The organism is Chromatium okenii, assembly GCF_002958735.1.
Lineage (GTDB): Bacteria > Pseudomonadota > Gammaproteobacteria > Chromatiales > Chromatiaceae > Chromatium > Chromatium okenii_A.
In genome coordinates this window covers 115,344-230,686 of record NZ_PPGH01000037.1, presented here as the reverse complement: position 1 = coordinate 230,686, position 115,343 = coordinate 115,344, and the positions used below count along the sequence as shown (strand labels likewise).

Below are 115,343 nucleotides of genomic sequence, written 5' to 3'. Positions count from 1 at the left end.
CCATCGGTTAACAATGGTAGATATTTGGTCGTGTAATCGCGTCCGAATAGCGTTGCCTTGCCAATATACGGCTCGCCTGCGATCAATTTGGCGTAACCGGGATGCGTTGTGCCAAGCAATGTGCCCATCACACGCTGCCCTTGATCGTTTTTCAGCGAGGTCGCAATGCGTACAAAATCATCACCTTGACGCGCAAATACGGTGGCGACTGCGTCGGTTTGCGCAGTGAATGTGTCAATAGTGTTTACATTCAAATTAAGCACCTGTGCGCCATTACGCAGCGTGGGCGTGTTTTGTTCGCCAACTTGAATGGTTTGACTGGAATCAAGCGTGAATGACGCGGGGAACTGCGCGGCAAAAATCTGCATCAACCGATTTGCTTCTTGCTGCAATGCGCCGTCATAACTTTCAATCATTCGCACCATGAGCTGCGTTTGCTGCTGGAGCTGCTCGATGCCTTTGCGCTCCAAAATATCGCGGGCGTAAATGGTTAATCCCCAAGTGAGCGCCAGCAATAGCACGGCAGTAACGCCAAAAACAGTTGCACCGAGCTTGAACGCGAGCGATCTGGTGACGGATTGTGTCGTCATGATTGACCTTCTGAGTATTTATTACAAAGCGTTGTTTTTATATGAAAAGCCTGCGGTTGAAAGCGAAAATTTGCAAGCAATACGAAATTATTAAGCAGGACGCAGTTGAAAAAAGTTGTCAGTTGTCTATAAAAACAACGTTGTCACTGACAACTGAAAACTGCCAACTTATTTAGGCGTTTGCTGCGCCCACCAGCGCAACCCAATTAAAACGCTGACAAACAACGCTACTCCACCACCAATCCACCAGCTCGCCACCAGCGGATTGCGTTCAAAAATCGCAGTCTGATAAAAAATTGTCGCAGTTAAAAAGGCAATTCCCGTCGTCCAACAGCCGACAAAAATTGCCCAAGTCATTCCCGCCTCGCGCACAATCGCGCCAATCGTCGCCACGCACGGAAAATATAACAATACAAACAACAGGTAAGCGAATGCGCCAGCTTGCCCGTCAAATCGCGCCGCCATCGCGCCAAAAGTGCCAGTTTGCACGCCCTGCGTCGCCGCAGCAGTTTCTGCATCGCTCAAATCACCGACATTCAGCCCCAGCGGATCGAGCAGCCGCGCTCCCAGTTCCGCTAAATTGTTCGCCACTGACGCGCCAGCTTGTCCCAGATCACGCCATAAATCAAAGGGTTCTGGCTCGGTGGCTGGCGCAGAATCAGCGGCGAGATGACCGTACAGCGAATCGAGCGTTCCAACAATCACCTCTTTTGCCAACACGCCAGAAAACACGCCGAGCACCGCTGGCCAGTTGTCGTCACGAATTCCCAGCGGCGCAAATAACGGCGTGGCAGCGCGACTGACCGCAGCAAGAATAGAACGATCGCTGTCCTGATTATTCAAACTGCCGTCGCTGCCGACCGTTGCCAGCACATTCAGCGCCAGCACCATCAGCACGATCACCTTGCCCGCTTCGCGCAGAAATAATTTGACCCGATCCCAAGTCCGCAGCAGCACACCTTTCACGGTCGGCAAATGGTACGGCGGCAATTCCATCAGCAGCCCAGAACTGTCGCCTTTTAACAGCGTGTGTTTCATCGCCAGCCCGGACAGAATCGCCACGGCAATTCCAGTGAGATACAGCGCGAACACCAAATTTTGCCCAGAGTGCGGAAAGAACGCCGCAGCAAATAGCGCGTAAACCGGCAGCCGCGCTCCGCATGACATGAACGGATTCATCAAAATTGTGAGTTTGCGCTCGCGCTCACTTTCGAGGGTGCGCGTCGCCATTACCGCTGGGACGTTGCAGCCAAACCCGACAATCAGCGGCACAAACGCCTTGCCCGGCAGTCCGATGGAGCGCATGAATCGATCCATCACGAACGCCGCTCGCGCCATGTAGCCGCTGTCTTCCAAAATGGATAACACGATGTAAAGACTGGCAATAATCGGAATGAACGTGCCGACAACTTGCAGTCCGCGTCCGATGCCCTCGGCGAGCAGCAGAATTAACCACGCTGGCGCATTCCATGCTGCGAGCAGGGCGCTGAGTCCATCCACAAACAACGCTTGTCCGGTGAGATCGAAAAAGTCGATAAACGCGCCGCCGATGTTCATCGTGAACATAAACATCAAATAAATCATCAGTAAAAACAGCGGAATGCCGAAAATTCGGCTCAACACCACGCGGTCAATCCGATCCGACATTGTGCGTCCGACGCGATGCGATTGCCGCACCACGCGCTGAAACAGCGTGTGCGCGTGACCAAAGCGCGTGTCGGCGATGTGCAAATCTGCATCTTCGCCAGTGCGTTCGGCGATTTGATGGCGACCGAGAACGGCGCGAGCCAGCGCGGCGGCACTCACTACTTCCTCGGCGACGGGATCGGCTTCCAACAATTTCAGCGCCAGCCACCGCGCCGTTGCTCGTTCTGGCACATCCACCAGCAGCGGCAGCAACTCGGCAATGACTGCTTCCACACAATCGCCGTGCTCCAGCGCAGTACCTGCTGGCTCGCGCCCTTCGGCAACGGCGAGCAGTCGCGCCTGCAACTCGGTCAAACCTTCTTTGGTGACGGCAACCACTGGCACAACCGGACAACCCAGCGCCGCTGCGAGTTGTTCCGTGTCAATTTGAATGCCGCGTTTGCGGGCGATGTCCATCATGTTGAGCGCGATGACAATCGGAACGCCCATTTCCAGCAATTGCACGGTCAAATACAGATTGCGCTCCAAACTGTTGGCGTCGAGCACATTGACGATCACATCCGCGTCACGACTGAGCAAATAATCTCGCGTCACCATTTCGTCGAGCGAGCTGGCATCGAGCGAATAAATCCCCGGCAAATCAATCACCCGCACCGTGCGCCCGTCGAGTTCCAACGCGCCCTCTTTACGCTCCACCGTGACGCCGGGCCAATTACCGGTGGTTTGGCGAATTCCAGTTAACGCATTGAATAACGCAGATTTTCCGCAATTGGGATTGCCGCCAAGCGCGATGGTGAGCGGGCGCGAGGTGTGAACAGGCGGCAGTGAAGAAGACGTGGTCATGATGTCAAGCGTCCTACAACGAATTGGTTTCGAGTAACGGTGTGGGCGGATCAGATGATTCCATCACGGCTGGCGCATTGGGCGTGACCCAGAGTTTGTCTGCAATGCCCGCGCCTACCGCAATGCGCACTTCGCCAATCGCCAGCACCAACCCTTGACCCGCCGCTGCACGATCTGCAACACACTGCCTTGACGCAGTCCCAGCGCCAATAAACGTCGGGTCAATTGGCGACCGCCGCGAATATCAGCAAGATGCGCTGAAGCACCGTGTGGCAATTCAGAAAGTTTTATCAATTCAGTTGTTTGCAACATAATGTACTCAATTGTTTTATTAACAGTTAATGATAACCTGAACGGCATCGTTAAACGGCGCTGCGCCGTTGCCTTTTGCTGACAACCCGCGACAATGCCCCGCTGCCAGAACCTCATCGAGATTTCGCTATGTCCTTTATTAATACCCCTGATTATCGTCACGACCAACCGGAATGCCTCGGCATCTTACTGGCCAATTTGGGCACACCAGACACACCGAAAGTTGCTGATGTGCGCCGCTATCTGGCGGAATTTCTGTGGGATCAGCGCGTAGTGGAAATGGCGCGGCTGCCGTGGTGGTTCATTTTGCACGGCGTGATTTTGCGCACTCGCCCCAAACATTCCGCCAAGGCGTATCAATCGTATGGACAGCGGACGGTTCGCCATTGCTGGCAATTGCGCGGCGGCAAGCGAACGCACTGCAACAATTGTTCAAACAACGCAGCGCCGCACCAATTAAAGTGGCGTTGGGAATGCGTTATGGCAATCCCTCTATTGCCAGCGCGTTAAATGAATTGCGCGAAGCCAATGCGCGACGCATTTTGGTATTGCCGCTTTATCCGCAGTATTCCAGTTCCACGACCGCTGCCGTATTCGATGCTGTGACGACCGAATTGCAACGCTGGCGCTGGCTGCCGGAATTGCGGTTTATTAACCAATATCACGACGATCCGCATTACATTGCCGCACTTGCTGCCAGCATTCGCGCACATTGGGCAGAACATGGCGCAGCAGAACGGCTGTTATTTTCATTTCACGGTATTCCGCGCAAGTATTTTGATCTCGGCGATCCGTACCATTGCCAATGCCAAAAGACAGCGCGATTGGTTACGGAACAATTGGAATTGCCGCCGGAACGCTGGTTTTTATCATTTCAATCGCGGTTGGGAAAACAAGAATGGCTGCGTCCGTATACCGATCACACGTTAAACGAATGGGGCGCAGCAGGAATTAAATCGGTGCAGGTCTTATCACCGGGCTTTTCCGCAGATTGTTTGGAAACGATTGAAGAAATTAGTGAGGAAAACCGCCACCGCTTTTTAGCCGCTGGTGGTGAAACTTACAGCTATATTCCGTGTTTAAATGACAGCCCGGCGCATATTGAAATGCTGGCGAATTTAATCACGCGGCATTGCAGCGGTTGGCCAGAAATCACGGATGCAGCAATGGATGCGAATGAATTGGCGCAACGCTGCGAACGCGCCCGCGCAATGGGTGCTGCGCATTAAATTGAAAAATCCCCCCTGCCCCCCTTTTCCAAAGGGGGGAAAAGAAAAACACTCACTCCAAAGGGAAATAAAAGCCCCCTTTAGCAAAGGGGGTTGGAGGATTTGTTAAAAACAAAACTGATTATTCAAACATGGCGCATTTCTACTTTTTGCTGGGATTGGGTTTAATCGTGTTACTGGCGCTGCTGCGGCAAATATGGCGCATGGCGCTCAATTGGTTATATCCGCCTTATCGCGCCGATAACCTGTTATTTAATCCAGCGCAGCGCCGGTTGAAAACTGCGTTGGAACAAGCAGTTGGGTGCGATTATCGGCTTTACGGACGAATTCGCGTGGCGGATGTGATTGGATTGCGCGGGCGATTGACACGCCGCGAACAGGAGCAAGCACTGGCGCGATTAGATGGACTGAGTTTTGATTTTTTGCTGTGTACGCCGGAAAGCACTGCGTTGGTTGGAGCAATTGCGCTGCTGCCGAATTCGCATTGGCCAAACGACCTATTGCGGCAGCGGCGTTTGCGCCAGATTTGCACCGCAGCAGCATTGCCGTTGCTGTGTATTGAAGAGCGCGATGATTATGTTATTGCTGATCTTGCGGCGCAGATTTTTACATTGCTGCAAACGCGCTGGCTGGGTGTGATGCCGAATGAAAAAACGATGAATGCAATCAAACCAACACCGGCGGTAGTGACGAATCACGATGATTGGGATGATCGACCACTGATTGAACGCTGCGAACCGGTACTGTCTATTCAGCACGATGCAGCGGAACCGGAATTTAAGATGAATATAACGCTGGATATAGGCGATGAAATACCGCGTATTACAGCGGAAAAACGTCATCGCTGGCGCAGTTAATGCGGCTTTTTGAGTATGGCTCGAGCGAATTCAGTTGCGGAAAGCGGACGTGAAAATAAATAGCCTTGGCAAGCATAGCAATCTTGACGAATCAGAAAATCTAATTGCGCCTGCGTTTCCACGCCTTCAGCAATGACTTTCAAATGAAGATTACGCGCCATTGCAATAATGGTTGCCGCAATTTCCATGTCATTTTGATCGCCGGGAATATCACGGACAAAACCCTGATCAATTTTTAATTCATCAATGGGAAAGCGTTTGAGATATGCCAGCGAGGAATAACCCGTACCAAAGTCGTCAATTGAAAGACGCGGCCCAAGTGCTTTAAGCGCGTGAAGTAACTCAACCGCTTGCTCACCGCCACCCATAATCATGCTTTCGGTCAATTCGAGTTTCAGATAATGTGCTGGAAACTGGGTTTCTTTGAGAATCAAGGCGATGCGCTGCACTAAATCGCGCTGCTGCAATTGCCGACCGGATAAATTAACCGCAATTGTCAATGGTGATAATCCGGCATCTAACCAGCGTTTTCCTTGAATACATGCAGTGCGCAATACCCATTCACCCAGCACGACAATTTGCCCAGTTTCTTCGGCAATGGGAATAAAACGCAGCGGTGAAATCATTCCTTCTTCTGGTGATTGCCAGCGCACCAGCGCCTCACAACCAATTAACGCATTATTTTTTGTATCGAATTGCGGTTGATAATGCAGCACAAATTCTTCATTCGCTAGCGCCCGATGCAGTCGCGCTTCTAATGCCAGTCGTTCATTCGCTGCCGCAGTTAAGGTTGGCGTATAAAACCGATAAGTGTTGCGTCCCTGTTCTTTTGATTGATATAGCGCGACATCTGCATGTTTAACTAATTCAGTGACTGTGCGCCCATCATCAGGAAATAAACTAATGCCAATACTGACGCCAATATAAACCTCGTGACGGCACTTAATTCCTGCCTCAAGTAATTCGTCGGTCACATGCGCCCGCGAAGTGGTGAGAGAGAATGGCTTTTCTAATAGTTTTAGCAGGGTTTGCGCGACGCCCGCTGCATCTTCTGGTTCTGTGATATTTTCGAGCACAATCAGGAACTCATCGCCGCCGAGTCGTCCAACGGTGTCCTCTTCGCGCAACCGTTCACTCAAACGTTGTGCCAGCGTGGTGAGTAATTCATCGCCAGCCGGATGTCCCAAACTGTCGTTGACGTTTTTGAAGCGATCCAAATCCAAAAACAGCACGGCGACGCGTTGCCCTTGTCGCTCGGCGCGTTCAATCGCGTGTTGCAGCCGCGATTGCACCAAGCGGCGATTGGGCAAATGGGTTAACGGATCGTAGTGCACGAGATGTTCCAGTTGCGCTTCCGACTGTTTGAGCTGGCTGATGTCAGTCATCACGCCGACGTAATGGCTCGGCTCGCCTTGACTGTCGTAAACGACGCTGATGCTCAACAGTTGCGGATAAATTTCTCCATTTTTGCGGCGGTTACAGATTTCGCCTTGCCAGTGTCCGTTCTCGCGGAGACTGGCCCACAGCTCTTGATAAAACAATGGTTCCTGCCGCCCGGATTGGAGCAAACGGGGATTTTGCCCGCGCACTTCGGTTTCGGTGTAGCCGCTGATGTCGGTATAAGCGCGGTTGACGGTAAGAATCCGCGCTTCAAGGTCGGTGATGATGACGCCCTCGCGGGTGCTCTCAAACACGGTTGCGGCTTGGCGCAGCGTGGTATCGGCATGAATGCGCGTCACTGCGAGTCCGGCGATGCAGGCGAATTCGTTAATGAGTTTCAATTCGCTTGCGGAAGGTTGGCGCGGTCGAAGATAAGTGAGATGAAAATAGCCCAGAATTTCTCCGGCGCTGCCGCAAAACGGAATCGACCAACTGACGGGAGAATTGCTTCCATTCGACGCGCTTTTTTCAGAGAAAACGTTTAAATCCGCTGCCGCCAAAGATAATCTGAAAAGATTTCCATTAAATGCTTCATCACAAATTTCAATCTTCACGCACATTTCAGGGTGAATTTCTTCCAGCCGAGTGATGATTTTCTTCATGATTTCCGGCAATGCTTGATTATCCACCAGCCCATCAAGTACGGCTAAACGGGTTTCCTGCATCTGCTCGGCCAGTTTCGCTTCGGTGATGTCATGCCACACGCCGGTTGCCACTGGACTTGCCGCATCAATCACGCAGAGTTCATCACGAAGCCAGCGCACCTGATGCTGGCGATCAAAAAACGGTAATCGTGGCTGATTGGTGCGGTGTCACGCAGTTCTGCCAGACGCGCCAGCGTTTCCGCTCGATCATCGGGATGCAACTGCGCTTCCCACCAATTAGGCTGCAACGCTTCCGCAGCGGAATAACCCAGCAGCCGAGCGATATTTTCACTGACCCAAGTCAGCGGCATCTGCGTTGATGCGCTGGCGCGTGTACAAAATCACTGGACTGGTCGCCAGCACCTGCTCCAAGCGCGGTGTTTCATGCAGATTGGCGCGTTCGCGGAGCAGATTGCGCTGCCCGACACCTTTTCAACGTCGCCGGCAGTTTGTGTAAGTAGCCGTTATATTTAGAAACGTAGTCGTTCACGCCGAGATGAATGGCGCGAGCAGCGACTTCTTCATTGCCCTGCCCAGACACCATGACGATCGGAATATCCAGTCCGCGTTCGGCGCGGAGAATTTTGACTGCTTCCAGCGCATCCAAGCCCGGCAAACGGTAATCCAGCAGCACCACGTCGTAATCGGCAGGAGTGTGGTTGTTGTGCGGCAAACAGGATAAAACCTGCATCACATCCAGCACTGTCATCACGCGAATGTGCGGCGCATAACGGGCGAAATGGCGCAGCGTTAAATCAATGTCGGCAGCATTGTGTTCGGCATAAATTACGCGCAGCGGCTGGGCGCGGCGCACGCTGGCTTCGTGAAAACGTTGATAAGCGTCGTGCAAGGTGGCGGGCAAACGATCCAATGATCTGTCGCCCTTGGTGAGATAGTCATCCGCGCCAGCTTGCAAGGCAGCAATCGCCGCATCTTGATCGCCGGAACCCGTCAGCATCACTACCGCCAGCGGCAATTGGCGCTCGCGGATGTGCGCCAGCAATTCCAATCCCGAGCCGTCCGGCAGTTTAAGATCAATCAATGCCAAATCGTAATTTGTCGCTGCGTCGCCTTGCAGACAGATGACCGCTGCGGTTAATGATGGCGTGGTTTCAAGCTGAATCTCAGGGGCGCGACGCTCCAAAACGCGCCGCGTCAAATCAGCATCGACGGGATTATCTTCAACATGCAGAACACGCATCACGGCGTTAACCTCGATGGCGGATGATTGACTAAACACCAATATAATTCGATGTGTGCGGCAACTTCCATAAAGGTTTCAAAATTCACAGGTTTAACGATATAAGAATTGACATGGAGCCGATACGCAGCAGCAACATCTTGATCTTCGCGGGATGAAGTAAGCACCACGATTGGCAAATCTTGACTGACAGAATGCGCTCGCAATTGCTGCAACACTTCCAATCCGCTCACTCGCGGCAGTTTAAGATCAAGCAAAATCACCAGCGGTAACGGCTCGCCTGCTTCCCAACGCGGAATCCACGCCAACGCCTCTTCACCGTCGCGGGCAACTTCTACTGGATTAAGCAAACGCCGCCGCCGAAACGCCCGCAGCGTGAGATCAACATCCATTGGATTGTCTTCTACCAATAGAATAGGGCGCGTATTCGGGTCTTGGGACATCGACTTCTCCATCAATAGAAAATCAATTCACCTAAACGTTATGCGGTTGTTAATAAGAAACGTGGTCACTGACAACTTTTTATGCTGCGTCTAATTTCATACCACGCCAGACAATGACAAAACCAATTGCTGTTGCTGCTGCGCCAACACCAAAACTCATCAATGCGCCAGTATCTGCCCATAAAAAACCGCCGAGTAAACTTCCTGCTGCGCCGCCTGCACCAAAACTCAGGCTGTTATACAACGCTTGACCGCGTCCTTGAGTACGTCCTGAAAACGCATGATGAACAAAGTGAATTGCGGCGGCATGAAAAGTGCCAAAAGTCACGGCGTGAAGTAATTGCGCAATGATTTGCACTGGTAATAATGCAACGAAATTGCCGATCAAGAGCCAGCGTACTACAGCGAATGCCAAACTCCATAGCAACACTCGTCGCGCTCCGAAATGATCAAGCAAACGCGGTGTGACCAAAAAAATCAGTACTTCCGCAAATACGCCAATCGCCCATAAATTACCAACAGCAACGCTTGAATAACCTGCTGCTTTCAAATGTAGTGAATAAAAAGCGTAATAAATGCCGTGACTCAACTGCATTAAAAAACAGGCAGCAAAGAATGCAATCATCGTTCGCTGCTGCAAGATATGACGCAAAGACAATGTCGCGTGTTCGCTGTGCACTGGCGCACTGTCGGGAATCAATAGTGAACTCAACCACACACTAATAAAGAGAACCAGTAACCAAATTGGCAGCGTGGTGACTGCATCGTGTGTTAAGCGCCAGCCCAGCAGTGTGACAATCACAATAAAACCGACTGATCCCCATAAACGCACCAGCGCGTAACGTGAGGATTTAGCTTGTAAATGATTAAATGTGACGGCTTCAACTTGCGGTAGTGAACTATTCCAGAAAAAGCTAAATAACAGCATTGCTGCTGCCATTGACCAAAAGCTGTGCGCAATAAAGACGGTGAGAAATGTCAGCGCCGCCAATAACGCGCCAAGTCGCACCAATGGCATTCGCTGTCCGCTGCGATCCACGAGATGACCCCAAACGATTGGCGCGATGATTTTGGTGATTGAGAGCAGCGCCAGCAATTGCCCAATGGCGAGCGCATCAAAACCTTCAGCTTGAAGGTACAGCGCCCAATACGGCACGAGCGCACCGAGTGAGGCGAAATAACACAGGTAATAAGCGGACAGACGCCAATACGGCATTGATTTGGTTTCAGTTAGCAGTTTTCAATCGTCAGCACCATACACACCATTGTTTCCAATGGTAATTGCTGGCGCTGTACGGTGAAACGGTGATTTAGATTGACGGCGGAATCGCAGCGATAGGCGGCGTCACGTCGGCATTTTGAGCGCGTTGGCGCAGCAGATGATCCATTAACACCAGCGCCAGCATTGCTTCGGCAATGGGCGTGGCGCGAATGCCGACGCACGGATCATGGCGACCCAGCGTCACAACTTCGGTCGCTGCGCCCTGATTATTGATCGTGCGTCCGGGCAGCCGAATGCTGGAGGTCGGTTTCAGCGCGAGGCGAGCAATCACATCTTGACCCGACGAAATGCCGCCGAGAATGCCGCCAGCGTGATTGCTCAAAAATCCGTCCGGCGTCATTTCATCGCGGTGTTCCGTGCCGCGCTGTTCGATGCAGCGAAAACCTGCGCCGATTTCAACGCCTTTGACTGCGTTAATACTCATCAGCGCGTGGGCGATGTCGGCATCCAGCCGGTCAAAAATCGGTTCGCCGAGTCCGGTCGGCATTCCGCTGGCAACCACCGTCACTGCTGCGCCGATGGAGTTGCCGGCTTTGCGCAGTCCATCCATGAATGTTTCTAAATCGGCGACCGTCGCTGCGCACGGCCAAAAAAACGGATTCCGCGCTACTTCATCCCAATCAAAGGCTTGCGGATGAATTGCGCCCAGTTGCGACAAATAACCGCGCACCGTAATTCCGCACTGCTCGGCGAGATATTTCTTGGCAATTGCGCCCGCCGCAACGCGCACTGCCGTTTCTCGCGCTGATGAACGCCCGCCACCGCGATAATCGCGCACACCATATTTTTGCTCGTAGGTGTAATCGGCGTGACCGGGACGATAACGATCAGCGATTTCGGAATAATCCTTTGACCGTTGATCTTCGTTGCGAATCAACAGCCCAATCGGTGCGCCGGTGGTGCGTCCTGCAAATACGCCAGACAGAATTTCCACCGTGTCGGATTCGCGGCGCTGCGTGGTGTGGCGCGATTGCCCCGGTTTGCGGCGATCCAAATCACCTTGCAAATCAGCGGCGTTTAGTTCTAAACCGGGCGGACAACCATCGACGATGCCGCCAATTGCTGCGCCATGACTTTCACCAAAGCTGGTGATGACGAAAAGTTTGCCGAAGCTATTTCCAGACATGATTTAGCTCGCTGGCGGAGGAACGACATCGGCAGGATTGAGCCACGCATTGCCCTTTTCCAACACGTCGCGGGTCAAGGTGCTGGTCGCCTGATGGAGCTTCACGCCATTGATGATGTAGTTGTAACGCGCATCGAGATAATCGAATTCGGCTTGAAACAGATTGCGCTGGGCATTGAGCACGTCAACCTGCGTCCGTGTGCCAACTTCCAAACCGGCTTGCGTGGATTCCAGCGCCGAGCGTGCTGACACAATCGCTGCCTGCCGCGCCCGCACATCTTCGATGCTGGTCAAAATGCCGCGAAAAGCGTTTTTCACCTGTTGATCCACCAGACGGCGTTCTTGATCAAGGCGATCCTGCGCTGCGCGGTATTGAAAACCGGCTTGGCGGGTGCGTGAAGTCACGGTGCCGCCTTGAAAAATAGGCACATTCACCGATAACCCAACAAAACTGGTATTTGAATCGGTATTGTATGTCGTATCAGAACGCGACAAGTCGTAACCGGCTTCAACACTGACCGTTGGATAATGACCAGAACGTTCAATTTCAATTTTCCGATTCGCTGCATTTGCTGCTTCACTCGCCGCAATAATGCCGAAATTGCTGCGCACTGCGGTATTCGCCCACACCTCAATGTCATTCGGTTCGGGCGGAGATAATGGCAATTGTTCACCGAGTCGTGCCAGCGGCATTTTAATCGGCCCGACAATGGCGCGGAGTGCTTCCCACGCATTATTCAATAGATTTTTACTGGTAATCACATCTGCGCTGGAACGGTCATACGCAGCCTGACTTTCATTCACATCCGTAATTGCGACTAAACCAACATCAAAGCGTTGTTTCGATTGCTCAAGCTGGCGCTCATTGGCACGCAATAATGCTTCCTGTACGGTCACTGCATCTGCTGCGCGGAGCACATTAAAATACGCGACAGTGGTTTTCACCATTAAATCAATTTGGCTATTACGGTATTCCGCTTCTGCTTGTGCAATCACATGATCAGATTGTTGCAGCGTCATCCAACTGCTGCGATTAAATACCGCTTGTTTCGCCACGATTTGCGCATTCTGAGTGCTATAACGATCATTGCTGTGAAAATGACCATAAACGTTATTGCCCGTGCTTTCTGCATCCCGATACATCAGATCACCGCTCATACTCACGTTCGGCAATAACAACGCCTGCGCCTGCGGTTTCATTTCTCGTGTTGCAAATAATGTCTGTTCGGCCTCGCGCAGCGTTGGGTCATTTTCAATCGCAATATCATAGATTTGCACGAGGTCTTCCCCGTGGCTGACAGTGATGACGCTGCTAAAAAGCAACAGGCTTAAGGTGAAAAAACGGTTCCACATCGGTCTAGGTTTCCTTGTGTACGGTGCGCCAAATGAAGCACATAGAATAGGCGTAAGTATAGGTGACTTGATCAACGACCCTCAAACACCAACCCAGTGCCGCTAAACTAATAACATTTTCTGAGCGCCTCTGTATGTATCCGTCAAATAACGGCATTGACTTCAAAACGCTATTTCTTTCCTGCCTGAAACAGGGAGCAATTCCCATCATCGTGCCGCTGGTCGCAGCGTTGATCGCGCTGGCGCTGCCGCTCAATGTGGTGTGGCAGAGCTTGACCCTTCACGCAGTACTGGAATCCGCAGGTGCGACCATTGCGCTCATGGTGGCAACGCTGATTATTTTTTTCGGCAAGCAAGATGAATTATCGCGGTTGCCGGTAGCGATCCCGTTGGGATTACTCGGCAGTGGCTTGATCAATGCGTGTCATGCCGTGCTTGAGCTTGGTCAAGAATTTGTGTTTACCAACGTGTTATCAATTTTTATCGGCGGATTGCTCTTTGCCACCATTTATCTGCCATTTGGTCAGGCAACCGTGGGAACACATCGTGGGCGGATTTTGTGGATTACGCTATTGATCATCATCGGCGTGAGTGTCGTGCTGGCGTTTCCGCAGTGGATTCCAGTGATGTTTGAAAACGACAAATTTTCAGCACTGGCCATCGCGATCAACACGGTTGGCGGAGTATTACTTTTAGTCTCATCGCTGCGCTTTTGTGTGCTGTATCGCCGTATCGAGGACAGTCATTATCGTCAATTCGCAGTGCTATGTGCTCTGCTGGGCATTTCCGGCATCCTGTTCTCCAGTTCCACCATCTGGAATGCACATTGGTGGTGGTGGCATCTGCTGCGCTGGGGCGCTTTCGTTGGTTCGAGTTACTACCTACTGGCAAAATTGGCAGAATCAATGCGCGAACATCATCGTGCGGAAGAGCATTTCCGACAGATTTTTGAGCGCATGAGCAGCGGTGTCATCGTGTATTCCGCAGTGGATAATGGCAAAGATTTTATTTTTGAAAATATCAATCCCGCTTCCGAACGCATTGAAAAATTGCCACACGGTGCAGTGATTGGTCAGCGTCTGACCACAGTTTTTCCTGAAGTGAAATCATTTGGCTTTCTCGATGTATTGCGGCGAGTATGGACAACCGGAATTGCTGAAGAATTACCGCTGCGACTCTATCAAGATCACCGTATTGTGGGCTGGCGCGAGAATTACGTATACCGATTATCTTCGGGAAAAGTGGTGGCTGTTTATGACGATGTCACCGAACAAAAGCAAGTAGAAGACGATATTAGAATGACACGAGATCGTTTATTGCTGGCAACGCGAGCCTCGCAAATTGGCATTTGGAGCTGGGAACATCTCAATAATCGCCTGATTTGGGATCGACGCATGTGCGAAATTCACGGCGTTCCCGTTGGCGTGGATTGCACGCAATTGGATCACCAATTTTGGCGCTCGCGCTGTCATCCTGATGATGTTGATGGAGTGGAAAAAGCATTAAAAATTGCAATGGATAACAATGAAACTTTTGACCAAGAATTTCGGATTATTTGGCCAAACGGTAGCGTTCGTTATCTTCACGCAGTGGCGCTATACGAACGCGATTACAATGGCCAAATGATACGACTGGTTGGAATTAACCGTGACATCACTGCGCAGCATGAAACCGAAACAGTGTTGCGCCAAGCAAAAGAAACTGCGGATGCAGCAAATCGCGCCAAAAGTGAATTCCTTGCCAATATGAGCCATGAAATTCGCACACCAATGAACGCAGTCATTGGCTTATCGCAGTTGTTATTAGATACCGAATTAAACCCGCACCAACGCGATTATTTAAATAAAATTGATTCCTCGTCACGGGCATTGCTGGGAATTCTTAACGACATTCTCGATTATTCTAAAATTGACGCCGGAAGACTCGATTTTGATGACATCGACTTTGCTATTGATGACATATTAAATAATATCGAAGGGTTATTTGCATTAGAAGCAGATAAAAAAGGCATAGAACTTTATTTCCAAATCGCGCCAGAAGTGCCACCTTTATTGCGCGGCGATCCCTTGCGATTGGGACAAATTATCAATAATCTTGTCGGTAACGCCGTTAAATTTACAACGACTGGTGAAGTACATCTTAAAATTGAATGCCAACCACTTAACGAAAATCTACTGCAATTACAAGTTTCAGTACGCGATACTGGAATTGGTTTAACCGCAGAACAATGTGAACGCTTATTTCAACCTTTTCAACAAGCTGATGCTTCTACTACGCGGCGCTATGGCGGCACGGGTTTGGGATTGACAATTAGTAAGCGTTTAGTTGAATTGATGGGCGGAAAAATTTTTGTTGTCAGTGAATTTGGTCGCGGAAGTATTTTTTCTTTTCATGTGCGCGTTGCACCAGCGCATGAACTCGCTAAAATGTCTCGTGATCCAGCGCAATTGCGAAAAATGAAAACACTGGTCGTTGATGACCAATTGACTTCTCGTCTGGTACTGGAAGAACAATTACATGCTTGGCAATTTCCAATCACGTTAGCCGAATCCGCAGAATCGGGAATCGCCGAATTGATGGCAGCACAGCGTATCAATAAGCCTTTTGAATGCGCGTTAATTGATTGGAAAATGCCGAAAACTGATGGCGTGGCGATGGCGGCGCAAATTGCGCAATTGGTAAGCAAAGGTGCATTGACTCATGTGCAGGTGTTTATTATGGCAACGACCTTTGGGCGGGAACAATTACAAAACATCGAACGTTTCACACATATTAACGGGATTTTAGAGAAGCCAATTAAACCAACCGCGTTATTTGATGCGCTATTGGCATTACAGGGACAACAAATTTGTGTTGTGCCAGTAAATCGAGTTACTGAAATAATAATGGCATTAACGCAACCTATTCGTGGAGCGCGAGTATTGGTGGTTGAAGATAATGTCACTAATTTATTGGTGGCGCGTGAGTTACTGATTAAAATGGGTTTTATTGTCACAACTGCCCGTAACGGTGAAGAAGCGATCAATTGCGTTATTCATCAAAATTTTGATGCTGTTTTAATGGATTTGCAGATGCCCACGCTTGATGGTCTTGATGCAACGCGGGCAATTCGTGCTATGGATCGAGGTCAACATTTACCCATTATTGCGTTGACCGCCAATACACTGGATACTGATCGCAAAGCTGCTCAATTGGCAGGAATGAGTGACCATTTATCAAAACCAATTGATGCAATTACACTAGCGGAAATGCTGCGCCAGTGGATTCCTATTCGTGGTATTGCTACTATTGAACAGCCACTTGCGCAATTTTGTCCGGTGACTCAATCGACAAATCAATTGGCATACTGTCCAGATGATGTGGCTAAAGTGATGCAGCAGTTGCGTGAACTTGAAGAAATGCTGAACCGCAAACAGGGACAAGCACGGCGAATTGCAAATGAATTATGCTGCGAATTAGAAACCACAGCACTTGCGCCAACTTTTAACACTATTAATCACCAAATTCAACAATTGCGGTTTAATGAAGCTATCATTAGCTTGCGAGCATTGATGGCGTCAATTTGTCCGCCTGATAATAAGAAAATAGCACCATGAATGAGTTAAATAATCACCGATCAACGATTCTAATTGTCGATGATGTGCCTAATAACATTGAAATCCTACTTGGGGCATTAGAACGCGATTATGATACGCAATTTGCGACCTCTGGCGCAGAGGCGTTAGAACTTATAAAAAGTGAGTTGCCAGATTTAATTTTGTTAGATGTGATGATGCCAGGCATGGACGGTTATGAAGTGTGTCGCCGCTTAAAAGATACTCCGGCAACGCAGAATATCCCAATAATTTTTGTGACTGCCCGTGATGCAATACGTGATCAAGAACACGGGTTTAATCTCGGTGCAGTCGATTACATTACAAAACCCTATGAAATTTCGTTATTGCGGGCGCGAGTACGCACACATATTACATTAAAACGTAAATCAGATTTATTAGAAACGCTGGTGGCGTTGGATGGTTTAACCGGTATTCCTAATCGGCGACGGTTTGATGAAACGCTGTGTATTGAATGGCGGCGGGCAATTCGTGAGCAAGTACCGCTAGCACTTATTATGGCGGATGTGGATCAATTTAAAAATTACAATGATTTCTATGGTCACGGTGCTGGCGATGATTGTTTGCGGGATGTAGCCACCTGTTTAGTAGAAGCAGTGCGTCGCCCCGGTGATTTGGCAGCGCGTTATGGTGGTGAGGAATTTGCGGTTATTCTTCCTGATTGTGATAGTACTGGGGCGCAATATGTTGCCGAGCAGTTTCGTGCTCTCGTGATCAATCGAGGGATTCCACATTTGCGATCATCTGTGGCGAATCATGTCACCATTAGCGCCGGCGTAGCTGCCTGTATTCCTGCCGTAGCGGATGCACCAGAAGAACTCTTAAAAACCGCTGATTTAGCACTGTATCAAGCGAAATGGAATGGTCGTAATCGCGTCTATCAAAGTGTGATTAACCATATCCATTTGAATTAAGCATAAAGTTCGCACATCACTACATCATGCAGTGTAATAATGTGCGCATTGTTTAACTGCCGATGCGATATTGATGCGTCAACTGTTTTAATTGATCGGCAAGCTGTTTTAGATTACCAGTTGCAGACACAACGCCATCAGTGCTATCAAGCGTTTTCATAGAAAGATGACGAATACTTTCTACATTACGATTCATTTCTTCCACCACTTCGCTTTGCTCTTCAGCGGCAGTCGCAATTTGCGTATTCATATCGCTAATTCTTTCCACTGCTTGCGTAATTGAATTAAGCGATTGATCGGTTTTTGCAGCGGATTGCACACTTTGTTCCGCTTGCTGGCGTCCCCGCTGCATCACGACCACGGCACTGCGCGAACCTTCCTGTAAACGTTGAATTAACGTCTGAATTTCTTGAGTCGCATCCTGAGTACGTTGCGCCAATGTACGCACTTCATCAGCAACGACGGCAAATCCGCGTCCAGCTTCACCGGCTCGTGCCGCTTCAATTGCCGCGTTGAGCGCCAGCAAATTGGTTTGCCCAGCGATGCTGCGAATCACATCAAGGATTTTGCCGATATTTTCCGATTCCTCACCGAGCCGCCCGATAGAATCGGCTGCTTCGGTGACGCCATCTGCAAGATGTTGAATTCCGGTCACACTTTGGCGAACGATGCTGCGTCCGGTTTGTACTTCGTCGTTGGCGCGTTGTGCGGCATCCGCAGCAGCGCTGGTGTTATTCGCAACCTCGGCAACAGTGGCGGACATTTCATTCATTGCCGTCGCCACCATGTCGGTTTCTTGATACTGCTGCTCCATTAAATGATGCGTGGAATTGCTCGCCGTTGCCAATTGTTGCGCGGAATTAGTGACGCTGGTGGCGGAGTCCTGAATTTTGCCGATTACCGTTGCCAAACGTGATTGCAACATCTTGATTGATTGGAGAATCTCGGCAACTTCATTATTACTTTTGACATGAATTGGAAAATAAAGATCACCCGCAGCGATTTTTTTTGCGGTAACGATACATTGCCGAATTGGCATGAGAATAGAACGTGTATTCAGTTGCGCTAAAATAATGCTGGCAATCAGCGTGATTACTCCAATCCACACATTTTCAAACCAACCGGCAGCAACTGCTCCCAATCCAATGAAAAGATAAGAGGCGTTAATACGCACTCCGCAGCCAACTGTTGGCAGCCAAGGACGCGGTAAATTGCTCAGGTTTCGGTTGCGAATACTGGTATAAAGCCGTTCTGCTTGATTGATTTGAGCGCGAGTGGGTTTGGTGCGTACTGATTGATAACCAATCAAAGTTTCACCTTCATAAACCGGAGTGACATACGCATCAACCCAATAATAATCACCATTCTTGCAGCGGTTTTTCACCAATTTGCGCCAAGATTTGCCGCGTTTTAACGTATCCCACAGGTCTTTAAATGCTGCAGTGGGCATATCAGGATGACGCACGATGTTATGGTTGGCACCGATCAATTCAGCTTCGGTAAAACCGCTAATCTGAATAAAGGGTTTATTGCAATAGGTAATAATTCCCTTCGGATTGGTAGTCGAAACGAGAACCATTGACTCCGGGTAATTATTTTCCCGATTGGTAACAGGTAGATTTTTCTTCATGTGTTAATCAGTCGCCTCTGTGAGCGAGAAATAATCTAAATGGAGCGTGAGGTTGTCGTGTCTACAGCTTTAGAAGATGCGATGTTAGCGCAAATTGCGGATGTTGAAATGCGGCTTTTTGGCAGAATGGCTTAAATGTAATAATCAATTAAATCAACAAAATATGTGCCAAACCTGATTTACTAAAGCAGCTTTGTTTGAAAGCAACCAGCAGTTCATGTATCTTAGACGCCTCGCTGGATAGACATCTAATGTCTGCCAGCACGATCTGGAGAGATGTCCGAGAGGCTTAAGGAGCACGCCTGGAAAGTGTGTATAGGTTAATCCCTATCGAGGGTTCGAATCCCTCTCTCTCCGCCACCATATTCTTTTAAAAGTCCTCATAGCAAACGCCCCGCTATTGTCATTAAGACTCTGTTTGTTATGCGTAATTCTTCTTTTTGCATCACTCGAATATCACCGCCTTTCATTCGTTGCTGCATCCTGCTCGTGGCACGATTTCTATGCTTCAACGTATTGACATCAATTGCTGTCAGACTGGCGCAAATAAGCGTATCTCGCACCACACCGCTATTCACTCCTTCTTTTAGGTATCGCTCATGCTTGCTGTGATGATCCTCCTGCTGTTGCCGCCGATCCTGATGATTTTATGGCGGTTTTTTCAAGGCCCTGATGCCGCTAATCGCATCCTCGCGCTCGATACGCTGTCCATTCTCGTCATTGCACTGCTGGCGCTGTTATCACTGTGGTTTCAACGCAGCATTTATTTGGATGTGGCGCTCATTTTCGCAGTCGTCGGCTTTGCGGGCGTGATCTTATTCAGCCGCTTTTTAGAAAAGGGGGTTTAAGTGGAAACGCTCGGCTATATCCTGATGTCCGGCGGATTATTTTTCTTTTGGGTCAGCGGCTTGGGTTTAATTCGGATGCCCGATGTATTCACGCGAATGCACGCAGGCGCGAAAGCAACCTCCCTCGGTTCGTTACTCACACTGCTCGGCGTTGCCTGCCTCGCGCCAGCTTGGGCACCGAAACTGCTCATCATCGCCATCTTCATTTTATTGACCAATCCGCTGAGTTCCTCAGTGCTGGCGCGGGCGGCATATCGCAGCGGAGCGCAGATGGTGCCACTCGCCTGCGATGCCTGCGCCGAACGCCAAGCCGCACTCGCAGCAGAAACGGATCCCAAAGAGGTCGCAGCATGACCGGATTACTCGCCATTTTATTTTTCGCGTGGATGATCGGCGCAGCCCTGCTCGCCATTCGCCAGCCCGATTTGCTGCAATCCGCACTCGGGTTATCGCTGCTGAGTTTGGGCGCAGTCGGGCAATTTTTCTTATTACACGCGCCCGACGTGGCGCTGACGGAAGCGGCAATTGGCGCGGCAGCCAGCAGTTTTGTGATGCTGATGGGCGTGCGCCAGCTCGGTCGCACTGAACGGAAGGACTTGCAATGAGCCGTCGTCTCCCGCTGCGGAAACGTTTCCGCGTTCACACGCTGCTGCTGATCGCGCTGTGCGGCTGGCTGCTGATGCTGCATTTGACGCTGCTGCTCAATCACGGCTTGGATGCGCCGAGCAACGGCGTCGGCGATCTGTATCTGGCACGCAACAGCGAAACTGCGTCCGCCAATGCCGTCACGACGGTGGTCGTGAGTTATCGCGGCTTTGACACGCTCGGCGAAGTCACGGTGCTCTTTCTCGCCGCGACTGGCGTCGGCATGTTGTTTGCGGGCGGACTCGGTGCCACGCCAGCATCCCGCGACCGCCACAACCATCCAATGAAGTAATGGTGACGGGAACGCGCCTGCTATTTCCGGCGCTCCTGCTGCTCGGCGTCTACATCGTGCTGCACGGCCATCTCTCACCCGGCGGCGGCTTTCAAGGCGGCGTCATCGTCGCCACCGCGTTCTTTTTGCGGATGATCGCCGATCCCAAATTCAACCTCGATCACGCGCCACTCGGCTGGACGGAATCCTTCGCCGGCAGCGGCTTCGTCCTGTTTGGAATGCTGGGATTGGTCTTCGTGACCACCGCCAGCTTTCTCGGCAACTTCCTGCCGCATCCGGTCGCAGCGATGGGCAACTGGTCAGCGCCGGCGTGATTCCGCTGATTTATCTGTTAGTTGGGATCAAAGTTGGCGCAGAAGTGGGCGCAATTTTTCAAGACATGCTCGAAGCCGATCACGACACGCCGGTTTCCGCCCGCGCTGCCGAGGAACTGTAATCATGTTGGAATTTCTCGATAGCCCAGCGGTGCTGCATAGCATTTATTTAATTGGCAGCCTCATTCTATTTTTCATTGGACTTTACGGACTGCTGGCGAAACGGCATTTATTGAAAATTTTCGTCAGCATTGAAATCATGGAATTGGCGGTGTATCTCATTTTAATCGCCATCGCCACCACGCCCGGTGAAACTGCGCCAATTCTTTCTGATGGTTTAATTGCATTCACTGGCATGAGCGATCCCATTCCGCAAGCATTAACGCTCACCGCGATTGTGATTGGCGTCGCCGTGACTGCGCTGGGCACTTCAATGGCAATTCAATATCACCGTTTAACCGGCAAGGTTAGCGTCGCTGAGATGACTGAATTAAAGGATTGATGATGACACTGCATTTCACTCCCGTTTGGTTCATCGCCGTCCCCTTATTGCTGGCATTTTTAGCGCCGCTGTGGGTACGGTGGCGATTGTTAATGCCGGTATTATTTAGCGCCCAAGTCGCATTATTCGCGCTCGCGCTGTCATGGCTGCCGACAGTCCGCATTGCCCGATTTTAGAAACCATTGTCATTGCCCCGCCGCTGGGTATTCATCTGCATTTAGATGCAGTCGCGTTATTATTAGTGGCGCTATTCAGTTTCGCGGGTGCAATCGTCGCAGCATTTATTTGGTTGGATAACAGCGCAGCGCATTTACGCGAACGTCCCGCATTCATTTTAATCTTGCTGCTCATTGCCGGCAGCAACGGCATGGTATTGACCGGTGACATCTTCAATCTGTACGTTTTCATTGAAATTGTCGGCGTGAGCGCGTATGCACTGGCAGCCATTCGCCGCGATAAAACTGCACTGGAAGCAGGCTTAAAATATGATTGTGGCTCGGTCGCCGCAATCTTTATTTTATTCGCCATCGTGCTGCTGTATTTGCAAACTGGGTCAACTAAATATCGCTGCCTTGCTCAGGCTTTCGGCAACATGCCAGCGCAGATGCAATTATTGATTGGGCTGTTAATGCTGATTGGTTTAGGCATTAAAGCCGAGCTGTTCCCATTTAATTTCTGGGTGCCCAGATATTTATCGCGGCAGCGATCCTGAAATCACCGCTCTGTATTCTGGCGTATTAGTCAAAGCCTTTTTATTCGTGCTCTTCCATTTAACCTTTATTCTGCTCGCCGATCCCACTGTAGCGCGGAATTGGTTAATGGCGCTGGGCGCAATCACAATGATCGTTGCCGAATTAGTTGCGCTGCGCCAGAATGATTTACGGCGCATGTTGGCGTATTCATCACTTGGTCAAGTGGGACTCATCACGTTGGCGCTGGCATTTGCTTCTGAAGCAACGACAGCAGGCGCGTTATTTCACATGATCAATCACACGTTAATTAAAGTGCTGCTATTCCTACTGGCGGCGCTGATGTTGCGGCAATACGCATCACTCAAATTGGCAGATTTACAGGTTTAAGTCGCACGATGCCGCTGGCAGCGGGATTATTTGTGCTGGGCGCATTGGCAGTTTTAGGCTTGCCGCCATTCAGTGGCTTTATCAGCAAATTGTGGATTCTGAAAGGCTTTGCTGACGTGCAAACGTTCTGGCCAGTGGCGCTTATTCTGACTGCTGCTTTAATTGAAGCGGGATATTATTTCCGCTGGATTCGGGTTTTTTACGCGCCGACTGATGCGCTGCCAATGGCTAAAATAGAAGGTGAAAAAACCTTAAATTATGCGCCATTGCTAGTCATTGCTGGGTTGCTGATTGTATTGGGTGTCGCGCCGTTCTTATTGGAAGATTGGTTGCAACAAGCAGCGCAGGCGCTATTGGGACGCGAGGCGTTATTAAATGCAGTGTTGGGGCGATAGCACCAGAACCAGCTCGACAATCGACACCAATTCACGCGCATATCCTAATGATGCAAAAGATACTTGATCTATTAAATAAGCAGAAACTCGTTGAAAGTATGCTGTATAACCAAGCAACACCACGCAATGATCTTATTGAGACGCTGGTTCATAAACAACATTTGGTTGAATTACAGCGTCTTTTAGGGCGGTTATCAGCAACTGAAATCGGTGAGATTCTTTCTGCCATGTCAATTGATGATGCCAAGGGTTTATGGCGTCAGGTGGATGAAGATCGACAAGACGATATTCTGTGGGAACTTTCCGATGCACTGCGTGAATCATTAGTGGGACTGCGTGAGCCGCGTGATAGTAAGGGTCAAATGAATGCTTTCGAGCTTATTAATGGGCGCTTGCAACGAGTTCCTATTACTTGCCGCCAAGACCTTACTGCAATTCATCCGATTTGGATTGATCTACTTGGCGCATCAAAAGGCGAACGGCGAAGCATCGGACAGTATTACGGTTTGGAATTGCCCACCGCTGACGATGCGACTGATTTAGAAGTGAGTGCGCGTTTTTATGTTGAAGAAAATGATGAAGTACACCTTCATTCCAATTTTTTATTAGACCGTGAAGATGATTCGCGCAGTGTTCCGGTCGCATTTATTTTACATAAAGATATTTTGTTTACTGTTCGTGATGAAGAATTGCCAGTTTTTCGCTTGCAGCGTTTAAGAGCACACAACCAACCCGGTTATGTCTCCGATTGTAAAGATGTTTTACTCGATCTTTATGGAGCAGATATTGAATACTCTGCCGATGCTTTAGAAGACATTTATACGGCGCTTGGTGAAGTGGGGCGTCAAGTATTAAGTGAAGCCATGACGGATGCAGAAGCTGCTGGCATTTTGGCAGAGATTGCAGAGCAAGAAGACCTCAATGGACGCATTCGGCGTAATATCTTGGATACCCAACGCATGGTGTCTTTTTTAATGCGAGGTCGTTTTATTTCATCAGATCAAATCAGTGATGCGAAGGAGTTATTACGCGACATCGAATCACTGAATAGTCATACTGCATTTTTATTTGAAAAAATCAATTTTTTGATGGCTGCTACAGTGGGTTTTATTAACATCAATCAAAATCAGCGGGTTTCGGTACTAACGACGATCACCGTTGTTTTTATGCCTATTAACGTAATTGCAGGAATGGGCGGTATGTCTGAATTTTCGATGATGACGCAAGGCATCAATTGGCCAATGGCATACGGAGCATTCAGCATCAGCATGGTGATGATTGGTTGGATCACATATCTAGTGTTGCGGTTTTTTGAAAAACGCCGAAATAAAGGCTTTCTCGCTGGTCGGGTTAAAGATCGGCAAGTGAGTTAATACGGGGCAAGCGTTTTCATTCCGCGATTATCAATTTCTAATTCAGGCTGGCAGGTTTTTTGAGGATGAATTTAGTGTTCAAACTTCTTTTTCTCGGTCTCGCACTAACGCCAGCAGCCACGCTTTTTAGCTGGGATGGCGCGGTCGCGTGGTCGTTATTTAACGGCATCACGCTGTCATTTGATCTCACGCCGTTGTCCGCTTTTTTCATGTTATTGCTGGCAATTGGTGCGCCTTTAATTGCCGTGCCAATGCTGCGTGAGAAGAGCGATGAATCGGCGTATGCGCTTTATGCACTGCTGTTATTAGGAATGCAGTTGCTGTTATTGGCGGGCGATTTCATCGGCTTTTTCATCGGCTGGGAAATGATGACATGGAGCAGTTATCTCTTATTGCTGCGTTCACCGCGCACTGATTTGGAAGGTGCGCAGTCCTATATTTTATTTAACCTTGCCTCCGCATTTCTATTGCTGGCTGGAATGCTGTTTTTATACAGCATCACCGATGATTTTCGTATTCAAGCCGTTGATGGATTGTTGACAGCAGATAAGCTGGTGCTCTTTGTTTTATTCGGTTTGGCATTCCTGATTAAAGTCGGCGCGTTACCTTTGCATTTATGGGTGCCGCGCAGCTACGACCAAGCACCCGATTTGTTTAGCGCCTTTTTATCGGCATTAATGTCAAAGATGGGCATTTACGGTTTAATGATATTGCCGCTGTTATTTCCCGATGGTTTTAGTGAAATCAGCGGGCGCTTTCTCAACGGTCCGGTGGCGGGTTATGTATTAGCGTGGATTGGCGTGATTACGGCAACCATTGCGACTTTCAAAGCGATTTCCCAAGAAGATATGAAGCGGCTATTGGCGTATTCATCCATCGCGCAAGTCGGTTATATCGTCACTGCGTTGGGCGTCGGCAGTTCACTGGCAATTGGTGGAGCGCTATTTCAGGCGCTGGTGCATACGTTAGTGAAACTGCTGTTATTTATTACGATTGCCGGAATTATTCTGCAAACCGGACATCGCCGTTTTATTGATCTTGGTCAACTCATCAGCCGAATGCCGATCTCCTTTTTTGGCGTGTTAATTGGCATTATCGGGCTGGCGGGAATGCCGCCGCTGCCGGGATTTGCAGCGAAGTATTTAATGTACGTTGGTTTAATTGAAGCGCATTGGTTGTTGCTATTAGCGGCGATGATTCTCGCCAGCACTGCGTCTTTTGTGTATTGCTATAAACTGATTTATGGTCCATTTCTGGGTCACGCCAATTCACCGGAAGCAAAAACTGCGACCGAAGCGCCTTGGCAATACCTGATTCCGCAAATTGTTTTAATGGGAATGCTGGTGGCGCTGGGCATTTTCCCCGGTTGGGCAATTGACGTGTTAATTGATCCGGTATTGATTGGTTTGAATATGACGCCAATTGGTGCGCCAACGTGGGCGCAATTGAGCACCAATTATGGTGGCTATGACGGCGTAGTGCTAATGAGCGTATTCGCAACCGTATTTGTTTTAATAACGGCGTTATTCCTGTTAATTCGCGGGAACATGCACCGCGCTGCCAGTCCGTATGATTTGAGTTTCTGCGGTGAGGTGCCGACGGCAGACACGCCGCTGCATTATGGCGCGGGAATGGGACGTGAATTGCGCCGAGTGCCGCTGATTGGCTGGATTTTGCGCCATACCACGACTGGGTTTTACGCCGGTTTGACGCGCCAAACGCAGGCCGCAGCAGGTGTGATCGGGACGCTATACGGCAGCAATCCGCAAACGTGGTTGTTATTGGCGGTGCTTATTTTCGCCGTGACCTTGACTATTCAATCCGTCACCGGAGCGTGAATTCTATGGCGCATTATATTATTGACGCCTTCGCTATGCTCGGCATGAGCTATGTCATGGGCTTTTTATTTTACGGTTTTTATCGCCAATTCAATGCACGAGTGCAACGGCGTTGGGGACCGAGCATTTTTCAAAACTTCTTTGACAATATGAAGTTTTTATTCAAAACCGAGACCATTATTCATGGGCCGATGTTTTTTTTCGGACCGATGATTATTTTTGCGGGCGCAGTGACGACGGTGTTATTCGTGCCCTATTTGAAAGATTCCAATTGGCTGCAAGGCTTTTCCCATTCCGGCAATCTCATTCTAATTATCTATTTGTTGGTGGTCGGCCCGCTCGGCAATGCGCTGGCAGTTGGTTCGAGTGGTAATCCATTCGGCGTGATGGGTGTCACTCGCGGCTTGACGCGGTTAATGGGTTTAGAAGTGCCGTTTTTATTAGGGCTGGCACTGGTGATGGTGCAGCATGAAACCGCATCAGTTCACGCAATCATGGCGGCGCAAACTGATTTTGCGCATTGGAATTTAATTACTAATCCAATTGCGTTTATTGTCATGATTTTGCCGTTTATGGCCAGCCAACATGCGTCACCATTTGATGTCGTCGGTGCGCCAGTCGAGGTATATGCCGGACCGCGAGTTGAATTCAGCGGACGGTTATTGGGCGTATTGATGACGCAAAACATGATGATGACGGTGGCAAAACTGGTGTTAATTGCCGATTTATTTCTGGGTGGAGCGACGACGATTTGGGCATTGATTGCCAAAACGTTTGCGTTATTTCTATTGACGGCGGCCGTGAGCACCAGCTTTCCACGCCTCAGAACTGAGCAGACGGTGGACTTTTTTTGGAAAATTCCGCTCGGTCTCGGCGTCATTGGCGTGATTGCAACCGTTTGGTTTCCTTGGAGTTAATATGTATCACCACGAACATTGCGAAGGATTCCAATGTGAACAACAACAATTGGAAGCGTCGCTCGCGCAATCCGGCAACGAGCTGGGCGCGTTAGATCGGCTGATCGCGTGGTTTCGCCAGCGCAGCCTGTTTGTGCTGGCGTATGGCACCGGCTGCGGCGCGATTGAAATGCGCCCGTTGATGACGAGCCGCTTTGACGCCGAACGCTTCGGCATTATCGGCGCAGCGACGCCCCGACAGGCGGATGTGCTGGTCATCAGCGGCTATCTTGCGATTAAAACGCTCAAACGTGTCATTCGCAGTTATGAGCAAATGCAGGCGCCGAAATATGTGATTGGGCTGGGCAGTTGCACGATTAACGGCGGCATGTATTGGGATTCTTACAACACAATCAAACAGTTAGATCATTACATTCCGGTTGATATGTACGTCAACGGCTGTATGCCGCGCCCCGAGGCGTTGATTGAGGGTTTTGTGGCGCTGCAACAACGTATCGCGGCGGGTACACCCAGCGGTTTTGAGCGTTACCGCGCAAATATCGACTGGTACAAAGCCAATCAGCGCCGCGTTTTGGGCGACAACATGCCGCCGGATTACACCTATGACTGGTATCACGCCGGAGGCGTCGCCTGATGTTGGATGCACTGCTGCCACAGCTTCATGGCTTTGAAATCATTGAACAAATGCAGCGCGGCGAGCGGCAAGCGTTCGTGCGTGTGCCGCCGGCGCAACTGTTTTCGCTGCTCGGGCTGCTCAAACAGAGTCACGGTTTTGTCACCCTGACCACGATTGCCTGCGCCGATTGGATGGAAGACGGCGTGTTTGGTCTGACGTATGTGCTCGAAACTGCCAAGCGCGACCGCGTGTTGGGCGTGCAAACGCACCTCGGACGCGACGGCGCGGCGCTGGAAACGGCGATCCCGCTATGGCCGCAGGCGGAGATTTTCGAGCGCGAACTGCATGAAATGTTTGGAATTCCGATCAGCGGTCATCCCAGCCTCGGCGATTTCATGTTGGAAGGTTGGGCGCACACGCCGCCGATGCGCCGCGAGTTTGACACGCTGAAATTCGTGCAGGACACCTACGAAATGCGCGGCGGGCGTGAGGATAATCAGGATGTCCGCGAGGCGATTCGTCGCCGCAAAGAGGCCAAAAAAGCGGCGGCAGCAGCAAATGGAGATGCGGCATGAACGAAACGATCAAAATTTTTCACGGTCCGCAGCATCCCGGCGTTACCGGCAATATGAGTTTGGAGCTTGATCTTGATGGCGAAACCATCGTTAAAGCGACCACGCATGTCGGTTATTTACATCGCGGTTTTGAAAAACTCATTGAACGGCGCACCGTTATTCAAGCATTCACTATTGTGTGTCGTATTTGCGTTCCTGAACCTGATCCGAATGAAGAAAATTTTGCGCGGGGAATTGAAACGCTCGCCGGTTTAGAAATTAGCGAACGCGCGAATTCGTCGGTTTGATTTTAGAACTGGCGCGACTGCAAGCGCATTATTTATGGTTGGCGGTCAAGGCGGTTCTATTGGACATGGAATTGTGCCGCAGTGGGCGGTTGGTGAGCGCGATTATATTCTCGATTTATTTGAGGAAATCACCGGCGGACGGGTGTATCACATGTACATCTATCCGGGCGGCGTCAAGCGCGATTTACCGGACGGTTTATTAACGCGATTGAGTGACTTGTGGATGAATTAGACAAGCGGTTGCCCGAATACGACCGCGTATTTTTTGATAATACGGTGTGAAAAAACGGCTGCAAATGTGGCGTCGTCAATCGCGCTGAAGCCATTAGCGAATGGTTATAGCGGACCGGTAATTCGTGGCTGCGGTATTGCCCGCGACGTGCGCCGTGATATGCCTTATTTGGCGTATGACCAATTAGAATTTGAGATTCCAGTTCAAACCGATGGCGACGCTTACGCTCGCGCATTAGTACGCCGCGCCGAGATGTATCAAAGCATTCGTATTCTGCGGCAAGTGATTGAACAAATGCCGCCAACGGGTGAGATTCAATGCAAATTGCCCAAACATCGTAAATTTATCATTCCTAAAGGTGAGACCTTTGTGCAAACCGAATCAGCGCGGGGTGCATACAGTTATTACATGGCGGGCGATGGCAGTGAATTCTTACGCCGAGTGCAAGTGCGCGGCCCGTCATTAGTTCACGCTTTCACGCTATTGGAACCGCTGTTAATTGGTGCGCAATTGTCGGATGTCGCGTTAATTATGGTGTCGTTGGGAATTTGTCCGCCCGAAATTGAGCGTTAAACTGCATTGCCATTTAATCACCACTCCACGGCAATTGTTCCAATTGGGCAATTGCCGTCATTGTCTCCACGCTCACCTGACACACCCGCGCTAATAATTCAATCACCTGCTCTTTATGGTCAGCAAACGATAGGTATTGAATTGCTCACGAATGGTTAAATCCTTCGGCGTTTTCTCTTTGTATTGATCCAACACCCATTCCAATGCCGAGCGATTGCCGAGTTGATACTGCCATGCTGCTGGCGGGATATTTTCCAAAGTCGTCACGCCATCAATCTCAATTAATCCCGCTGTTTTATCGGCTTTCAATCGGCATTTAGGCGTTCCCGTTTTTTGATCTATGCGCTTGAATGCAAACGGTTTGACTTGCTCAAAATACGCATGAGCTTGAATTAACGTTGCGCCAATCGCCGCCCATTGTGTGAATTCAGGATGAAACGGAATGCGCGGAAATTCGGCTTGGAGATTCAAAGCGAATTTGTGCCGATAGCGCGGATCATGCAGCACGGCGTAAACGTAATTAAAAAATCGCGCTTGGTGATTTCTGTATTCGCATAATGCTGTTGGAATTGCGTTAATGCCCAATTCGTGATGTTGTCATGTTTGGAGCCATCAACGGCATAAACCCAGAGTGGTAAAAACTGGGTTTTCTCCAGTAAATCAAGACAGGGCAGCATTGACACTGCCAACGTTTGAAACGGTTTTGCCTGCGGTGTACCTGAAATGCCAATCGCTAAATTTTCAGGTTTTAACCCAATTGGAAAGATATTATTTTGCTGATATGTTCGATGCACAATCACTTTGTCGTAGTACAAAAAAAGTTCGACAAAAGGGCGATACAGACTGAGAACAACTCGTTTTTTTTGATATTTTAGCGTCGTGCCTTTAACGAGATACGCGGTTAATTCAGTTGTCCATTTAATATCACGAGTAACAAAATTTTCAATGTTTTCTGAGTGCTCAAGTCGCTTCCATCGTGCTTGTTCTTGCCGGTAGATATTAACGAAGTATTTACAACGCGCATTAACACTTGCTTGCGTGTGGCTATACACCCATTCATCCCGACTTGTTACCACGCCTAACGAATACAGCCGAAAAATAACTTCATCCGTTTTTTTCGCCTTTCCTTCTTTGCTAGCAACTGCCAACCAATTGCTCCAATCCTCGTGCGGTTGATTTAACCATTCGCCGCATTCATTTGGCGTAATACGATTAAATTCTCCAGCTCTTGCTAAAACACGCAGTTGATTTCGGAGTAACCAGCGGCGTTTTTCAGTTGCAGGGAGAAAATCATCCAGTGCAATATAGCGAATAGCGCAGTCCTCAACTGCTGCTGGTTTTCGTACTAAAAACATGATGGCAACACCGGTTTGAATGCCAAAAATGTTGTGTTGAGTTCCAGATATTTTGGGTTTTTACGCACATCACTCATTAAATCAATAATCCAAATTCGTGAAATTCAGTTGCTAAAGTTTTACGCAAACCATCCGCTTGACGAGAATCAAGATAAGAGCGATTGGTGATAAAGCCAATAATTCCCTGTTCACCAATTCGATCTGATGCCCAACGCAAAAATCGCACATAAGGATCATAAAGTTTGGTTTTTTGTGCCGTGCTTTCAGCGATGTAAGTGTCTTTAATGCGTTTATCCACCAACTCAGCTAAATAATTTTGATTATTGTCGTTCGCATTTTTCTGATTAGCGTTATAGGGTGGATTACCTAAAATTACCGGAATAGTGCATTGATTTTGATTCAAAATGCGCAGTTGGTTTTCGTTGGTAATACTGCCAAATAGATCACTTACTGAACCTTTGTGTTTTAACTGAAATCCCCAGTTTTCTAAAGTATTGACAAAACAGGCTCCGCTAAATTCGCGCCATTGTTCAGTTGCTTCATAATAGGCTTGCTCAATGTTTAAGCACGAAATGTAATACGGTAGAATTGAAATCTCATTAGCGTGGATTTCACCGTCAAATTTACGGATTAACGCCTGCTTATCACCGCGCAGATAATCAATCAAATCGACGATAAAGGTGCCGGTTCCCGTGCAAGGATCAAGAATATCTAAACCAGAATCCGCCAATCGCTTGTTAAAATGCTGCTGCGCCAGCCAATCGCAACCCGCAATAATGAAGCGCACAGCCTCGCTGGGCGTATAGACAACGCCTAAACGATCTGCATCTTTGGGATTATAAGCAGTATAAAAATCTTCATAAACTTGCTTGAGAAAATCCTGCTTTTCTGCGGAAGTAATTGTATTTGCAGCCGTGCGGCGAATTGCAGCAAAATAGGGTTCCAAGCGTTTTAATAACGCCATCCGCATTTCACCGCGCAAAAACGTTTTTTCTAGTTGCCCAATTGCTTCTGCTAAATGATTTTCTTGATGAAAATTGATATTGGGGAAAACGGCACGAAAAATTTGATCGGTGAGAATATGCTGAATCAGCATTTCATCCACATGATTGTTGGTGACGCGTTCGCCAATTGCCGTTGACACAATGTAAAAAATTGAGTTGCTTGCGCTTGAAAAGCGGCATGATTGCGGTGCGCAGCAACTAACAACTCTTTCAATGCCCGCGCCACACCCGGCAATTCAACCATGAATTGACTGCGAGCAACGCGGAAATCCTGCACTGCTGGCAATTCATAATTAAAAAAGCAATCTAGCAACCGCTTCAATGCTTTGCCATCTGTCACTTCACAACGCATCACTTCTGCGCCCTGCTGTAATAAAACGGCAGTGCGGGTATCTTCAAAAATGATGTTATCGTTGGGATAACCTTTGGCTAATTTGGCGGCGATTTCTTTCTCTAAATCATCTTTTTCATCTTTTGCTTCCCACCAGCCATGCACTAAACGCAACCGATCTAATAACACACCATCGGCGCGTAAATTGGCTCCGTTGGGCGCTTTGAATGGATATTCAGCCACGACAATTAAGTGCTGTTGTTCACCAAGATCACGGAGTAAATTTTGAAACGCAGCGCGTAACATGCTTTCATTCTCTGCGCCCGCGATGCGCCGCAATTCATCAAGTTCGCGCCAATAGTTTTGAATTTCAATCATGTCATTTATCTCTAAAATTGACGCAACAAATAAATTGTAAAACTTAATAGCCGCTTGAATTATAACCGCAATTCAATCACCACTCCGCGGCAATTGTTCCAGTTGAGCAATTGCCATTATTGTATCCACGCTCACCTGACATAATTGCAACGCAAACAAAAACGGCCTAGACGATGATCGTCTAGGCCGTGATGTAATTGGCGCGCCCGGAGAGATTCGAACTCCCGACCACCTGGTTCGTAGCCAGGTACTCTATCCAACTGAGCTACGGGCGCTTGGTGAGCCGCTAATTATTCAGATGACGGGCAAGGTTGTCAAGAATTTGATAATGTTTTTTGCAATCGTTCAAATTTTACTGAGAAATACAACGTGCAAAATACAGCAACGACCGATCGCTATATCAGCTTTAACGGCATCGCTTGTGATGATCACGCGCAGCACATCGTTTCTGCGCTGCGCATTCATATTGACAACCCAGCCTGTCCAGCGCCGTGGCAAACCTATTTTGTAACTAAGCTAGAGGAAACCGCCCGGCGTGGTCAGGATGAGCTGTATTTCGTCGGCAGTCAGGTCAATGCGATCCGCGAATTGTTCATCCATTATAACGACACTGGCGCATTACAACTGCTTGAACAAGTTGAAGAAGAATGCTGCTGATGCGCAGCGAGTAGACGACTAAACACTGTCACCCAAGTTTGACCAACGTCAGCAACTTCGGGCTGCGGCGTCACCAAATCAGCCAGTTGTGTGATCCGCAGACCGGCATAACCACAAGGATTGATCTGCGCAAAAGGCGCGAGATTCATCGCCACATTGAGCGCCAAACCGTGATAAGTGCAACCGCGCCGCACCCGCAGCCCCAGCGCCGCAATTTTGGCATTAGCAACATAAACGCCGGGCGCACTTATTCGCCGCTCGGCAATGACACCCTTTAATGCCAGCAAATCAATCACACTCTGCTCTAGCAATTCCACTAGTCGTTTAATACCAATGCCGCGCCGTTGCAAATCCAATAGCACATACGCCACCAATTGACCAGGCGCGTGATAAGTCACCTGACCGCCGCGATCTGATTGAATAATTGGAATAGTGCTTGGCACAAGAATGTGTTCAGGACGTCCGGCTTGACCCAGCGTTAATACTGGAAAATGCTCTAATAACCAGATTTGATCAGTAGTGTCCGGCTGCCGCGCCGCAGTCCATTCACGCATTGCTGCAAGCGTTGTTGCATAATCCTGCAAACCATTAAAAACACGTACTTCTAATGGTAATTGACCATCGTTTACAATGCCCATAACACCAGTTCATGCGCAGTCAAATCTTGATAGATTGCATCCAATTGAACGCGGTTTTCTGCATTAAATGTCACGGTGATAGAAATCCACTTACCACCACGACTGGGGCGAATTGAAACCGCAGGGTCAATTGTCTCAGGTGCATGACGGTAAATAATTTCCAGCACTGCTGCTTCTAATCCGCAATTCGCTGGCCCCATTGCTTTAATTGGGAAACTGCATGGAAATACAAATCCAAATTCTTGCGCGTCAGAATGATTGCTGTCATTCATAATACTCAACCTAAAACTGCTTTAACACAGTATCAACGGCTTTACGCAGTAAATTGCCTTCTATCACTTCTTCTAGTGCGACTAATGGCATCCTTACCAATTCTTCATCACCAAAGTTTACGACGATGTCGCCGACTTGCGTGCCTTTCGCAATTGGTGCAAGCGGCGTCATAAACTCTGGATTCTTTTCTAAATGCGCACTCAATTTATCGTATAACCCACGCGGAATAGTCGCTACAACATCAGCATTTGAACCAACGGGTAATTCAGCGATATTTCCATACCACGTCCGAAATGACATGATGGGTTGATTCGCTGGATATAACCGATAACTTTCATAAAAGCGAAACCCGTAATTCAATAATGCTAAACTCGCATCAGCGCGGGCTTTTTGCGTTGTTGAACCCATCACCACTGAAATCAAGCGCATATCGCCACGTTTCGCTGAACCAATTAAACAATAACCAGCCGCTTTAGTATGACCGGTTTTAACGCCATCCGCAGTAGGATCACGTTTTAATAGTGGATTGCGATTCTGTTGTGTGATTTTGTTATAAGTGAAATCGAGATTGCGATACCACGCATAATAATCAGGAAACTCTCGAATCAGTGCCAGCGTCACTCGCGCCATATCGCGGGCAGTGGTATAGAGTTCTGGGTCGGGCAAGCCATTAGGATTGGTGTAATGACTTGCAGTCATACCCAAGCGTTTTGCGTGATCATTCATTAGATTTGCGAATGCTTCAACACTACCAGCAACATGTTCCGCCAGCGCAATTGCTGCGTCATTACCCGATTGAATCATCATTCCTTTTAATAAATCTTCGACTGACACCCGTGAACCGACTTGAATAAACATTTTAGAGCCGCCAGTGCGCCATGCACGTTCACTCACTAATACTTGATCAGTCAATTGAATTTTGCCGCTGGCGATTTCACGAAAGACGACATAAGCCGTGACGATTTTAGTTAAACTGGCGGGTTCTAAGCGTTCATCAGCGTTTTGTTCAACCAATGGTTTTCCACTGCTGAAATCCATGAGCAAATAGCCTTTTGCTGGCAATTCAGGTGGTGCAGGAATTGATGGTTGCGATGCAGCGAAAGTGAATGATGGAAACGCGTATAAGAGCATCCATAAGAATGAGATTGCTGAAAAAGATTTCATAGAAAATTCAATCCAAAACTTCAAAATGACGGGGAAACAGCAGCAAGCATTTTAACCGCTCACCTTAGAATTAACACCCATCCGCTCCGCGTTGATCCAATTCGGCACGAGGATTAAATGGTAGGCGCTCGGCCATCTGCCGATAAAAATCCTGCGCGGTCGCAGTCGTTGCGGGTGGCGTGACAATTTCTAACAATATCAACACATCACCGGGCGGTTGACCGGGCAAACCGCGTCCTTTTAACCGCATTTTGCGCCCAGTTTGTGAACCGGCAGGAATCTTCAACGTCACTGCGCCGCCGAGTGTGGGTACGGTGACTGCTGCGCCGAGCGCCGCTTCCCACGGCGTAATCGGCAGCCGTAACTGCATATCTTTCCCTTCCACTGTGAAATACGGATGCGGCGCAATCTCAATTTCCAGATATAAATCGCCCGCCGCTCCATTATTTACGCCTGCTGCACCCTGACCCGCCAACCGAATCTGTTGCCCCTGCACCACGCCTTCAGGAATACGTACATTTAACGTGCGTGATTTAACCGTTTGATTACTATTGGTATTCTGGACATCAAGCCGGATTTGGCGCGTGGTGCCACGATACGCATCTTCCAACGTAATTGTTACTTTTAAGGTTTGATCTTGACCGCGCCGTCGCCGCAATGGTTCTCGACTTTCGGAACGAAAAGCGCGACCAAACATATTGGCAATAAAATCACTGAAATCAGACGTATCGCCCGCATTAAAGTTGAAATCTGCATTGCCCGCTGCGCCCGGTGGTGGACGAAATTCTTGACCCGCTCGCCAATTGCTGCCGAGCGCGTCATAGGCCGCACGTTTTTTAGGATCATGCAGCACTTCATTCGCTTCATTGATTTCTTTAAAGCGATTTTCAGCATCCGGTTCTTTACTGACATCGGGATGAAACTTGCGGGCTAAACGACGATAAGCGCGTTTAATCTCATCTGCAGTGGCGGTACGCGCCACGCCGAGGGTTTTGTAATAATCCTTGTATTGCATTGCGGCATCTCAATGAAATGAAATCAACGAAATCTCAATTGAATTGATAATTGAGTTTCCGTTCAAATGGGGGCGCTGGCGGTTGATTTCTCGCTAGGGTCGCCAATCGCGCCACGAGGCGGTGACGCGCTGGCGAGCAGGAATCCGCATGGAATGCGCGTGACAGAGGGCAATCGCCAGCGCATCGGCTTCATCTTCAGACGGGAGCTTAGGCAGCGCCAGCAGGATTTTAACCATCTGTTGCACTTGCGATTTTTCCGCATTGCCGTTACCAACCACTGCTAATTTGACGGCTTTCGGTCCGTATTCCTGCACCGGCAATCCGCCTTTAATTCCGGCGCAGAGAATCGCGCCTCGCGCCTGTCCTAATTTGAGCGCCGCGCTGGGATCGCGGGCGAAAATCAATTGTTCCACCGCCAGCATCTGCGGCTGATATTCGGCGACGAGCGCCGCGACGCGATCAAACAGAGTGCCGAGTCGATCTGGCCACGGCTGTTCGCCGACGCGAATGCAGCCGCTGGCGATCCAAACGCTGTGTTGACCATCGGAATCGATGATGGCAAAACCGGTGATCCGCGAACCGGGATCAATCCCGAGAATGCGCTGGCGCAGGACGGGATTTAGTTCAGCCATCGAGCGCAGCGAGGATGTCATCGGAGATGTCGGCGTTGTGATACACGTCCTGCACGTCGTCGAGGTCTTCCAACATTTCGATCATTTTCAACAGCTTTTCCGCTGCATCCTGCTCAAGTGCGACCAACGTCGCCGCGTTGTAGGTGATTTCCGCTGCATCGGTATCAAAACCGGCTTTGCTCAAAGCATCTTTCACCGCAGCGAAGGTTTCCGGCGTGGTCGTCACATCGACCGAACCATCATCGTTGGTGGTCACATCTTCCGCGCCAGCGTCCAGTGCGACTTCAATCACGGCATCTTCATCAGTGCCCGGCTGAAAGCTAATAACACCCTGTTTTGTAAATAGATAATTGACCGATCCATCCGTGCCGAGATTGCCGCCGCGCTTGGTGAAGGCGTGGCGCACATCAGACGCAGTGCGATTACGATTATCGGTCATGCACTCGACCATCACGGCAACGCCGCCGGGACCGTAACCTTCATAACGAATCTCCTCGTAATTCTCGCCATCCATACCGCCAGCGCCGCGCTTGATCGCCCGCTCTACCGTATCACGCGGCATATTGGCACCAAATGCCTTGTCCATCGCCAGCCGTAGACGCGGATTCGCACCCGGATCACCGCCACTTTCTCGCGCTGCAACCGTCACTTCACGAATTAACTTCGTCCACATCTTGCCGCGCTGTTTATCCTGCGCAGCTTTACGATGTTTGATATTTGCCCATTTACTATGACCTGCCATGAATTACGCTCTCTTTTTATAACTGCGTTTAGAATTGATCTATTGAAGGTGAAATGATGCGTTTTATCACGCGATCAAGGGCGACGCGGAAATTGCTGAAAATCAGGAGCGCGTTTTTCGAGAAAAGCATTGCGTCCTTCTTGACCTTCTGCCGTCGTATAAAATAGCGCGGTTGCATTGCCCGCCAATTCCTGAATACCCGCCAATCCATCAGTATCCGCATTAAATGATGATTTAAGCACTCGCAATGCCGTTGGTGATAATCGATTCATTTGCCGACACCATGCCACCGTTTCAGTTTCCAATTCAGCCAGCGGCACAACCGTATTCACTAATCCCATTGCCAATGCTTCTGCTGCATCGTATTGACGACATAAAAACCAAATCTCTTTGGCCTTTTTTAATCCGACCGTTCGCGCCATTAATCCAGCGCCAAAACCGCCATCAAAACTGCCAACTTTCGGCCCAGTTTGACCAAAACGAGCGTTGTCGGCAGCAATCGTCAGATCACAAATCAGATGCAACACATGACCGCCACCAATCGCATAACCGGCGACCATTGCCACGACTGGCTTAGGCAAGGTGCGAATTTGCCGTTGCAATTCAAGCACGTTCAAATGTTCCACGCCGATATCATCTTGATAACCTGCTTCGCCACGAATGCGCTGATCACCGCCAGAGCAAAACGCCAGTTCGCCCGCACCAGTCAAAATGATGACACCAATGTCAGGATCGAGATGCGCCCGATGAAAGGCATCAATCAGCTCACGCACGGTTTGCGGACGAAACGCGTTGCGCACTTCTGGGCGATTGATGGTAATTTTAGCGATATGCTCGGCAGAGTGATAATAAATATCTTGATAATCAGATGCTTTGTCAGTTTGCCAATGAATTGGTGCGTGGTCAAAATCGGGTGGTGACATGAATGCGGATGCTCATATATTGAGGAAATCGTGCAGCATTTTATCTGTAAATGCGACTGGTTTGGTTGTAGCGCGTGACAAGGCAGCGGAAACTGCTTACAATTGTTCGCTCATGGCTGAATGGCAGAGTGGTCATGCACCGGCCTGCAAAGCCGTGTACCTCGGTTCGATTCCGGGTTCAGCCTCCAAACAAAAAGCAGCGTCGATCTTTCGGCACTGCTTTTTTTATGTCTAAAATCTGCACGTTATCACCATCAAGACGATGATATTCTCAAACATGACCTGTCGCTAAATTAAAGACGCGAAATCTGTCTATAATTTGTTGACAGCCAATCGCCATCAACGCTGCAATGATCAACAGCAGTAGCAATTAACATGACAGAGCCAACGCAAAAAAATCGCTTTTTATCCGTCAATACCATTCTCGGTTCAGAGAAATTGTTATTGCGCAGTATGACGGGAAAAGAACGCCTCAGTAGCCCATTTGAATATGAATTGGCACTATTAAGTACCGATATGACTGTTGCACCCGATACGTTATTGGGTACAGCAATGACAGTCGCGCTAACTCTATCTGATAATAGCCGCCGCTTTTATCATGGCTACGTGAGTCGTTTCTCGTTTACAGGATTTCAAGGTCGCTATGCGTGTTATCAAGCAGTATTAGTGCCGTTGCTGTGGTTTTTATCGCGGTCAGCAGACTGCCGTATTTTTCAAAGTAAAACAGTTCCAAACATCGTAAAAGAGATTTTTGAAAAGTATGGACTGACAGATATTGCTGATCGCTGCTCAGGAAGTTTTCGCCAATGGGAATACTGTGTTCAATACCGTGAAACCGATTTAAATTTTATCAATCGCTTGCTCGAACATGAAGGCATTTACTATTTTTTTGAACATGTAGATGGTAAACATACGTTGGTATTTGCAAATGACAGCAGCGCCCATTCAACAGAATTTACAATTCCTTTTTACCGTGAAAGTGCATCTTGGCTGCGTGAGCTTGACCATATTGATCATTGGATTGTGAATAAAGAGGTTTGTTCAGGCGCTTTTGTACATAAAGCCTTTGATTTTACTGTACCAAAAACAAGTTTATTGAAAACAAGTAATGTGCCAAAAGAACATGCGCTTGCCAGCATGGAAGTGTTCGATTTTCCAAATGATTATACCAAGGCAGCAGAAGGTCAAAGCTACGCAAAAATCCGTTTGGAAGAATTACAAACTGAATACGAAACAGTGCAAGCAACTGGGAATGCGCGTGATTTAACCTGCGGTGCATTGTTTACCCTAACTGATTATCCACGCGACGATCAAAACCGTAAATATCTTATTATTGGTGCGAGTTATGTTTTACAGTCTAATGATTTTGAATCGACAGCAACAGTGAACGAAAGTGAGTTATTTTGTATAACGCTCACGGCAATTGATGCACAAACATCTTATCGACCACCGCGTATAACACCAAAACCCGTGGTTCAGGGTTCACAAACGGCAATTGTTGTCGGCAAATCTGGTGAAGAAATCTGGACTGATGTACACGGACGCGTCAAGGTTCAATTTCATTGGGATCGTTATGGTGAATCGAATGAAATGAGTTCTTGTTGGATTCGTGTAGCGCAAATCTGGGCGGGAAAAGGTTGGGGCGGAATAATGACGCCGCGTATTGGTCAGGAAGTTATTGTTGATTTTTTAGAAGGCGATCCCGATCAACCGATTATTACCGGCAGAGTTTATAACGGTGATTGTACGCCACCCTATACTTTACCGGATGAAGCAACCAAGACCACGATTAAAACCAGCAGCAGTAAAGGTGGCGCTGGCTTTAATGAGATTCGTTTAGAAGATAAAAAAGATTCCGAGCAAATTTTTATTCATGCCGAAAAGGATTATGAAACGCGAGTTAAACATGATGCAGTCACTTGGATTGGGAACGAGCAGCATTTAATCGTCACCAAAGATCAGCTTGAACAGATTGATGGAAAACAGCATTTGACGATCGCCAGCGATCAATTAGAAAAAGTTGGCGGCGATAAGCATTTAACGGTGACAGCGGATTATAATCAAAAGGTTAGCAGTGCATCATTAAATGCAACGATGAATATTTTGCAAAAAGCTGGCATGAAATACGCGGCAGATGCCGGTCAGGAAATTCATTTGAAAGGCGGAATGAACGTGGTGATTGAAGCGGGAATGATGGTGACGCTGAAAGCCTCCGGCAGTTTCGTTACCGTGGGACCCACGGGAGTGACTATTTCTGGGCCGATGGTGCTGATTAATAGTGGTGGTGCTGCAGGTGCGGGTTCGGGTTGTTCGCCAGCCAGCGCGACGGCACCGACGAAACCGAGAGAAGCAGGTGAGGCCACAGCTGGCGGAGTTTCCACCGTCACGGCGCAAACGCCTCCGCCTGCGCCGACAGTAGAAAGCAAAACAATGGTTAAGGCGTTGGAAGCAGCGGCAGAAAATGGTGATGCTTTTTTATGAGCGATGACACACAACAACAGGTTTTTCAACGTCGTTTGGGCAATCCTAAACAAGCACTTTGCGCAGTACTCGACGGCGCATCGTTAGCGAATTTGCCAACACTATTGAGCGTATACGGATTGCCAAATGTGTGTTTATTGCCCGGTGATTTGGATGAAGAGCTGGCGCGAGTAGCACCTTATCTTGTTCAATTTCAAGCAGATTCTGAATTTTTAACGTTACTATTAGCGGAAGGATTAGGCAACCATTGGGGTATTCTTGCGGCATCTAATGCGCATTTACGCACCCTGCGTATTCACTTTCGTAATCTACTTTCTGTTTGGGATTTTGAAGGAAATCCACATTATTTTCGCTATTATGATCCTCGCGTATTACGAGTTTATTTGCCAACGTGTAATGCAGAAGAATTGGATATTTTATTTAATCCGATTAGTGCTTATTATATCGAAGGAGAAGTGCCAGCATCATTGCAATGCTTTATGCGTGGCGAGCAGGGTTTAATACAAAGTAAATTGTTATTGGCATAATTAATTTTAATTGAGGACAACCTAATGTCAATGCACGTGTGTTGCGGAGCAATGCTGCAATGTTCATTCGGCATTGCGCCCAGCTCGCTCGTCGTATTACCAACCAACAAGGTAATGACGAGCTACATGCCAGCCGCTAATATCATGGATAATAAACCGATGGTGAATATCCTGCCTTTCGGTATGTGCACCAGCCCTGCGAATCCTACTGTGGCCTCGGCAACTGCGGCAGCACTTGGTGTATTAACGCCAATGCCCTGTATTCCAGCAACAGCGACACCTTGGGTTATTGGTGCGCCAACCGTATTACTCGCCAATATGCCAGCACTTAATGACACTTCTAAATTGATTTGTTCTTATGGTGGTGTGATTTCAGTGATTGTACCTGGTCAATTCACTGAGATGATTCCTTAATTGAATCTGAATCAACAGCAATTGGCGTGATTCCGACCGTTGCAATTCCTTCCGGCGCTGCTGCCAGCATTTGTTCTAACCATAATAATGTTTGTTGATTTAATTGTTCGGCAACGACATCAGGTGTCTGTGTCTCTTGAAGTATTTGCGCGATCCACGAATACAACGGATCAGCGATGCAGCCATGGCCGCATACAAACATTAATCCTGTTAATACACCATAACTACGCAGCGTTGGAAAACCCAACGCTTTCGCTTGTGCATATCCACTGCGAATAATTCCTTGCAACGCTTCTTCGCCTAAATAAGCTGCTTTTAATGGGAAAATGTCGGTTAACACTCGCAGCATTCCCTGCCCAAAATCACGCATTGATAACAAAAAAGGTTGCTGCATAAACAGCATAAAATGCCGTAATGCAACCTGAGTATTTATTCCGCCTTCACCCAATACCTGCGTTTGATAATCCGCAATTTTTTCATAAAGCTGTAGTGCTCGCATCATTTGCGGTGTTTCTTTATCGCGCAGAATCGGCACGATCCAGTGGTATTGTGGATCGCTATCAAATCCACTGCCCAGCAAAAATCGCAATTCCACAAATAACCGAATGGCAGCACGTTCAGTCAATTCGTATTCCGCTGCGCTGTTCATTGCTTGTTTTACTTCTAAACGCAGTGCTTTTTTACCCAAGGTTGAATTCAACATCGGGGTTACTGCTTGAATATGTGTAAGCAATTGGTTTTCAAGTGAAGTGATTGCTGCTTGTTGAAATGCAGCCAGTTGTTCAGCGCGAATAATCAACATGATAAAACATAACTCCTATTGAATAAAACGCAGCGGTTGCAATTGCAAATCTGCTGGATCATGTGCAGGAGTGCGACTGGTGAGCCAAGTTGTCCAGCCTAATTGACTTTTAATTCCCAGTTGCAGCAACGGCGTTTCTTTTCGTTGTAAAATCAGTTGAATATCCCAATCCAATTCATCGCCTAAATAATTGCGCACGATGGCAATCACTCGCGGCAAACTATCGCCGCCGGGCAATAACCGCTGGTAATCAATTAAACTGATCGGGCCGATATGAATGCGAAATTTATATTGGCGATCCCAAATGCGCGAGCCAACAATGGTGCTGCATCCCAAGCTGCCAGTATCGGGTGAAGCGCCGAGTTGCCATTGTGATTCGCGTGGCAATGGCAGCCAATGTCCAACGAATTCTTCAATGCGAATTGGCAATTGAAAAAAGTCAGTTAAAATTGCAACCAATCCTTCGGGATGACGGGTTTGGGCAGCGAAACGTCCAGCGTAATGACGTTTGGCTAAATCCGGCAGCGCGTCGCGCTCGCAATACGTCGGCATTCCTTGCCCGAATAATGCGCCAAGATAAATACTAAAGCGGTCAGTTTCGGGTCGATCAAAATTGACAGTTGGGCGCGAATTCGCCCAAGCGCGATAAAATAAAGTTAAAATGCGATGATGAAACACATCCGCAAAATGAACAAAAGTGGCATCATTTGAATTGCGTTGGCGGTCGCGGGCGTATTCACTTAAATGCAGCGGCAATGGGCCATTGGGGCCGAATAAACCGAGAAAATAAACCGCCATCCGAGCGGGATGTGTGTCATTTTCTAATTGAAAAGATGCCAGCGTGGAGGGCGCAAAACTCAATGAGGGTTGCTGCGTTAGCCGCAGCGCTTCTTGCGCCGGGCGCGTGGTTTGTCCGAGCCGAGGCTGTTGGCGATATGCACATTCCAATTGCCGCAGCGCCTGCAAAAAATCAAACCGATGCGGCTCGTCGTGCAGCGCCCGCAGCAGGGTTAGCAGGTGTGACGGCGTCCGATCCGCGCTGGCCATCGCATCACCTCGCCGTGATCTGGGGTTGTGATGATGGTCTCGGTGAACGAGTTGACCGAGACATATTTGGCGAAAAATTGCTCCAGCACTGCGCCGAGCAGAAAGACGCCGCTGCCTTCAAATGCCGCTGGATCAAGCAGTAACGTGATTTGCAGACCTCGCGCAAAGCAAATCCCCCCGCCCCCCCTTTTTCTAAGGGGGGAGAATCAGAAAGCCCCCCTTTGGAAAAGGGGGGTTGGGGGATTGGTCAATAGGCAGTTGGGTGGATTTAGGCAACCGCCGCGTGATTGGCGTCGTCCGAATGGAGCGCACGCCCTCAATTTGCGCCTGAGTTGCGGCATCACTTTGATCGCCGTACAGCGCCAGCAGCTCGCGCAACGCAGTCGCACCTTGCGCAACGTCTTGATCGCACAGCGATAAATAATTGAGCGATAAATGACTAATCAGCCGCCATGCGTTATCGCCACGCGGAAACGACGGACGCGGTTTGGTCGGCCCCGCCACGCAGCGCACTGACTGCACCGGTGCGCCAATATCAAACACGAAATCGGTTTCACCTTTGCCGAGCGGCAGTTGCAGCGGTAAATCCCGATTGGTACACAGCACCTGCATGGCGAGCTGGCGCAGATCGTGGTGATACGGCGCGGCGTCAGCATCCACCAAACTGATAAACACCTCGCCGCCGAGATAACTGGAACGCGGCCCGCGCTGGCGCTGTTGCGCGGATGGCACACGCGGAGCGCGATGCACGGTGTAATACGCCCGCTGCGTCCGGCCGCCGACAAAATCGCGTGCGGTATAAAACGGCAGAAATTCCTGCTCCGGCTCGCTGTGACTGTTGATGCCGATCACTTCGGTGATGCCAAACACTTCCAGATCAAGCGGCAGCGTCCGATCCGGTACGACGTGATATTCATGGTTTTGATGATTCAAATGAATGCGATCGGCGCGTTTCGGAAACAGATTGATCGCCGTCGTGCAATGCAGCGCGAAATAGCTGGCATCAAACGCATCTTCTTCAAACACGCCGCCTTGATCCAGCAAAACGATGATGTCCAATTCGGTCGTCGTGCAACGCCGCACCGCGTCCGCCAGCCCGGTGACATCGACAAACAGATACCGTTCGGGAAAAGCGAAGTATTCCTGCAACAGCCGATAGCCTTGAAACGACTGCGGCCCGTATGGCAGCAACGCCTCGGCGTCATCAAAACCAACACGCTGAATGCTGGCTGCCGGCAGCCGCATCTGCCACGGCGCGGGATGCGTCGCCGGACGGACAATCACCGCCAGCGCGTGTCCAAGTAATTGTTCATACAGGCGCATTCGCAAATCATCGCCGCCGCGCAGAAAAATCCGCAGCCGCTCCAGCGCCAGTTGATTGAACGTCAAGCCCGGCGCTGCCACCCGCAGCCGCAACCGAATTCCCGCTTTAACGCCCTTCACCGTTTCCGCGCTGACCGCCTGCGCTGCCGTGAGCGCCAGCGGTTTCGCTTCAATCAGTTCAATCGGCCACAGCGTCACGTCGGCGGCGGTGCGATATTCGCAACTGGTGCGCTCACCTTTGCCGAGCAGACTGCGCAAACTGCTGCCGCGTGGAATCACCGCACCTTCCGCCAGCACACTGCCCTTGCTCAAATCTGGCTGACACGCGACCACCGCCATCGACGGAATTGGCGCGAGATAATGCGGATAGACCATCTCCAGCAGATGCTGGGTGAAGTTGGGAAATTCGGCATCGAGTTTGAGCTGGACGCGAGCAGTGAGAAACGCAAACCCTTCGAGCAGGCGCTCGACGTAGGGATCGGCACATTCAAAGCCTTCGAGGCCGAGACGACCGGCGATTTTGGGATAATCGCGGGCGAATTCCGCGCCCATTTCGCGGATGAATTGGAGTTCGCGGTTGTAATAGCGGAGAAAATCGGGGTCCATCGTTAGCCGCCAGCGCCAGAATGTTCAACGATCCTGACCTCGCCGAGTTCGAGATCAAGTTCCGTTTTCAAAAAAATGCGCAGCGGCACCGGCTGCGCCCACAAATCGCCTTCAATATCAAAGGTGAGCGTGTTGTGACTCATCCGGTCGGGATCGACGCGAGCATGAACCCGCACCGAATGGCGCAGAATGCGCGGCTCAAAATCCCAAATCGCCTGCCGCACTGCCTGCTCAATTTTGCCGACATCGACGCCGGACGCGGTCAAGCCGGTGATGTCCGGGATGCCGTAATTGAGCACCGAATGCGCCACAAACGGCGCGTCATCCAGATTCTGCACGGTGTCCAAACGGCTGGCGTTGAGCAGCCACGCGAGATCGCGCAACACGCTGGCGCGGAGCTGGCGCATTGAAATCACACGCTTTTCCCGCGATTCCTGCCGCTGCTCCGGTTCGTCATCGGTCAAGCGATCCAGCAGCGCCGGTTGCAGGCGCTCCTTTTGGGTTAATTCAGCCACAATTTGAATCCGTATCAAATGGCGGATTGAATTCAATCCGGCGCACATCCATCAATGAATAATCGCCGTTATCGGTAGTCAACATGCGCTGGCCTTGACCGAGATAAATCTCGCTGGTGATTTCAGTCCATTCCGTTTTACGCGCCAAACGCAATAATGGATCGGAATGGGTTTCTGTGCTCGGATAGCGGGTTGGAATTAAACCCACAGTTTCGCCGCCATTAGTAAACGTAAAATGTGCGGGCATCCACACTAAATCGCGCAAATCTTCTGGCGGATCAATTAAAACCGTGCGCAACCGCTGAAATGGAATCCAATAATAATGACCGTTCACAATCGCTTCTAATACCGGCCCTAAACGCGAATCAGCATCCATCATCCATTCAAAAGCAACGCCATCAATGTTGCCAGCATTCATTGGCGCGGCGGCAAATGCTTGTTCACGCACTGCAATTGCTTGTTCATTCGCACCTTGCGCAATGAAACGCTGCGCTTCTAATAATAACGCCAGCCATTCTTCTGGCTCACCAAAAATCAATGGCGCACGGCGTCCAGCAAAGATCGCAGCGCGGAGCACTTCACAACGCAATGCCTCGCGGTAAGTTTGCACCATCGGCAACGTGGCAGCATCCAATTCACCGGCAACGCCGAGCTGATTTAATGCGCGTTCCCATTGCCCCAGCACGGCTAATAATTGAAATAAAAAAACGCGATAATTCGCGTTGGCGGGGTCTTTGCGTACCTGCGCCTGTAGCTGGCGCAATGTCTCATCCAAGTCACCATCTTTTAATGATTGTTCGGCTTGCATTGACGCACATCTCCGGCAGGAATGAATAACTTAATCAAAGAAAATCGCCCGCTAATCAATTGAAATCGGCGGGCGATAACACAGCGATAATTAACTCACATCACCTTCATTTGCTTCGATATTCCACTTGAAGGTCTTCGCTGTTCCCGCAGCACCCGTTGCATCCTGCGGCGTGTATTTGAATTCAACCTTGGCGAAGTTAAAGGTGACATTCTCAGTCAAACGATCTTCACCACCAGAACCACCAGTAGACACCGAAGTCACCAATAACTCTTTCATGGTGATAATCAGGTAAGGGATCGCATCCTTACCAACTTTTCCACCAGATTTGCGAATGGTCAAAATGGCGCTGGGAATATGCTGACCACTGGCGCAATACAGCAGTAGTAATGGTGATGCAATATCAACCCACTTGGTGAATGATAAATCTTGCACATTCACCTTGCCTGCACCGCCACCGCCGCCGGTGTGGAATGAACCTGAATTGCTTTCACCCCAGCTCCACGCCAGCACATCGATCTGATCCACAAAACCTGTAATTTTGCTCTCGCCTGCAATTCCTTCGATCTTCAGTAGCATGTCAAATGCCATTGCCGTTCTCCTGATGCAATAGTGAATGAAACAACGAACAAACCCACACGCTTCACGACCTCACAATGCTGCAGGATAATCATTTGCTGCTGCATTGTGTCAAACCGTATCAACCGCCTTTTTGTGACGGCAGTTTAGAAACCAAACGCAGTGAAACGGTCAAGCCTTCTAATTGATAATGCGGACGCAAAAAGAACTGCGAACTGTAATAACCGGGATTGCCTTCAATTTCCTGTACCCGCACTTCTGCTGCTGCCAATGGTTTCCGCGCCTTACTTTCTTCAGAAGAATGTGCTGGATCGCCATCAACATATTGACGAATCCATTGATTGAGCCAGCGCTCCATATCATCGCGTTCTTTGAATGAACCGATTTTATCCCGCACGATACATTTCAAATAATGCGCAAAGCGGCAGGTGGCGAATAAATACGGCAAACGTGCGGCGAGATTCGCATTCGCCGTTGCATCTGGATCATCGTATTCAAACGGTTTTTGCAATGACTTGCGCCCGATGAATGCCGCAAAATCCGAGTTCTTTTTATGAATCAGCGGCATGAATCCATTCTTGGCTAATTCAGCTTCGCGCCGGTCGCTAATCGCAATCTCGGTTGGGCATTTCATATCAACGCCGCCGTCATCAGTCGGGAAGTATGCGTCGGCAAACCTTCCACTGCGCCACCGGATTCAATTCCGCGAATCCGCGAACACCAGCCGTACAATTTGAATGAGCGATTGATATTGGTCGCCATCGCATACGCCGAATTTGCCCAACTGTATTTATTATGATCAGCGCCGTCGGTGTCTTCTTCAAAATCGAATTCATCAACTGGATTCGTTTTCGCGCCATACGGCAAACGAGCGAGAAAACGCGGCATTGTCAAACCAATATAACGCGCATCATCCGATTCACGTAGTGAACGCCAAGCGGCGTATTCAGGAGTTTGGAATATCTTGGTTAAATCACGCGGATTCGCCAATTCGCTCCAAGAATCCATTTGCATCACACCGGGGTCGGTGCCAGCAATAAATGGTGCGTGCATTGCTGCGCACACTTTTGAAATCTCGCTTAAAAATTCAACATCGGGCGGGCTATGATCAAAATGATAATCACCGACTAAACAGCCATAGGGTTCACCGCCGAACTGCCCGTATTCTTCTTCATACATCCGCTTGAACAGCGGGCTTTGATCCCAAGCCGTGCCCTTGAATTTCTTCAAGGTTTTATGCACTTCTTTCTTGGAAATGTTCATCACCCGAATCTTGAGCATTTCATCGGTCTCAGTATTATTGACCATGTAATGCAGACCGCGCCATGCCCCTTCCAATTGTTGAAATTCAGGGTGATGCAGAATTAAATTCACCTGCTCACTCAATTTCTTATCAATCTCAGCAATAATTGAACTGATGGTATTGACGACATCAGCAGACATCGTCACCGAACCAGCAAGTGCTTGTTCCGCTAACGTTTTTACCGCCTCAGTCACCGCTTCTTCGCCCGTTCTGATTTCGGGCGAAATTCCTTTTCTAATAGCGCACTGAAATCACTGGGTTCAAAGTCGTTGCGCCAGCCTGACCTTGTTCTTGAAGTTCTGCGTCAGCCACGATTTAACCCTCAGTTGGCGTTGATGCGGCGTCGTCCTGCGGCTTGGGCGCAGAAGCTAACGATTGCAGCAGGGCGGGGTCTTGTAATGCTTTGGCAATTAAATCCTCAGCACCAGTTTTTCCGTCCATATAACTCAGTAGATTAGACAACTGTTCCCGCGCTTGCAGCAACTTATTTAATGCGCAACTTTACGCGCAATTGCCGCAGGTGAAAAATCATCCATGCTCTCAAAAGTAATATCAACGCTCAGATTCCCTTCACCGGTCAGCGTATTTGGCACCTGAAATGCGGTGCGCGGCTTCATCGCTTGAGCCGATCATCAAAATTATCAACATCAATTTCTAAAAACTTGCGTCGGCAACTGGCGGCAAGGCTTCAGCAGGTTTGCCCGATAAATCAGCCATCACGCCCATAATAAATGGAGCTGAACCTTTTTTTCTGCGCCGTATAATTCAACATCGTATTCAATTTGCACTCGTGGAGCGCGATTTCTTGCAATGAATTTCTGACTACTTTGTGCCACAACAGTATCTCCTCAACGGTTGAATTCGATTCGTCAACAGAGCCGCAATGATCTGGCCTGTGCCAAACCATCTGGAGCAATCTGCAAAATCTCTAAAATCTTTTTCACTAATTTGGCGCGAGCAGCATGGAACCGGACTAGACGGCTCTTCCGCTGATAATAATCGCATAAAAGATCAAGTGCACGAATAACATCGTTGCGATTATTAATAGCATTAACGCCTGTGCAGTGGGTTGACCTGTGTTTGCAACCACATTTGCATCTCATCTGTCGGGGATTCTGCAACCGCATCATTCGCCAATTCTGGCGCTTGTTTAATCCGCAGTGCCAACGGCGCGGCAATACTTTTTCTGCTCTTTATCAGGCCACTGAGTGCGTCATATCGGTGCAGCGCCGACGCCAACCTGTGTTAAAAGCACCGCCTCGATGTTGGCAATCAATTGCCGCGATTGACTAATGGCAGTCGCAGTTGCCTGCAATACTGAAAATTCAACTTGTTGAAATGCTGCCTCAATCACATTTAATTCTGGCGCTGGCGCACCTTTTGGTGGCGTAATTTCTTTATTCGCAATTTGCCAATCACGCAAACCAAAACTGCCAATTCCTCGCGCATTCACTAATGGCGCAAACCGCAGTCCGTCAAGTGTCATTTCTGGGTCGCATAGCGTCACGATGGTATTAATCCGCGACGTTGGATCATTATCATCGTCAGGATCAAGCAATGGATAAACAGACTCCCAGTATTGCGCTAGTAATCCGTGAATAAGCGTTAAACCATCACAAAACCCGTTCCAACCCTGAGTACGAATTAACGCCTGAGTCAAATATGCTGCAATGCGCAAATCTTTGGTGCGTTTGAATAATTCAATTGCTTCACGTTGTACCTGCATCCAATCTGGCGGTTCGGCGGGAACAATTGTATTACCAAAACCTGTTCTGTTTTCCGCGAGTGGCGCGTTCTAATGCGCCATAATTTGCGTCATATTCTAAATCTTCACCGCAAGGTTGCGCTGGAGATATTTCTTTTAATAACACATCAATGTCGATCAAAGGTTGACTCCTTAATCAATTAAGATGCAATCTGCAATGCAATTAAAATATGCAATTGCTTTTCTGTAAACACGGTTGCTTCTGTTAACAATTGCTGATAATTTTCTTCAGCAGTTTCAAGTGTTTTACCCTCTTTAACGAGCTTGGCGTTTTGCGCAGCTAACACCTGCCATGCGAATTGTGCCCACTCTGCTGGCTGTTGATGACCTTGTATTCTTGCCAATAGAAAAAGTTGCTGAAAACGCCCCACTGCAACACCACTTCCCGTTACTGGGCTGGCGAGATAACCAATATCACCACGTCCACGCGCCAGTGTAATGAGATGCGTATTCAGTTTGTCTGTGTGCGCTTTCGATTGTGCAATCACGGATTCATCCTGTACTGCTGCAATTTGACCGTGCCCGTGAGCACTAAAATCGCCTGCACCACCTGAGCAAAACTAACTCCTTTATCTTTAACCGCTAATTCAATTTGTGCCAGCGTTTTCGGAGTGTGATCGGCTAATACATCAAGCACAGGATGATAAACACCAATATCCATTGTGCATTCACCCAATGCACCTGCGGCTTTTAATGAGACATCTGCGCGATGAAGCATTAAGATCACGCGCATATTTCGCAGACCTTCTATTTGTTCAATGGAATTGATGCGCCGCGCACCTTTAATCCAGTAATCACGTCGAAATTGCTGATTGACCATGAAATCTCGCGCTGTTTCGCGGAATAGCACGTCGGGAATCTCTTGCAAAAACGCCTGTTGATCTGCGGTCAAATTCATTGCACTGACATGATCGAGATAATGCGCAGAACAAGCGTAATTCAGTTTCGCTGGCATTAACCAATTGGCGATTGTCGCAAAGTGCATTGGCTCCCAATTGCGATTGAAATACTCGTGGGCGAGATAATTGCGGTTTTGTTCGGCGAGTTTTTTAACGCGCTCATTGACTTGCGGATTCGCACGAGCATACAGCGGATTGGTAGCTAACAGTTTGTCGGTGAATGCTAATGCTGCGTCAAGACCATTTAAAACGCCCTGACCTTTGACGCCCATAATTTCGCTATATTCGGTCATTAAATGTCGAATTGGCGCAAAGGCTGCCCAGCCCGGTAAAGCGTTATAACTGAGATAAAGCACACCACCAACTTTTAATTTGCGGCGAATGAAATCAACAATAACTGCGCGGCTCTCATCGGAAATCCAACTCCAAATGCCGTGCAAGCCGATATAATCAAAATCTGGTAAATCATCGCGGCGGCAAAAATCACTGAATGATTGATCAAAAAGCTGGGCATTTGCACCACTGGCGGCAGCTAACGATTGCGCAAAACTGACTTGGCTGGGATTAAAATCAGTTGCCCATAATTGACCATTGGCTTGTGCGGCAGCGTGGATATTGGCGCTTAAACCCTGACCAAATCCCAATTCGCACACGCTGGCAGTTTCAGGAAACGCCAGCCCAAGATTTAGAAACAGCAGACGTATCCGCAATGGATTTAGTTCTTGATAATAGCCATGCGTGTAATCAATTTCGGTGATGTAGCCGTCAGTCCAATCAGTCACAATAAACCTCGCTGTTTGTCAATTACTATTGCTGTTCGCTGCATTCCAATAACGCTGCTTTTTCTAAAACCTGCAATTCTAATTCACGTTTATAGCGCACAATTTGTTCACGCAATACTGCATCAGATGCGCCGAGAATTTGCGCGGCAAGAATGCCCGCATTTTTTGCGCCGTTAATGGCGACGGTGGCGACCGGCACTCCAGCAGGCATTTGCACGATTGACAGCAGCGAATCTTCGCCGGACAGGTGCGCACTTTTCACCGGAACGCCAATCACCGGCAGCGGCGTAATTGCTGCGGCCATGCCCGGCAAATGCGCTGCGCCGCCCGCGCCAGCGATGATGACGCGCAGCCCGCGCTCCACGGCGGTTTCGGCGTAATCGAACAGGCGGCGCGGAGTGCGATGCGCAGAAACGATGGTCATTTCATACGCGACGCCAAATGTGCTCAGTATTGCCGCTGCCTCGCGCATCACTGGCAAATCCGAATCGCTGCCCATGATGATGCCAACTTGTGGCTGGCGCGGAGTGTCTGCGTTCATGGGTGATCTTCTCCTGAAATTTCAATAAGATCGCGTACTTGTTCGGCTTTATTGCGGGCGCAGGCGAGATCAGCATCCAGCACCGTGACATGCCCCATTTTGCGAAACGGCGCAGTTGCAGCCTTGCCGTATAGATGCAAACACACGCCGGGAATTGCCAGCGCCTCCGCCATTCCTTTGATCACCGGTCGCCCGCGATGCCCGGGCGCACCGAGCAGGTTAATCATTGCTGCTGGCGACAATTGCGCCGTGGAGCCGAGCGGCAGCCCAACGACTGCGCGTAAATGCTGCTCAAATTGATCGGTCACATTGGCTTCAATGGTGTGATGACCGGAGTTGTGCGTGCGCGGCGCGACTTCATTCACCAGTAAAGTGCCGTCCGCCAGCAGAAACATTTCTACCCCGAAAATGCCCACGCCGCCGAGCACATCCAACGTGCGCACTGCGAGCTGCTGGGCAGCAATTGCAACGGCAGCAGGAATTTGTGCGGGCGCCAGCAACATGTCCAACACATTTTCGCCGGGACGAAAACACATTTCGACCACTGGATAACTGCGGCAATCGCCGTCACGTCCACGAGCCACCAACACCGCCAGCTCTTTCTCTGCTGGCACGAAATGCTCCAGCAGCGACGGCAGCGGTAAATGCTGCGGATACTCTGCGGCGTGGTGCAAAATTGCCACGCCGCGCCCGTCATAACCACCGCGTCGCGCCTTTTGCACTAGCGGATAGCCAAATGCTGCGAACGCTTCGGGACTCGGTTCGGGCATGGCGATGAACGGCGCAGTAGGAATTCCCGCATCGGCTAACGCTTGTTTTTGCGTCAATTTATCCTGAATCAGCGCCAGCACCTGCGGCGACGGATGAATCTGATGACCTTCGCGTTCAAGCTGAATCAGGGTTTCCGCGTCGATGTCTTCAATATCAAAGTGGTGACATCGCAGGATTCGACCAACTCGCGCAACCGCGCTGGATCGTGGTAATGACCGACGATTTGATGGCCTGCGACTTGACCAGCGGGCGAGCCGGGCGTCGGATCAAGCACCACGCAGGTGCAACCGAGACGTTTCGCTGCTTTGGCCATCATGCGACCCAGTTGACCGCCGCCGATGATGCCCAGCCGAACGAGCGGAAGCGTGAGATAAGGGTTTGTCATGGGTGTAAATTGGTCACATTTATTGGGTTATTAGGAAGAGATGTTAATGGCAAAAAAGCAATTTCCATGTGGACATCGAGGTCAGGGTCAATACTGTCATCGGTGTGCGCAAGAACAAAATTCTCTTATCAAAAAAGAATATGATGAGAAAGCACATGAAGAATGGATGGCTTTATTTGCATCTGATCCAGTTAATTTACGAAAACTCGAGAACAAGCAATTGATCGATAAAGCAAGAAATATCATAAAAGATATTCATAGTGGAACCCCATATACACACTACAAAGGGAAACGAATGCGTTACGATAGAAATGTCATCTCAGTTCCAATAAATCGAGATTATCGGCTGGTTTTTCATGTGATTGAAAAGAAACTCCAAGTGCATAAGTTAATGAGCCATGAAGAATACAATGTCAAAAAACCGGGTGAAAAAAACCAATAATCTCGCAGGTTATTTATGATTGTTGATGTTGTGGTGCGAGATGCGCTGCTGGGATGTGGGATTGAAACTGATTTAACCACGCCGGAATTGCGTTGACATTGTCAAAACATGCCAGCGGATTCAATGCCAATAACCGCTCGGCAGAATGTACACCGCAGCACACCGCCACGCTGCCGTGCCCGCATTATTTGCCATCTGTAAATCGTATTCAGTATCGCCAACCATTAACGTTGCTGACGGAGATACGCCGAGTTCATTCATCACTTCAAAGAGCATTTGCGGATTGGGTTTAGAATGGGTTTCATCAGCGCAGCGGGTGGCATGAAAAAATCCTGTTAAACCGCTTTCAGTCAACGATTGATTTAGTCCAATGCGACTTTTGCCCGTCGCCACTGCGAGCAAATAATCCTGCGCTGCGAGCTGGGTGAGCGTGTCGCGCACGCCGTCAAATAGTAAAGAACGGGTTTGATTAGTCACCAGAAAATGCTGGCGATAACCGTCACTGACTGCTTGCCGCAGCGCCTGATCCGCTGTTGGCATCAGCCGCTGCATCGCTTCCTGCAAACCCAGCCCAATGACGTCGCGGGCATCTGCCGGACTCGGCTCCGGTACGCCAAGATCACGAAATGCCGCTTGTAAACAGGTGACGATTCGCGTTTCGGAATCCATCAGCGTGCCGTCCCAGTCAAACACAATCAGCTCAAAACTCACGCGCAAGCCCCCAGTACAGTTAAAAGTTGTTCCAATTCAATCGGTAATGGCGTTTCGACGCGCAGCGGTTGCGTCATGGCTTCCAAGCGAATTTGTACACTTGCTGCGTGTAAAAACAACCGCGTCAAGCCTGCTGTTTTAAGCATTCGATTGGCTGCGTCATCGCCATATTTCACATCGCCAGCCAGCGGTGCGCCCAGATGGGCGGCATGAACGCGAATCTGATGGGTGCGCCCAGTGATGAGTTGTACCTCCACCAGCGTGAACGTTTGACCGTTAAACGTGAATCGCCGCACCCGCCGAAACCGTGACCGCGCTGGTTTACCGTCGCGTTCATCGACCTTGACCAAGCGTTCGCCGCTGCTTAACACGTTCTTTTTTAACGGCGCATCGACGGTGATTTCTGCCTGCGCCAGCTCACCCACCAGCAACGCCAAATAGCGTTTATCCAGCTTGCTGTCGCGCATCAACTGGTGCAGTTCGCGCAACGTGCTGCGGCGCTTGCTGATAATGATGCAGCCGGAAGTGTCGCGGTCGAGCCGATGCACCAGTTCCAACTCGTGACCGGGGCGCAGTTGGCGCAGCGATTCAATCAAACCGTAACTCAGCCCGCTGCCACCGTGCACCGCTAAACCAGACGGTTTATCAATGATTAACAGGCGCTCATCTTCGTAGCGCACTGCTTGATCGAGCTGCGCTAACTGGGTTGCCGGAACGCGACCGGGCGCGGCGGGCGGCGTGAGATGCAGCGGCGGAATTCGCACCACATCGCCGCAGCGCAAACGATAATCAGCTTTGATGCGACCTTTGTTAACCCGCACTTCGCCGCGCCGCAACACGCGATAAAGATGGCTGCGCGGCACATTTTTGAGAATGCGTAATAGAAAATTGTCGATCCGCTGCCCGTCAGTTTCGGCATCGACCGTCACCAGTTGCACGGCGCTGGGCGCGGCAGGTGGCGGGGGCAATTGGGGATGCGCAGGGCTGGCGCGACGCGGTGCGACGGTGGTCTTAAACGAATTCTGTCGTAGATTCAAGGGGATTTGACCCTAGCCAAGTGGCTTAATTGCTGCTATTAAAGTTCACTGATACCATTGATAAGGTGCACTGACCAGTAGAATCTCTGGTTTTTCTGGGGTGGCACCCGCAATCCAAATTCGGTATTACGCACCGCTCATGCCGCGTCAATCTGATATTGATAATTATACAAAACGCTGATCTTTCAAAGAAAAATATCTATTAGCGTTTTGTTTAATTCAATTGCGTTTCTGGACATCGGTATCACCTGATTTCCTCAATTTGAATACCGGCATCGGTGATTGACGCTTGTCGTCATGTTTGCAACATCAGATGCGCTTGCGTTAACACGACTGATGCGTTGCAGATTCTACACCTAGCGATTTCTTCTGCGGTGTGCGCTGACCGACCAGCACAATTGCTGTCGATGTGCGCCACACCTTGATCGTCGGTTAACTCCCACGCTGGAGTTAAACCACCAATCGCGGATTCGCAATTGAATCCGTCAATGTTTGTTTATGTGCGCGTGCCCGTTGGTGTGCCTCCACGCGAATGGCCCAACGGACAGTGCCGATGCCTTTAGGCTCTAAACCATATAGAGCCGACTGGCGACGCGCCGAGTCGTCCGCAACCATCATCTGCGGGGCTTGTGGCGAGGCGCCCAACCACGGGTCACGCGCCGTGGTGAGAGAAAGAACAACATGAAAAGAATGCTCATTAACGCGACGCAACCCGAAGAGTTGCGCGTGGCGACCGTTGACGGTCAGCTCCTCTACAATCTCGACATTGAATCGCCCGGTCGGGAACAGAAAAAAGCCAACATTTACAAGGGTATCATCACTCGCGTTGAACCCAGTTTAGAAGCAGCGTTTGTCGAATATGGCGCAGATCGTCACGGCTTTTTGCCACTGAAAGAAATCGCTCGCGGTTATTTTGAGCCAGAAACCACGAAATCCGGCGCTCGGGTCAGCATCAAGGATTCGGTGCGCGAAGGGCGCGAGGTCGTGATTCAAATCGACAAGGAAGAGCGCGGCAATAAAGGCGCAGCGTTGACGACCTTCATTTCGCTGGCGGGGCGCTATCTGGTGCTGATGCCAAATAATCCCCGCGCTGGTGGCGTGTCGCGGCGCATTGAAGGGCAGGATCGCAACGAACTGCGCGAAGCGATGAGCCAGCTCGTGATTCCTGAAGACATGGGGCTGATCGTGCGCACTGCCGGCGTCGGCAAAAATGTTGAGGAATTACAGTGGGATTTGGATTATCTGCTGCATCTGTGGACTGCGATTGAAACCTCCAGCCAGAGCCGCAAAGCGCCGTTTCTGATCTATCAGGAAAGCGATGTCATCATCCGCTCGATCCGCGATTATCTCCGCGCCGACATCGGCGAAATCGTGATTGATGATGCCGAAGTGTATTCCCGCGCTGAGAATTTCATTCGTCAGGTCATGCCGCAGAATCTCAAAAAGCTGCGGCTGTATGACGACGAAGTGCCGCTGTTCACGCGCTATCAGATTGAAAGCCAAATCGAAACTGCGTTTCAACGCGAAGTGCGGCTGCCGTCTGGCGGCTCCATCGTGATCGACCACACCGAGGCGCTGACCTCCATCGACATCAATTCAGCGCGTTCCACTCGCGGCGCAGACATCGAAGAAACCGCGCTGAATACCAATCTCGAAGCCTCTGATGAAATCGCCCGTCAACTGCGGCTGCGCGATCTCGGCGGTTTATTTGTGATTGATTTCATCGACATGACACCGTTGAAAAATCAGCGGGCGGTGGAAGATCGGCTGCGCGATGCGCTGAAACAAGATCGGGCGCGAGTGCAAGTAGCACGAATTTCGCGTTTCGGTCTGCTCGAAATGTCGCGCCAGCGGTTGCGTCCGTCGCTCGGCGAATCGAGCCAGCAGGTGTGCCCGCGCTGCAAAGGTCAAGGCACGATTCGTGGCGTGGAATCGCTGGCGCTGTCAATTCTGCGCATCGTTGAAGAAGAAGCGATGAAAGACAGCACCGAACGAGTAATCGCGCAGCTGCCGGTCAGCGTGGCGACTTTCCTGCTCAACGAAAAACGCCGCGCCATTCTCGACATCGAACTGCGCCAAAACACCGAAGTGCTGCTGCTGCCGAATGAGCATCTGCACACGCCGGATTATCGAATTGAGCGGGTGCGGGTGCAGGATGCCAGCAAAACTCCTGAGCCGTTGCCGTCCAGTTACGCGCTCACTGCGTACTCGGAACCGACCGTGACACCGTACGCCAAGCTCGAAACCAAAGTGGGTCAGCCGTCACGCAGTGAGGAACCGACGGTGAAACAGGCAGCGCCCAGTGTTCCGACGCCGCAGTTCCCAGCCTCATCGTTGCAGCGTGGCGAGCCAGAAAGTTTGCTCAAACGCATCTGGACGGGGTTGTTTATGCCACGCATTCCAGACAGCAGTCCCGCGCCGCTGCCGACCGATACGCATTCGCCATTGGTCGCGCCAGCCCGAATTCAGCCGCAAAGCGCAGATCGTGATCCGCAGCCGCAACGTCCGCGCTCCGGTGGTGCAAATCGCAGCGAACGCACTCCACAAAGTCGCCCCAATGCGCCCCGCGATGAGCGGAATCGCAACAATAATCGCGGACGCAATGAGCCAATGGCGTTGGAAAGCGGTAGCAGTGAAACAGAGCCTCGGCGTTTCCGTGAAGAACGTGAGCCATCTGAAAGTGACGCTGCGCCAGAATCGCGCCAGCAGCGTCGCCCGCGTCCACCGCGTGAGCCGCGCCCGGAGCGGGTGAAAGCGGTTGAACAGCAACCACTGCGTTCGGTTGCGCCGGCAAATGATCCTCCGGCAAAGCAAGAGATGTCTGAAGTTGCGGTAATCGCAAATCCCGCAGCAGAAAGCGGGCAACGCTGGTGGGAATCCTCGGCAGAACAATCCAATGATGACAATGTGCTCAATCCGTTAACGGAAGCTGCGCCAGCGCCATCCGCATTATCTGAGCTTGGCGAACGGCTCGACAGTGACGAGCTGGAATCCGCTGATGGTGAAGTAGACGATGATGGCAATGACGTCACTGATGCAACGGCAGCCAATCCAGCGCGGTCACGTTCGGCACGGCGGCGGCGCGGTGGACGTAATCGGCGGCGTAGTCCAGTGAATGCGGATGGAACCGTCAACACAGACAGTGATGAAGGTGCAGTTGCCGAGCACGATGAAGCTGCCGCGTTGGAATTGAGCGATGCGCCGCATTCCGAACTTGTTGTACGTCATCACCATTTACATTCTGCTGCGCCAGAACGCAGTGATGCCGTAACCGAAGCGCCAGCAACACCAATGGTCGTCGCGCCTGAACCGCCACCTGCGCCGCAAGTTTTGCTGCCTGCACCTGCGCCAATTGCACCGCCGGTTGAACCTGCGCCGCGCCCGGTCATTATTTTGCGTGATGAATCGGAACGGACACCGGACGCTTGATTGAAAACCAACCTCGCCCAGTGTGGGCGTGGTTCATCGCAACCCATTCAACGCTTGCCGAACCGCCCGGCGCGTTGAATGACCTTGACGGTTTTCACGCCAGACTCGGTGGTTTGGATAATTTCCAGTGGATGCGCGTGTAGCAGCAAACTGGTTCCCGGCTCGGGAATCGTTTCTAAATACTCTAAAATCAAGCCGTTGAGCGTTTTGGGGCCATCGGTCGGCAATTCCCAGCGCAGCGCCCGATTGAGATCGCGTAAGCCGATGCTGCAATCAATCAGCAAACTGCCGTCCTCGGCGCGGTGGATTTCTTCAAGACTGTCATAAGGATCAGTGGTGAATTCGCCGACGATTTCCTCCAACAAATCGGTCAGCGTAATCAAACCGAGAAAATCGCCGTATTCGTCCACCACCAGCGCCACGCGCCGTTTTAGTCGCTGAAAATTCAATAATTGTTGATACAGCGGCGTTCCTTCCGGCACAAAATAGGGTTCGCGGGCAATCTCGCGCAGACGGGCTTTATCCAGTCCTTTTTCGAGCAGCGCGTGAAGCGCATTTCGCGCATGAAATACGCCAATCACGTTATCGACGCTGCCATCGAAAAGCGGCATTCGGGTGTAACTGGTGTTGCGAATGGCTTGCAAAATCTCCTCTTCGCTGTCTTGGATGTCGATGCCTTCAACTTCGTGGCGTGGAATCATAATGTCCTCGACCGTTGCGTGTTCCAGATCGAGAATCGCCAGCAGCATGTCACGACTGCGTTCGGGAACCATCGCGCTGGATTCACTGACGACCGTGCGCAATTCCTCACGACTTAACGCGGTGGTGCTGCCATCGGCTGGCGCAACACCCATCAGCTGCAACAGACCATTCGTGATGAGATTGACCGCCCAAACAATTGGATAGAAGATTTTTAGGAGCAGGGTGTAAACATAAGCTGCGGGCAGCGCCAACCGTTCGGGATAGAGTGTGCCGTAGGTTTTCGGCGTGACTTCGCCAAACACTAAAACCACCAGCGTCAGAATACCGGCAGCAATGCCAATCGCCGCTTCACCGCCTAACTGCAACGCAATCACGGTTGCCAGCGCCGATGCCATCGTGTTGACAAAGTTGTTGCCGAGCAGAATGACGCCAATCAACCGATCTGGGCGCTCCAACAATTTACGAGCAAGCCGAGCGCCGTGATTGCCGTGATCGGCGAGATGACGCAGCCGATAACGATTCATCGTGAGCAACGCCGTTTCGGAACCGGAAAAAAACGCCGAGAGCACGATCAAGATAATGAGCGTGACGAATAAGCTAACGAGCGGAAGATCGTTCATTGCACACCGATGTTGAATAAAAACAGTATGATTTTAACGAAATCTGTTAACAAAAGATGTTGCGCTTGCAGTACATCATGCACTGAATAAATTTTCCGGCTTTTCAATTAAGGATCGACAATGTTCAAAAATGTACGTTTATTTCGTTTAGAAAATCCCTTTGCTTTGAATGCGTCAGCACTTGCTGAACGGTTGGCGACGCGGCAGTTTCGACCCTGCGGCCCGCTGGAAACCACCACGCTCGGCTGGGCAACACCGTTGGGCGATGACTCCACGGCACTGGTGACGGCAGTAAACGGTTGTTTGCTGCTGTGCGCCCGTAAACAGGAACGGTTGCTGCCGTCGTCAGCGATTGCGGAGGCACTCGATGAGCGGATTAGCGAACTGGAAACCAGCGAAGCGCGGGATGTCGGGCGGGCAGAGCGGCGGCGGCTGCGTGAGCAGGTTATCAGCGAAATGTTGCCCCGGGCGTTCACGCGCTCGCGTCGCACCCAGCTTTACATCGACACTGAATTGGGTTGGTTGATGGTGGATGCAGCGAGCGAAAAGCAAGCCGAGGATGTCGTCACGCTGCTGCGCGAAACGCTCGAATCGCTGCCAGCTCGGTTGCCAAATCCGCGTCAAGCGCCGTCGGCCGTAATGACCGATTGGCTGCTGGCAGACAGTGCGCCAGCGGATTTTATGGCGGGCGATGCTTGCGAATTGCGCGACGCAGATGATGACGCTGGCGTGGTGCGCTGTCGTGGTCAAGACCTTGGCAGCGAAGAGATTTTGAACCATTTACGCGCCCGTAAATTGGTGACAAAGCTGGCGCTGAATTGGAATGAACGACTGGATTTCGTGCTGGCGGATGATTTGTCGCTCAAACGGGTGCAAGTGACGGATGCGCTGCTGGATGAACTCAATGATGACGATGCAAAAGCAGATGCCGCAGCGCGGCTGGAAGCTGAATTTGCACTGTTTGCGTTGCAAATGCGGCAGTTAATCGCCCGTTTTGAAACGATATTTGGCTTATCCGACGCAGTCTGAGGCGATTGATTTCGTTGGCAGTTAACAGCAATTTTTTACTGAAAACTGCCAACTTTTTTCAACTAAAACGCATCAAAGAAATTCACTGCGCCGGTTTCCAGCGCATATTCCGCGCCGATAACTTGCAAACCGTGATCGGCAATGAACGCTTCGATCATCGCCGAACCATGCCGCAAATGATCGACTGAAGCGCGGACGTTGGCGCGAACTGCGGCGCGATGCAGCGCCAGCCGGTCGTGCCGCAAATCGGTATCGAGAAACCCAGCCACTGCTGGTTTCACGCGATCGACAATGGACGCGATGTTGCGTGATTCGCTGTCTTCGCCGTCCAACAGCGATTCAATGGTTGCCGTCACTGCGCCGCAGTGTGAATGACCGAGCACCACCACAAGGCGCGTGTGATAGCGCGAAACCGCAAATTCCACGCTGCCAACTGTGACGGCGCGACGATATTGCCAGCAACGCGAATCACAAATAAATCGCCAAGCCCTTGATCGAAAATAATTTCTGCGGGAACTCGCGCATCGGAACAGCCGAGAATCACCGCAAACGGCATCTGCCCAGCAAGTTGTTCCAGACGTTGATGATGATTGAGTTGCGCGTTAGTGGCGGTTTGATGGGTGGTAAAGCGGTGATTGCCGTCGCGCAATCGCGCCAGCGCCGTTGAGGCAGAAACAGGACTGTTCATCAATTCAGGTCAAAATAATGGAAGATGACCGTTATCCTAACTGGAAATTCGCTGCCTGAAACGCACCAGCCAACCACTGACCGCGCTATATTTACGTCTTATCTTGTTTCGTTTGATAGGGTTTTATCTGATGAGCACAGCCAGAATTGCATTTATCGGTGGCGGCAACATGGCCACCAGTTTGATCGCCGGATTGGTCGCCGACGGTCATTTGCTCTCCAGTATTCAAGTCGCTGATCCCAGTCAGGAACGGCGCGAATCGCTGCAAGCTAACTTCGGAGTACGCGCTTTTGCCAGCAACGCAGCGGCGCTGGCGGATGCCGAAACGCTGGTGCTGTGTGTGAAACCACAAATGGCGGCAGCGGTGTGTACCGAGATTGCAGCAGAGGTGCGCGAACATCAGCCGTTGATTATTTCAGTGATGGCTGGCGTTCCCGAACAGGCGCTGCAACGCTGGTTTGGTGCGCCATTGCCAGTGGTTCGTGCCATGCCCAACACGCCAGCGATGGTGCAAACCGGCGCGATTGGATTACACGCCAGCTCAGAAGTGAATGCCGAAGGACGCAATCATGCTGAGACGATTTTGCGTGCCGTCGGTTTGGTGCGCTGGGTGACAGATGAAGCGCAAATCGACGCAGTGACTGCCATTTCTGGTAGCGGTCCGGCGTATTTCTTTTTATTGATGGAAGCGTTAGAAGCAGCGGGAATTGCGCTGGGTTTGGATGCAGAAACAGCACGCTTATTAACGATTCAAACCGCATTGGGCGCAGCAAAAATGGCAATGGAAAGCTCGGCTCCGCCCGCACAACTGCGCGAGCAAGTCACCTCGCCGGGTGGAACGACTGAGCGGGCGCTGGTCGTGTTTCAAGATGCCGATTTTGTCAATCTGGTCGCACGGGCAACGCAGGCAGCGAATTCGCGGGCAGCGGAAATTTCACACACGTTATCTGGGCAATAAACTGAAATCTCGCAGGCGCAAAGTGACAAGTGATCATGCCGCAACGCATTGAATTAGCAACCGGAACGCTGCAAGTCGCGGTGCGCCAAGCGATGCTTCCACTTGCTGATTTATGCGGATTTGCTGCCCGCAATAACCGCAAACGCGGGTTTTTATTTGTCAGCAAAGTGCTCGGCAAACACTGGCCAACTGCGCCAACGCAAATGCGCCAAGTGCATGAATTATTAGCACAATCATTGCATTTGCGCACGAATGCGTGGCTGTGTGTGGCAATGGCAGAAACCGCAACCGGTTTGGGTCAAGGCGTATTCGAGGCACTATTAAAGCGATATTCAAACCCGGACGCATTATTTCTGCATTCAACTCGCTATCAAATAGCGGATTGGGCGCATTTACAATTTCAAGAACCACATTGTCACGCGCCCGATCAATTGCTTTATGAGCCACGCCAATTGCATCTACGCCAGCGATTTTATTCCGCTCGTGAATTAATTTTAATTGATGACGAAATCAGCACTGGTGCGACACTGTGCAATTTGGCGAATGCGTATCGCGCTCGCAATCCACAATTGGCACGGGTACATTTTGTCGCTTTAACTGATTTTAGTGGCGAACACAGCGCCGAACGCTTTTCCGCACAAATCGGTTTACCAGTAACAGTGAATGCACTATTGCACGGAGATTTTTCATTTATACCAAATTCCATAACCAATAATGAAATCGCTGCGCCAGCAGTGGGCAACAATCGCCGTAATCCAGCGCAACTTGCTATTCATCTCGGTCGTTTTGGAATTGATCGCCAACTTGAAATTCCCACCGCTGATTTGGAACAATTGAGTGCAGGATTGAATACTGGAGCGCGACTGCTGGTATTGGGCACTGGCGAATTCATGCACTTAGCTTTTCGTATTGGGCTGGCGCTAGAGGCAAAAGGATTTGCTGTAGTCGTGCAGGCAACGACGCGCTCACCGATTTTGCTTGGCGCTGATATTAAAAATCGTCTAATGTTTGGTGATAACTACGGTGAAGGAATTGCAAATTATTTGTATAACGTGAGTCCTGACGAATTTGTGCGTATTATCATTTGCCACGAAACACCTTCTGCTGATTTAAATGAATTGCGACAATCACTCGGCAGCTGCTGCATCACTTATCGCCCGGACAATTTGATATGAGCATTCAAGATTTTATCGGCACTCTACAGCAGAAAGCGACGGAATTAAAAAATGAGGCGCTGAAATTCAAAAATAAGGAATTTTTGAATGCCGCAATCAGTGGTTCAGTATTAATTGCAATGGCTGATGGCGTGGTTTCTTCGGAAGAAAAAAAGAAGATGCTGCGCTTTATTGAAAATTATGAAGCACTGTCCGTTTTTTCAAGTAGTGAACTGATCGTAGCTTTTCAAGATACGCTACATCAAATTGAATTCGACCAAGATATTGGTGAAGCCAAAGCCTATGCCGCAATTTACAAAATGAGGCATAATGAAAGCGCAGCCAGACTCATTATGCGGTTAATTATTGCAATTGCGGCTGCCGATGGTTATTTTGATGATAGTGAAAAGCATGTTGCGCGTAAAATTGCGCGAGAACTCGACTTAAATCTCGCGGATTTTGAATTGTCTGAACCTATAGATTCTAAAACACGTCCTTCTACTACAAAGGAGCATCCAATGGCAATTAGTTTGAATAAAGGCGGTAATGTTAATCTGAGTAAAGAGGCACCCAGCCTTGAAAATATACTGGTCGGATTGGGCTGGGATGCTCGCGCAACTGATGGACTGGCATTTGATCTCGATGCCAGCCTATTTATGGTAAAAGAGAACGGTAAAGTTCCGAATGATGCCTATTTTATCTTTTACAATCAAAGCACTTCGCCGGAAAGCTCTGTCGAACACACCGGCGATAATCTGAGTGGTTCAGGCGATGGTGACGATGAAACGATGCACATCACACTATCAAAAGTGCCAGCCGAGATTCAGCGATTGGTAATTGTCGTTACCATTCACGATGCTGATGTACGTCATCAGAACTTTGGACAGGTTGCCAATGCTTTTGTGCGTATTGTTAACCGCGACAATCAACAGGAAGTAGTGCGTTTCGATTTATCTGAAGATTATTCGACTGAGACCGCAATGATCTTTGGTGAGATTTACCGTCACAGCGGCGATTGGAAATTCAAAGCTGTCGGTCAGGGTTATGCTGGTGGATTGCGAGCGTTAGCACTGCAACACGGCGTAAATGTTTAATGATTAATGCAGAATTACAGGTGAAATAACCATGAGTTTTCAAGATTTTGTTAGCAATCTGAAGCAGAAAGCGACTGAACTGAAAAATGAGGCGCTGAAGTTCAAAAATAAGGATTTTTTGAATGCGGCAATCAGTGGTTCAGTGCTGATTTCAATGGCTGATGGCGTGGTTTCTTCGCAGGAAAAACAGAAGATGATGCGCTTCATTGAGAACTATGAGGCACTATCAGTCTTTTCCAGCAAGGAACTGATTGAAGCATTCCAGAACGCAATGAGCCAGATCGAGTTTGATAAGGATTTAGGTGAAGCCAAGGCGTATGAAGCAATTGGTAAGATGAAAAGCAATGCCGATGCGTCACGTCTTATTATGCGTCTCATTATTGCAATTGCCGCCGCCGATGGTAATTTCGACAATAGTGAAAAGCAGGTTGCACGCAAAATTGCGATGGAACTCGGCTTGAATCCGGCGGATTTTGAATTGGTCTAAAGATGCGGACACTGGTCTTTGTGGATTTGGATGACACCCTATTCCAAAGTCTCCAGAAATGTCCAATTGAAAACGCGCTGCATCCAGTTGCTTATTTGCGGGATCGCAGCGCCAATTCTTTTATGACTGCGAAACAGCGCATGTTATGGCAATTGCTTGATGACAATGCACTAATTATTCCCACCACCGCCCGCGACTATGATTCGTTATATCGTGTGAAGTTACCATTTCGCAGTTGGTGTATTCTCAATTACGGCGGCGTTATTTTAACTCCCGCTGGTGTTCCCGACCCGTATTGGCATCAACGTATGACCATTGCATCAGAAGCAGCAATTAGCGACCTCACTGCTGTGCTCATATTAATTAACACTGCTATTACTCGCTACGCATTAGCGGCGCATTCGCGATTGATTACTGATTTTAATTTGCCTTTTTATGTGGTGGTGAAATATCGTGCTGGACACATCGCCGACCTCGATCAATTACAGCAAATGGTAGTCACGCCTTGGCTTATGACGCACCATGATTATCAATTACATCGCAATGGCAATAATCTTGCCATTTTACCACGCAGTCTTGGCAAAGAACATGCGGTGCACTATCTTATTAAACAGCTTACTAACGAATGGGGCGAATTACTTACGATAGGCATCGGTGATAGCCTGATTGATGGTGCATTCATGGCTGAATGCGATTATTCAATAACGCCACGCGGCTCGCAATTATTTAAAGAAACATTGGGTCGGCAGTTGGTTTAGCTTCAGAAAACGTCGTTAAAAAATTAACTCTGTTCAACGGAAATAAATTCAATGACTGAAACAAAATCAGAACAAATTGATTTGTTGTTAAATTCTTTTGCAGATGCATCATCACTTAATGAACGATTAGCAGCACTTACGGAGCTGATTAAAAAACGCAGTTTACATGCTGTGCGAGATGATCCGCGTCTAACATCAGGACTGAATGATTTAACGCAATTAGCCACTAACCCACAGACACCAGATGATTGTCTTCGATCAGTTGCAGCATTAGCACGCATTGGAAACGTCAAATCGCTCAGAAATAATATTACTAAACGGCTGTTACAGGTACTTGAAAAGCCACTCCCTGCACTTTCAATTCTAAAAGACCCAGAAGACCGCTATTACATTGCGACTGCACTACAATACTCAACCCAAAATTGGATTATTAGTTATGCTGCAACTGGCATCATTGAAGAAAAACAAGGTGAAAAATTACGTCAAGAGCTAGGCGCTGTTCTATTCAAAAAAGCAACCACACTTGCTCAGATATTTCACTTGTTAGCAATATCTCTTCAGCAGTTTAAACCGGATACGAAAAACCCTGGGGATGCAGTCGTTAAACGTTTAGAACGTATTTTTGCAGCAATTCGACCTCAAGCGGTATCGGTGTTAATTGAACCTAGTTTAGATGCAGGTCAATACTTACAAAATATGCTACGCGCTGCTTTCGCTGGAGCTAATCCACCCGAAACGCAGGAAATCGCTAAAAAAGCTGTTGAAGATATTGCCGGATTTGTTCACGACATCGCTCGAACACAGATTTCTTTAGTCACTGAATCGTCATTATACGCTGCAATCGATACGCCAAAAAGTTGGTTTTTGTTACCGGAATGGCATTACATTGCAGAAAAATCTACGAATCTCCAACTGGTTAAACGTGATATTCGAGATGCTTTAATGCTGCTCGCAAAACAAGGCGTTATGGATGACAACTTATTTGAGCAGCTAGTTAAAATATCAGGATCACGTGAAGCAGCTGTTAGAGTGACATCAACTATTGTTGAAAGTCATCCTGAACTAAATACTGAAATTTGCAACTGGCTTAAAGGAAAACGCAATTTAAAACGTCGAGAAGTGTTTAGTGGAATAGAAGAAAGTCAGGTACTTTCTGCTGATCCAGTGTTGGCTACGCTAATCATCGACAATCATCAACTTAATAATGCTTTAGTTAATATATCAGACGATATTCTAGCAGAACTGCGTTTGTTAGAACCAACGCTAATAAAACCATTAGACAGTTTAATTGCTCGCTGTCACGCTGTTCTCAATGATGTCAATGCTTTAGCAACTAAACGCGGTTTAGCTATGCAAGGACTACCTGGTGATCGCGTTGATTATACTCAAGCGGCGCATGAGCTCGTTGGTGGACATGTTCAAGGAGTACGTCAAGTTAAAATCATTCAGCCGATGATTGTGCGTGAGAATGCTGATGGAAATTTGAATATCGTAAGAAAAGCCCTTGTTGAAAAAGTCTAGTTATTAAAAATTCGCAAATTTTATTTGGGAGATGTCATGGAAAACGCAACAGCATTAGTTTTTGTAGAAAATTTAATTGAACGTCTTGAACGTGATGCAATAACTGGAAAGCTAAAACTTGATGGTGTTGTTTCGGAAAAGGAGCATCAAGCATTGCAGTTTGCGGTGAAAATACTAAATAGTCTTCAACCTGACCGACCACAGATATTGCTAAAAGATACCGTGCCTACTGAAACAACAAATTTGAAACCAGTTTTAACCCCTATCCTTCCTAACCTCAACTCAATTGGAATTGATCGACCAGAAAGCCCAGATATTTTGCTGTGTTTAGATTTTGGAACAGCGATGTCTAAAGCCTTTGCAACAGATGAAACAGATGACAATCTTGTAGATTTAAAAATTGGTCAAGAAGCTGGTCAATCTGAACCTATCTATTCACTGATTTCATCAATTTTTATTACAGATAGTGGGCGTATCTTGTTTGGGCATCGAGCTGTATCAGAAAGCACACATGCTGATACAATAAACAGAAAGAGATTTGATTCCATTAAAGATATTTTGTGCAAGGATGTCATGTGTGATTTAGATGAAGCGCCTTTAGAAACTGCTTATAACCCAACAAATATCGCTTTAACTAAAGGCGATATGGTGACTTTATTTCTTGCTTATTTTACTGACATGGCTACTTCTCAGTTACAAGCCAATGGTTATAGTCGATATGTTAGTCGTCGTTTTACTCGACCCGTATTACCACCAGACCGAGGATCATGGGCTGAGAATCAACTACGCGCACTGATGGTGCGTGCTCAAATACTGGCTGACACCCTACATGGTGGATGGCATAACGGGATTGATGTGAAGACAGCTAAACAGGTGTTAACAGATATTCGTAATTTAGAAGTACTGCCAACTTATTTAATCGATAGTGGAGTAATTGAACCAGTCGCAGCCGTCGGAAGCCGATTTCGCTCGTTTCAGTGTAAGCAAAATTTCCGCAGACTGCTAATGGTTATAGACGTTGGTGCAGGTACAATTGATTACGCATTGTTCGCGGAAGTCCATGAAATGAATTCACCAATTAAAATTTGGGAAATCCCTGGATCAGTACAAGTATTACGACAAGCTGGTGATATGGTAGATAAATTATTACGAAGCTATATTCTAAAAAAAGCTAATGTTGTTTCTAGTGACAACGATTTTTTAATGATTGATGCAGATTTATCACTCAGAATTAGACAACTAAAAGAACAATTGTTCTGCGAAAGTAAAGTAAATTTTTCTTTAACTAACGATCAACTAGGTCAAATAAATCTTAGTGAATTTATTGAACAACCCGCTGTGAAAGAATTTGAAAAATTAATTCACGAAAAATTTTTTAAATGCCTCACTAGTGTACATAAAAGCTGGGTTGAAGGGCTTGGAAATGGGGAGCTAGCTGTGGTATTTACAGGTGGCGGCGCTACATTGCCAATGATTCGCAGTATTGAAAAAAAGAGTCCACTTGTTCACGATAGGCAACTTCAAATTCGAGCCTCTGTTCCAGTTCCACTTTGGGTTAAAAATGATTATCCTGAATTATCCAATGAATTTCTTCAGCTTGCTGTTGCTATTGGCGGTGCATCGCGGAGTATCCCAATTTTAGCACCAAAACAGTTTTCAGAATTTAAAGGACTGAATGAAAGTGAGAGCAACTGGTCAATACCGCCAGTTTATAAAGGTATTTGAAACGAAAACCAACGATGTTCGTTATTTTTGTTAAATTATTACAGTACACTACAATAGCGTCAATTTTAATGCTGTTGTTCGCCGATGTTTCAGCAACAGTAAAAGATATTCCAGTAACCGGAAATGTGCGGAAAGCATCTATAAAACAAATTGTCATTCATGCGACTGGCGGACCAGATTGTAATCCAGCACAACGCTTTCAAAGCGGCGATCTCGATAGTATCGTTGCTCATTTTTTACGAAATAAAAAGCACATTAGTATTCACTATATTATTGATCGCAATGGCGATTTAGTTCGCATGGTTCCAGAATCTCAGGTTGCTTATCATGTGCGCAGTCATAATATGAATTCAATTGGTATTGAACTTATCAATCATGGTGATGGTCAAGACCCGTTTCCAGAACCACAAATTGTGACATTGATTACTTTATTACGCGATATGTTAATGCGTTATCGATTGACTGTTTCTGATCTTAAATCTCATTCTGAACTAGATAATTCTTACTTGACTTGCAGAAAGATAAAAATTAAACGTAAATCAGACCCCGGCGCTGCCTTTCCATGGCAACGCTTGATGCGTGAATTAACACAAAATACCGTTGATTCAACAGTTGCACAATACAATGCAAAAATTGACGCACTGCAAAAACTGCTGCGCCAATGGACACAACAAGAACATCGTGTTCGCACTCATTTAAGCGCAGTTTTAAACGATCAACGCGATGCTGAAATTGCGCTAAACTGGAACAAGCAAACATCATACAATACGCAAACAATCGCTTTAGAAAATGAACAACGTGATTTGCGTATGGCATCTATTCAAGAAACAATAGATCAACTCAAACAGCGTGAAACTGAGTTGAGTTTAGAAATTCAGGGATTTATTCAGGTAAAAATGAATGCTAAAACTGTGCTGCGGCAGTTGCGCATTCAGGTTCATGATGCTTTAACTAAAAATAAGAAGCAGTTTGGTTTTTAGTTCGCTGTTTTAGGAGATTAATTATGGCTGTTGCTCTGAAAAAAGGCGCAAATCTTTCATTATCAAAAACTGATCCGTGTTTACGGCAGATTTTGGTGGGACTTGGTTGGGAAGCACGGGCAACCGATGGCGATGATTTCGATCTTGATGCCAGTGCTTTTTTGCTTACGGAAACCGGTAAAGTTCGTCGTGATGGTGATTTTGTTTTTTATAACCAATTAGTTTCTTCATGCAGTTCAGTGGAACACACCGGTGATAATCGCATCGGTGCCGGAGAAGGTGATGATGAAGCAATTAAAATTGATCTTGAACAAGTGTCAGAAGACATCGTTCGTATTGTAATTTGCGTCACTATTTATGATGCTGAAGAACGTTATCAAAGTTTTGGTCAGGTATCCAATGCGTTTATTCGTATTGTGAATTTAAATGCGCTTGATTCACAAGGTCAATTGCGCACGGATGCTGAGATTGCTCGTTTTGATTTATCCGAGGACTACAGTACCGAAACAGCAATGATTTTTGGTGAAATTTATCGGCATCGTGGTGATTGGAAATTCAAAGCGGTTGGTCAGGGTTTTAAGGATGGTTTAGCAGCATTATGTCGTCAATTTGGTGTTGTAGTAGTTTGAAATTATTGGTATTCAATTATTTTATAGGCTTTGTAATATGCGTAGATTACCCGTTTATTTAGTGCTCGATACCTCTGGTTCTATGAGTGGTGAACCCATTGAAGCAGTAAAGAATGGTGTGCAATTATTGGTATCGACATTACGCCAAGACCCTTATGCGTTGGAGACAGCGTGTTTATCCGTGATTACTTTTGATAGCACTGCGCGCCAAGTGATTCCGCTCAGTGAATTAGCGAGTTTCCAGACGCCTAATTTAGTCGCTACCGGTATCACTGCATTTGGAGCAGCACTGGCACTATTAGCCGAACGAATTGAAGCGGAAGTTGCGAAAACAACTGCTGATGCAAAAGGTGATTGGAAGCCGCTGGTGTTTATTATGACTGATGGCTCACCAACTGATGATTGGCGACGCGGTTTTGACAAATTAAAACAGGTACGCACTGGAATGGTGATTGCGTGTGCCGCAGGTCAAAGTGCAGAAACTGCGATATTGAAACAAATCACAGAAATTGTGGTTGCACTCGATACTGCTGATGCCAGCACCATTAAAGCGTTTTTCAAATGGGTTTCTGCATCGGTTTCAACTGGCAGTCAAAAAGTCGATCAGGGGCGTAAAGAAGTCACCGGATTGGATGATTTACCGCCACCTCCACCAGAAGTTAATTTGGTACTTTGAGGTTTTCAAGTATGGGAATTTCATTAAAAAAAGGTCAAGGCGTTAGCCTTAAAAAGACCGAACACGATTTATCAAAAGTCACTATTGGTTTAGGCTGGGATATTAATTCAGTTAAGACTGGATTATTCACTAGCTTACTCGGTAAAACGACACCCGATTATGATTTAGATGTTGCGGCTTTTCTTTGTGAAGCTGATGGTAAAGTGCATAATCTTGGGCGTGATTCCAATGGCAAAGCAACTTTAATTGACAGCGATGTGATCTTTTTTAACAACTTATGTCACCGCTCTGGCTGTCTATGGCTTACCGGCGATAACCGCACTGGATCAGGCGACGGCGATGATGAACAAATCATCGTCAAACTAAATGATTTACCTGCGCAATACACCAGAGTTGTTTTTGTGGTGCAAATTTATCAAGGCATTAAAAACAATCAAAGTTTTGCTGGTGTAAATAATGCGTTTATTCGTGCAGTAGACGCAAGAAAGCAGGAAATGGTGCGATTTAATTTGTCCGGCGGCGCATACAATGATACCTGTCGTTCATTGCTATTCGCTGAACTCATTCGTGAATCAAACGGATGGACATTTAATGCCATTGGTACTGCATCTACATCAGACAATTTTGTGGATTGGCTTAAACAATACGTTTAGGTCTCAATAACTGCCAATTTCGGGGCATTCACATGAGCTTGCGCCGTCTTCCTGTTTACATTCTGCTTGATACTTCTGGTTCAATGCGTGGCGAACCAATTTATTCCGTTAATGTCGGCTTGCAAGCAATGCTTAGTGCATTGCGGCAAGACCCCTATGCTTTAGAAAGCGTTCACTTATCAATTATCACCTTTGATATTGCAGCGCGTGAATATCTACCATTAACTCCGCTAGCGGATGTGCAAATTGATGAGATTCAGGTTCCCGATGCTGGCGCAACTTTTTTAGGCGCAGCACTGGAGTTATTAATTGCACGTTTAGATCGTGATATTAAAAAAAGTACAGCAGATACTAAAGGTGATTGGCGTCCATTATTATTTGTAATGACTGACGGAAGTCCATCTGATTTATATGCGTTTCGCCAAGCAATTCCCAAATTAAAACGGCGCAATTTAGCATCCATTGTTGCTTGTGCTGCGGGCCCGAAAGCGAAAGAAGATGTATTGCGTGAACTCACTGATCGCGTGGTCATGCTCGATACAATGGATGCCGCCACCTTTTCAGGGTTTTTTAAATGGGTATCAGCCAGCGTGGCCGCTGGTTCGAGCAGTGCGGGAATCAATGATGCGGTTGCACTACCACCGCCGCCGCCAGAAGTTCAATTGGTACTTTAATACTGTTAAAGCACCAAATAATTGATCTTATTTATTTGGAGTAACCGATGCGTAGACTTCCTGTATTTTTTGTTTTGGACTGTTCAGAATCAATGGTTGGCGATTCATTAAAGCAAATGGAAGAAGGAATGCAGGCCATCATTCGCACTTTGCGCACTGATCCTCATGCTTTAGAAACGGTTTATCTTTCCGTAATTGCCTTTGCCGGACTCGCTAAAACAATTGTTCCTTTAATTGAAGTTTTTTCGTTTTATCCGCCGAAATTACCGCTTGGTAGCGGCACCAGTTTGGGCGCAGCATTGACGGTATTGATGAATGAAATAGATCGCTCTGTTGTCAAAACCACGCCAGAGCAAAAAGGGGATTGGAAGCCTTTAATTTATTTATTCACCGATGGTCATCCGACTGATGATCCGGGCTCGATGATTGCGCGGTGGAATGCGCATTATTCACGACGCGCCACCGTGATCGCAGTTGGTTTAGGCGGTGATGTTGATTTTTCGATATTGCGGCAGTTGACTGAGCATGTCATTCGTTTTGAGCCAACAAAACTCGGTGATTTTACGCAATTTATTAATTGGATTAGTGCTTCGGTCGTTGCGCAGAGTAAAAGCGTAGGTGAAGGAATTGAAAACGATTCATTGCCAACACTTGATTCATCGTTTATGCAGTTAATTAAAACGCCGCCGCAGAATCTTGCTGACACGCATTGCGTGACTTTAATCGGGCGTTGTCAAAATACGCGCAAACCGTATCTCATTAAATACGAAAACGAACTGAAAAATGTCGCCAATCTTGATTTTAAGATTGCCGTGCCGATGTATCGTTTAACCGGTTGTTATCCGCTGGGTGAGGATTATTTTGATTGGTCAGATGCGCGTACGATTGAATTAAAAGTAAATACAGCAAATTTAGTCGGTGCGCCAGGTTGTCCATATTGTGGCAATATCACGGCTTTTGCGGTATGCGGCTGCGGCAAGCTGTTGTGTATTAACGAACCAGGTGAAGCAACTTGCCCTTGGTGCGATCAAAAAGTGATTTTTCAACCGCATTCTGGGAATGAAAATCATGGATTTGATGTTGGTCGTAGCAGAGGTTAATTATGGCGACACGTCGTAAACCAATTTCAGAACAAGCGCGTAAAAAATTGGAACTTCAATCTCAAGCGTTAATTTTAGGATTGTTTTATCCGAATCAGCGACCTTTTTTTGAGGAAAGAGATTACTCAAATGATGAACTAGAATCCTTCATTAAATCGAACGATGTTTATAAAGAAACACTGCGATTTGTAATTGCATTGAAGGAAATTTGGAAAACGCAAAATCCTGATAGTCCTCCTCTTGTTCCATTGCCTGTATTGCCGCCAAAAATTCATGATGTGAATGCACAAACCGTCACGCTACCTATTCAGGAATCTGCGATGAATGTTGAGGAAACAATTCCGCCAGAATTGCTCGCGCCGACTGAGCAGATGATTACACCTGAACCCGAACCAATTACTGCGCCAATACCGATTCAACCCGGGCAAACGCCACCCGCTAATACGCCGCCGCGCTTGCCGTCTGCGCCCGTGCCAAATGTGCGGTTTATGCTGCCCAACGCCAAGGTTGGCGTGGCTTACCGCGCTCGCCTGGAAGGGCAAACTGCTGAAGGCACGGTGCAGATTATGGAGCTGCGGCTGCCGGACGATCTCGGTCTCCATTTTGACACCGAGCATGTTGAATTACATGGAATTCCCACGCTGGCGGGTGAACATCCGTTGCGGGTGCTGTGGACGCTCGACCGCCGCGAACGTTATTCGAGTGAATGCGTGTTGATCGTCAATCCAGACCCGAAAACGCTGTGGCAAGTGAAGGAGCCAGCCGCTGATGCGCCCTATCCCAAAGCGCACACCGAACAGCAGGCGCTCACTGGCTTTGGATTTCGCATTGCGGCTGCGAGTCGGCGCGGGCGTTCGCATGAACACAACGGAACTTTCCGTGATGATGATTTCGTTATCAGATTGATTCCTAACACGAATTGGTCGCTGCTACTGGTTGCCGACGGCGCAGGAAGTGCCAGCGTTTCCCGCGAAGGCTCGCGGCTGGCAGTGACCGCAGCGAGTGAATTATTAACGCAGGAACTGTCTGCAACCACCGGCGCAAAACTCACTGAAGCATTAAATTATTGGGACAGCGATCCTAATGCAAAACAAACGATTGCTAGCGAATGTCATTATTTATTTCATCGCGTGGCAACGCGAGCAGTGGAAGCCATTGAACGAGAAGCACGTCAACACAATACCGAAACCCGCAATTACGCAACGACACTACTTGCAGCAATCGTTAATCGGCATGGCAATGACACTTTTTTAGCAACTTTTTGGATGGGTGACGGTGCAATTGCTGCGTATGGACCACGCGGTAAAGTGCGTTTAATGGGTACACCAGACGGCGGTGAATTTGCCGGGCAAACGCGCTTTTTAGATCGTGCCGCATTAAGTGATCAAGGCTTTGCAAAACGCATTAATATGGGTCGATTTACAGATTTAACCGCAATTCTTTTAATGACCGATGGAGTATCTGATCCGCGTTTTGAAACGGATCGCGGCTTAACGGAAGCGAGCAACTGGGATGCGTTATGGGATGAATTACAACCCATATTAAATACCGTAAATCCCGCACCAGCGTTATGCGATTGGTTGCATTTTTTCACTGCCGGACATCACGATGACCGGACTTTAGCCGTGCTTTGGTGAGTGATTGCATACATGTCAAAAACCATTACCTGCACCACCCGTGACGGTCAATCCATTGCCTTTGTCGATGACATCATTGGCTCTGGCGCAATGAAAGATGTGTATTTTTCACCGGACCGTTCTTATGTCGTCGCATTTTATAAAACGCCACAAGATTATCAAGCGCAGGAACGGTTACAAATGATTGTCGGCAAATACCGTGAGAGCATTTTTAATCAAATTGGCGGCGATTATTGGCAGCATTTATTTTGCTGGCCAAGTGCGATTTTGGAATATGAAGGACGGTTAGGCTTGATTGCGCCGACCTATGCGGCGCATTTCTTTTTTGAGCATGGTTCAAAAAATAATGACATGCTCAGTATTAAAGGCAAAGAAAAAGAGGGCAAATGGTTTGCTGCGGCTAATTTACGCCAACGGTTTGTTGATCCGCGTGAATTAGGCAATTGGTTAAATCATTTAAAAGTTTGTTTATTGCTGGCGCGAGCAGTGCGGCGTTTACACATGGCAGGACTGGCGCATTCGGATTTATCGTATAAAAACGTATTGGTTGATCCATCACGCGGATTTGCTTGTGTCATTGATGTAGATGGATTAGTGGTGCCGGGTAAATATCCGCCTGATGTCGTAGGAACGCCAGATTTTATTGCGCCAGAAGTAGTCAGCACCAGCCATTTGCCAAAAGACGATCCCAATCGCAAATTACCTCGCCGTGAAACTGATTTACATGCGCTGGCGGTATTGATTTATATGTATCTACTTTATCGTCATCCATTGCGCGGCAAAAAGGTGCATGATGTCACTGATGAATTGCGCGATGAACAGCTTTCAATGGGTGAACGGGCATTATTTGTTGAGCATCCTACTGATGCCAGCAATCGCATTAACGCCGCAAAAGCAAAACCAACTGAATTGCCGTGGGCAGACACTGACAAATTAGCGTATACGCTCACCGGTCCGTATTTATCGCCACTATTTCGTCAAGCATTTATTACTGGTTTACACGATCCTGCGCAGCGTCCATCAGCCAATGATTGGGAAACCGCGCTCGTAAAAACCGTCGATTTACTCCAGCCCTGTCAAAATCCACAATGCGAACAACAATGGTATGTTTTTGATAATTCAACGCAGCCCTGTTGCCCGTTTTGTGGAACACCATTTCGCGGCAAATTACCAATTCTCAATCTGTATTCATCGCGCAAAGAAGGGCAATTTCGCCCAGATAATCATCGGTTGATGGTCTGGACGGGACAATCATTATTTTGGTGGCATGTCAATACGCAGATTGCGCCGAATGAAAAGCTCACCGAAACGCACAAGCAGCGCGTCGGTTATTTCATTTATCACGCCGAACGCTGGTGGTTAGTAAACGAACGGCTGCCTGATTTATTGGATGTGAATACAAAAACATCAATTCCCGTCGGCGGCAAATTAGAATTGAAAGACGGTCAGCAAATTCTATTAGCAAAAGGCGATGGCGGACGGCTTGTGGTCGTGCAAATGGTTGAATCATAATTTTTTATTGCGTATGAATAACCGCATCAGCAGCACCATACAACGCTATTTTCATAATTGGCTGCGCCGCGTTCCCATTGGTAATGACGGCATCGCTCGTATTTGGGCGAGGCAGATTTATATTTTGCCGACTTCGGGCGGGTTAATGTTCGGCGCAGTTGTGATGCTAATGTTGCTGGGATCGTTAAATTATCAGAACAATCTCGGACTTTTATTTACCTTTTTTCTGGTCGCTATTGGTCTGCTTGCCATGCACCATGCGTGGTTTAATTTATTAAAATTAGCAGTACAGGTGCGCGGTGGATCGCCAGTATTTGTCGGCGAATTGGCGACTATTGCCATCACAGTTCGCGCCGAGCAGCCGCGAGCGCATTACGATATTCGGTTGTGGCATGAACGACACAGTACTGCGCCAGTGCACATTCCACGCGGCGATCAACGCCAAATCACGCTCGGCATTCCGGCAACGCGACGCGGTTTGCTGCATGTCACTGAATTAATGGTAGAAACTCGTCATCCGCTGCATCTGTTCCGCGCTTGGTCTTACCTCATTTGCGACGCGACTACGCTGATTTATCCACAACCTGCGCCGCACGCGCCCGATCCCGATCAAGACAGTGGTGTGGCGCAAAGTCCACAGCGCACCACTCGCGTCGGCGCAGATGATTATCTCGGTTCGCGTCCGTATCGCCCCGGCGATTCACCGCGACACATTGATTGGAAAGCATTTGCTCGGGAACGCGGGCTGGTGGTTAAGCAATTTGGCGGCGAAACGGGGCAAACGTTGTGGCTTGATTGGTCACAATTGACTGCGCCCGATCCCGAAATTCGCCTGAGTGTGTTGACGCGCCAAGTGCTCGATGCCAGCGCCAGCGGGGTGCAATTTGGGTTGCGGCTGCCCAACGTGATTGAGCAACCGGGCGCAGGTGCGGCGCAGATGCAGCGGTGTCTCACCCATTTGGCACTGTTCCATGTTTAATAAACCGCTGATTTCATTCACTAAAGAAAAACTGCCAGCCCCTGCTGAAGTGCCGGATGCAGCGCAGGTGCTCGCGGTGACGTTGCTGGTGAGCGCGACCACTGCGCCGTTGTTGCCGTATTTGCATTGGCAAATCAACGTTTTTTTGCTGTTGTTATTGACAGTGCGCTTAATAGGCTGGCATTGGCCGCACACGCTACCTAAAACATGGCTGCGCGTATTATTGACGTTAACCGGCGTTGCCAATTGCTTTTATGCGAATCATACGCTGGTTGGATTGGATGGAGGCGCAGCATTATTTTCGACCATGTTCGCGCTCAAATTACTCGAACTGAATACGAAACGCGATCTGCGTTTAGTCGCCATTCTCATTGGATTTTTAATTGTTATTCAATTCCTCTTTGATCAAGCATTATCACGCGCAATTTATCTCAGCGTGATGGTGTTTTTTGCGGTGGCACTATTGGCTGATTTGAATAGTGATTTAGGCGACCACAATCGCTGGCGCGGCGCATTGCGTATTGCAAGTAATTTGGCGCTGCAAGCACTGCCATTAACCCTTATTTTATTCGTGTTATTTCCGCGTTTAACTGCGCCGCTATGGAATTTAGGATTAGATTCTGGGCAAGCGATGACCGGCATTTCCGATAGCATGGAGCCGGGTGCAATTAGTGATTTGGCAGTGAGCGGCGAATTGGCTTTTCGCGTGCGCTTTACGGGCGCACCGCCGCCAGCATCGCAGCGGTATTGGCGCGGACCGGTGTTGTGGGAAATGGACGGACGCCGCTGGTCGGCAGCGCAGATCGCTGCGCCAGTGCCAGCCCGTTTGGAAACGGTCGCAGATGTCATTGATTATGAAATCGTTTTAGAGCCAACCCAGCAAAAATGGCTGTTCGCGCTGGATGTGCCGCTCAACGCGCCAGCGGACGCAGTGCGCAATGCTGATTTACAACTGCTTTCAAAACAACCACTTACCGCACTGAAACGCTATTCGGTGCGGTCGGCGCTGACTTACCAAACTGCGCCGGCGACCGCGACGCAACGGTCACGAGCGCTGCAATTGCCGCGCAATCTCACGCCGCGAATGCGCGAATTGGTGACGGATTGGCGCAGTCGTGCGGTCGATGATTGGGCGCTGGTGCAAGAGGCGTTGGCGTTTTTTCATCGGGAATCGTTTTATTACACGCTGCAGCCGCCGCGCCTCGGCGCAAATCCGACCGATGCGTTTTTATTTGAGACAAAACAAGGGTTTTGCGAACATTACGCCAGCGCCTTTGCACTGTTAATGCGCATCGGCGGTGTGCCAGCGCGAGTGGTGCTCGGCTATCTCGGCGGCGAACCGAATCGGTTAAGCGGACATTGGTCGGTGTGGCAATCCGACGCGCACGCTTGGACAGAAGTATTCATTGACGGGCGCGGCTGGGTGCGCGTTGATCCGACAGCAGCAATTGATCCGACGCGAATAGACAATAGCGGCGCGACGCGCTTACTCGGCGCAGGTCAATCAGTGCGTTTCAATTTGGATCAAGCGAGTATATTGGCACAATTAGCACGAAATTTTCGATTATTTGGCGATACGGTAAATGCCGCGTGGCAGAATTGGGTATTAGATTTTTCAGCAGCAGATCAATTGGCGCTATTGGATCAATTGGGCTTTGGTGCATTGCGGGAATACGGATTGGCGGTGTTAATGATCATTGCGGTGTCATTGACGTTGGGTGTTATCATGCTGGCGCTGGTGCGTGAGCGCGTTAAATATGATCCGCTTGAACAGTGTTATCGCCAATTTTGTCAACGTTTAGCGCGGATTGGATTAGCGCGGCAGCATCACGAAGGCCCACAACATTTCGGGCAACGTATTATTAAACAGCGCCCAGATTTAATGGTTGCAGTGAAGCGTTTTCTGGCGGTGTATATTCCGGCGCGGTTTGGTGTTCAAGCGGATGATGACGCTGTGAATCAATTAAAAACGTTATTACGACGTTTCCATCCGCGAAGACGTCGATTTCCCAAGTGAAATAAAGCCCCCTTTGAGAAAAGAGGGCTGGAGATTTCATTTCACCGTATAGCTTTTGGTGAGTTGATTATTCGTTTCGTTGGTTTCAGTGACCGTGCATTGACTATCCACAAAAGCGCGTAATTGTTTAGCACCAGCACCGCGCACTTTCAAATTGACCGTAATGGTTTTAGATTCACCCGCTGCCAATTGTCCAACTTCTTCCCAAGTGTCGCTCGCCGCTTTACAGGTTTGCAGCGTTGCTTGATCCGCCCAAACATCAAGATAACCGCCATCGCTTTTAATGTTGCCGGCATTCTTAACCGTAATTGCAGCCGTAAAATTGCTATTAGCAGCGGGCGATACCGGACTAATGACAATACTCATCACGCGCACATCAGCGGCGGTTGCTGCCGTGTTTTTTGTGCCAAACGTTGCGGTCACGGTTTTGTTATTACTCATGGTGACGCGACAAATCAGCGGATTGGTAGTGAGTGCAACGCAACCAGACCAACTCACAAAGGTTGCGCCAGTATCTGGTTTGGCGATGAGCGTAACGACTTTGTTGCTGGCAAATTTCGCCGCACAAGCGGAGCCAGTGCCGCATTTAATGCCTGATGGATTGCTGGTCACAGTACCATTGCCAGATTTGTTAATTGAAAGGCTGTAAGTCGCCGACGCAGCAATAATAAATGTTGCTTCAACGGTTTGCGCTGCGGTCATGTTTACCTCACAGATGCCAGTGCCCGAACAACCGCCGCCGCTCCAGCCGCTAAAGATATAGCCAGTTGCGGGTTTGGCAGTGAGTTTAACCAGCGTCCCACTATCAAAAGTTCCGGTGCAGGTGGTGCTATTGCAGGTCACTCCAGTCGGATTGCTGGTGATGGTGCCGTTACCAACTTTGTTAATTAAAAGATCAAAGGTTGATGCAGTCACAAAGGCTTCTGTGCCTTCAACTGCGCCGATGTCAACCACGCCATATTCAATACGCGGTGCGCCGCGTTGATCGGTCGTGATTTCTGCTGGGATTAAACTATTGCTGCCGGAATCTAAGGCTTGGCTGGTGACTGTTAATAAATGCGTTTGCGTTGGGCCACCGTTATCGGCTAATGGAGCAATCGCAGTTGTGATGTCGCCAACAAGAATAATATCGGTATCAGCAGGCGTCGCACCAGATAATCCTGAATTACGGTTTTGACCAAACAGGTTATAGCCCAAAGATAAAAAAGTACCATCGCTGTTATAAATCTCTGAACCATTATTACCAGCGACCAAACTATTGCCAACAGATAAAGTGCTGCCATAATAGGAATGAATCCCGTCACTAGAATTACCGGAAATCGTGCTGTTGTTTATTGTTGCGCCAGATTCATTGACGATCCCATAGCCGTTATTACCGGAGATCGTGCTGTTATTGAACGTTATTTTGCCGGGATTAGCGTTACCAATCCCTGAGTAGTTATTGCCAGAGATTGTGCTGTTGTTGATTGTCATGCTAGATACGTTGTAAATCCCGCTACTATATGATGAGGCATTACCGGAGATCGTGCTGTTATTGACGGTCACGCTGCCGGATGCGTTATAAATTCCGCCGCCCCGATATGAGGTATTACCGGAGATTGTGCTGTTATTGATGATTACGCTGCCGGATGCGTTGTAAATTCCACCGCCATTTTCAGATGATGTATTACCGGAGATCGTGCTGTCATTGATTGACATGCTGCTGGATGAATTATAAATCCCGCTACCATTAACGGCACTATTACCAGAAATTGTGCTGTTATTGACAGTCAAACTGATACTGCCTTTATTATTGTAAATGCCCGATGAATCATTCCCTGAGATCGTGCAATCACTGACAGTGAGCTTTCCTTGGTTTTCGATGCTATTCCAACCATCGGTCAGTTTCAGTTTAGAGATCGTCACCGTTGCTGTGGCGTTGGTTTGAAAAAGCGTGGCTCCGATGCCGGAAACTGTGATCTGGTCAGCGCCTGGACCAACCAATTCAAGGTCATCCGTTATTTTTATGGTGTTCACAATTGGCAAACTGCCAGTGACGCCAGACGCAAATTTGATCGTGTCAGCACCCGCTTGCGCGTTGGCGTCAATGACCGCTTGGCGCAGTGAACCGGGGCCTCTGTCACTCAGATTGGTGACAGTGAAGGTTGCAGCGCCAGCCGAGATGCTGAAAAGGCTGGTTAACAGGGCGGCAATTCCCGCACGGCGCACCAACGAATAAAGTGGATAATTCGAGTAACGCATTGACAATTCTCCAGTGATTGAAACAAGCGGAACGAGCGAGAAAAGTATAAGCCGTCGCGTTGAATTGTGTCACGCATGAAGCGTCTGCCAGTGCGTTCAGGTTATTTCATCAAACCCAGCTCTCAATCTTAAATCGTGTTAATACTGACTTCATACACACCGCCAATCACCACATATTCGTCTTCGCCTTTCAGCATTCCCGGCAGCAGTCGATTAAAAAATAGAATTTTTGGAAGCGGAATTTGTGTTTCTAAAATGTAATCGCCGAATTCATCAGCGCGTTCGCGGGCGCTGGTGAAGCTGTTAAGATTATTTAATAACACACACTGTAAATCGCTTTCGCAAGTGCTTTGTACTTCATGCTCGTCCATGCGATTGATTCCGCGATACAGCGTTAAATGCGTTTGTTCTGGATATTCGCGCTTTAATTCATATTGGCAATAGGTATAAAGCAAATCTAATTGCGATTCCAGCGCATTGGTAGCGTATAGCCCGCGACTGCCGTCACTAATATAACGCTGATAAACCTCGCTATTGCGATCCGCCAGCGAACCGGCATGATGCCGCGCCAGCAAGCCAAAACGACTTTCTACCCAGCGTTTTAATACCGCACCTTCGCGCCCATCCGAATCAAATGACCAGCCGCGCACTTGCCGCAAATAATTCGCATTTGCCCGCGATTTGCGCCCGCGCCCCGGCATCAATCCCGCTTCATCCAATTCATCCAATAGAAAGTTAACCGTCATGTAGTCCTGAAACCGCTGGGCGCGGTCAGCGTGCGTCGGAAAGGTCGCCAACGTGCGGAATAAATCGTCGTGAAAGTGGCTGATGCCGTCGATTTCCAACGGCACGGGATGGCGCTGATACGTCAGGCTGCCGAGGATCACCGCTGGCAAATTGCAGCGATTGACCGGCAGCCGCGCACTGGCGGGAAGCGTCGGCGGTTTGTAAATTGCATTTGTTTTATTCACATTCGCTCTCATTTGCTCACGCGTAGGAATAGCCATCGGCACATTGGACGCGCTGGAGTCGGTGACGCGGGCAGCCGAATGACTTTTGCCGCTACTAAATATCTAACAAAATCTATACAAAAGCGTACAAATCTCGCTTTGATATATTCACACCGTCAACGCAAAAGCCATGATGAAACTATGGTCTAACTTTGCTCTGGTGTGCATTTAAGGTCAGGCTGTAACGTGTCCAGACCGTATTGATTTAGATTGAGCGCGGCGTTCAAATCTCTATCCGCGCTAAATCCACACTCACAGGTAAAAGTTCGATCTGCAAGTGATAAATTTGTTTTAACTTTTCCACAACAGGAACATGTTTTACTGCTGGGAAAAAATCGATTTGCGACAACAACGACACAATTTCTCAATTTAGCCTTGTATTCAATCATCTGCCGTAAATAACCAAAACCAGCATCGCTGATAGCGCGACTGAGTTTTCGATTTTTTAACATGCCTTTAACGTTTAAATCTTCAATCGTAATCACGTCAAAGTTTTTAGTCAGATAATCCGACAATTCATGCAACAAGGCTTGTCGTTGTCGTGCAATACGAAAATGAAGTTTTACAATTGCCAGCTTGGCTTTCGCTCGACGGTTTGACCACTTCACTTTCTTGGTTAAATTGCGTTGAAGTTTTGCCAACTTTTTCAAACTGGCTTTCAACTTTTGATTGGCAGAAAACACTTTACCTATGCTTAAAACGGCAAGTGATTTGATACCAAAATCAACACCAACTGAGTGTTGGCGATCAACATCGTGGGGATTGTAGTCTTCTGTTTCAACTAAAATTGAAGCAAAATACTTTCCAGCGCGTTTAGAAATCGTGACTTGTTTTGCGATGCCTTGAAAACGTAACGGTTGACGCAGTTCAATTTTAGTTTTGAGTTTTTCAATCCGCAATTCACGACCGATAACATCGAATTTAGCCGATTCACGCAACGCAAAACTATCACGCAAATCTTTCTTTTTGAAGCGTGGAAAACCTGCTTTTTGTTTGGCTTTGACGCGCCTAAAAAAGTGCTTAAAGGCGGTATCTAAGTCATCAATTGCATTGCGGGTGACACGGCTTGAAACTTCGTTGTACCAGTCAAATTCTTTACGAAGTACGTTAATGTAATGCTGATATGCTTCGTTTTTTGACCACTTATTTTCTGGTTTTGAAAAATGCGCCAATAATTGATTATAGCAATGGCGTTTGGAGCCACAGGCTTTATCCAAATACACCATCTGTTCAGGTGTGGGGCGCAATTCAATTTTGTGTGCCAGTAACATGGTTTCTAATCTCAATCAACACATCTAAAATTTATTCAACGTAGCCTGCACATCTTCTTTTTGGTCGTGACTTGAAACACGAGCGTAACACACCGTATTTCACCTACGTTCATCAATTTGGCAACGCTGTAGTAACGTGTTCCACCTTGCGTTTTTCGCGTTGGGACTCATTCGCTCGACGCTCCCATCGACGCAATGTATAGCTGTTCTAGTACAAATTGATCGTAGCATTGCAAGTAAAACAATATGTTACGTCACTTTTGGCGATCACTTTATGCTGGATCGACTATATCTACATACGTTCCCAAAATTTTTGCCGCTTCACCTACCTTTACTCATTTCTTTTCCATAAGTATAGATTTATGTAGATATGTATAGATTATTGCAAGCTGTTACTTACCCAATTACTTCGTTCCTTAACGCCTGACGAAAGTGGCAACTGCTGGCGTTCACCGTTGCATTTCATGACCTTTCCAACGGAGTCCGCGAAGGACTGAGCCTGCACCTTTCGTTAACCATCGCAAGCGATGGTTAGGGTTTACGAAAGGGATTGTTCGATTTTTCTGTTGCGATCCATACAGCGCCTACCGCTTTGTCAGAGATGCTACCAGCGCAAATACCGCTTGGCATTTAAGAAGATTCTTGTTTAATCAAATGATTAGACGATTATTTTTAATCTGGCACATGGTTTGCACAATCGTTGTCGAGCATCGATTCACTTAACGTTTGCAATAGCAGAGTCACAGGAGACTGAAATCATGGCAATTCGTCAATGCGCGATCTACGGCAAAGGTGGGATGGTAAATCCACCACTACTCAGAACCTCGTCGCTGGTCTCGCCGAGATCGGTAAAAAAGTGATGATCGTCGGTTGCGATCCAAAAGCCGACTCCACCGTTTGATTTACACGCAAAGCGCAGAACTCGATCATGGAAATGGCTGCCGAAGCCGGTTCCGTCGAAGACCTCGAACTGGAAGACGTGCTCAAAGTCGGCTACCGCGACATCAAGTGCGTGGAATCCGGCGGTCCAGAGCCGGGTGTCGGCTGCGCAGGTCGCGGCGTGATTACCGCAATTAACTTCCTCGAAGAAGAAGGCGCGTATACCGATGATTTAGATTTCGTATTTATGACGTATTGGGCGACGTAGTTTGCGGCGGATTCGCCATGCCGATTCGTGAGAATAAAGCGCAGAAGATTTACATCGTTTGCTCCGGTGAAATGATGGCAATGTACGCAGCGAATAACATCGCCAAGGGTATTGTGAAATACGCCAGCTCCGGCAGTGTGCGTTTAGCCGGTTTGATCTGCAACAGCCGTAATACTGCGCGTGAAGATGAATTGATTATGGAGCTGGCTCGGCAATTGGGAACGCAGATGATTCATTTCGTCCCGCGTGACAATGTCGTGCAACGTGCTGAGATTCGCCGCATGACGGTCATTGAATATGATCCGACCGCAAAGCAAGCGCAGGAATACCGCGATCTGGCGCAGAAGATTATTGATAATAAGATGTTCGTCATTCCGAAGCCAATCACGATGGAAGCATTGGAAGACCTGCTGATGGAATTCGGTTTGATGGATGGTGAAGACGAAAGCATCATCGGTAAGACTGCCGCCGAAGAAGCGGTCGCTTAATGGAAAAGTCGGCAGTAGACAATTAATAAGTCACTGCCTGCTGACCACTGACAACTGTCCACTGATTAAGCCGGAAGTCCGCAGATTGGCGGCACGGCAGGAGCACAAGATGACAGAAATGACCCGCGACGAGACTCAGGCGCTGATTTGGAAGTGCTTGAAGCGTATCCAGATAAAGCGCGTAAAGATCGCGCCAAACATTTGGCCGTCAATGACCCAGAAGTCGAACAATCCAAGAAGTGCATCACCTCCAACCGCAAATCTGCCCGGTGTAATGACAGTACGCGGTTGCGCCTACGCCGGTTCTAAAGGCGTGGTATGGGGACCAATTAAAGACATGGTTCACATTTCCCATGGTCCAGTCGGTTGCGGTCAGTATTCCCGCGCTGGACGGCGGAATTATTACGTTGGTCACACCGGTATCAATACTTTCGGCACGATGAATTTCACTTCTGATTTTCAGGAGAAGGATATTGTATTCGGTGGCGATAAAAAACTCGCCAAATTGATTGATGAGATTGAACAACTTTTCCCGCTTTCCAAAGGTCTCAGCGTTCAATCTGAATGCCCGATTGGATTGATTGGCGATGATATTGAAGCGGTATCAAAAAAGAAGAGCAAGGAATTAGATAAACCGGTTGTACCAGTGCGCTGCGAAGGCTTCCGGGGCGTATCGCAATCGCTCGGTCATCATATTGCCAACGATGCAATTCGTGATTGGGTGATTGGCAATCGTGACGGCGATGATTCCTTTCCAACCACGCCTTATGACGTGGCAGTGATTGGTGATTACAACATCGGTGGCGATGCGTGGGCATCACGCATTTTGTTAGAAGAAATGGGTTTGCGTGTGGTTGCCCAGTGGTCGGGTGACGGTACGCTGGCTGAAATGGAATTGACTCCGAAAGTCAAATTGAACCTGATTCACTGCTACCGCTCGATGAATTACATCAGCCGTCACATGGAAGAGAAATACGGGATTCCGTGGATGGAATACAACTTCTTTGGCCCGACCAAGATCGCCGAATCATTGCGCAAAATTGCTGCATTCTTTGATGAGACGATTCAGGCGAATGCAGAGAAGGTGATTGCCAAATACGAGGCGGAATATAGCGCAATCATTGCGAAATACCGCCCACGTTTAGAAGGCAAGCGCGTGATGCTTTATGTCGGTGGATTGCGTCCGCGTCACGTGATTGGCGCGTATGAAGATTTGGGCATGGAAGTAGTCGGCACGGGTTATGAGTTTGCGCATAATGACGATTACGACCGCACCATGAAAGAAATGGGCAATGCAACGCTGCTTTACGATGATGTCACGGGCTATGAGTTCGAGGAATTCGTCAAGAAGATCAAACCTGATTTGATCGGCTCCGGCATTAAAGAAAAGTACATCTTCCAAAAGATGGGCGTTCCATTCCGGCAGATGCACTCATGGGATTATTCCGGCCCATATCATGGTTATGACGGCTTTGCGATTTTCGCCCGCGATATGGATATGACGATCAATAATCCGTGCTGGAAAAGTATGCAAGCGCCGTGGTTAAAAGCTGCCGATAGCGAGAGCCAAACGCTGGCTGCCTAACATTAAATTCCCTATTCGCCCCCTTTGAAAAAGGGGGTTGAGGGAATTGAAATACACCCGATCATCAATAGCCGTTAGTCCGCCAATTTGCGGCGCGGTAGGAGCAAATTGTAATGAGCCAGATCGCCGACAATATCAAACCCTGCTATCCGCTGTTCCGCGATGCGGATTATATTGACAACCTTGCAAAAAAGCGGGCGACCGCTGAAGAAGCACATTCAATCGAAAAGATTGAAGAAGTGTTCCAGTGGACAACGACGCAGGAATATCAAGAGCTGAATTTTAAGCGCGAGGCATTAACTGTTAATCCGGCGAAAGCCTGTCAGCCACTCGGCGCAGTATTATGCGCACTTGGCTTTGAAAAAACCCTGCCTTATGTGCACGGTTCGCAGGGTTGCGTTGCTTATTTCCGCTCGTATTTCAATCGCCATTTCAAAGAGCCGATTGCGTGCGTTTCTGATTCAATGACCGAAGATGCAGCAGTATTCGGTGGTCAGAAGAATATGTTTGATGGTTTAGAAAATGCGCTTGCATTGTATAAGCCGGACATGATTGCAGTGAGCACGACTTGCATGGCAGAAGTCATTGGCGATGACTTAAATGCTTTTATTGGTAATTCGCGGAAAGAAGGCTACATTCCGCAAGATTTTCCAGTACCGTTTGCACATACGCCGAGCTTTGTAGGCAGCCACACCACTGGCTGGGACAATATGTTTGAGGGTATTCAACGTCATCTCACGCTGAATAGCATGGAAGGCAAAGTTGTTGGCTCCAATGGCAAAATTAACCTTGTCCCCGGCTTTGAAACCTATCTCGGCAATTACCGCGTATTGCATCGCATGATGAAAGAAATGGGCGTTGGTTATAGCCTATTGTGCGATCCAACTGAAGTATTGGATACGCCGGCCGACGGTCAATTCCGTATGTATGACGGCGGCACGACTTTGAATGAAATGCGCGACGCACCGAATGCGATTGATACGCTATTACTACAACCTTGGCAGTTGGTGAAAACCAAGAAGTTCGTGGAGACGACTTGGAATCAGCCAGCGACTGTAATCAACATTCCAATGGGTTTGGAATGGACCGATGATTTTTTAATGAAGGTTTCGGCATTAACCGGCACACCAATTCCTGATTCGCTGGCGAAAGAACGCGGGCGTTTAGTGGACATGATGACCGACAGCCATACGTGGCTGCATGGTAAAAAGTTTGCGCTATACGGCGATGCAGATTACGTATTGGGCATGGTGAAATTCTTACTCGAACTGGGTGCAGAACCGACGCATATTTTGTGCAGCAGTGCGAATAAGCGGTGGAAGAAAGAAGTTGAGAAGTTGCTGGCAACGTCGCCTTATGGCGCTGGTGGTCAAGTACATACTGGTGCTGATTTATGGCACATGCGTTCACTGTGCTTTACCGATAAGCCGGACTTTTTAATCGGCAATAGCTACGGCAAGTTCATTCAGCGCGATACGTTGCATAAAGGGCGTGAATTTGAAGTGCCGCTCATTCGGATTGGCTTCCCGATTTTCGACCGTCATCATTTGCATCGCATGACCACGCTAGGTTATGAAGGCGCAATGTACATTTTAACCACCTTGGTTAATTCAGTACTGGAGCGGCTCGATGATGACACCCGTGAAATGGGCGTCACCGATTTTAACTACGATTTGGTGCGGTAAATCTAAATCCCCCAACCCCTCTTTTTCAAAGGGGGGATTTTTCAAATAGTCGGGGATTTTTTAAGTGAGAACGCCATGCCCAATGTAATGCTGCGCAAGAATGATAATGGCGATTTGCTGTTTTATGTCGCTAAAAAAGATATGGAAGAAACCATTGCCTCGGTTGAAATGGATACTGCTGAAACTTGGGGCGGAATGGTGACGCTCACTGACGGTTCAACTTGGTATATCGACCCAATGAGTCCACCGCCGGTATTTCCAACGACATTGCGCTTTAAGCGCGGTGATGAATAGAATTTTGGAGAATTGAAATGGCCATGAAAATTATGCGTGAACTGTGCACTGCTTGCGGTGACTGTGAACCTGTTTGTCCCACGCAATCAATTAAACCATTTAAGGGCGTGTATAAAATCGACGCCAATACTTGCAGTGAATGCGAAGGTGAAGGCGAATCCGGTTCGCCGCAGTGCGCTGATGCCTGTATGGAAGATGGCTGCATCGTGCCAGCATGAGAATTGCGCAGACGGTGGGCAGCGCCAATACTGCCCGCTTTTAACATCATCGAAATGCGAGGAATTCAATCATGTCTGATAGCGTACTTTCTGATGATATTGCGCTGCGAATTGCTTTGGCAGCGCGGACTTTGCCGGATACTGATCCAGCGCGGTTAATTCGGGTATTAAAAGATGCAGTGGGTTTGCCGCCAACGGCTGAAAAATTGGCAACGTTGCGGGTAAAAGAGTTGAAACAAGCGGCAGATGGTGAATTCGCTGATTTAGAGCAAAGTGTATTAAAAGCAGCCGTGACGATTTTACAAGGTGGTGCTGGAATTGCGAGTGACCCAGCGCCAGCAGTGGAGCCATTGGCAGCGCATGAAATGCCCAATTCGATTCGGGTGGCTTGTGCTTCTGATAGCGGTGAAAATCTTGATGGACACTTTGGCGCAGCGCGGCGATTTTTAATTTATCAAGTCTCGGCAACGGAACATCGTTTAATTGCTGTGCGCACGGTTGATGATAGTCAAGCTGGCGATGATAAAAATGCGTATCGCGCTGAGTTGATTGCAGATTGCCAAGTGTTATATGTTGCGTCTATTGGCGGACCCGCTGCGGCAAAAGTGATTAAACGCGATATTCATCCCATTAAAGATGATCAAGGCGGCAGTGCGCGGGAACGGATGCGGGCATTGCAGCAAATTTTGGCGAATAAAGCGCCGCCTTGGTTAGCAAAAGCAATGGGATTTGCGCCAGAAGCGCGGGTGCGATTTGAACCAATAGAGGCGGTGGCTTAAAAGCCCGGTTCTCGTTTTATTCAATGCGTCACAGTTGAATTAAGCAGCGGCACTGGTTCGCTGTGATTTGAGTTTATACAGCCTGCCGACTATCCTAACGAATCGTTTTTTTCACTGGGATAGTGGTATGGGTAGCAAAACCCTCTACGACAAACTTTGGGATGCGCACGTCGTGCGGGTTGATGAGACCGGCACGGCGCTGCTTTACATTGATCGCCAACTGATTCACGAAGTCACCTCGCCGCAAGCCTTTGAAGGGTTGCGTCTCGCCGGTCGCCAGCCGTGGCGCACCAGCGCCAATCTTGCCGTTCCCGATCACAACGTCCCCACCGCGCAGAGCGAACGCGCCAGCGGCATCGCCGATCCGGTTGCGCGGATTCAAGTCGCCGCGCTCGGCACCAACTGCGCCAGCTTTGGCATCACCGAGTTCGCAATGGGCGATGTACGCCAAGGCATCGTTCACGTCATCGGCCCCGAACAGGGCTTCACCTTGCCCGGCAGCACCATCGTCTGCGGCGATTCGCACACCTCCACGCACGGCGCATTTGGCGCACTCGCGTTCGGCATCGGCACCTCGGAAGTCGAGCACGTGCTGGCGACGCAGTGCCTGATTCAGCGCCCCTCAAAAACCATGCTCATCAGCGTTGACGGTGAACTCGGCGCAGGCGTCACTGCGAAAGACATCGTGCTGGCGATCATCGGCGCGATTGGCACCGCTGGCGGCACTGGCTATGTCATTGAATTTGGCGGCACTGCGATTCAGGCGCTGTCGATAGAAGGGCGGATGACGGTGTGCAACATGACGATTGAAGCGGGCGCTCGCGCTGGCTTGATCGCGGTGGACGAAAAAACCATCGACTACATGCGCGGGCGTCCGTTGGCACCGACGGGCGAGCTGTTTGAACAGGCCGCTGCGTCTTGGCGCACCTTGGTCAGCGATGCGGGCGCGACCTTTGATCGCGTCGTGCATCTGGACGCCGCCAGCATCGCGCCGCAGGTGACGTGGGGCACCTCGCCGGAAATGGTGCTGCCGATTGACGGACAAGTGCCCGATCCCGCCGCCGAAGCCGATCCAGTGAAAGCTGCTGGTATTCGCAATGCGCTGAATTATATGGGTTTAACTGCTGGTCAGCCGCTCACCGAGATTGCGGTGGACAAGGTGTTTATTGGCTCCTGCACCAACTCGCGGATTGAGGATTTACGCGCTGCTGCTGCCGTCGCCGCCGGTCGTAAAGTCAGAAAAAACATCAAGTTGGCGCTGGTCGTGCCCGGCTCCGGGCTGGTAAAAGCACAGGCCGAAGCCGAGGGCTTGGATCAGATTTTCACCGCCGCCGGTTTTGAATGGCGCGAGCCGGGCTGCTCGATGTGTCTGGCGATGAACGCCGACCGGCTGGAGGCGGGTGAACGCTGCGCTTCGACCTCGAACCGCAATTTTGAGGGGCGGCAAGGTCAGGGCGGGCGCACGCATTTAGTCAGCCCCGCGATGGCGGTGGCGGCGGCGGTGACTGGGCATTTTGTCGATGTGAGGGCGCTATAAATGGAACCATTTCAAAACTTTAGCGGCATCGTCGCACCATTAGATCGCGCCAATATCGACACCGACGCGATCATCCCCAAGCAATTCTTAAAAAGCATTAAACGCAGCGGTTTTGGCCCGTATCTATTTGACGAATGGCGTTATTTAGATCACGGCGAGCCAGATATGGATTGCAGCCAGCGCCCGTTGAATAGCGAGTTCATATTAAATGATCCGCGTTTTTCTGCTGCGCAAATTCTATTAGCGCGAGAGAATTTTGGCTGCGGTTCCTCGCGGGAACATGCGCCTTGGGCACTGGCTGATTTCGGTTTTCGCGTCATTCTTGCGCCGAGTTTTGCCGACATCTTTTTTAATAACTGCTTCAAAAATGGCATTCTGCCGATTCAATTAGAGGGCGCTTTAATTGGCGTCCTGTTTGAAAAAGCCAGCGGTGTCGCGCCGCTGCGCATTTCGGTAGATTTGCCAGCGCAGTTATTGACGCTGGATGACGGCAATCAAATTCCATTTACTGTGGATGTCGGCAGCAAACAGCGGTTAATTGAAGGTTTAGATGATATTGGTTTAACCCTGCAACAAGCAGATGCCATTCGGGAATACGAAGCGCGGCGCAAAGTCGAAGCGCCGTGGGTGTTTGTTTGAGTGTGGGTGATGAAACCGTGCAGCAAGAATTTCAGACAGAACTATTTAATTGAGGCAGTACTTTGAGCAAGAACATTTTAGTGGTTGCGGGTGACGGAATCGGCCCAGAAATTGTGGCAGAAGCCATTAAAGTCATTGACGCGCTGCAAGCGGAAGGTGCAATTGATGTCCAATTGCACCATGCGCTGGTTGGTGGTGCAGCTTATGATGAATTCGGCGATCCCTTGCCAGAATCAACTTTGACTGCGGCAAAGGCAGCCGATGCCGTATTACTCGGCGCAGTGGGTGGGCCAAAATGGGAGCCGCTGCCAATTGCCAAGCGTCCCGAAAAAGGCTTATTGGGATTGCGGGCTGGCTTGGAATTGTTTGCTAATTTGCGCCCCGCAATTCTGTATCCACAATTGGCGGATGCGTCCACCTTAAAACCGGAGATCGTCGCCGGTTTGGATTTAATGATTGTGCGTGAGTTGACCGGCGATATTTATTTCGGGCAACCGCGTGGCATTGAAACGCTGCCGTCGGGTGAACGGCGCGGCATCAATACGATGGTTTACACTGAATCTGAGGTTGAGCGCATTTGCCGCGTGGCATTTGAGATTGCGATGAAACGCAATAAACAAGTGTGTTCAGTGGATAAAGCCAACGTGTTGGAATGTACAGAAATGTGGCGCGAGGTGGCAATTAAAACCGCTGCCAATTATCCTGAAATTACATTGACGCACATGTACGTTGATAATGCGGCGATGCAATTGGTGCGTGCGCCCAAGCAATTCGATGTGATGGTCACGGGCAATATCTTTGGCGATATTCTTTCTGATTGCGCGTCAATGTTGACCGGTTCAATTGGAATGCTGCCCTCCGCATCGCTCGGCGCGAGTGGGCAAGGTATGTATGAACCCATTCACGGCTCGGCACCAGACATTGCCGGACGTGGAATTGCGAATCCATTAGCAACGATTTTGTCGGTGGCAATGATGTTGCGCTATTCGCTCGGCGCACCGGATGCAGCAGCGCGAATTGAAACGGCAGTGTCGGCGGTATTGGATCAAGGCTTGCGCACGGCAGACATCATGTCGGCAGGAATGCGGCAGGTTGGCACGGTGGAAATGGGTGACGCAGTGGTCGCGGCGCTGGCGGAGGCGCGTTGATGAAAAAAGTTGGTTTTATCGGTTGGCGCGGCATGGTCGGCTCGGTGTTGATGGAGCGGATGACGGCCGAAAATGATTGGGCGCACATCGCCGCGCCGGTGTTTTTCACCACCTCGCAGGCGGGGCAACTCGGCCCCGATGTCGGGCACGGGACGCAGCCGCTGCTGGCTGCCGATGATCTAGCGGCGCTGCGCGAGATGGATGTCATCGTCACCTGTCAGGGCGGCGATTACACCAAGGCGCTGCATCCGCAACTCCGCGCCAGCGGCTGGGATGGCTATTGGATTGATGCCGCCTCGTCGCTGCGGATGCAGCCGGACGCGACCATCATTCTTGATCCGGTCAATCGTCACGTCATCGACGCGGCGCTCGCAGCCGGCAAGCGCGATTTCATCGGCGGCAATTGCACCGTCAGTCTGATGTTGATGGCGCTCGGTGGGCTGTTTCAGGCGGGGCTGGTGGAATGGGTCAGCGCGATGACCTATCAAGCGGCATCCGGCGCGGGTGCAAAAAATATGCGCGAATTGCTGGCGCAGATGGGCGCACTCAACGCCGCCGTGCAACCGCTGCTGGCTGATCCCGCCTCGGCGATTCTCGACATTGATCGCGGCGTCACTGCGACGCTGCGCAGCGCCGAATTCCCCACCGCCAATTTTGGCGCTCCGCTGGCGGGCAGCCTGATTCCTTGGATTGATACCCAGCTCGACAACGGGCAAAGCCGCGAGGAATGGAAAGGGCAGGCGGAAACCAACAAGATTCTCGGTTTGGACGCGACGCCAGTGCCGATTGATGGCTTGTGCGTGCGGGTTGGCGCGATGCGTTGCCACAGTCAGGGCTTGACGATCAAGCTCACGCGCAACGTGCCCATGCCGGAAATTGAGAACCTGATTGCGGCGGCGAATGATTGGGTGCGGGTGATTCCGAACGAACGGGCGCAAACGGTGCGCGACTTGTCGCCAGCGGCAGTGAGCGGATCGTTGACCATTCCCATCGGACGGCTGCGCAAGCTCAATATGGGCGAGCAGTATTTGTCCGCATTCACCGTCGGCGATCAATTGCTGTGGGGCGCTGCCGAACCGTTGCGGCGGATGCTGATGATTGTGTTGAATCGTTGAGGAAAAAGTTGTCGGTGGTCAGTGCACAGGATCAAACCCGTTGTTAATAACCACTGACAACTCAAAAAACCACCATCCGAGGGCTGAAGATGTCTCGTAAACTCATTCTCGCGGCAGCGGCAACTTTGCTGTTCGCAGGCAACGATGTCGTCGCCCTCGGTCTCGGCGAGATTCGTGCCTATTCCGGTCTCAATCAGCCGTTTAAGGGCGAGATTGAACTCTACGATGTGACGCCAGAAGAACGTGATGCGATTCAAGTGACACTCGCCTCACAAGATGCCTTCGATAACGCAGGCATCGAACGTTATTACGATTTAACTAAACTCAAGTTTACGCTCGACTTTCCAGCATCTGGCGCTCCGGTGATTCAAGTCACCAGCCGCGAGCCAATCCGCGAGCCGTATCTGGACATGTTGCTGGAGGTGTACTGGTCAAAAGGGCAATTGGTCAAAGAATTCACGGTGTTATTAGAACCACCGGAACGCCTCAAACAGACTGCGCCGCCAGTGAGATTGCCCACCACTTCGGCTGCCACCAATTCCAATGCCGCATTACCCAGCGATGCCAGCGGATTTCCGCTGATGATCGGACCGATTGAGCGCGGCACAGGTTTGTGGCAAGTGGCGCGAGCCAATGCGCCAGCAGGTGCGACTGCCGCACAAACGGCGCTGGCGCTGTATCGCAACAATCAAGACGCCTTCACTCGCGGCAACATCAATCGTCTCGTCAGCGGCAAAATGCTGATGATTCCGACCCAAGCCGAACTGCTCGCGCTCGATCCGCAAACTGCCGACCGCGAATTTACTGCTGCGCGACGCGGCGGCGCAGTCAGTCGTGCCCCGCTTACTGCCGTGCCGGATATGGCGCAATTGCGGATTATTGGCGCGAGAACGCCAGCTGCATCACCGGCAGCTGCTGCGCCAGCAGCTGGCACTACCACTGGAAATCCGCGTCGTTTGGAACAGGATGTGTTGATTGCACTGGAAACCACTGAAAGTACGCGACAAGAAGCGCTGGAATTGCGCGGACGCATTCGAGAATTAGAAACGCAGTTAGCAACCATTCAGCAGTTATTGGAGCAAAACGATCTCACTGCGACACCAAATACTGCATCAACGCAGAACACGCCGGGCGTATTGGCAACAACTTCACCAGTCGCAGTCGAACCAACGACTGCGGCGGTCGCCACTGAAGAACCAGCACTGCCGGAAACGCCCAGCGTTGCTGAAGTAGTCAATCCCAATCCACCCGCCGTTGCGCCGGTCGCCGCGGAAACGCCAGCACCACCGATCACAGAAACCGCGGCGCCAGCGCCCATATCAAATGTTGCGCCGTTGCCTTTGCCACCAGTGCCGGATGTCGCAGCGCCCATTTCACCGCCCAAAAATCCCGCCACTGCGCCGCCTGTGACTGCAACGGAGAACGCAGATCAACCAGAAGAATCGTCACTTTGGTCATCGCTGATGTTGCCATTAGCGGGATTGGCGGGTTTATCGGCGCTAGGAATTTTAGGTTTTGCTTGGGTCATTTCCCGTCGGCGAACCGCAGAATTATCTGAAAAAGAAGTGTCACTCGATCTGCTCGACACCGAAAACGAAGATTTTGAAGGTGAACCGACTGCGTTTTTAAATTCGTCGCTGGAACCCAATACCGCAGTGCTGCCATCAACCAGTCATTCAGTGGCGGCGACCTCCGCTGCGGCAGTCATGGGCGCTAGTCAACATTCTGTGGACGACGACGAAGAGCCAGAAACGCCAATGTCGTTGATTTCGTCATTGAGTGATTTTGACGTGGAGACCGACACGGTTGATCCACTTTCGGAGGCCGATGTCTACATGGTTTACGGTCGGCATGATGAAGCGCAGGCATTGTTATTAAAGGAAATGCAGCGGTTTCCCAATCGTTTGGATATTAAATTCAAATTGGCGGAAGCCTGCATCGGCACGAAAAACATTCAGGGTTTGAACAGTGTCATGGCGTCGATTGAGGCTTTGGGCGGTGATCGAAGCCAAGCGCAGCAATGGCAACGGTTACAGGATTTAGCTGCGCCGCTTCTACATCCAGAGCAGTCTACTGCGACCAATGAAGACACTTTCCCAGATTCATTCTTGATTAACCTCAATGATTTACCGCCATTACCTGCGGCATCCGCGCCAGCGCCAGCACCAACATTTGCCCCTGATGATGAGACGGCTGATCTCGGTTTTGACATGGACGCGCTGCCGGATTCGGAACCCACGCCGTTGCAAGACATGCCTTCTCGATTTGCCGTAAAAGATACGGGAACGAATGATGCCCCGCCCGTGATGACGGACATCCAACGCGCCGTGATACGCGGTAACGCACCGCCACCAGTCACCACGCCACCGGATGCTGCATTGTCGTTATCGTTTGATGATGACGAACTCGACAAATTGTTGAGCAGCGCCGATCCGCTCATGCCTGATCCAATGGTGCAACCGCCGCCAGTTAAACCTGTGCCGCCGCCACCAGCGCCAATAGAACCGCTGGTTTTGCCCGATATATTCGATTTAGATTTGAATTTTGAGCCAGCGCCAGCACCACCAAAACCACCGCCAACGTTGCGCAAAGTCACGGATAACGCAGATTCTGAGTTGGTGTTGATGCTGGACGATCCACGTCTGGAGCAGCTTGACGATTTGGATTCGCTCATTGCTGCCGCGCAAAACGAGACGCCGAGCGCACCGCCACTGGAATCGCTCTCCGATACGAGTTGGCAAATGAACAGCGGAGTTTGGGATGAAACGGCGACTAAACTGGATTTGGCGCGAGCGTATTTAGATATGGATGATCCTGAAGCAGCCCGCGAAATTCTTAAAGAAGTCATCGCTGAAGGTCGTGAAGAGCATCAAACCGCAGCGCGTTCGATGTTGGCACAAATCAGTTGAATCGAGATTGTCCCGTGGTGATTTCTAATCGTATTGCGCTCGGCGTGGAATATGACGGCACCGCCTTTCACGGCTGGCAAACCCAGCAGCCGGGCGTGCGCACGGTGCAAACCAGTTTGGAAACGGCGCTGGCGCGGGTCGCCAATCATCCGGTGACGCTGCACGCGGCCGGTCGCACCGATGCTGGCGTTCACGCGCTGGAGCAGGTGGTGCATTTCGATACCACTGCGCTGCGCACCGAGCGGGCGTGGTTGCTGGGAACCAATGTCAATTTGCCGCCAGATGTCGCGGTGCGCTGGGTACAGCCGATTGATGCCAGTTTTCATGCGCGATTCAGCGCGATTGCCCGCCATTATCGCTATCACATTCAACTGACGGAGATGCGCTCGGCGCTGCAACGGGATCGCGCCGTGTGGATTTATGGCGCGATTGATGTGGCGCGAATGCGTGAAGCGGCAGCGGCGCTGGTCGGTGAGCACGATTTTTCGAGTTTCCGCGCTATCTCCTGCCAAGCGAAAAGTCCAATTCGCCGCGTCCATTATCTCAAGCTCACGGAACAAGACCGAATGCTGACGCTGCACATCGGCGCAAATGGATTTCTGCATCACATGGTGCGCAATATCGCTGGCGTGTTAATTGCGATTGGGCGCGGTCATGCGCCGGTGGAATGGACGACGCAATTGCTGGCGCTGCGCGACCGCAAACAAGGTGGCGTTACCGCGCCGCCGCAGGGGTTGTATTTCGTCCGCGCTGATTATCCGGCGCAATTTGAATTGACCAAACAATTGGCAAATGCTTACACCGCTCCGCCTGACAACTGAAAACTCAAAAGCCATGTCTCGTACCCGCGTCAAAATCTGTGGTTTGACCGATGAATCCGCCGTTGCTGCCGCAGTGGCAGCGGGCGCGGATGCCCTCGGTTTCGTGTTTTATCCGCCCAGTCCGCGAGCGTGACGCCGGAGCTGGCGCAGCAGTTGTGCGCAAACTTGCCGCCGTTTGTCAGCGCAGTTGGGTTATTTGTCGATGCTGCGCCAGCGACGATTCACGCCACGCTGGCGCAGGTGTCGCTGGATTTGCTGCAATTTCATGGCGATGAGCCGCCGGAGTTCTGCGCCAGCTTCGGACGGCGTTGGATCAAGGCGCTGCGGATGCGCCCAGACATTGATCTTCGCGCCGAAATGGAGCGGTTTATGACTGCTGGCGCGGCGGGCGTGTTACTGGATGCGTTTGATCCGACTCGCGCCGGTGGCACCGGGCAACAGTTTGATTGGGCACGGATTCCGCCAGAAATCGCTGCGCAGATCGTGCTGGCGGGCGGGCTTGATCCGGGCAACATCGCGGCAGCAATTCAACAGGTGCGACCTTACGGCGTCGATGTCAGTGGCGGCGTTGAGCTGGCGCGGGCGTTAAAGATCACGCAAAAATTTTCGCTTTTATGCAAGGAGTTAAAGATGGCGATACCCGCCGATAACAATCCACTCAATTCCCAAACTGGGGATTTTTCCAATTACACTGCCTGATGAACACGGGCATTTCGGGGTTTATGGCGGGATGTTTGTGCCTGAAACCCTGATGCACCCGCTCGAAGAACTGCGGCTGGCGTATGCCGCCTGCTGCGCCGATCCCAATTTTCAAGCCGAATTGGACGCCGATTTGCGCGATTACGTCGGGCGTCCGTCGCCGCTGTATCACGCCGAACGGTGGAGCCGTGAGCTGGGCGGAGCGCAGATTTATCTCAAGCGCGAAGACCTCAATCACACCGGTGCGCACAAGGTCAATAACACCGTGGGGCAGGCGTTGCTCGCCAAGCGGATGGGCAAAACCCGCATCATCGCCGAGACCGGCGCAGGTCAACACGGCGTTGCCAGCGCGACAGTTGCGGCGCGGCTCGGTTTGGAATGCGTTGTTTATATGGGTGAAGTGGACGTGGCGCGGCAGGAAGCCAACGTTTACCGGATGCGGCTGCTGGGCGCGACCGTCGTGCCGGTCAAATCCGGTTCGCGCACGTTGAAAGATGCGCTCAACGAGGCGATGCGCGACTGGGTGACGAATATCGACAACACCTTTTACATCATCGGCACGGTCGCCGGCCCGCATCCGTATCCGATGCTGGTGCGCGATTTTCAAGCGGTGATTGGGCGCGAGGCGCGAGCGCAGATGTTGGAGCGCACCGGACGCCTGCCGGATGCGCTGGTTGCCTGCGTCGGCGGCGGTTCCAACGCGATTGGCTTGTTTTATCCGTTCCTCAACGACCGCGAGGTGGCGATTTATGGCGTCGAAGCAGCGGGCGATGGCATCGAAACTGGTCATCACGCAGCGCCGTTGACGGCCGGTCGTCCCGGCGTGTTGCACGGCAATCGCACCTATTTGATGGAAGATGCCAACGGGCAAATCATTGAAACCCATTCAATTTCTGCCGGTTTGGATTATCCCGGCGTCGGCCCCGAACATGCGTGGCTGAAAGACAGCGGTCGCGCCAGTTATGACGCGATCACCGATGCCGAGGCGCTCGCGGCGTTTCATCATTTGACGCGCACCGAGGGCATCATTCCGGCGCTCGAATCCAGCCACGCGCTGGCGTATGCGCACAAGCTGGCGCAGACGTTGCGCCCCGATCAAACCATTTTGGTCAATCTGTCCGGGCGCGGAGACAAAGATATGCACACGGTCGCATCGCTGGACGGGTTAATTTTATGAGCAGAATTGCACAACGTTTTCAACAACTTCAGGATTCCAAGCGCACTGCGCTGATTCCATTTATCACCGCTGGCGATCCCACGCCGCAAATCACCGTGCCGCTGATGCAAGCGATGGTCAGCGCGGGCGCAGATGTGATTGAGCTGGGCGTGCCGTTTTCCGATCCGATGGCGGACGGGCCGGTGATTCAGCGAGCGACCGAGCGGGCGCTGGCGCAGGGCGTGTCGCTGACTGCCGTGCTGGAAATGGTGCGGCAATTCCGCGAGTCGGATGCCACGACGCCGGTCGTGTTGATGGGTTATCTCAATCCGATTGAAGTCATGGGTTATGCGCAGTTTGCGCAGCAGGCCGCTGCCGCTGGTGTCGATGGCGCGTTAATCGTTGATTTACCACCAGAAGAAGGCCACGACCTGATTGCGTTGATGAAGGCGCAGGGGCTGGATTTGGTTTATTTGCTCGCGCCGACCTCCACCGCAGCGCGGATCAAACGGATTGGCGATGTTGCCAGCGGCTTTGTGTATTACGTCTCGGTGAAGGGCGTTACCGGCGCAGGTCATCTCGATACGGCAGCGGTCGCAGCGCAAGTGGGCGCGATTAAGTCGTTGATTCCGTTGCCAGTTGGCGTCGGTTTTGGGATCAAGGACGCGGAAACTGCGGCGAAGGTGGCGCAGGTCGCCGATGCGGTGATTGTCGGCAGCGCGATTGTCAGCCAAATCGAAACGCTGGCGGCGACGCCCGAACGCATTCCTGACACCATCGGGAATTTTTTAGCAGAACTGCGGCAAGCGATTGATGCTGTTGATTGTTCTGTCACTTCACGCGCTGCGGAGTAATGGCGATGGCGATCATCACTGAACCGGAAGCCGCCTTAAAACAGGCGATGGATAAAAGCAAAAGCTGGTTTGAAAAATTAGTGCCGCGCCGTATCCGCATTGAAGCCAGCACGAAACGCGCCGTGCCCGAAGGCGTGTGGGCGAAATGCCCCGGCTGCAATGCGATTTTGTATCGCGCTGAATTGGAGCGCAATTTAGAAGTGTGCCCGAAGTGCAATCACCACAATCGCATCACGGCGCGGCGGCGCTTAGATACTTTTCTTGATCCTGAGCACCGTGAGGAAATTGGCGCGGAATTGGAATCGCTTGATCCGTTGAAATTCAAGGATTTGAAAAAGTACAAAGAACGGCTGGTGCTGGCGCAAAAGCAATCGGGTGAAAAAGATGCGCTGGTGGTAATGCGCGGGCGCTTAAAAGATGCGCCGCTGGTGGTGGCGGCATTTGAATTCAGTTTTATGGGCGGATCAATGGGTTCGGTAGTTGGCGAGCGATTTGTGCGTGGCGTCGATGCGGCATTGGAAATGAATGCGCCTTATGTGTGTTTTTCTGCCAGCGGTGGAGCGCGAATGCAAGAAAGTTTGTTTTCGTTAATGCAGATGGCGAAAACCAGCGCGGCGTTGGCGCGAATGCGCGAAGCGGCGCTGCCGTTTGTCTCGGTAATGACTGATCCGACGATGGGCGGCGTGTCGGCGAGTTTAGCGATGCTGGGTGATTTGAATATCGCCGAACCGGGCGCGTTAATTGGCTTTGCGGGACCGCGAGTGATTGAACAAACGGTGCGCGAGAAATTGCCGGAAGGATTCCAACGCAGTGAGTTTTTAATGGATAAGGGCGCATTGGATATGATTTTAGACCGGCGCGATTTGCGGGAAAGAATCGCGGATTTGCTGGCGATTTTGGCGCATCGTCCGCGTTATTGTCGGTCGGTGGTGCCGGTGGTTTAACGCTGCCAATTAAATCATTGCACCGATGATAGGGATGTTATTGGTGCAGAGTTATTTATTGTAACCAATTTTTGAAGTTTTTCTCTTTAGTAAAACGCCAAAAAACTTATTCAAAATCTTCAGAATCTTCATCTTCAGAATTACTTGAACAGTGATGGCAATAATATCCTGCATCCAATTCCTGACGGTTATACGAATCAACGGCTACATAGTCAGTAAATAAGTAATGATCACCAATAAATGCTCCACATTTACGGCAGGTATTAGCAACGTACTTCATTCCTAATGTACGGCTGTAATGTAACTTCATTAATACACCGTACTGAGTAGCAAGCTGGATATCAGATAGTGAAAAATTTCCTTCATATAAAGCGGCAACTTTCATTGGTGCCTGACATTTCCAACAATTTCCATCAATAATGAGAAGATGCTTTTTCGACATATAATTTTCACATTTCGAGCACTTAGGATTTTTGCATACATCAACACTATCTGGTTTCAAAATGGGAGCATCTAACCGATTAAAATCTTCGTCTGATTTTAATTTATAAGACACAACGGCAATATGGTTGTTTTTATAGTAATCCAGTGCTGTTTGTTCAGGAGCGTGAGTAACAACTACTTCAATTACTGCTACTGTGCAATTGAACTCATCTAGCAAAGCAATATCTGGTTGGCAGGTTCCTAAATTATGTTCAAGCACTACTTTAACTGCTTTTTTCAGCAAGTTGCCCGTATGCACTCCACCACAAGCAGGACAATCCCATTGCATCTCTAAAGGTAATTGATGATCAAAATGTTTTTGAATCTTGCCAAAGAGTAAAGTCTTAAAGACATAATGTAAGGCTGTTTCGGGTGTACAGTTAGGACTAAGAGTTTTGTGGGCAAAGTGAGGGCGTTTCCGTGTTCCTTTGCGAAGTATAAGAACTTGGCTACAGGCAGGACAGGTATATGCAATTCCTTTTTCAGCGTCAACCGCCTTAATCAGTTGACCTACTGATGTTCTTCCAATCGAATAAAGAATATCTTTAGAGGGCATAATTACCTCTCCTGTCCTTTTGAATGGGTTACAGTAGTTAATACAATTTTGTAGAAGCGTAAGTTGGGTTGCTGCTTTTGACAATCCAACATCGTCATCATCACTATAACAAGTGATTCAAAAGTAGATGGCGCGGCGCTCATTTTGAAATGGTATACCAGCGGGATGTAACAGCATAAATTATGACTGTTAAGCCAATAAAAAACGATTACGACCACAAAATGGCATTGTCCCGCATTGAACAACTATTCAATGCTGAACAAGGTACACCTGAGGGTGATGAACTGGAAGTGCTGATTGTATTGATCGACTATTACGAAGAAAAAACATTTCCAATTGACCTACCCGATCCTGTAGAGGCGATAAAGTTTAGAATGGAGCAACAATCACTAACTGATGAAGATATGGTTATGTACCTTGGACAAAGTAGCCGCGTATCTGAGATTTTAGGTTATAAACGCAAACTCAGTCTTAACATGATCCGAAATCTCACGAGTCAACTAAAAATTCCGGTAGAGAGCCTTATCTCTGACTATAAGCTGCATGTTTAATAAATAGCCGGAGTTAATTCTAGTTTCAATTGAAGTCTTTTTGCGCTTCAAATCCACTAGCGATGCGATGCACATTAAGGTGAAACATGCCGATTAAGTGTCAGTATATCATTGATGAATTAAACCGTAAGGTTGCTGTTCAACTGGACATAGAGACTTTTGAAAAAATAGAAGAAACTTTTATGGTCTGACTGGTGGGATTAAAGCAGTGTGATTTGCGGGGACGGATTGCGGATTGGATCATTGCAAGACAACTGCACTAGTGAAAGGGATGTTTATCAGTGCGTAGCACTCATTCAAGAAATAAATCACTGGAGACAATAAATGCCAACAGAAAAAAATATAAGCATAACGAAGAGTTTAGTATTATTAACAGTCAGTATTGTTCTGGCAATATCTTTGAATCAATCCGTTGCTTTAGCGGCAGTAGCAAACGATGCTGTAAAAGCAGTTGCGGCATTGATTAAATCGCTCGGTCAATCTAAAAACCTGCTTCAAGAACACCAGATATTGCTACGACAGATTGGCAGCAAGGTTGATGATTTTATCCCATATTTAAGCAGTTATCCAAAAGATCAACGAATTGTTGTTTTACTTGGGGCGGCAGAACAAAAAGGGTTGATTAAACCAACTGAAAAGTTGCGCTGGAATCACGATCTTTTGAACGGAAAAATTGATGAAGATGACTTAATAGAAATGCTGAGAGCAAATCAGTCATCTGAAGAAGTAATGAAAAGTGTTAATGCGATGATTCCGAAAATCAAGCATGATAACCTTTCGTCGGAAGCCCGCGAAACATTAAAACTTATTGATAACGGTGGTCCCTTTCCTTATGCGCAAGATGGGACTGTTTTTCACAATAGAGAAGGCAAACTCCCTACCAAATCACCTCATTATTATCACGAATACACTGTAAAATCATCTAATTCAAACGGTAGAGGGGCGCAAAGAATTATCACGGGCGAGAATGGCGTCAAGTATTTCACTGATGATCACTATCAAAGTTTTAAGGAAATCAAACCATGACCGTACTAGCAAGCGCAGCATTACCCAACTTTTTCTTGCAGCCGCCTGAACATTATTTTGTAGTTGATGGCAATAACATTAAAGACAAGGATTCATTTTTGCGTGAGTTCTCAGCGCAGCTTGGTTTTCCAGAGTATTTTGGGTTTAATTGGGATGCGTTCTACGATTGTATAACAGATATGTCGTGGGTCAACTCAGAACATGGATTGTTGATTGTGTATAAAAACGCGCATAATTTTAGAACCGCCCAGCCAGAAGATTGGCAACAGGCAAGTGCAATTTTGTTAGATGCTGTTGATTACTGGAATAAAGCAGGAAAGGTGATGGTGATTGCGTTTTTATAGCTAACCTGATATTTAGCATCGTTTTATACCACTGAGAGGGCAACATAATGAACAGTTTTAACGCAAAAAACATACGATTTTTCGGTGTAATTTTTTTATTCGTAGTATTGCCCGTGTTAGCTACGGCTACCTTGGCAATTGATGCCTCTTTTTCTAATCTTTATCCAGAACCTTGGTGGGACACCTTTTGGGGAAAAGCAGCAATTAGTGTTGGTGTTGCTGTCGCCATAGCAGGCGCATTGGCATTTACAGTTGTTACTGCTGGCACAGGCGGTGCGATGCTTGGTGCCGCAGGCAGCTGGATTACCGCAGTTGGAAGCATGGTTGGAATGGCAGCAGGTGTTGGAACGGGAGCTGCCGCCGCTGGTCTTGCAATTCTTGGTGGTGGAACTATTGCAGCCGGTGGATTTGGAATTGCGGGAGGTGCTTTTGTTGTCGCCGCTTTAACCGGAGCAGCAACTGGCGTGATTACCGATGTCTCAATTGAAGTGGCATCTAAGATGATTATTAAAGAACCTTATCGGCGTTATGAGTTTATCAAAGTACCGCTAGTTGAAGCGCACGGTAGTGATGATGTTAAAAGTTTAGTCGTTGAACTCAAAGAAATTGAAGATAAACTTGCTAGTAAAGAAATTTTACCTAATGCTTTCGGAATTGAAACAAAACGAGTATCTTCTGAACTAGTCTCTCGTTTGTCCGATGCTTGTAGCTTTGATGATGAAAGTGAAGATGCACGGTACAACGCAGTCAATGCAGCGATTCTTTTTTTCAATTTAAAGGATGATACAAACTCGGTTTATTGCATTAACAAACTGGAATTTAGAACTAAAGAAGATTCTTTTCTCAGTTATTTACATGCACTGAATCAATTAACAGTTGGAAATTATGAAGACGCCTTTAAATATCTTGATATTACGATTGCCCGCGAGCCATCTGCGCTCCAACCCTACATCCTTTATACGATGGCACTAACCGATAAAGGCTACTATCATAAGGCGCTTAAAATTGCTGGTAAAGGATTAGAAAATGTGAGCAACAGCAATTTCCAGTTGCTTTATACATCCGGTGATGCGGCTTTTCGTCTTGAGGATTTCTCAGCAGCGGCGGCATGGTTTGAAAAGGCATATTCCAATATCAGTGAAGATTTTATTGAAGCAGATACCGCAATGATGGTTGCTGTGTCGCACTATAAAGCTGGTGACAAAAAACAGGGTTGGAGTTGGTACGAAAAAGCATTGGATAAACTGGGGAGTGACAACGAAGAAGCTAAAGCTGCGATTACAGCCCGTTGGAATGCGTTGCTTTAAAAAGTAGGTTGGGTTGCCGCTTTTAGCAACCCAACATTGTCATCATTTCCTAACAAGCAATTAAAAATAGACGGCGCGGCAATCATTCTGAAATAGATATTAGGGTGGAATTGATTCCACAAGCCGAAAACAAGGCAGCACTTAAATTTGAGCTAACTTTTTTAATTAACTATAAAGAATCAACATCACTCATTTAAATTGAAATGCGACGCATCAATCAATCGTGACCTCAGCGTAGAATAGGCGCACGCCGCAAGTGGTTTGAATGCGAACACGGCTTTTGTGATTGAGTTTGACATCATCATATTGAATCATAATGATTATTTTAAGGAGTTGTGAATGAATCGTATTACTATCGTTGGTACTGGTTTTGCTGCACTGACTGCGATCCAAACCTTGCGTCAACAACGCAAACTTGCTTGTGAAATCACTGTGGTGAGCTCCAAACCGGAATTTATCTATTATCCCGGACTGATTTGGATTCCCTGTCGATTGCGCAGCGGCGACGATCTACGCATTGATTTAACGCGCTTTTTTGAGCGAATGCAGGTTAAACATGTTGCCGCTGAAGCGATTGGATTGAGTGCGGATGGACGTATTCTAAAAACCACTGTTGGCGAGATTAAAAACGACGCGCTGGTTATTGCCAGCGGCGGGCGATTTATTAAAAAGCTTCCGGGGATTGAACACGCGATTACACCCTGCGAAGGAATTGAATCCGCTGAAGCAATTCGTGATCGGCTGCGTATTATGGAGGGCGGACATATTGCAATGGGTTTTGCGAGCAATCCAAATGAACCGAGTTCAATGCGCGGTGGGCCGATTTTTGAATTCCTCTTCGGTCTTGATACTCAATTGCGCCAAGAGCATCGCCGTGAGCAATTTCATTTAACTTTTTTCACTCCTGCTGAACGCCCCGGTAATCGCCTTGGTCCAAAAGCAGTTAATGGATTACTCGCGGAAATGAAGCGACGTGATATTGCCACGCATTTAGGGCATAAACTTAAAAGTTTTTCACCGCGAGCAGTGACGACAGAAGGCGGTGAATTCGACGCTGATCTCATTATTTTTATGCCCGGAATGACCGGCAATGCGTGGTTTGATAATACGCAGTTACCACGTTCGCCCGGCGGTTTATTACAAGCTGATGCGCAATGTCGAGTGCCGGGTTTTGAGCGCGTTTATGTCGCAGGTGATGCGGGGAGTTTTCCGGGACCAGATTGGATGCCTAAACAGGCACACATGGCGGATTTACAGGCGCGAACTGCAGCGCGAAATTTGGCAGCAGAATTTGCTGGGCGCGAGCCAACTGAGACCTTCAAAGTCGAATTGATTTGCATTGTCGATACGAATGATAGCGGAATGCTGGTAGTGCGGAATGAAAAATACAATTTCGTATTGCCATCTATGCGCGTTTTTCATTTACTGAAACGCTTTTTTGAATGGCTGTATTTACGGAAGTTTCGCTAATTCATTTTCGGTTTCCCCCTTTTTTAGGGGGAAATTGATTTGCTTTTTAAGTTGATAAATCCAACTATGAAATGGCTCAAAATACTAGCACTTATTCTAGGTTCAGCGTGGTTTTTTCCAGTCAGTTGCACAAGCGCACTATACGCTGGAATTCACATCAATGCGCATTTAGATAAGCGTGAAGTGAAACGCGGCGATCAATTGCACAGTGGTTTTTCGGTTGCAGTGACGTCGAATAATAATGATGCGCAATTTCGATTGCTGGTGTTATCAGAGTTGCACCGCTTTCGTGTGGTTGGCGAACAATATCAATTGTTATTACCCAAGCCGTTTGCACGTATGAAAATTAACGATTATCAATACATTGCCTATCGTGTATTAGAGCAAAAGGAAAACTCGCAGTTAATCGAAGTTGAAGACAGTAACGATGATCGAACTATTTGGAGTTGTTATCGCACTGACGGTCGCGCTGTTACTCCAATCGCATCGCGCATGTTTCATGTTGGGTATATGATGAATGCGTTGCCTTATGCGTTTGGTATTGCATTATTTTTGCATGGTATTGGATTGATTTTGCGGCGACGGATCGCTCATTTATCATCAACATAATGATAGTGCGTTCATTCAACAGTTATGAAAACATGGGAACAACGAGATGGGATTATTGAGCGGACTACTCGGCAATGCGTCAATCATCAGCGCCGATGATATGATGCGGCAACTTGAACCGATTTTAGCAATGACGGAAACCGTTGAGTTGGCTTTTCAATTGATCCGCGATCAATTTGTATTTACGAATAAACGGTTAATTTTAATTGATAAGCAGGGTTTAACTGGTCACAAGGTCGAATATCTTTCGATTCCGTATCGTTCAATCACGCGCTTTTCAATTGAAACTGCCGGTCATTTTGATCTGGATGCAGAAATGAAAATTTGGATTGGCAGCGATCCAATGCCAATAGTTAAAGAACTGCGCGGCAGTGACAATATCAGTGCGGTGCAAAAGGCGTTGGCAACCGCAATGTTTTCAGGACATTAACAGCACATTGGTCACGCACTGACGCACTTGCTGCGTGACCTCGGCGAGCGCGGCGTTGGCGTCAATCACGCAATACCGTTGCGGATGCGCCAGCGCCCGTTCTTGATAAACCCTTCTAATTGCAACAAAAAACGCTTCCGTTTCCTGTTCAAACCGATCCGCCGCACCCATGCGCTGCCGCGCCCGCGCCAACCCGACACGCGGCGGCACATCAAATAGCAGGGTCAAATCTGGGCGCAAATCGCCCTGCACCAGCATTTCCAGTTGCGCGATCTGCGCCGGATTGATGCCGCGACCGCCACCTTGATAGGCGTAAGTCGCATCAGTAAACCGATCGCAAATCACCCAGATTCCAGCATCCAGCGCCGGACAAATCGTCTGCGCCAGATGCTCGGCGCGAGCGGCGAACATCAACAGCAATTCGGTCATCCCGCTCATCCCCGTGTTGCGCGGATCAAGCAGCACCTCGCGCAATCGTTCGGCAATTGGTGCGCCGCCCGGCTCGCGGGTGGTCACGCAGTCCAAACCGTGCTCTTGCAACAATTGCGCCAGCGGGGCAACCTGACTGGATTTTCCCGCGCCTTCGATGCCTTCGAGCGTGATAAAACATCCGCGTTTTGGCGTCGTTGTCATGGTTTTTTATCCAAAAGATAGCGGCGTACTGCTTGCTGGTGGGCGTTGAGCGTCCGCGAAAAAGTATGACCGCCGTCGCCGGTCGCCACAAAATACAGGCTGTCATCATCGGTCGGATGCAGCGCCGCGTGAATGGCAGCACGTCCCGGCAACGCAATCGGCGTCGGTGGCAAGCCTTTGATAAGATAGGTATTATATGGATTTACATCGCGTAAATCAGCGCGACTCAGACTGCCGTCATAACGCTCGCCCAGCCCGTAAATCACCGTTGGATCGGTTTGCAACCGCATTCCGCGCTGCAGCCGCCGCAAAAATACGCCGCTAATGCGCGGACGTTCGGCAGCAACAGCCGTTTCTTTTTCGATGATCGACGCCAAAATCAGCGCCTCATCCGGTGTGGTCAGCGGCACATCGGGACTGCGGTCGCGCCATTCTTCCGCCACAATCCGCTCCATTCGCTCCAACGCTCGCCGCAACACCGTCAACCGCTCGGTTTGGGCGGGAAAACGGTAAGTGTCTGGAAAAAAACGCCCTTCTGGATGCAGCTCCGGTCGTCCCAACTGCGTCATCAACGCTGCATCGGTTTGGGGCGCGAGCGGTTCGCCGCACAACTGCGGATGCGCATCGAGCACCGCGAGCGTTTGGCGAAAGGTGCGCCCTTCAATCAAAGTGATTGTGTATTCAATCACTTGTCCATCGGTAAACCGTTTCAGCAACTGCTGCGGCGTCAAATCAGCGGTCACGGCAAATTCACCGGCTTTGATGTGGGTTTGATCGCCCTGCCAATACGCTAACAGCATGAAATAATAGGGATGTTTCAACACACTCTGCGCGGTCAGACGCTCCGCCAATTGCCGCACCGAACTGCCTTTCGTAATGTGAACCGTTGTGTTCGCCACTCCGAGCGGAGTCACTAAAAAGCGTTGATAATCAATCTCAACGATGCCTAGCATTGTGCCCACTGCCAGAAAAACCACGATCAACCCAATGCGCCACAACATCGCGTATCAATCCGGCGTGTGCGACGCCAGAACAATCGCGTTGAGCAGCGACCAAGGCAGCGCCTCCAGTGCGTAATGCTGCCCAGCCAGATCGCGCACCGGCCATACGCCATTGATTGCGTTGGTTAAAAACAGCCCAGTGGCGCACTCAAGATCGGTCGGCGTGAGCGCAGATTCGATGCAGTCAATGCCGAATTTCGCTGCTAATTCAATCGTTAACGCACGGCGCGTTCCGGTAATGCCGCTGCGATTAACTGGCGGTGTGCGCAGCCGCTCGCCGTCCCACACGAACAGATTGGTCATGGTTCCGCCGATCACATTGCCCAGCGCATCACACATCAAGCCTTCGCTAATTGTCGGGTCGCTCCACTCGCGCCGTGCCAGCACTGCATCTAACCGATTGAGATGTTTGATGCCGGCGAGCGCGGGATTAACGGAGGCTGGCGTGTGGCAATAACGCACGATGACGCCGGTTTGCCACGATTGCGCTGGCGCGGGCGGCAACGGGTAAAGAAACAGCAAACGGTGCGGCGTGGGCGCTGGCGGCGGGCGATAACCGCGTCCGCCGCTGCCGCGAGTCAGAATTAGTTTGAGAATGCCGTTCTCGCTGCCGTGCGCGATTTCAGTCATTTCGGCGACGAGTTGCGCGATGTCCGGCATGGGAATTCCCAGCCGTTGTGCGCCATGAATCAAGCGGTTGCAGTGACGTTGCCACTGACACAGACGACCGTGGCGCAGCAGCACGGTTTCAAACAGCCCATCGCCATAATGCAGCCCGCGCTCGGTGACGGCGATGCAATTGCATTCCCGACCGTCAATAAAAACCCGCAGCGGGTCAGAGCCTGCTGCGGGTGTATTTTGTATTGAAACCATTGTGTTAGGTTTCAAACCAGCGGTAAATGCTGGCGCTCAAAGCTGGCGAAACACGAGCGTTCCGTTGGTTCCACCAAAGCCGAAAGAGTTAGACATTGCCACCGCGATTGGCATTTTCCGCGCTGTGTTAGGGACGCAATCGAGATCGCAAGCAGGATCGGGCGTGTGGTAATTGATCGTCGGCGGCGCAGTTTGATCGCGGATTGCCAAGATGGTGAAAATCGCTTCTGCACCGCCCGCTGCGCCGAGCATGTGACCGGTCATCGACTTGGTGGAACTGACCGCTAGCTTGTACGCGTGATCGCCAAAAGCGCGTTTGATCGCCATTGTTTCGGCGATGTCACCCGCGAAAGTTGAGGTGCCGTGCGCGTTGATGTAGTTCACTTGTTCGGTGTTCAGTCCCGCATCTTTCAGCGCCAGCAACATGCAGTCACAAGCGCCAGCGCCATCTTCCGACGGTGCGGTCATGTGATAGGCATCGGAGTTCATGCCCACACCCGCCAATTCTGCGTAAATATAAGCACCACGCGCTTTAGCGTGTTCATACTCTTCCAACACTACTACACCCGCGCCGTCGCTCAACACGAAACCATCGCGGTCTTTATCAAATGGACGACTTGCGCCTTCGGGATCATCGTTGCGACTGGACAATGCTCGCGCTGCCGCAAACCCACCTAATCCAACTGGTGAAGTGGCCATTTCCGCACCACCAGCGAGCATGACATCCACGTAACCGTGACGAATCATAATGGCTGCTTCACCGATGTTGTGAGAGCCAGTGCTGCACGCGGAAACAATGGAGTAATTCGGACCTTTCAAACCGAACTTAATCGACAGATTGCCTGCGACCATATTGACGATATTGGCGGGCACAAAGAACGGCGAAATCCGGCGCGGTCCTTTATCCAAATAAGCCTGATAGTTGTTCTCAATGCCGGTGATGCCGCCAATGCCCGAACCAATCGCAACGCCGATGCGCCGACAGTTGGAGTCATCAATGACCAAACCGGAATCGGCAATTGCCTGACAGCCAGCAACCATGCCGTAATGAATAAATTTATCCATTTTCTTGGCTTCTTTTTCCGAGATGTATTCACTCGGATCAAAGCCATAAATCGGCCCGCCGAAACGGGTGCTGAACGGTGCAATATCGAAGTGGGTAATCGGTTTAATCCCACTCCTGCCGGCCAGAATGCTATCCCATGCGGACTTCACGTCCAGACCAACCGGAGCCACGAGGCCCAACCCAGTGACGACTACCCTTCTGCCTGCCATTACGTACCTCTATCGTTCAGAACGCCACCATCGACGCGCCTAAACTGCGCTGTGATTGACGATGAAAAACACCGCGCAGTTCGACATGGTGAAATTATGCCTTGTGCGCGTTGATGTAGTTGATAGCCTGTTGAACTGTCGTGATTTTTTCTGCATCCTCATCAGGAATTTCAGTCTCGAATTCTTCTTCAAGCGCCATGACCAATTCCACAGTGTCGAGAGAATCAGCGCCGAGATCGTCTACAAAAGACGCCTCTGGGGTGACTTCTTCGTCTTTGACGCTCAGTTGTTCAATCACGATTTTGCGAACTCTATCTTCAACGCTGCTCATAAAAATGAATTCTCCAGATAAATAAAAGTGATCTTCACGAGATCACGCCGCATTCTAGTGATAAAAGGGATTTGATGAAAGCGAGCTATTTTTTCAATTACTGTGGCAGATAAACACTGCCGACCATTTATGCCATGTGCATTCCGCCGTTGATGTGCAGCGTTTCGCCGGTGATATACGCACCAGCCGCAGACGCCAGAAACACCACCGCACCCGCAATTTCCTCCGGTTGACCCAACCGACCCAGCGGAATTGTACCCAGCAAACTGTCACGCTGCGCCTCCGGCAAAGCGCGAGTCATGTCGGTGTCAATAAAGCCCGGCGCGATGCAGTTGACTGTAATTGCACGAGAACCGACTTCCCGCGCCAGCGCCTTGGTAAAACCCATCATGCCCGCTTTTGCGGCCGCGTAATTGGTTTGACCGGCATT

The 115,343-nt window shown here is 49.3% G+C and carries 110 protein-coding genes, 3 tRNA genes and 10 pseudogenes (2 of these 123 cut by a window edge); 72 read left to right on the top strand and 51 right to left on the bottom strand.

Going from position 1 to position 115,343, the window contains the following annotated elements; genetic code table 11:
- The 3 genes from CXB77_RS23170 to CXB77_RS12950 all read right to left on the bottom strand — a co-directional run.
- Positions 1-590, bottom strand: the 5' portion of a protein-coding gene (locus tag CXB77_RS23170; RefSeq protein ID WP_105074241.1) for a Cache 3/Cache 2 fusion domain-containing protein. The gene continues 7 nt to the left of window position 1, outside the view; 590 of the gene's 597 nt are visible here — the first part of the coding sequence; the start codon lies at positions 588-590; the stop codon falls past the left edge of the window.
- Positions 591-758: 168 nt separating this feature from the next.
- On the bottom strand, positions 759-3,080 hold the full coding sequence (gene feoB, locus CXB77_RS12955; protein ID WP_105074240.1) for a Fe(2+) transporter permease subunit FeoB: 2,322 nt from the start codon (positions 3,078-3,080) through the stop codon (positions 759-761).
- Between the two features lie 114 nt (positions 3,081-3,194).
- Positions 3,195-3,392, bottom strand: a complete 198-nt coding sequence (locus tag CXB77_RS12950) for a FeoA family protein (RefSeq protein ID WP_242445702.1) — start codon at positions 3,390-3,392, stop codon at positions 3,195-3,197.
- A gap of 129 nt (positions 3,393-3,521) precedes the next feature.
- Here CXB77_RS12950 and hemH point away from each other — a divergent pair.
- Positions 3,522-4,621: pseudogene (gene hemH, locus CXB77_RS12945) on the top strand (ferrochelatase).
- 131 nt (positions 4,622-4,752) lie between these two features.
- Positions 4,753-5,478, top strand: a complete 726-nt coding sequence (locus tag CXB77_RS12940; RefSeq protein ID WP_105074239.1) for a DUF2726 domain-containing protein — start codon at positions 4,753-4,755, stop codon at positions 5,476-5,478.
- On the opposite strand, the gene CXB77_RS19295 is transcribed toward CXB77_RS12940, so the two are convergent.
- The 7 genes from CXB77_RS19295 to CXB77_RS12905 form a co-directional block, all read right to left on the bottom strand.
- Entirely contained in the window at positions 5,475-7,682 is a 2,208-nt protein-coding gene (locus tag CXB77_RS19295; protein WP_242445701.1) for a putative bifunctional diguanylate cyclase/phosphodiesterase, read from the bottom strand. The two genes, CXB77_RS12940 and CXB77_RS19295, sit on opposite strands and share 4 nt — an antisense overlap.
- Positions 7,652-7,873, bottom strand: coding sequence for a PAS domain-containing protein (locus CXB77_RS22095; protein ID WP_105074238.1), 222 nt, complete (start codon positions 7,871-7,873; stop codon positions 7,652-7,654). Before CXB77_RS22095 ends, CXB77_RS19295 begins: the two co-directional genes overlap by 31 nt.
- Before the next feature lie 71 nt (positions 7,874-7,944).
- Positions 7,945-8,763, bottom strand: coding sequence for a response regulator (locus tag CXB77_RS22090; RefSeq protein WP_105074237.1), 819 nt, complete (start codon positions 8,761-8,763; stop codon positions 7,945-7,947).
- The gene (locus tag CXB77_RS12920) at positions 8,763-9,206 is read right to left on the bottom strand and encodes a response regulator (RefSeq protein ID WP_105074236.1); all 444 of its coding nucleotides are present in this window, start codon (positions 9,204-9,206) and stop codon (positions 8,763-8,765) included. The genes CXB77_RS22090 and CXB77_RS12920 overlap by 1 nt, the downstream gene beginning before the upstream one ends.
- Before the next feature lie 79 nt (positions 9,207-9,285).
- Entirely contained in the window at positions 9,286-10,422 is a 1,137-nt protein-coding gene (locus CXB77_RS12915; protein WP_105074235.1) for an MFS transporter, read from the bottom strand.
- Positions 10,423-10,516: 94 nt separating this feature from the next.
- Complete coding sequence (gene aroC, locus CXB77_RS12910) at positions 10,517-11,614, bottom strand: chorismate synthase (RefSeq protein WP_105074234.1); 1,098 nt, start codon at positions 11,612-11,614, stop codon at positions 10,517-10,519.
- Between the two features lie 3 nt (positions 11,615-11,617).
- A complete protein-coding gene (locus CXB77_RS12905) occupies positions 11,618-12,967 on the bottom strand; it encodes a TolC family outer membrane protein (protein ID WP_105074233.1) in 1,350 nt (449 codons plus the stop codon).
- A 134-nt stretch (positions 12,968-13,101) separates the two neighbouring features.
- Between CXB77_RS12905 and CXB77_RS12900 the strand changes: the two genes are divergently transcribed.
- The gene (locus tag CXB77_RS12900; RefSeq protein ID WP_105074232.1) at positions 13,102-16,563 is read left to right on the top strand and encodes a response regulator; all 3,462 of its coding nucleotides are present in this window, start codon (positions 13,102-13,104) and stop codon (positions 16,561-16,563) included.
- Positions 16,560-17,495, top strand: a complete 936-nt coding sequence (locus CXB77_RS12895; protein ID WP_105074231.1) for a diguanylate cyclase domain-containing protein — start codon at positions 16,560-16,562, stop codon at positions 17,493-17,495. Before CXB77_RS12900 ends, CXB77_RS12895 begins: the two co-directional genes overlap by 4 nt.
- Before the next feature lie 52 nt (positions 17,496-17,547).
- On the opposite strand, the gene CXB77_RS12890 is transcribed toward CXB77_RS12895, so the two are convergent.
- Positions 17,548-19,125 (bottom strand): methyl-accepting chemotaxis protein, encoded by a 1,578-nt coding sequence (locus tag CXB77_RS12890; protein WP_105074230.1) that lies wholly within the window; start codon positions 19,123-19,125, stop codon positions 17,548-17,550.
- Between the two features lie 270 nt (positions 19,126-19,395).
- On the opposite strand from CXB77_RS12890, the gene CXB77_RS12885 reads away from it, so the two are divergent.
- The 19 genes and pseudogenes from CXB77_RS12885 (at position 19,396) to CXB77_RS12825 (ending at position 29,611) form a co-directional block, all read left to right on the top strand.
- Positions 19,396-19,485, top strand: a tRNA-Ser gene (locus CXB77_RS12885).
- A gap of 239 nt (positions 19,486-19,724) precedes the next feature.
- Complete coding sequence (locus CXB77_RS12880) at positions 19,725-19,973, top strand: monovalent cation/H+ antiporter complex subunit F (RefSeq protein ID WP_105074229.1); 249 nt, start codon at positions 19,725-19,727, stop codon at positions 19,971-19,973.
- Positions 19,974-20,327 (top strand): monovalent cation/H(+) antiporter subunit G, encoded by a 354-nt coding sequence (mnhG, locus tag CXB77_RS12875; protein WP_105074228.1) that lies wholly within the window; start codon positions 19,974-19,976, stop codon positions 20,325-20,327.
- Positions 20,324-20,578: a Na(+)/H(+) antiporter subunit B gene (locus CXB77_RS12870; protein ID WP_105074227.1), complete on the top strand. Its 255-nt coding sequence runs from the start codon at positions 20,324-20,326 to the stop codon at positions 20,576-20,578. The genes mnhG and CXB77_RS12870 overlap by 4 nt, the downstream gene beginning before the upstream one ends.
- A complete protein-coding gene (gene mbhE / locus CXB77_RS22085) occupies positions 20,575-20,910 on the top strand; it encodes a hydrogen gas-evolving membrane-bound hydrogenase subunit E (RefSeq protein ID WP_242445699.1) in 336 nt (111 codons plus the stop codon). The genes CXB77_RS12870 and mbhE overlap by 4 nt, the downstream gene beginning before the upstream one ends.
- Positions 20,910-21,224, top strand: coding sequence for an MnhB domain-containing protein (locus CXB77_RS22080; RefSeq protein ID WP_242445698.1), 315 nt, complete (start codon positions 20,910-20,912; stop codon positions 21,222-21,224). The genes mbhE and CXB77_RS22080 overlap by 1 nt, the downstream gene beginning before the upstream one ends.
- A complete protein-coding gene (locus CXB77_RS23165; protein ID WP_277949404.1) occupies positions 21,221-21,346 on the top strand; it encodes a hypothetical protein in 126 nt (41 codons plus the stop codon). Before CXB77_RS22080 ends, CXB77_RS23165 begins: the two co-directional genes overlap by 4 nt.
- Positions 21,347-21,348: 2 nt before the next feature.
- Positions 21,349-21,726 carry a sodium:proton antiporter gene (locus CXB77_RS12860; RefSeq protein WP_105074226.1) on the top strand — a complete coding sequence of 126 codons (378 nt, stop codon included), beginning with the start codon at positions 21,349-21,351 and terminating at the stop codon, positions 21,724-21,726.
- 2 nt (positions 21,727-21,728) lie between these two features.
- A complete protein-coding gene (locus CXB77_RS22075; protein ID WP_242445697.1) occupies positions 21,729-21,902 on the top strand; it encodes a hypothetical protein in 174 nt (57 codons plus the stop codon).
- Entirely contained in the window at positions 21,869-22,438 is a 570-nt protein-coding gene (locus tag CXB77_RS22070) for a proton-conducting transporter membrane subunit (protein ID WP_242445696.1), read from the top strand. The genes CXB77_RS22075 and CXB77_RS22070 overlap by 34 nt, the downstream gene beginning before the upstream one ends.
- Entirely contained in the window at positions 22,398-22,805 is a 408-nt protein-coding gene (locus CXB77_RS23160) for a proton-conducting transporter membrane subunit (protein ID WP_347338172.1), read from the top strand. The genes CXB77_RS22070 and CXB77_RS23160 overlap by 41 nt, the downstream gene beginning before the upstream one ends.
- An 8-nt stretch (positions 22,806-22,813) precedes the next feature.
- Positions 22,814-23,200: a proton-conducting transporter membrane subunit gene (locus CXB77_RS23155; protein WP_277949403.1), complete on the top strand. Its 387-nt coding sequence runs from the start codon at positions 22,814-22,816 to the stop codon at positions 23,198-23,200.
- A gap of 47 nt (positions 23,201-23,247) precedes the next feature.
- The gene (locus CXB77_RS12850; protein WP_105074225.1) at positions 23,248-24,573 is read left to right on the top strand and encodes a magnesium and cobalt transport protein CorA; all 1,326 of its coding nucleotides are present in this window, start codon (positions 23,248-23,250) and stop codon (positions 24,571-24,573) included.
- A 65-nt stretch (positions 24,574-24,638) separates the two neighbouring features.
- Entirely contained in the window at positions 24,639-26,411 is a 1,773-nt protein-coding gene (locus CXB77_RS12845) for a proton-conducting transporter membrane subunit (protein ID WP_105074224.1), read from the top strand.
- A 5-nt stretch (positions 26,412-26,416) separates the two neighbouring features.
- Positions 26,417-27,328, top strand: coding sequence for a respiratory chain complex I subunit 1 family protein (locus tag CXB77_RS12840; RefSeq protein WP_105072356.1), 912 nt, complete (start codon positions 26,417-26,419; stop codon positions 27,326-27,328).
- 1 nt (position 27,329) lies between these two features.
- The gene (gene nuoB / locus CXB77_RS12835; RefSeq protein ID WP_105072357.1) at positions 27,330-27,962 is read left to right on the top strand and encodes an NADH-quinone oxidoreductase subunit NuoB; all 633 of its coding nucleotides are present in this window, start codon (positions 27,330-27,332) and stop codon (positions 27,960-27,962) included.
- The gene (locus tag CXB77_RS12830; RefSeq protein ID WP_105074223.1) at positions 27,962-28,519 is read left to right on the top strand and encodes an NADH-quinone oxidoreductase subunit C; all 558 of its coding nucleotides are present in this window, start codon (positions 27,962-27,964) and stop codon (positions 28,517-28,519) included. The genes nuoB and CXB77_RS12830 overlap by 1 nt, the downstream gene beginning before the upstream one ends.
- Positions 28,516-28,806 carry a hypothetical protein gene (locus tag CXB77_RS22060; RefSeq protein ID WP_242445695.1) on the top strand — a complete coding sequence of 97 codons (291 nt, stop codon included), beginning with the start codon at positions 28,516-28,518 and terminating at the stop codon, positions 28,804-28,806. Before CXB77_RS12830 ends, CXB77_RS22060 begins: the two co-directional genes overlap by 4 nt.
- 34 nt (positions 28,807-28,840) lie before the next feature.
- Positions 28,841-29,611, top strand: a pseudogene (locus CXB77_RS12825) (hypothetical protein).
- A 102-nt stretch (positions 29,612-29,713) separates the two neighbouring features.
- Here the strand turns inward: CXB77_RS12825 and CXB77_RS20380 are convergent.
- From CXB77_RS20380 to CXB77_RS12805, 4 genes and pseudogenes are all read right to left on the bottom strand, one after another.
- A pseudogene (locus CXB77_RS20380) lies at positions 29,714-30,966 on the bottom strand (type ISP restriction/modification enzyme).
- A 76-nt stretch (positions 30,967-31,042) separates the two neighbouring features.
- On the bottom strand, positions 31,043-32,110 hold the full coding sequence (locus CXB77_RS12815) for an N-6 DNA methylase (protein ID WP_146108819.1): 1,068 nt from the start codon (positions 32,108-32,110) through the stop codon (positions 31,043-31,045).
- Positions 32,056-32,679, bottom strand: coding sequence for a hypothetical protein (locus tag CXB77_RS12810; protein WP_105074221.1), 624 nt, complete (start codon positions 32,677-32,679; stop codon positions 32,056-32,058). The genes CXB77_RS12815 and CXB77_RS12810 overlap by 55 nt, the downstream gene beginning before the upstream one ends.
- 198 nt (positions 32,680-32,877) lie before the next feature.
- Positions 32,878-32,954: transfer RNA gene (locus tag CXB77_RS12805), tRNA-Arg, on the bottom strand.
- Positions 32,955-33,048: 94 nt separating this feature from the next.
- Here CXB77_RS12805 and cowN point away from each other — a divergent pair.
- Positions 33,049-33,336: a N(2)-fixation sustaining protein CowN gene (gene cowN / locus CXB77_RS12800; RefSeq protein WP_105072361.1), complete on the top strand. Its 288-nt coding sequence runs from the start codon at positions 33,049-33,051 to the stop codon at positions 33,334-33,336.
- Here cowN and lipB read toward each other — a convergent pair.
- The 7 genes from lipB to menB all read right to left on the bottom strand — a co-directional run bounded on the left by lipB (position 33,279) and on the right by menB (position 38,724).
- On the bottom strand, positions 33,279-33,974 hold the full coding sequence (gene lipB, locus CXB77_RS12795) for a lipoyl(octanoyl) transferase LipB (RefSeq protein WP_105072362.1): 696 nt from the start codon (positions 33,972-33,974) through the stop codon (positions 33,279-33,281). The two genes, cowN and lipB, sit on opposite strands and share 58 nt — an antisense overlap.
- Positions 33,962-34,246 (bottom strand): YbeD family protein, encoded by a 285-nt coding sequence (locus CXB77_RS12790; RefSeq protein WP_105072363.1) that lies wholly within the window; start codon positions 34,244-34,246, stop codon positions 33,962-33,964. Before CXB77_RS12790 ends, lipB begins: the two co-directional genes overlap by 13 nt.
- A 10-nt stretch (positions 34,247-34,256) precedes the next feature.
- A complete protein-coding gene (locus tag CXB77_RS12785) occupies positions 34,257-35,378 on the bottom strand; it encodes a D-alanyl-D-alanine carboxypeptidase family protein (protein ID WP_242445292.1) in 1,122 nt (373 codons plus the stop codon).
- A 103-nt stretch (positions 35,379-35,481) separates the two neighbouring features.
- Positions 35,482-36,426: a DnaJ C-terminal domain-containing protein gene (locus CXB77_RS12780; protein ID WP_105072365.1), complete on the bottom strand. Its 945-nt coding sequence runs from the start codon at positions 36,424-36,426 to the stop codon at positions 35,482-35,484.
- Between the two features lie 93 nt (positions 36,427-36,519).
- Entirely contained in the window at positions 36,520-37,059 is a 540-nt protein-coding gene (gene ruvC / locus CXB77_RS12775) for a crossover junction endodeoxyribonuclease RuvC (protein ID WP_105072366.1), read from the bottom strand.
- Positions 37,052-37,801 (bottom strand): YebC/PmpR family DNA-binding transcriptional regulator, encoded by a 750-nt coding sequence (locus CXB77_RS12770; protein ID WP_105074220.1) that lies wholly within the window; start codon positions 37,799-37,801, stop codon positions 37,052-37,054. The genes ruvC and CXB77_RS12770 overlap by 8 nt, the downstream gene beginning before the upstream one ends.
- 74 nt (positions 37,802-37,875) lie before the next feature.
- Complete coding sequence (menB, locus tag CXB77_RS12765) at positions 37,876-38,724, bottom strand: 1,4-dihydroxy-2-naphthoyl-CoA synthase (RefSeq protein ID WP_105074219.1); 849 nt, start codon at positions 38,722-38,724, stop codon at positions 37,876-37,878.
- A gap of 114 nt (positions 38,725-38,838) precedes the next feature.
- Between menB and CXB77_RS12760 the strand changes: the two genes are divergently transcribed.
- From CXB77_RS12760 to CXB77_RS12745, 4 genes are all read left to right on the top strand, one after another.
- A tRNA-Cys gene (locus CXB77_RS12760) sits at positions 38,839-38,912 on the top strand.
- A gap of 187 nt (positions 38,913-39,099) precedes the next feature.
- Positions 39,100-41,205, top strand: a complete 2,106-nt coding sequence (locus tag CXB77_RS12755; protein ID WP_105074218.1) for a type VI secretion system Vgr family protein — start codon at positions 39,100-39,102, stop codon at positions 41,203-41,205.
- Positions 41,202-41,732, top strand: coding sequence for a DUF4123 domain-containing protein (locus CXB77_RS12750; protein WP_105074217.1), 531 nt, complete (start codon positions 41,202-41,204; stop codon positions 41,730-41,732). The genes CXB77_RS12755 and CXB77_RS12750 overlap by 4 nt, the downstream gene beginning before the upstream one ends.
- Before the next feature lie 24 nt (positions 41,733-41,756).
- Positions 41,757-42,146: a DUF4280 domain-containing protein gene (locus CXB77_RS12745; RefSeq protein ID WP_105074216.1), complete on the top strand. Its 390-nt coding sequence runs from the start codon at positions 41,757-41,759 to the stop codon at positions 42,144-42,146.
- On the opposite strand, the gene CXB77_RS12740 is transcribed toward CXB77_RS12745, so the two are convergent.
- The 15 genes and pseudogenes from CXB77_RS12740 to purK form a co-directional block, all read right to left on the bottom strand.
- Positions 42,127-42,948: a hypothetical protein gene (locus tag CXB77_RS12740; protein ID WP_105074215.1), complete on the bottom strand. Its 822-nt coding sequence runs from the start codon at positions 42,946-42,948 to the stop codon at positions 42,127-42,129. The genes CXB77_RS12745 and CXB77_RS12740 overlap by 20 nt on opposite strands.
- A gap of 15 nt (positions 42,949-42,963) precedes the next feature.
- Positions 42,964-43,995 (bottom strand): type VI secretion system baseplate subunit TssG, encoded by a 1,032-nt coding sequence (gene tssG, locus CXB77_RS12735; RefSeq protein ID WP_105074214.1) that lies wholly within the window; start codon positions 43,993-43,995, stop codon positions 42,964-42,966.
- Complete coding sequence (locus tag CXB77_RS23150) at positions 43,959-44,135, bottom strand: type VI secretion system baseplate subunit TssF (protein WP_277949428.1); 177 nt, start codon at positions 44,133-44,135, stop codon at positions 43,959-43,961. Before CXB77_RS23150 ends, tssG begins: the two co-directional genes overlap by 37 nt.
- Before the next feature lie 52 nt (positions 44,136-44,187).
- On the bottom strand, positions 44,188-45,924 hold the full coding sequence (gene tssF, locus CXB77_RS12730; protein ID WP_277949402.1) for a type VI secretion system baseplate subunit TssF: 1,737 nt from the start codon (positions 45,922-45,924) through the stop codon (positions 44,188-44,190).
- Between the two features lie 2 nt (positions 45,925-45,926).
- Entirely contained in the window at positions 45,927-46,439 is a 513-nt protein-coding gene (gene tssE / locus CXB77_RS12725; RefSeq protein WP_105074213.1) for a type VI secretion system baseplate subunit TssE, read from the bottom strand.
- Positions 46,432-47,247, bottom strand: coding sequence for a type VI secretion system accessory protein TagJ (locus CXB77_RS12720; RefSeq protein ID WP_105074212.1), 816 nt, complete (start codon positions 47,245-47,247; stop codon positions 46,432-46,434). Before CXB77_RS12720 ends, tssE begins: the two co-directional genes overlap by 8 nt.
- Positions 47,248-47,337: 90 nt before the next feature.
- Complete coding sequence (locus CXB77_RS12715; RefSeq protein ID WP_105074211.1) at positions 47,338-47,838, bottom strand: Hcp family type VI secretion system effector; 501 nt, start codon at positions 47,836-47,838, stop codon at positions 47,338-47,340.
- Between the two features lie 109 nt (positions 47,839-47,947).
- Positions 47,948-49,323, bottom strand: a pseudogene (gene tssC / locus CXB77_RS12710) (type VI secretion system contractile sheath large subunit).
- 121 nt (positions 49,324-49,444) lie between these two features.
- Positions 49,445-49,917 (bottom strand): annotated as a pseudogene (gene tssB / locus CXB77_RS12705) (type VI secretion system contractile sheath small subunit).
- Between the two features lie 425 nt (positions 49,918-50,342).
- Complete coding sequence (locus tag CXB77_RS12695) at positions 50,343-50,855, bottom strand: ImpA family type VI secretion system protein (protein ID WP_105074209.1); 513 nt, start codon at positions 50,853-50,855, stop codon at positions 50,343-50,345.
- Between the two features lie 31 nt (positions 50,856-50,886).
- Entirely contained in the window at positions 50,887-51,015 is a 129-nt protein-coding gene (locus CXB77_RS23145) for a type VI secretion system ImpA family N-terminal domain-containing protein (RefSeq protein ID WP_146108818.1), read from the bottom strand.
- A gap of 19 nt (positions 51,016-51,034) precedes the next feature.
- Positions 51,035-51,382 (bottom strand): hypothetical protein, encoded by a 348-nt coding sequence (locus tag CXB77_RS22055; RefSeq protein WP_242445694.1) that lies wholly within the window; start codon positions 51,380-51,382, stop codon positions 51,035-51,037.
- A complete protein-coding gene (locus tag CXB77_RS12690; RefSeq protein WP_242445693.1) occupies positions 51,379-52,575 on the bottom strand; it encodes a class I SAM-dependent methyltransferase in 1,197 nt (398 codons plus the stop codon). Before CXB77_RS12690 ends, CXB77_RS22055 begins: the two co-directional genes overlap by 4 nt.
- 25 nt (positions 52,576-52,600) lie before the next feature.
- A complete protein-coding gene (purE, locus tag CXB77_RS12685) occupies positions 52,601-53,116 on the bottom strand; it encodes a 5-(carboxyamino)imidazole ribonucleotide mutase (RefSeq protein WP_105074208.1) in 516 nt (171 codons plus the stop codon).
- A pseudogene (gene purK / locus CXB77_RS12680) lies at positions 53,113-54,272 on the bottom strand (5-(carboxyamino)imidazole ribonucleotide synthase). The gene purE and the pseudogene purK overlap by 4 nt, the downstream one beginning before the upstream one ends.
- A 46-nt stretch (positions 54,273-54,318) precedes the next feature.
- Here purK and CXB77_RS12675 point away from each other — a divergent pair.
- Positions 54,319-54,714, top strand: coding sequence for a DUF7682 family zinc-binding protein (locus CXB77_RS12675; RefSeq protein WP_146108817.1), 396 nt, complete (start codon positions 54,319-54,321; stop codon positions 54,712-54,714).
- Between the two features lie 120 nt (positions 54,715-54,834).
- Here CXB77_RS12675 and CXB77_RS12670 read toward each other — a convergent pair whose 3' ends face one another.
- Positions 54,835-55,407 carry an HAD-IA family hydrolase gene (locus CXB77_RS12670; RefSeq protein WP_347338134.1) on the bottom strand — a complete coding sequence of 191 codons (573 nt, stop codon included), beginning with the start codon at positions 55,405-55,407 and terminating at the stop codon, positions 54,835-54,837.
- A gap of 14 nt (positions 55,408-55,421) precedes the next feature.
- A complete protein-coding gene (locus tag CXB77_RS12665; RefSeq protein WP_431520729.1) occupies positions 55,422-56,462 on the bottom strand; it encodes an RluA family pseudouridine synthase in 1,041 nt (346 codons plus the stop codon).
- A gap of 681 nt (positions 56,463-57,143) precedes the next feature.
- Here CXB77_RS12665 and rne point away from each other — a divergent pair.
- Positions 57,144-59,891, top strand: coding sequence for a ribonuclease E (gene rne, locus CXB77_RS12655; protein WP_146108816.1), 2,748 nt, complete (start codon positions 57,144-57,146; stop codon positions 59,889-59,891).
- 47 nt (positions 59,892-59,938) lie between these two features.
- Here the strand turns inward: rne and CXB77_RS12650 are convergent, their stop codons facing one another.
- On the bottom strand, positions 59,939-61,213 hold the full coding sequence (locus CXB77_RS12650; protein WP_105074205.1) for an HlyC/CorC family transporter: 1,275 nt from the start codon (positions 61,211-61,213) through the stop codon (positions 59,939-59,941).
- Positions 61,214-61,333: 120 nt separating this feature from the next.
- On the opposite strand from CXB77_RS12650, the gene CXB77_RS12645 reads away from it, so the two are divergent.
- Positions 61,334-62,242, top strand: coding sequence for a recombination-associated protein RdgC (locus CXB77_RS12645; protein WP_105074204.1), 909 nt, complete (start codon positions 61,334-61,336; stop codon positions 62,240-62,242).
- A gap of 62 nt (positions 62,243-62,304) precedes the next feature.
- On the opposite strand, the pseudogene CXB77_RS12640 reads toward CXB77_RS12645, so the two are convergent.
- A pseudogene (locus tag CXB77_RS12640) lies at positions 62,305-62,798 on the bottom strand (carbonic anhydrase).
- A gap of 262 nt (positions 62,799-63,060) precedes the next feature.
- Between CXB77_RS12640 and proC the strand changes: the two are divergent.
- The 18 genes and pseudogenes from proC (at position 63,061) to CXB77_RS12555 (ending at position 81,484) form a co-directional block, all read left to right on the top strand.
- The gene (gene proC, locus CXB77_RS12635; protein ID WP_105074203.1) at positions 63,061-63,888 is read left to right on the top strand and encodes a pyrroline-5-carboxylate reductase; all 828 of its coding nucleotides are present in this window, start codon (positions 63,061-63,063) and stop codon (positions 63,886-63,888) included.
- Between the two features lie 35 nt (positions 63,889-63,923).
- Positions 63,924-65,063, top strand: coding sequence for a phosphoribosyltransferase domain-containing protein (locus CXB77_RS12630; RefSeq protein ID WP_105074202.1), 1,140 nt, complete (start codon positions 63,924-63,926; stop codon positions 65,061-65,063).
- A pseudogene (locus tag CXB77_RS23140) lies at positions 65,060-65,494 on the top strand (tellurite resistance TerB family protein); the annotation flags it as partial. The gene CXB77_RS12630 and the pseudogene CXB77_RS23140, both read left to right, overlap by 4 nt.
- Before the next feature lie 66 nt (positions 65,495-65,560).
- Entirely contained in the window at positions 65,561-66,136 is a 576-nt protein-coding gene (locus CXB77_RS19805) for a TerD family protein (protein ID WP_172452724.1), read from the top strand.
- A 31-nt stretch (positions 66,137-66,167) separates the two neighbouring features.
- A complete protein-coding gene (locus CXB77_RS12620; protein WP_105074200.1) occupies positions 66,168-66,623 on the top strand; it encodes a tellurite resistance TerB family protein in 456 nt (151 codons plus the stop codon).
- Positions 66,624-66,625: 2 nt separating this feature from the next.
- On the top strand, positions 66,626-67,381 hold the full coding sequence (locus tag CXB77_RS12615; RefSeq protein WP_105074199.1) for a haloacid dehalogenase: 756 nt from the start codon (positions 66,626-66,628) through the stop codon (positions 67,379-67,381).
- 51 nt (positions 67,382-67,432) lie between these two features.
- The gene (locus CXB77_RS12610; protein WP_105074198.1) at positions 67,433-68,902 is read left to right on the top strand and encodes a hypothetical protein; all 1,470 of its coding nucleotides are present in this window, start codon (positions 67,433-67,435) and stop codon (positions 68,900-68,902) included.
- A gap of 36 nt (positions 68,903-68,938) precedes the next feature.
- Positions 68,939-70,627, top strand: a complete 1,689-nt coding sequence (locus CXB77_RS12605; RefSeq protein ID WP_105074197.1) for a hypothetical protein — start codon at positions 68,939-68,941, stop codon at positions 70,625-70,627.
- 14 nt (positions 70,628-70,641) lie between these two features.
- The gene (locus CXB77_RS12600; protein WP_146108815.1) at positions 70,642-71,607 is read left to right on the top strand and encodes an N-acetylmuramoyl-L-alanine amidase; all 966 of its coding nucleotides are present in this window, start codon (positions 70,642-70,644) and stop codon (positions 71,605-71,607) included.
- Between the two features lie 23 nt (positions 71,608-71,630).
- A complete protein-coding gene (locus CXB77_RS12595) occupies positions 71,631-72,236 on the top strand; it encodes a TerD family protein (RefSeq protein WP_105074195.1) in 606 nt (201 codons plus the stop codon).
- A gap of 37 nt (positions 72,237-72,273) precedes the next feature.
- Complete coding sequence (locus tag CXB77_RS12590; protein WP_105074194.1) at positions 72,274-72,912, top strand: vWA domain-containing protein; 639 nt, start codon at positions 72,274-72,276, stop codon at positions 72,910-72,912.
- 11 nt (positions 72,913-72,923) lie between these two features.
- Positions 72,924-73,565 carry a TerD family protein gene (locus CXB77_RS12585; protein ID WP_105074193.1) on the top strand — a complete coding sequence of 214 codons (642 nt, stop codon included), beginning with the start codon at positions 72,924-72,926 and terminating at the stop codon, positions 73,563-73,565.
- Between the two features lie 32 nt (positions 73,566-73,597).
- Positions 73,598-74,239, top strand: a complete 642-nt coding sequence (locus CXB77_RS12580; protein WP_197711057.1) for a vWA domain-containing protein — start codon at positions 73,598-73,600, stop codon at positions 74,237-74,239.
- A gap of 47 nt (positions 74,240-74,286) precedes the next feature.
- Positions 74,287-75,339 (top strand): TerY-C metal binding domain-containing protein, encoded by a 1,053-nt coding sequence (locus CXB77_RS12575; RefSeq protein WP_105074192.1) that lies wholly within the window; start codon positions 74,287-74,289, stop codon positions 75,337-75,339.
- Positions 75,340-75,341: 2 nt separating this feature from the next.
- The gene (locus CXB77_RS12570; RefSeq protein ID WP_105074191.1) at positions 75,342-76,976 is read left to right on the top strand and encodes a PP2C family serine/threonine-protein phosphatase; all 1,635 of its coding nucleotides are present in this window, start codon (positions 75,342-75,344) and stop codon (positions 76,974-76,976) included.
- A gap of 12 nt (positions 76,977-76,988) precedes the next feature.
- Positions 76,989-78,488: a helix-hairpin-helix domain-containing protein gene (locus tag CXB77_RS12565; protein WP_105074190.1), complete on the top strand. Its 1,500-nt coding sequence runs from the start codon at positions 76,989-76,991 to the stop codon at positions 78,486-78,488.
- 13 nt (positions 78,489-78,501) lie between these two features.
- Positions 78,502-79,467 (top strand): DUF58 domain-containing protein, encoded by a 966-nt coding sequence (locus CXB77_RS12560; protein WP_105074189.1) that lies wholly within the window; start codon positions 78,502-78,504, stop codon positions 79,465-79,467.
- Positions 79,460-81,484 carry a transglutaminase TgpA family protein gene (locus CXB77_RS12555; protein WP_105074188.1) on the top strand — a complete coding sequence of 675 codons (2,025 nt, stop codon included), beginning with the start codon at positions 79,460-79,462 and terminating at the stop codon, positions 81,482-81,484. Before CXB77_RS12560 ends, CXB77_RS12555 begins: the two co-directional genes overlap by 8 nt.
- 36 nt (positions 81,485-81,520) lie before the next feature.
- Here the strand turns inward: CXB77_RS12555 and CXB77_RS12550 are convergent, their stop codons facing one another.
- The 3 genes from CXB77_RS12550 to CXB77_RS12540 form a co-directional block, all read right to left on the bottom strand.
- Positions 81,521-83,725 carry a choice-of-anchor Q domain-containing protein gene (locus tag CXB77_RS12550; RefSeq protein ID WP_105074187.1) on the bottom strand — a complete coding sequence of 735 codons (2,205 nt, stop codon included), beginning with the start codon at positions 83,723-83,725 and terminating at the stop codon, positions 81,521-81,523.
- A 128-nt stretch (positions 83,726-83,853) separates the two neighbouring features.
- Entirely contained in the window at positions 83,854-84,696 is an 843-nt protein-coding gene (locus CXB77_RS12545; protein ID WP_242445692.1) for an NAD(+)--dinitrogen-reductase ADP-D-ribosyltransferase, read from the bottom strand.
- 185 nt (positions 84,697-84,881) lie between these two features.
- Positions 84,882-86,006 carry an RNA-guided endonuclease InsQ/TnpB family protein gene (locus CXB77_RS12540; RefSeq protein ID WP_105074185.1) on the bottom strand — a complete coding sequence of 375 codons (1,125 nt, stop codon included), beginning with the start codon at positions 86,004-86,006 and terminating at the stop codon, positions 84,882-84,884.
- 758 nt (positions 86,007-86,764) lie between these two features.
- On the opposite strand from CXB77_RS12540, the pseudogene nifH reads away from it, so the two are divergent.
- The 16 genes and pseudogenes from nifH (at position 86,765) to accD (ending at position 104,024) form a co-directional block, all read left to right on the top strand.
- A pseudogene (gene nifH / locus CXB77_RS12535) lies at positions 86,765-87,641 on the top strand (nitrogenase iron protein).
- A 109-nt stretch (positions 87,642-87,750) separates the two neighbouring features.
- Positions 87,751-89,226, top strand: a complete 1,476-nt coding sequence (nifD, locus tag CXB77_RS12530; protein ID WP_277949401.1) for a nitrogenase molybdenum-iron protein alpha chain — start codon at positions 87,751-87,753, stop codon at positions 89,224-89,226.
- 113 nt (positions 89,227-89,339) lie between these two features.
- Positions 89,340-90,911 carry a nitrogenase molybdenum-iron protein subunit beta gene (gene nifK / locus CXB77_RS12525; RefSeq protein WP_105074184.1) on the top strand — a complete coding sequence of 524 codons (1,572 nt, stop codon included), beginning with the start codon at positions 89,340-89,342 and terminating at the stop codon, positions 90,909-90,911.
- A 75-nt stretch (positions 90,912-90,986) separates the two neighbouring features.
- Entirely contained in the window at positions 90,987-91,205 is a 219-nt protein-coding gene (gene nifT / locus CXB77_RS12520) for a putative nitrogen fixation protein NifT (RefSeq protein WP_105074183.1), read from the top strand.
- A 17-nt stretch (positions 91,206-91,222) separates the two neighbouring features.
- Complete coding sequence (locus CXB77_RS12515) at positions 91,223-91,423, top strand: 4Fe-4S binding protein (protein WP_105074182.1); 201 nt, start codon at positions 91,223-91,225, stop codon at positions 91,421-91,423.
- Positions 91,424-91,494: 71 nt separating this feature from the next.
- Positions 91,495-92,202, top strand: coding sequence for a dinitrogenase iron-molybdenum cofactor biosynthesis protein (locus CXB77_RS12510; protein WP_105074181.1), 708 nt, complete (start codon positions 91,495-91,497; stop codon positions 92,200-92,202).
- A gap of 127 nt (positions 92,203-92,329) precedes the next feature.
- Positions 92,330-93,739, top strand: a complete 1,410-nt coding sequence (gene leuC / locus CXB77_RS12505) for a 3-isopropylmalate dehydratase large subunit (protein ID WP_105074180.1) — start codon at positions 92,330-92,332, stop codon at positions 93,737-93,739.
- Entirely contained in the window at positions 93,740-94,378 is a 639-nt protein-coding gene (leuD, locus tag CXB77_RS12500; RefSeq protein ID WP_105074179.1) for a 3-isopropylmalate dehydratase small subunit, read from the top strand. It abuts the gene before it with no gap.
- A 62-nt stretch (positions 94,379-94,440) separates the two neighbouring features.
- Positions 94,441-95,526, top strand: a complete 1,086-nt coding sequence (leuB, locus tag CXB77_RS12495) for a 3-isopropylmalate dehydrogenase (RefSeq protein WP_105074178.1) — start codon at positions 94,441-94,443, stop codon at positions 95,524-95,526.
- The gene (gene asd / locus CXB77_RS12490; protein ID WP_105074177.1) at positions 95,526-96,641 is read left to right on the top strand and encodes an aspartate-semialdehyde dehydrogenase; all 1,116 of its coding nucleotides are present in this window, start codon (positions 95,526-95,528) and stop codon (positions 96,639-96,641) included. Before leuB ends, asd begins: the two co-directional genes overlap by 1 nt.
- Before the next feature lie 89 nt (positions 96,642-96,730).
- Positions 96,731-99,550, top strand: a complete 2,820-nt coding sequence (locus CXB77_RS12485) for a FimV/HubP family polar landmark protein (RefSeq protein ID WP_105074176.1) — start codon at positions 96,731-96,733, stop codon at positions 99,548-99,550.
- Positions 99,551-99,567: 17 nt separating this feature from the next.
- On the top strand, positions 99,568-100,371 hold the full coding sequence (gene truA / locus CXB77_RS12480; protein WP_105074755.1) for a tRNA pseudouridine(38-40) synthase TruA: 804 nt from the start codon (positions 99,568-99,570) through the stop codon (positions 100,369-100,371).
- A 13-nt stretch (positions 100,372-100,384) separates the two neighbouring features.
- A pseudogene (locus CXB77_RS12475) lies at positions 100,385-101,021 on the top strand (phosphoribosylanthranilate isomerase).
- Positions 101,018-102,247, top strand: coding sequence for a tryptophan synthase subunit beta (gene trpB / locus CXB77_RS12470; protein ID WP_197711094.1), 1,230 nt, complete (start codon positions 101,018-101,020; stop codon positions 102,245-102,247). Before CXB77_RS12475 ends, trpB begins: the two are co-directional and overlap by 4 nt.
- A complete protein-coding gene (gene trpA / locus CXB77_RS12465; protein ID WP_105074174.1) occupies positions 102,244-103,080 on the top strand; it encodes a tryptophan synthase subunit alpha in 837 nt (278 codons plus the stop codon). Before trpB ends, trpA begins: the two co-directional genes overlap by 4 nt.
- Positions 103,081-103,127: 47 nt before the next feature.
- Positions 103,128-104,024, top strand: coding sequence for an acetyl-CoA carboxylase, carboxyltransferase subunit beta (gene accD, locus CXB77_RS12460; RefSeq protein WP_105074754.1), 897 nt, complete (start codon positions 103,128-103,130; stop codon positions 104,022-104,024).
- Positions 104,025-104,130: 106 nt separating this feature from the next.
- On the opposite strand, the gene CXB77_RS12455 is transcribed toward accD, so the two are convergent.
- Complete coding sequence (locus tag CXB77_RS12455) at positions 104,131-105,063, bottom strand: competence protein CoiA family protein (RefSeq protein ID WP_146108814.1); 933 nt, start codon at positions 105,061-105,063, stop codon at positions 104,131-104,133.
- Positions 105,064-105,284: 221 nt separating this feature from the next.
- Between CXB77_RS12455 and CXB77_RS12445 the strand changes: the two genes are divergently transcribed.
- The 7 genes from CXB77_RS12445 to CXB77_RS12415 all read left to right on the top strand — a co-directional run bounded on the left by CXB77_RS12445 (position 105,285) and on the right by CXB77_RS12415 (position 110,800).
- Positions 105,285-105,614, top strand: a complete 330-nt coding sequence (locus CXB77_RS12445; RefSeq protein WP_431520728.1) for a helix-turn-helix domain-containing protein — start codon at positions 105,285-105,287, stop codon at positions 105,612-105,614.
- A gap of 324 nt (positions 105,615-105,938) precedes the next feature.
- On the top strand, positions 105,939-106,640 hold the full coding sequence (locus CXB77_RS20375) for a ribonuclease domain-containing protein (RefSeq protein WP_197711056.1): 702 nt from the start codon (positions 105,939-105,941) through the stop codon (positions 106,638-106,640).
- On the top strand, positions 106,637-106,984 hold the full coding sequence (locus CXB77_RS12435) for a barstar family protein (RefSeq protein WP_105074170.1): 348 nt from the start codon (positions 106,637-106,639) through the stop codon (positions 106,982-106,984). The genes CXB77_RS20375 and CXB77_RS12435 overlap by 4 nt, the downstream gene beginning before the upstream one ends.
- Before the next feature lie 47 nt (positions 106,985-107,031).
- Positions 107,032-108,291 (top strand): hypothetical protein, encoded by a 1,260-nt coding sequence (locus tag CXB77_RS12430; RefSeq protein ID WP_105074169.1) that lies wholly within the window; start codon positions 107,032-107,034, stop codon positions 108,289-108,291.
- A gap of 339 nt (positions 108,292-108,630) precedes the next feature.
- Positions 108,631-109,761: an NAD(P)/FAD-dependent oxidoreductase gene (locus tag CXB77_RS12425; RefSeq protein WP_105074168.1), complete on the top strand. Its 1,131-nt coding sequence runs from the start codon at positions 108,631-108,633 to the stop codon at positions 109,759-109,761.
- Between the two features lie 66 nt (positions 109,762-109,827).
- The gene (locus tag CXB77_RS12420) at positions 109,828-110,370 is read left to right on the top strand and encodes a hypothetical protein (protein WP_105074167.1); all 543 of its coding nucleotides are present in this window, start codon (positions 109,828-109,830) and stop codon (positions 110,368-110,370) included.
- A 46-nt stretch (positions 110,371-110,416) separates the two neighbouring features.
- A complete protein-coding gene (locus CXB77_RS12415) occupies positions 110,417-110,800 on the top strand; it encodes a PH domain-containing protein (protein ID WP_105074166.1) in 384 nt (127 codons plus the stop codon).
- Here the strand turns inward: CXB77_RS12415 and tmk are convergent.
- The 6 genes from tmk to fabG all read right to left on the bottom strand — a co-directional run.
- Positions 110,789-111,433: a dTMP kinase gene (tmk, locus tag CXB77_RS12410; protein WP_105074165.1), complete on the bottom strand. Its 645-nt coding sequence runs from the start codon at positions 111,431-111,433 to the stop codon at positions 110,789-110,791. The two genes, CXB77_RS12415 and tmk, sit on opposite strands and share 12 nt — an antisense overlap.
- Entirely contained in the window at positions 111,430-112,434 is a 1,005-nt protein-coding gene (gene mltG / locus CXB77_RS12405) for an endolytic transglycosylase MltG (RefSeq protein ID WP_105074164.1), read from the bottom strand. The genes tmk and mltG overlap by 4 nt, the downstream gene beginning before the upstream one ends.
- Positions 112,435-112,440: 6 nt before the next feature.
- The gene (gene pabC / locus CXB77_RS12400; protein ID WP_105074163.1) at positions 112,441-113,307 is read right to left on the bottom strand and encodes an aminodeoxychorismate lyase; all 867 of its coding nucleotides are present in this window, start codon (positions 113,305-113,307) and stop codon (positions 112,441-112,443) included.
- A 36-nt stretch (positions 113,308-113,343) separates the two neighbouring features.
- Complete coding sequence (gene fabF, locus CXB77_RS12395) at positions 113,344-114,582, bottom strand: beta-ketoacyl-ACP synthase II (RefSeq protein ID WP_105074162.1); 1,239 nt, start codon at positions 114,580-114,582, stop codon at positions 113,344-113,346.
- Positions 114,583-114,676: 94 nt separating this feature from the next.
- Positions 114,677-114,913, bottom strand: a complete 237-nt coding sequence (acpP, locus tag CXB77_RS12390) for an acyl carrier protein (protein WP_105074161.1) — start codon at positions 114,911-114,913, stop codon at positions 114,677-114,679.
- Between the two features lie 127 nt (positions 114,914-115,040).
- Positions 115,041-115,343 carry the 3' end of a 3-oxoacyl-ACP reductase FabG gene (fabG, locus tag CXB77_RS12385; protein ID WP_146108813.1) on the bottom strand. 438 nt of this gene lie beyond the right edge of the window, so 303 of the gene's 741 nt are visible here — the last part of the coding sequence; the start codon falls outside the window, past its right edge; its stop codon occupies positions 115,041-115,043.

Bases quoted from the DNA above. Each gene is read 5' to 3' on its own strand.
- CXB77_RS12455 (WP_146108814.1), bottom strand. From the start codon at position 105,063: ATGCCCTCTAAAGATATTCTTTATTCGATTGGAAGAACATCAGTAGGT.
- CXB77_RS12585 (WP_105074193.1), top strand. From the start codon at position 72,924: ATGGGAATTTCATTAAAAAAAGGTCAAGGCGTTAGCCTTAAAAAGACC.
- CXB77_RS12445 (WP_431520728.1), top strand. From the start codon at position 105,285: ATGGCATTGTCCCGCATTGAACAACTATTCAATGCTGAACAAGGTACA.
- tmk (WP_105074165.1), bottom strand. From the start codon at position 111,433: ATGACAACGACGCCAAAACGCGGATGTTTTATCACGCTCGAAGGCATC.
- nifK (WP_105074184.1), top strand. From the start codon at position 89,340: ATGAGCCAGATCGCCGACAATATCAAACCCTGCTATCCGCTGTTCCGC.
- pabC (WP_105074163.1), bottom strand. From the start codon at position 113,307: ATGGTTTCAATACAAAATACACCCGCAGCAGGCTCTGACCCGCTGCGG.
- CXB77_RS12830 (WP_105074223.1), top strand. From the start codon at position 27,962: ATGTTGGATGCACTGCTGCCACAGCTTCATGGCTTTGAAATCATTGAA.
- purE (WP_105074208.1), bottom strand. From the start codon at position 53,116: ATGAACGCAGACACTCCGCGCCAGCCACAAGTTGGCATCATCATGGGC.
- CXB77_RS12590 (WP_105074194.1), top strand. From the start codon at position 72,274: ATGCGTAGATTACCCGTTTATTTAGTGCTCGATACCTCTGGTTCTATG.
- tssF (WP_277949402.1), bottom strand. From the start codon at position 45,924: ATGGACCCCGATTTTCTCCGCTATTACAACCGCGAACTCCAATTCATC.
- CXB77_RS12880 (WP_105074229.1), top strand. From the start codon at position 19,725: ATGCTTGCTGTGATGATCCTCCTGCTGTTGCCGCCGATCCTGATGATT.
- CXB77_RS19805 (WP_172452724.1), top strand. From the start codon at position 65,561: ATGGCAATTAGTTTGAATAAAGGCGGTAATGTTAATCTGAGTAAAGAG.
- CXB77_RS12415 (WP_105074166.1), top strand. From the start codon at position 110,417: ATGGGATTATTGAGCGGACTACTCGGCAATGCGTCAATCATCAGCGCC.
- CXB77_RS12915 (WP_105074235.1), bottom strand. From the start codon at position 10,422: ATGCCGTATTGGCGTCTGTCCGCTTATTACCTGTGTTATTTCGCCTCA.
- leuC (WP_105074180.1), top strand. From the start codon at position 92,330: ATGGGTAGCAAAACCCTCTACGACAAACTTTGGGATGCGCACGTCGTG.
- CXB77_RS22075 (WP_242445697.1), top strand. From the start codon at position 21,729: ATGACACTGCATTTCACTCCCGTTTGGTTCATCGCCGTCCCCTTATTG.
- CXB77_RS12850 (WP_105074225.1), top strand. From the start codon at position 23,248: ATGATGCAAAAGATACTTGATCTATTAAATAAGCAGAAACTCGTTGAA.
- CXB77_RS12755 (WP_105074218.1), top strand. From the start codon at position 39,100: ATGACAGAGCCAACGCAAAAAAATCGCTTTTTATCCGTCAATACCATT.
- CXB77_RS12860 (WP_105074226.1), top strand. From the start codon at position 21,349: ATGTTGGAATTTCTCGATAGCCCAGCGGTGCTGCATAGCATTTATTTA.
- CXB77_RS12950 (WP_242445702.1), bottom strand. From the start codon at position 3,392: ATGTTGCAAACAACTGAATTGATAAAACTTTCTGAATTGCCACACGGT.
- CXB77_RS12425 (WP_105074168.1), top strand. From the start codon at position 108,631: ATGAATCGTATTACTATCGTTGGTACTGGTTTTGCTGCACTGACTGCG.
- CXB77_RS12785 (WP_242445292.1), bottom strand. From the start codon at position 35,378: ATGCTCTTATACGCGTTTCCATCATTCACTTTCGCTGCATCGCAACCA.
- ruvC (WP_105072366.1), bottom strand. From the start codon at position 37,059: ATGGCTGAACTAAATCCCGTCCTGCGCCAGCGCATTCTCGGGATTGAT.
- CXB77_RS22060 (WP_242445695.1), top strand. From the start codon at position 28,516: ATGAACGAAACGATCAAAATTTTTCACGGTCCGCAGCATCCCGGCGTT.
- lipB (WP_105072362.1), bottom strand. From the start codon at position 33,974: ATGGGCATTGTAAACGATGGTCAATTACCATTAGAAGTACGTGTTTTT.
- CXB77_RS12580 (WP_197711057.1), top strand. From the start codon at position 73,598: ATGAGCTTGCGCCGTCTTCCTGTTTACATTCTGCTTGATACTTCTGGT.
- CXB77_RS22095 (WP_105074238.1), bottom strand. From the start codon at position 7,873: ATGCCGCTGACTTGGGTCAGTGAAAATATCGCTCGGCTGCTGGGTTAT.
- CXB77_RS12920 (WP_105074236.1), bottom strand. From the start codon at position 9,206: ATGTCCCAAGACCCGAATACGCGCCCTATTCTATTGGTAGAAGACAAT.
- nifD (WP_277949401.1), top strand. From the start codon at position 87,751: ATGACAGAAATGACCCGCGACGAGACTCAGGCGCTGATTTGGAAGTGC.
- trpA (WP_105074174.1), top strand. From the start codon at position 102,244: ATGAGCAGAATTGCACAACGTTTTCAACAACTTCAGGATTCCAAGCGC.
- CXB77_RS12740 (WP_105074215.1), bottom strand. From the start codon at position 42,948: ATGTTGATTATTCGCGCTGAACAACTGGCTGCATTTCAACAAGCAGCA.
- CXB77_RS12890 (WP_105074230.1), bottom strand. From the start codon at position 19,125: ATGAAGAAAAATCTACCTGTTACCAATCGGGAAAATAATTACCCGGAG.
- CXB77_RS12550 (WP_105074187.1), bottom strand. From the start codon at position 83,725: ATGCGTTACTCGAATTATCCACTTTATTCGTTGGTGCGCCGTGCGGGA.
- CXB77_RS12435 (WP_105074170.1), top strand. From the start codon at position 106,637: ATGACCGTACTAGCAAGCGCAGCATTACCCAACTTTTTCTTGCAGCCG.
- proC (WP_105074203.1), top strand. From the start codon at position 63,061: ATGAGCACAGCCAGAATTGCATTTATCGGTGGCGGCAACATGGCCACC.
- CXB77_RS12555 (WP_105074188.1), top strand. From the start codon at position 79,460: ATGTTTAATAAACCGCTGATTTCATTCACTAAAGAAAAACTGCCAGCC.
- CXB77_RS23155 (WP_277949403.1), top strand. From the start codon at position 22,814: ATGCCGCTGGCAGCGGGATTATTTGTGCTGGGCGCATTGGCAGTTTTA.
- CXB77_RS12905 (WP_105074233.1), bottom strand. From the start codon at position 12,967: ATGTGGAACCGTTTTTTCACCTTAAGCCTGTTGCTTTTTAGCAGCGTC.
- accD (WP_105074754.1), top strand. From the start codon at position 103,128: ATGGATAAAAGCAAAAGCTGGTTTGAAAAATTAGTGCCGCGCCGTATC.
- CXB77_RS12715 (WP_105074211.1), bottom strand. From the start codon at position 47,838: ATGGCATTTGACATGCTACTGAAGATCGAAGGAATTGCAGGCGAGAGC.
- CXB77_RS12515 (WP_105074182.1), top strand. From the start codon at position 91,223: ATGGCCATGAAAATTATGCGTGAACTGTGCACTGCTTGCGGTGACTGT.
- CXB77_RS22070 (WP_242445696.1), top strand. From the start codon at position 21,869: ATGGCTGCCGACAGTCCGCATTGCCCGATTTTAGAAACCATTGTCATT.
- CXB77_RS12675 (WP_146108817.1), top strand. From the start codon at position 54,319: ATGGCAAAAAAGCAATTTCCATGTGGACATCGAGGTCAGGGTCAATAC.
- CXB77_RS20375 (WP_197711056.1), top strand. From the start codon at position 105,939: ATGCCAACAGAAAAAAATATAAGCATAACGAAGAGTTTAGTATTATTA.
- CXB77_RS12810 (WP_105074221.1), bottom strand. From the start codon at position 32,679: ATGATTGAAATTCAAAACTATTGGCGCGAACTTGATGAATTGCGGCGC.
- aroC (WP_105074234.1), bottom strand. From the start codon at position 11,614: ATGTCTGGAAATAGCTTCGGCAAACTTTTCGTCATCACCAGCTTTGGT.
- CXB77_RS12750 (WP_105074217.1), top strand. From the start codon at position 41,202: ATGAGCGATGACACACAACAACAGGTTTTTCAACGTCGTTTGGGCAAT.
- leuD (WP_105074179.1), top strand. From the start codon at position 93,740: ATGGAACCATTTCAAAACTTTAGCGGCATCGTCGCACCATTAGATCGC.
- feoB (WP_105074240.1), bottom strand. From the start codon at position 3,080: ATGACCACGTCTTCTTCACTGCCGCCTGTTCACACCTCGCGCCCGCTC.
- CXB77_RS12575 (WP_105074192.1), top strand. From the start codon at position 74,287: ATGCGTAGACTTCCTGTATTTTTTGTTTTGGACTGTTCAGAATCAATG.
- CXB77_RS12420 (WP_105074167.1), top strand. From the start codon at position 109,828: ATGAAATGGCTCAAAATACTAGCACTTATTCTAGGTTCAGCGTGGTTT.
- CXB77_RS12650 (WP_105074205.1), bottom strand. From the start codon at position 61,213: ATGAACGATCTTCCGCTCGTTAGCTTATTCGTCACGCTCATTATCTTG.
- CXB77_RS12565 (WP_105074190.1), top strand. From the start codon at position 76,989: ATGTCAAAAACCATTACCTGCACCACCCGTGACGGTCAATCCATTGCC.
- CXB77_RS12840 (WP_105072356.1), top strand. From the start codon at position 26,417: ATGGCGCATTATATTATTGACGCCTTCGCTATGCTCGGCATGAGCTAT.
- tssG (WP_105074214.1), bottom strand. From the start codon at position 43,995: ATGGCCAGCGCGGATCGGACGCCGTCACACCTGCTAACCCTGCTGCGG.
- CXB77_RS12790 (WP_105072363.1), bottom strand. From the start codon at position 34,246: ATGAATGACAGCAATCATTCTGACGCGCAAGAATTTGGATTTGTATTT.
- acpP (WP_105074161.1), bottom strand. From the start codon at position 114,913: ATGAGCAGCGTTGAAGATAGAGTTCGCAAAATCGTGATTGAACAACTG.
- CXB77_RS12620 (WP_105074200.1), top strand. From the start codon at position 66,168: ATGAGTTTTCAAGATTTTGTTAGCAATCTGAAGCAGAAAGCGACTGAA.
- CXB77_RS12630 (WP_105074202.1), top strand. From the start codon at position 63,924: ATGCCGCAACGCATTGAATTAGCAACCGGAACGCTGCAAGTCGCGGTG.
- CXB77_RS12615 (WP_105074199.1), top strand. From the start codon at position 66,626: ATGCGGACACTGGTCTTTGTGGATTTGGATGACACCCTATTCCAAAGT.
- CXB77_RS12610 (WP_105074198.1), top strand. From the start codon at position 67,433: ATGACTGAAACAAAATCAGAACAAATTGATTTGTTGTTAAATTCTTTT.
- CXB77_RS12485 (WP_105074176.1), top strand. From the start codon at position 96,731: ATGTCTCGTAAACTCATTCTCGCGGCAGCGGCAACTTTGCTGTTCGCA.
- CXB77_RS12595 (WP_105074195.1), top strand. From the start codon at position 71,631: ATGGCTGTTGCTCTGAAAAAAGGCGCAAATCTTTCATTATCAAAAACT.
- CXB77_RS12695 (WP_105074209.1), bottom strand. From the start codon at position 50,855: ATGCAGGTACAACGTGAAGCAATTGAATTATTCAAACGCACCAAAGAT.
- CXB77_RS12870 (WP_105074227.1), top strand. From the start codon at position 20,324: ATGACCGGATTACTCGCCATTTTATTTTTCGCGTGGATGATCGGCGCA.
- CXB77_RS12600 (WP_146108815.1), top strand. From the start codon at position 70,642: ATGTTCGTTATTTTTGTTAAATTATTACAGTACACTACAATAGCGTCA.
- CXB77_RS12895 (WP_105074231.1), top strand. From the start codon at position 16,560: ATGAATGAGTTAAATAATCACCGATCAACGATTCTAATTGTCGATGAT.
- CXB77_RS12845 (WP_105074224.1), top strand. From the start codon at position 24,639: ATGAATTTAGTGTTCAAACTTCTTTTTCTCGGTCTCGCACTAACGCCA.
- CXB77_RS12745 (WP_105074216.1), top strand. From the start codon at position 41,757: ATGTCAATGCACGTGTGTTGCGGAGCAATGCTGCAATGTTCATTCGGC.
- CXB77_RS12645 (WP_105074204.1), top strand. From the start codon at position 61,334: ATGTTCAAAAATGTACGTTTATTTCGTTTAGAAAATCCCTTTGCTTTG.
- CXB77_RS12560 (WP_105074189.1), top strand. From the start codon at position 78,502: ATGAATAACCGCATCAGCAGCACCATACAACGCTATTTTCATAATTGG.
- CXB77_RS12770 (WP_105074220.1), bottom strand. From the start codon at position 37,801: ATGGCAGGTCATAGTAAATGGGCAAATATCAAACATCGTAAAGCTGCG.
- mbhE (WP_242445699.1), top strand. From the start codon at position 20,575: ATGAGCCGTCGTCTCCCGCTGCGGAAACGTTTCCGCGTTCACACGCTG.
- menB (WP_105074219.1), bottom strand. From the start codon at position 38,724: ATGTCACCACCCGATTTTGACCACGCACCAATTCATTGGCAAACTGAC.
- CXB77_RS22080 (WP_242445698.1), top strand. From the start codon at position 20,910: ATGGTGACGGGAACGCGCCTGCTATTTCCGGCGCTCCTGCTGCTCGGC.
- rne (WP_146108816.1), top strand. From the start codon at position 57,144: ATGAAAAGAATGCTCATTAACGCGACGCAACCCGAAGAGTTGCGCGTG.
- CXB77_RS22090 (WP_105074237.1), bottom strand. From the start codon at position 8,763: ATGCGTGTTCTGCATGTTGAAGATAATCCCGTCGATGCTGATTTGACG.
- CXB77_RS12780 (WP_105072365.1), bottom strand. From the start codon at position 36,426: ATGCAATACAAGGATTATTACAAAACCCTCGGCGTGGCGCGTACCGCC.
- fabF (WP_105074162.1), bottom strand. From the start codon at position 114,582: ATGGCAGGCAGAAGGGTAGTCGTCACTGGGTTGGGCCTCGTGGCTCCG.
- CXB77_RS12510 (WP_105074181.1), top strand. From the start codon at position 91,495: ATGTCTGATAGCGTACTTTCTGATGATATTGCGCTGCGAATTGCTTTG.
- CXB77_RS12605 (WP_105074197.1), top strand. From the start codon at position 68,939: ATGGAAAACGCAACAGCATTAGTTTTTGTAGAAAATTTAATTGAACGT.
- CXB77_RS12940 (WP_105074239.1), top strand. From the start codon at position 4,753: ATGGCGCATTTCTACTTTTTGCTGGGATTGGGTTTAATCGTGTTACTG.
- asd (WP_105074177.1), top strand. From the start codon at position 95,526: ATGAAAAAAGTTGGTTTTATCGGTTGGCGCGGCATGGTCGGCTCGGTG.
- CXB77_RS12570 (WP_105074191.1), top strand. From the start codon at position 75,342: ATGGCGACACGTCGTAAACCAATTTCAGAACAAGCGCGTAAAAAATTG.
- CXB77_RS12720 (WP_105074212.1), bottom strand. From the start codon at position 47,247: ATGCAAGCCGAACAATCATTAAAAGATGGTGACTTGGATGAGACATTG.
- CXB77_RS12540 (WP_105074185.1), bottom strand. From the start codon at position 86,006: ATGTTACTGGCACACAAAATTGAATTGCGCCCCACACCTGAACAGATG.
- CXB77_RS12430 (WP_105074169.1), top strand. From the start codon at position 107,032: ATGAACAGTTTTAACGCAAAAAACATACGATTTTTCGGTGTAATTTTT.
- nuoB (WP_105072357.1), top strand. From the start codon at position 27,330: ATGTATCACCACGAACATTGCGAAGGATTCCAATGTGAACAACAACAA.
- mltG (WP_105074164.1), bottom strand. From the start codon at position 112,434: ATGTTGTGGCGCATTGGGTTGATCGTGGTTTTTCTGGCAGTGGGCACA.
- CXB77_RS12900 (WP_105074232.1), top strand. From the start codon at position 13,102: ATGTATCCGTCAAATAACGGCATTGACTTCAAAACGCTATTTCTTTCC.
- nifT (WP_105074183.1), top strand. From the start codon at position 90,987: ATGCCCAATGTAATGCTGCGCAAGAATGATAATGGCGATTTGCTGTTT.